Genomic DNA, 114,122 nt, shown 5'->3' with positions numbered 1-114,122 from the left:
TGCGGCGCAGTGCAGCCTTCGAGATAGGAGACGTAGGAGCCCTTGTCGGCGATGATCAGCGTGCGCTCGAACTGGCCGGTGTTGCGCTCGTTGATGCGGAAATACGTCGACAGCTCCATCGGGCAGCGCACGCCCGGCGGCACGTAGACGAACGAGCCGTCGGAGAACACAGCCGAATTCAGCGTCGCGAAATAGTTGTCCGAGGTCGGCACCACGGTGCCGAGATATTTCTGCACCAGCTCGGGGTGCTCGCGGATCGCCTCCGAGATCGGCATGAAGATCACGCCGGCCGCCTTCAGCTCCTTCTGGAAGGTGGTCGCAACCGAGACCGAATCGAACACGGCATCGACCGCGATCTTGCGGTTGGCTGACGGCTCGCCGCCGGGCGGCGGCTCGACGCCCTCGAGGATCGCGACCTCGCGGAGCGGGATGCCGAGCTTCTCGTAGGTCTTGAGGATTTCCGGATCGATCTCGTCGATCGAGGACAGTGTCTTCTTCGGCTTCGGCGCCGAGTAGTAGTAGATGTCCTGGTAGTCGATCTTCGGATAGTCGACGCGCGCCCAGGTCGGCTCGGTCATGGTCAGCCAGCGGCGATACGCCTCCAGGCGCCATTCCAGCATCCACGCCGGCTCATTCTTCTTTGCGGAGATGAAGCGGACGGTATCTTCCGACAGCCCCTTCGGGGCCTTGTCGGATTCGATCAGCGTCTCAAACCCATATCGATACTGGTCGACGTCGATGCGCCGGACGCGCTCGACCGTCTCTTGTACAGCAGGCATTCAATCCTCCGCTCGCGGTTTCAAGGACCGCGGTGGATATCAAGTTCCGAAAATCTCTTACGATGCTTTTGACGAAATCCGCTTAGAACAGTTCAAGCTGTGTTTCGTCGTCCTCCCTTAACTAGGGTATCGGCGAGCTTTCGCCAAGCCTTGAGGGTCAAATCCACGTCTGTCTCCGTGGTAGACCAGCCAAGACTGAGCCGCACCGCTCCCTGGACCACCTCCGAACGGTACCCCATTGCCTCAAGCACGTGAGACGGCTGGACCTTGCCCGAGGAGCAGGCGGAACCGGAGGAGACCGCTACCCCCGCCAAGTCGAGGCCGATGACCGCCGTTTCAGCCTTCATGCCGGGAGCAGTGAAGAGAACGGTATTTGGCAACCGCCCAACATCGTCAGAGAAGATCAGCACGTCCGGCGTCTGCCGCAGCCCGTGCTCAAGCCGGTCGCGCAGCCCTCTGACGCGGGCGGCGTCGGCCTTCAGCGCCGCCATCGCGGCCTTTGCGGCCGCACCAAAGCCCGCGATCCCCGCGACGTTCTCGGTCCCTGCCCGCCGCCCGAGCTCCTGCCCGCCGCCGCGCAAAAACGGCTCCAGCCCCTCAAGGCCTTCGGCAAGCACCAGCGCGCCTGCGCCCTTCGGTCCGCCGATCTTGTGCGCCGACAGCGTCACCAGGTCGGCCTGGGTTGAGAACAGATCGAACGGGATCTTCCCGAACGCCTGGATCGCATCGACATGCAGCAGGCCGCCGGCCGCGTGAACGATCCCGGCAACGTCAGCCACCGGCTGAATGGCACCGGTCTCGTTGTTCGCCAGCATCACCGAGACCAGAGCGGGCGGACCGTCGGCCAGCAGCGCCCGCAGATGGTCGGGATCAATCACCCCGGCGCGCGTGACGTTGATCGCGCCGATCGCATCGCTCGAAAACCGCCCGCCCGCGAGGACGGATGCATGCTCGATGGCGGACACCAGGAGCCGCCGCACCGGCGCGCCGGCACCGCGGCGCAATCCCGGCGTCAATGCGAGCGCATTGGCCTCGGTCCCGCCGGATAGAAACACGACATCCTGCGGCCGGCTGCCGACTGCCTTCGCCACCGCATCGCGGGCATCCTCGATCAGCCGTCGCGCCTGCCGTCCCTCGCTGTGCACCGAGGACGGGTTGCCGCTCAATTCCCACGCAGCAGCCATCGCCGCCTTCGCCTCCTGGCGAAGCGGCGTGGTGGCGTTCCAGTCGAGATAGACGCGATCAGCCATGGAGCTTGTCCGCCGCAATCACCGTGGTCGCGGCCCTCCACTGCGACATAACGACAGTCGGGCACCGAGACCAGATCAGAGTCGCCGGCACGAGAGATTTTTCACCCCTACCGAGCGTCGTGTCTTGTTGCCAGGCAAGACATTCGCCGCGCCGTGAGCGCGATACCAATGTGACAAACTGAAACTTCAGGTAGCCTACGAACAACTCGCAGTGTTGATCCGGATCGCTGCGGCGCGCGCGTCACGAAATGGATTCGCGCCAGCCAAGCAGCACAATTTCCTTGATTTTTGCCCCTTGCGTCATGCTAGAAGGCCCTCCAGCGTGCCGCCCGACGGTGCCTGCGCCGATTTCATCATGAGCCGCTCTGTTCGCGCACCGTCGTTGAAGATGGCTCCAACCGGTTGATTGATCGACGTCAATCGAAGGAACGCAATGCCTGAAGTCATTTTCACCGGCCCTGCTGGCCGTCTCGAGGGCCGCTACCATCCGGCCAAGCAGAAGAACGCGCCGATTGCGATGATCCTGCATCCGCATCCGCAGTTCCACGGCACGATGAACCACCAGATCGTCTATCAGTGCTACTACGCGTTCGCGCATCGCGGCTTCTCGGTGCTGCGCTTCAACTTCCGTGGCGTCGGCCGCAGCCAGGGCTCGTTCGATCACGGCACCGGCGAATTGTCTGACGCCGCCAGCGCGCTCGATTGGGCGCAGGCGATCAATCCGGAGGCGCGTGCCTGCTGGGTTGCAGGCTTCTCGTTCGGCGCATGGATCGGCATGCAGCTCCTCATGCGCCGACCGGAGGTCGAGGGATTCATCTCGATCGCGCCGCCCGCCAATCTCTACGACTTCTCGTTCCTCGCGCCCTGCCCGTCCTCGGGCCTGATCGTGCACGGCGACAAGGATGCGGTGGTGCCGCCCAAGGACGTCAACACGCTGGTCGAGAAGCTGAAGACGCAGAAGGGCATCGTGATCGACCAGCAGGTCATCCCCGGCGCCAACCACTTCTTCGACGGCAAGCTCGAGCCGTTGATGGAGACGGTGACCGGCTATCTCGACATGCGTCTCGCCAACGTGCGCTGAAGCAGCTTAACCCGCTGACCTTGCAGCCCGGACGAAGCGCAGCGAAATCCGGGACACCTATCACTTGTGGCACAACTGATCCCGGATTGCGCTTCGCTCCTTCCGGGCTACGGATCTACTCCGGCGCCAGTTTCAGCGCGGCGATGCCGATCAGCACGAACGCGATTCCCGCAACCTTCATCGGGTTCAAGGCTTCGTTGAACAACAGTACGCCCATGGTCAGCGTGCCGGCCGCGCCGATGCCGGTCCATACCGTGTAGGCGACGCCGACGCCGAGCACCTGCAGCGCGCGCCCGAGCAGGAACACGAACGCGGCGAGCAGCACCAGCGAGACCAGCGTCCAGCCGAGCCGCGTGTAGCCTTCGGCATATTTCATCGAGATGGCCCAGCCGACGTCGAGAAGACCGGCGACGATCAGTGCGATCCAGGCAATGGAGTGCGACATTACGCGGCAAGCTTCAGCATGTGCGCGCGGTGGGCGACCAGGAACGCGTGCAGCAGCGCCGGATAGTCAGGTGAAACGGCGCGGCGCACGCTCGGCCGCTGCGCCAGCGCGCTGCGCCATGCGCGAAGCTTCGGCGCGTGGGTGAAGACGGCGAGATCGGTCAACTGGTCGAACAAATCGAAATAGCGAAAGACCGGCGCAAACACCGCATCGACCAGGCTGAACTTCTGGCCTGCGAAGAACAGACCGGCGCCGAGCGCCGCCTCGACGCGCGCGAATTTCGCGGCGACCGCCTGCCGCTTGCTCTCGAAAGCCGCGGCATTGGTCGCGGTCTCGAGCCCCCAGAGATCGCCGAGAATGGCCGAGCCGAACTCCATCCAGGCGCGATGCTCGGCGCGCGTGAGCGCGCCCTCCGGATGCAGCTTCGCGCCTCCTTGCGTCTCCTCGATGTACTCGCAGATCACGTTGCTCTCGAACAGCGCGACCTCCTTGCCGTCGTCGCCGGTGACGACCAGCACCGGCACCTTGCCGAGCGGCGAGATCTTCAGGAACCAGTCCGGCTTGTCGGCGAGATCCATGTCGATCCGATCGAACGGCACGCCCTTCTCGTGCAGCGCGATCACCGCGCGTTGCACATAGGGGCAGAGCTTGTGGCTGATCAGCTTCAGGGCGGCCATGACGAACCTCGCGTTCAATGCAGCTGCATCGAATTAAATGCAGCGGCATGGAACTGTCAAGGTAGATGCATTTGCATCTAAATCACGGTCGCGCGATGATGCCCCCAGTCATCGGGATCGGCACCCCTGTGGTGGCGGGATAGCTCAGCGGCAGGCCCTTCATGCCACGCGCGGCGAGGAAGCCGAAGGCCTGCGCCTCGATCGCATCCGCCGCCCAGCCGAGCGCCTCGGCGGGCTCGACCAGCGCCGGCGCCAGCCGGTCGCGCAGCATCCGCAGCATCGTGAGGTTGGAGGCGCCGCCTCCGGCGACGATCCAGCTCTTCGGCACCTTCGGCAGCAGCGGCACGACGCGGGCGATCGCGGCCGCCGTGAAGGCGGTCAGCGTCGCGGCGCCGTCCGCCGGCGCCACGGCGCCGAGCTTGAGGCTTGCGAAATCATTGCGGTCGAGTGATTTCGGCGGCGGAGCTGAGAAGAACGGCAGCTTCAGCGCGTCGGCGATCCAAGTCTCGTCCGGCCTGCCCTGACCGGCAAAACGTCCGCCGGTGTCGAACGGCTGGTGCATCTGGCGGAACATGAAGTCGTCGAGCAGCGCGTTGCCCGGCCCGGTGTCGCAGGCGATCAGCGTGTCCGTGCCATCGATATAGGTGATGTTGGAGACGCCGCCGATATTGACCACGACGATCGGCCCCTCGCGGTTCAGCGATTGCGCCAGCGCACGATGGTAGACCGGCACGAACGGCGCGCCCTGCCCGCCGGCCTCGACATCGGCGGCGCGGAAATCATGCATCACCGGAATGTGGATGGCCTTGGCGAGCGCCAGGGCATCGCCGATCTGCACCGTCAACTTCCGCTCGGGGCGATGCAGCACGGTCTGGCCATGGAACCCGACGATGTCGATCTCCTGGGCGGAGATCCGGTTCTGCGCCGTGAACCCGGCGACCGCCTCGGCATGGGCTGACGTGACGGCCTGTTCGGCCTGCCGCAATATCCCCGGCCGGGCGTCGCGCTGCGACAGATGAACGGCTTCCGTCAGCGCCTGGCGCAGCAGGCTGCGCTCGCCGTCGGTGTAGGGCCGATAGCCCGACGGGCCGAAGGCCCTGATCTGGCGGCCGTCGGTCTCGATCAATGCCACGTCGACCCCGTCGAGCGAGGTACCGCTCATCAGACCGAGTGCCGTTAACATCATGCTGGAAGCGCCCCAGCCGGGAACCCCCGGCTTGTCTCAAACAAGTACATCCTATAATGCCACTGCGCGTCCGACTGCGGCAGCCTCAAGCATCAAGGTTCCGCAAATAGATGCAAAAACCGTAAAACAAGAATGATCTGGCCAGCCGACAAATGACTGCATTTAAATCGGATTTCCTGAACACTCTACAGGAACGCGGCTTCGTCCACCAGTGCTCTGATTTCGAGGGCCTCGACGCGCTTGCCGCGAAGGGCGAGGCGACCGCCTATGTCGGCTATGACTGCACCGCGCCGTCGCTGCATATCGGCAACTTCCTCACCATGATGATGCTGTACTGGCTGCAGCAGAGCGGCAACAAGCCGATCACGCTGATGGGCGGCGGCACCACGATGGTCGGCGACCCCTCCGGCAAGGACGAGACGCGCGCGATGCGCACGGTGGCGGAGATCGAAGCCAACAAGGCCTCGATCCGCGGCGTGTTCGCCAAGGTGCTGCGCTATGGCGACGGGCATTCCGACGCCATCATGCTCGACAATGCCGAGTGGCTGACCAAGTTGAACTGGATCGAGATGCTGCGCGACATCGGCCGGCACTTCTCGGTCAACCGCATGCTGACCATGGACTCGGTGCGGCTCCGGCTCGAGCGCGAGCAGGAGATGAGCTTCATCGAGTTCAACTACATGGTTTGCCAGGCCTACGACTTCGTCGAGCTGTCGCGCCGCACCGGCTGCCGGCTGCAGATGGGCGGCTCCGACCAGTGGGGCAACATCGTCAACGGCGTCGATCTCGGCCGCCGCATGGGCACGCCGCAACTGTTCGCGCTGACCACGCCGCTGCTCACCACCGCCTCCGGCGACAAGATGGGCAAGACCGCCAAGGGCGCGGTGTGGCTCAACGCCGACCAGTTCTCGCCGTACGACTTCTGGCAGTACTGGCGCAACGTCGAGGACGCCGACGTCGTCAAGTTCCTCAAGCTGTTCACCATCCTGCCGACGAGCGAGATCAGCAAGCTCGCGGCGCTGGCTGGCAGCGAGATCAACGAAGCCAAGAAGGTGCTGGCGACCGAGGCGACCGCCCTGCTCCACGGCCGCGATGCGGCCAATGAGGCCGCCGAGACCGCGCGCCGTACCTTCGAGGAAGGTGCACTGGCCGAAACCTTGCCGACGGTGGAAATTCCGCTTGGCGAATTTGAAGGCGGCGTCGGCGTGCTGGCTGCCTTCGTCAAGGCCGAGCTCGTCGCCTCCAACGGCGAAGCGCGCCGGCAGATCAAGGGCGGCGGACTGCGCGTCAACGACGTCGGCGTCACCGACGAGAAGATGCTGCTGACGTCGGCCAATCTCACGCCCGAGGGCGTGGTCAAGCTGTCGCTCGGCAAGAAGCGCCACGTCCTGCTGAAGCCCGCATAGGCGCATTCGCATTTGTCGGTTGCAGGGGGTGCCGAAAGCGCGCTCCCTGCTTTCCGATGGATCAGGCCACGCCTCCGAACGACACGCTTGCAACGCCGGCGAAACAGTCGCGCGTCGCACTGAACGTGCTCGCGCTCTGCTTCGTGCTGTCAGTTCTCGGGCGCGGCCTCAGCGACAGCTTCACGGTCTTCCTGAAACCGATCTCGGAAAATTTCGGCTGGGACCGCGCCTCGGTGGTCTCCGTCTATTCGCTGACCTGGCTCGCCAGCGGCTTGACCGCGCCACTGGTCGGACGCCTGTTCGACCGCTCGGGTCCGCGCGTGGTCTATGCGCTGGGTCTGGCGCTGCTCGGCTGCGCATTCCTGATCGCCTCGCACGCACAGCAGCTCTGGCAATTCCAGCTCAGCGTCGGCCTGTGTGTCGGCTTCGGCACCGCGCTGATCGGCAACGTGTCGAACTCGATCCTGCTCGGCCGCTGGTTCGGGCCGCGGCTGCCGACGGCGATGGCCGTGATGTATTCGGCAACCGGCGCGGGCCTCTTGTTGCTGCTGCCGCTGTCGCAGGTGCTGATCGACCGGATCGGCTGGCGCGAGGCCTATCAGGTGTTCGGCATCGGCGCGCTCTGCCTGCTTGTGCCGCTTGTCTTTCTGCCGTGGCGGCTGCTCGCCAGCGGATCGCCGCGTATCGTGAAGAGGGCCGAGACCGGCCTGATCGATGAAGGCTGGACGTTGCTCGGCGCGATGCGACACCATGCCTTCTGGGCGTTGTTCTCCACCTTCTTCTTCACGGCGATTGCGATGTATGCGCTGACGGCGCAGATCGTCGCCTACCTGATCGATGTCGGCTTCCCACCGCTGCAGGCCGCCACCGCCTGGGGATTCTCCGGCGTCGCACTGTTCGTCGGCATGCTCGGCGTGTCGACGCTCGACGGCATCATCGGCCGCAGGCCATCGGTGTTGTTCAGCTACGGCGTCTCGATTATCGGCATCATCCTGCTCTGGCTGCTGCAGTGGTATCCGAACTACTGGCTGCTGACCGGCTTCATCATCAGCTTCGGCAGCATGATCGGCTCGCGCGGTCCGCTGATCACCGCGACCGCGCTGAAAATCTTCCGCGGCGAGCGGGTCGGCACGATCTACGGCACCATCATGATCGGCAGCGGTCTGGGCTCCGGCCTCGGCTCGTGGGGCGGCGGCCTGATCCACGACTGGACTCACAGCTACAATCCCCTGATTGGCTTCGCGCTGGTCAACGTGGTGCTCGGCCTGATCCCGTTCCTGGTGGTGCCGGCACTGCGGCGCTGAGCAGAGATGACAGACAAGCCGGACGGTATCGCCTCAGCCGGGCCCGGAAGCGCGATGAGATTAGCTTGAATCGCCTTCGCGGGTTGGCTCTTGATCGAAGCAATGATCTTTTCCGACAACTACTTTTCCGGATCATGCCTTAGGAGAGGCGTTCAGCCGCGCTCTGACGGCAATGGATGGCGTCGCCGAGCGCGCCCGCAGCGAGGCCACCAGCCACATGTCGATGACGCCCCGCAAGCGGGGCGCAATCCTGTGACGATCACCGCTTTTCCCAATGTATGATTTTTCAATGCGAGGGTGGCGTACGACGGCTGCGGATAGTTCGCTGTGCGATCATCACGGGATGGTCATGGCATCATCATTCCGGTTTCACATCACCGTCGTGTTCACAGCGGTATTCAAGGAAGCCGGTTTTCTCCAGGGAGGGCATCAATCATGAATGGATTTGGAAAGCTCGCGATTGCAATCTTGCTCGGCTCAAGCGCAGTCAGCACGGTCGTGCGCGCCGACGATGACGATCATCGCACCATCGAACACGTGCTTCTGCTCAGCGTCGACGGCATGCACGAGGTCGACCTGCAGCATTACGTCAAGAGCCACCCGACATCGAGCTTCGCCAAGCTGCTGAGGCACGGTGTGCATTACACCAACGCACACACCTCGCACCCGTCGGATTCCTTCCCGGGGCTCCTGGCGTTCATGACCGGCGCATCGCCGAAGACGCACGGCGTATTCTACGACGACACCTATGACCAGACCCTGTATCCGCCCGGGAGCAATTGCCAGGGCAAGCCGGGCACCGAAGCCACATACTTCGAAGCGCTCGATTACGATCTGAACAAGCTCGACGGCGGTGGTCCGGCGAATTCCGACCACATCAATCCGGCGAACCTGCCGCTGCGCAAGGTCGGCAGCGCTTGCCAGCCGGTCTATCCGCACGCATACCTGAAGAACGACACCACGACGATCATGGAAGTCATCCACGAGGCCGGCCTGCGCACGGCCTGGTCGGACAAGCACCCGGCCTATGAGATCATCAGCGGCCCCTCCGGCAAGGGTCTCGATGAGCTCTATGCGCCCGAGATCAATTCGACGACCGTGCTTGCCACCGCACCCCAGTTGATCCCGACGCCACAGGCCAGCGACGACTGGACCGTGAATCCGGTCTACACCCGCTACTATGACAATCTGAAGGTCACCGCCGTCCTGAACTGGATCAAGGGCCTCGACCACACCGGGACCAAGACCGTTGGCGTGCCGGCGATCCTGGGCATGAATTTCCAGGCCGTCAGCGTCGGACAGAAGATCACCGCCGATGGCTACATCGACGCGGCCGGCACACCAAGCGCGCAGCTCGAACTGTCGCTCGAGTTCGTCGACAGCTCGCTTGGCCAGATGCTTGAACAGCTCGACAAGCAGCATCTCACGAAGAATACCCTGGTTGTCGTCGGCGCGAAGCATGGCCAGTCACCGATCGACGTGAGCCAGCTTCACATGCTGAAGGGCAGCTCCAATCCGAGGCTGCTGCAGGGCCATGCCGACGTGGTCGACCCGGTCGACCTCTTGACCGCCGGCGGCGTAAAGGTGGCGCAGGAGACGGCCGACGACGTCTCGCTGATCTGGTTGGCCGATCAGACCCAGGCCACGAAGGCCGTCGGCATCCTCGAGAACGACAAGGTCCTCCTGAACCAGGCCCGGATCGAGAAGATCTATGCCGGCGACGAGCTGAAGGACAAGTTCGGCAACCCGGCCCAGGGCCGCACGCCGGACATCATTATCCAGCCGCTCCACGGCACGATCTACAGCGGCAGCTCGAAGAAGGTCTCCGAGCACGGCGGCTTCACCGATGACGATACCCACGTCCTGCTGGTCGTCGCCAACCCGGGCTTCGAAGGTGCCGTGGTTGATGAGAAGGTCGAGACCAAGCAGGTCGCACCCACGATCCTGCGCGCACTCCACCTCAACGCCAACAAGCTGACCGGCGCCCGCGCGGAGCACACCACAGCCCTGCCCGGTCTCGACCGTTGAGCAGGACGTTTGCCGCAGACTTGAAATCAGCGGCGCCCGATCGCTTCGGGCGCCGCTTTCCTATGCCATTCCGTGAAGTCGACTTCGCGCGAGCCACACCGTACGGCCGCCTGCGGTTGCCCAATCCTCGACGACATGGGCGATGACGTCGAAGCCGATGCCATCAAGCAGCGCCGTGTATTCGTCCGGCCCCAAGCTCGCGTGATAGAGCGGATCGCCCCGATACTGGCCGATGCTTTCGCCAAATCTCGGCCCGCTGTTGAATATCAGCACTGCCGACGGACCGGCGTGCCGGGCAAACACGTCGAACATCCGGCGCTGTTCGTCCGGCGCGGGATGGAAAAAACTGTCCCAGGCGAGCACGCCGTCGAATTGACGGGCAAGCTCGAGCGACCGCACCTCCCCGACAAGGAATTCGTGTTCCGGGAGCCGCTGCCGGCACAGGGCCATGAAGGTCGGAGAGGAGTCGACGCCGGTGACGCGAAGCCCGCATTCAGCCATGTGCCGGGCGGCCGGAAAACCTGGTCCGCAACCGAGGTCGAGCACCCTCGCCGAGCCCGGCAGCGCAGCGATGAAGCGATCATGGCACGGCTTGTCGTTCCGGCCGGCCGTGCTCCGATCGGCATCCCAGGCATGGGCATGACGCAGGTAGTGATTGATGATCCGGGCCATGACCCGCAAGTCTCATCGCCGTGGAGGGAATGAGCTGACGCGCTAGCTATCCTTTTGACGCGTTTTCTTGACGCGAACCGGCATCCACTTCGCTCGAAAACGCTTTAGTTATTCGTCGTCGGCAGATCGTTCGGACCGTACTGCTTGAACTCGAAGATCTTGCGCGTCAGGCCGGGCGCAAGGGCGGAGATCGGATTGACGCGCAGCACGGGCGCGCTCGGCGTGCCCACCACTTCATAGGTCACCCCGATCAGGCCTTCATTGCTGCCGGCGCCGAGGAAAATCCCGAAGAACGGGATCTGGCCGAACATGTTGTTCAATCCGTACATCGGAATGAAGGTGCCGTTCATCCGCACCTGGTTGCCGATATAGTCGATGCTGCCCTCGATGGTGGCGCCGATGCTCGGCCCCTTGACCACGCCGTTGCGGATCGAGAGCTGGCCGCTCTGGCGCGTAAACTCGGCGCGCAGGGCGTCGAACCCGATGCCGTTCTGGGTGCTGACCGGCCCGCCGGCGACAGCGCGGTCGAGCTGCGTTTCGCCCTTCACCGAGAAGCCGGTGATGTTGATGAGTCCTTCCCTGGGGCTCGGTTCGGGGATCGGCGGCTCCATCGCAAGCGTGAGCTGGCCGCCGATCACCTTCGAATAGGTGTCGATAAAGCGCAGGAACGCACCGGCGTCGCCGGTCTGCAGGTAGATCACCTCGCGGCCCTGCTGGCGTCCGCGCATATCGACGCTGACGGGGGTATCGCGGCCGACCTTGCCGCTCAGCGTGAACGCCTTGAAGAACCCGTTGCGGCGCGAGACCTTGGCATCCACGCTGCGCAGCGCCTCGCCGTTGAAGCCGGCCACCGCGCCGAGTTTCAGATCGACGTCGAAATCGGTGCTCCTGGTCTTGCTCTTGGGATCGCTATCGCGGCCCGAGATCGCCGATTTCAGGAAGCCGCGGCCATCGAACACGTCGCCGCGCATCGTCACCTTGATCACGCCGTCGGGACCGCGATCGGCCCGCAGCGATGTCTTGTCGCCTTCGGACGGCGCATAGGTCGGGAAGTTCGCGTTCATGAGGTCGCCGTTCTGGTCGACCTCGAGCGCTCCTTTGATCGAAACGCCGCTGCCTTCGATCGAGATATCCTCGAACCGCGTCGATTGTCCCTTCGGCACCACGTTGAAGGTCGCCTTGCCCGCCCTGCCCGACGCCTTGACCCAGCCGGGCAAAATGTTGTCGAGCTTGAGCTGGGTCAAGTCAGCCTCGACGCCCATCTTGGTGGTGGGATTGTCACCGCTGCCGATTTTGCCGCTCAGCTTGACCGGAATCGCGCCCGAGACTGCGGGGCCGAGATCAAGCCCGAGGCGCGCGCGGCTCGCATCATCCAGCGTCGCCTGCAGCTTGACGTCAGCGTCGCCGTCGGCCGGCTTGCGGTAGTCGAGCGAAGCCGCCTGTCCGTTGATCTTGACGTCGCCCTTGACCTGGAAGCCGGCGTTACCGGCGATCACCTTCAGCGTATTGGCCTCGAGTTTCTGGTTCATCACCAGCTTGTCGACGGCAACGCCGGAGATGTCGGCGGTGACCGAGTAAAGCGTCTCGGCCTTGGTCAGCTCGCCCTTCACCGGCATGCCGAGATTGATCGTCGCGGTGACGTTGCCCTTACTGGCGTTGGGATCGATCGGCGGACCGGAGAGATCGCTGAGCCGGTCGGACGCAAGGATTTCGGCGGCGGCCGGCACCGGACAGTCGACCCGGAACTTGACCTTCGACGGCGACGGCTTCGGCGCCATATCCGGCACCTCGAAGGTGAAATCCGACAGCGTGATCTTGCGGCCCGCCGGCGTGTCCGCAATGCCCTGGTTGATGGTCACGGTCGCGGTGCGGCCGGTCACCCTGGCCTTCAGATCCGCATCATGCACCGCGGGCATCTGATCCACCGGGCGCACCGTGACGCCCGAGGCGACAATGTTGACCGAAAGGCCATCATCCGGGATCGGCGGTCCCTTGCGGGACAGATTGTGCACCGGCGAATTGACGCCGACATCGATGCGCTGGAGCGTGCCGCGGTCGATCCGCTCGAGCACCCATTCGCGCACCTCGGGGACGATGATGATCGGCCACATCCGCTTCAAGGCGGAGGCCGACATCGGCGTGCCGGCGAATCCGAGCTGCAACCGCGGCTCGCCGGAATAGTCGATGGTGCCGGTGCCGGCGACGCCGATCTCGCCATTGGAGATGTCGGCCTGGGTCAGCAGAACGCGCTTCTTCTCGGTGTCGAACCGGAACCCGATGTTGATGCGATTGAAGATCAGCGGCGGCTCGTTCTTGTCGGCGCCGGCCAGCACGATGGTGCCGCCGGACAGGCCCGCCTGCCAGTCGGTGACGTTGTCGTTCGGCGGCTCGAGATGGCCGAGCAGTGTAATGCGGTTGGCGCCCGAGACGATCTTGATCGGCGCCAGCAGCACCCGCCGCCCCGAATCCCATTCAACGCTCATCTCGGCCGAATCGACCGGCATCGGGTAGTCGGGCGTATCGGTGTCTATGATGTTGCCGGCGCCGACATTGATCTTGCCGCGGAAATAGGTGGGCAGGCCGTCGCGGCCGAGCTCGCCCTTCATCTCGCCCGACAGCGGCAGGTCGGCCGTGTAGGTGAGATCCTTGGTCCTGAGCGCGAGCAGGATGTTCCTGGTGGAAACCTTGTCGGCCTTGATGTCGACCGAACGCACACCGTTCTGCTGCGGTCCAACCAGGACGCGGACCGACCAGGGCTTCGCGCCGTCCTCACCGAAGCTCAGCGCAACGCCGCCGTCACTCGGGCGCCGCAGGCTCAGACTGATGTTCTCGAAGCTCCATTTGTTGCCGCGCTGCTGGTCGTCGACGACGAGATTGCCGTTCTTCAGGCCGATCTCGTTGAGGTTCTGGCCGTCGAGGCCGGTCAGGCTGAGGCTGTCGAGCCAGTCGAGACCGGCGAGCAACCCGCTCTGGGCCGAATCGGGTGCGGCCGCCGAAGGCTCGGAGGCAACCGGCGGCAAGGCAACGGGCGGTGCCGGACGCGGGAATGTCGGCGGCATCCCCGCCTCGCGCTTGGAGGCAACACCGGTGGCCAACGGTTTTGCGGTGTCGCCGGCGGACACGGTCACATTGCCGTCGGGCGTGATGCGCACCGACAGTTCCGCATCGACCAGGTTGAGGCTCTCCGCCCGCAACTGGCCCATCAGGAGCGCCGTTCCGGACAGGCGCACTTCGGCTTTCGGCGCACTGGCAACGACCGCATGGTCGCGGTCGCGGACGATGATGTCGCGGATGCGCACCGCGATCCTGACGCGGCCGGCGCGCTCGATCTGCGTTCCGCCGACCTCGACCGTGTTGCCGTGGCCGATATTCTCCTCGATCGCCGCGGCAAGCCACGGCGTCGCCATGTCGAGATTGATCGGACCGGCGCCGAGCCGCCACCACAGCGCGCCGAAGCAGGTCGCGAACAGCACGACCAGCACCACGAAGACCAATCCGATGCGACGGATCCAGCGCTCGCCGTTCAGCCGGCGCTGCATGCCGGAACAGAGATCGGTGAAGCGATGCAGGTTGGTGTTGGAACGCGCCAGCAATTGCCGCGCACGGTTGCCCGCCGCCTCATCCTGCTCGTCCCACGCGGCGTCGTCTTCCCATTGCGAGAAGTCCGTCCCGGCGCGCGGATTTGGACCCTGCGGCGACGTGTTCCTTGCCATTGCCTCTCGGTGCTGACGGCGAAGCTGATCACCGCCATCGAGGCGCCCGTCGACTAGTATCGAGCGCTCCTGTGCCGGCATCGCCGCCTATCCTCGCCTAATCATGTTACTCGCCGATGGTCCCCAGAACGGACCAAACCAATCAATCAAAAGCCAATTCAGCAAGTGGACGGGTAACGCGTCGAATTCCTTGTCACCATACTCCGCGGCCATCAAACTTGCCCAGCAGCCGATGCGAATCCGGCCGCCGCGAATGAGACCCGCAATATCCCAATGGTTGAGCTTCGGAAAGCGACGAAAGGAAGGCGTATGTCCAAGAAAACGCGCAAGAAATCCTCCAACACAACCGGAAAGCGGATCGCAACAAAGGTTGCGCGCGCCGCCAGCGCAAGCACCGGGAAGTCCGCGACGAAAACCCGCACAACGGTTGCGAAGAAGGCAGCAGCCAAAACAACAAGGACCAAGACCGCAGCGGGTGCTCAAGGCAAAGCCTCGCACAAGGCCGCATCGAAACCGTTAAAGCCGAAGCCGGCCGCGACCGTGACCAAGCCGTTCGCCGTCACACTTGCCGAAGGCGCCGCGGCACCTGGCTTCGACCTGCCGCGCGACGGCGGCGGCAGCGTTTCGCTGAAGGATTTTGCCGGGAAGAAGCTGGTGCTGTTCTTCTACCCCCGTGCCGACACCCCCGGCTGCACCAGGGAAGCGATCGACTTCACCCGGCTCAAAAGCGAGTTCGCAGCTTCGGGTGCAGAGGTGCTCGGCATTTCCGCCGATACGGTTAAGGCGCAGGAGTCATTTCGAAACAAACACCAATTGTCCGTGCCGCTCGTCTCCGACCCGGCGCACCAGATGCTGGAGGCGTATGGCGCCTGGGGCGAAAAATCCATGTATGGCAGGACCTTCATGGGAATTATTCGCACAACGGTTCTGGTCGATTCCAGTGGAAAAGTCGCCCGCGTCTGGCGCCATGTGAAGGTCGACGGCCATGCCGAAGCGGTATTGGAGGCTGCCCGATCGCTCTGATGGGAGGGTTCCGTTTCCTGAAAATTAACCATGGCGGGCTCAAATCGGCGCCGCAAATTAGCCGTACGGAGCTTGGTCCGACCGGCCGCGGGAGTACCGATGTCGAGCCGGTCCGGTCATCACCAGGAACACCAAAAACACCATCATCCGCACGACCATGGCCGGGCGCCGGCGCGCCGTCCCGCAGCCCATCAAGCCGCACCGGCGGTGGCGGCCTCCGGCGAGGGCTATACGCTTGTTCATGCCGGCAAGCAGGTCCGGTTCGGGCCCGTCGTGTTCTGGATCGCGGTCGGCACCGTGGTCCTGCTCGGCATGTGGTCGGCCGCGACTGCGACCTATTTCGCGTTCCGTGACGACGTCCTGACCCGGCTGATCGCGCGCCAGGCCGAGATGCAGTACGCCTATGAGGACCGCATCTCCGAGCTGCGCTCCAAGGTCGACCGCGCCACCAGCCGCCAACTGCTCGATCAGGAGCAGTTCGACCAGAAGCTCGACCAGATCATGAAGCGGCAGTCGGCGCTGGAATCGCGCGCCACCGCGCTCGGCGCGATGCCTGATGTTGCGACCACCGGGTCGATCAAGCCGCAGGGCCGCGCCGAGGCTGCGCCCTCCTCCGGCACGCCAAAACCTTCCCCGATCAGCGACACGGTGATCTTCGTGGCGCCGCCGGATCGCGAGGCGCGGCTCGAATCGCGTGCGCCGCTGGTTGCCAGGGCGCAGCCGAACCAGTTCGCCAAGACCCAAGGCTTCGACCGATTGGGCGTCGACAACGTCCTGGTCCGTCTGCAGACCTCGCTTGACCAGGTCGAGCGGCGCCAGGTCGCCGCGCTCTCCTCGGTCGAGGATGGCATCGAATCGCGGGTGCGCCGGATGCGCGGCGTGATCTCCGACCTCGGCCTCAACATGGCGCAGCTCGAATCGGCGACGCCGCGCTCCGGCATGGGCGGCCCGTTCGTGCCGGTGAAGTTGGCGCCCGATGCCGGCACGTTCGAGCGCCAGCTCTACCGCATCAACATCAATCGCGCCCAGATGCAGCGGCTGAACCAAACCCTGGCGCTGGTGCCCTACCGCAAGCCCGTCGTCGGCGAGGTCGAATTCACCAGCGGCTTCGGCGTCCGAAGCGATCCCTTCCTCGGCCGTCCGGCGATGCACACCGGCCTCGACTTCCGCGCCGCCCAGGGCGATCCGGTACGTGTCACCGCCAACGGCAAGGTGGTCTCGGCGGGCTGGGCCGGCGGCTACGGCCGTATGGTCGAGGTCGATCACGGCAACGGCCTGTCGACCCGCTACGGCCATCTCTCCGAGATCGGCGTCAAGGTCGGCGAATACGTCAAGATCGGCCAGGTGATCGGCGCCGTCGGCTCGACCGGCCGCTCCACCGGTCCGCATCTGCACTACGAGACCCGGATCGACGGCGAAGCGGTCGATCCGCAGAAATTCCTCCGCGCCGGCGTCCGGCTCAGCGCGGGCTAAAACTCCAGTCACACCACGTGTTCCGAAAACCGGCGCAGGCCAACGCTTGCGCCGGTTTCGTTTTGCCGGATCAGCGGCGACCGCCGCCGCCCATGCCACCGGGCGGTCCGCCGCCACCGAATCCACCGCCGGGGCCGAACGGGCCACCGGGCGGGCCGAAGCCGCCGGGACCTGGGCCGGTCGTTCCGCCGCTCAGCGGATCGGGCCCAGGCCCGCCGCCGCCTGGCGGACTGCCGCTGGGCATACCTGACGGCCCTCCGCCGGGGCCACCACCCGGTCCGCCACCGGGCGCGCTGCGCCCGCCCGGCAAACCAGGTCCTGATCCACTTCCCGGCCCAGGTCCGCCGCCTCCCGACCCGCGACCTGGCGTACCGGGGCTGCGCACCGACGAACCGGGGAACTTGCCGACCGACTGCACCGATTCGACGCGCAGCCCGCGCGTGCCCGACAGCTGCGCGTTGACGACCACGCGCGTATCGGCCGCCGGCGAGAAGCGCGAATGGTCGCGCGCGACAAAGCCGGAGCCGAGCTGCAGATCATTGCCGACCCGCCGCACATACGCCTCGATCAGCAGCCGGTTCGCGCCGGCGAGATCGGAGAAATCGTCAGCCCGGCTGCGCGAGATCTGCATCACGCCCTGCGCGACATGCCCCTCCGCCTGCACGCGCTGACCGACCAGCGCCGCATCGACGCCGGCGAGCTTGAGCTCGCCGATCCGCAACGCTCCGGCGCGGTCGCGCTCGAGCGGTCCCGCGACACGCATCGCGGCGTCATGGCGCTCCTGCACCAGGCTCGCGACGACAACGCCGTCGGTGCGGCGCAGCCCGAACACCGCGACATGCGCGCCCACCTTCAGCCAGCTCTCGCGACCGGTCCAGGCGACCTTCTGGCCGAGCACCGTCAGCTCGCCCGATCTCACCTGCTCGACCGGCCCGGTCACTTCGCTCGCCACATCGATGCGTTTGGTCGACAGCGTGCCGCTGGCGTCGCGCTGCGCCACCACGCGCGCGAGCTGTCCGATTCGCAGCGCCTTGGTGCTGGCCGCCTCGCCGTCGATCCGTACGGGCACGTCGGCCGCATAGGCGACGCGCTCGCCATTGACATAGATCGAGCCGAACCGCTGGATCACACCGACGATGCCGGTGCCGCCTATGCCCTGGTCGGAGCCGGTGATGCCGGTCCCGCCGATGCCCTGGTCATTGCCGCGCTTCTTGACCTGCGCGCCTGCGAGCGAGGTTCCGGCGAGCCAGAAGGCCGCGAGCAGCGCGCGGCGCGAGATGACCGGCGGGCCCTTCATGACGCACCGCCTTCGTCGGCATCGTCATCGACGGGGCCGTCCGGACCCTCGCGATAGATGTAGATGCCGAAATTCCAGCGATAGTCGCCGCCCTTGTCCTTGGCCAGAGCGCGGTTGGCCTCGCGGTTCGCGACCTTCAGCGCATCCATCGCGAGCTCGCGCGAGCGCGCCTCGAGCCGCTTTGCCAGCTTGGCCGACAGCCCGTCGTAATGCACCGCGCGTTCGAGGAAGCGCGGCGTGGCCGAGGACACGTTGAGCTCGGCGGCCGCGACATGGTCGTGCAGATTGCGGCCGAGATAGTGCCATTTGCGGTCATCGTCGCCGTGCGGGACGAAGGCCTCCTCGACCAGCACGATCTCGCCGTCGTCATTGATGGTGACGAGCTTGCGGTCGAGCCATTCGTCGAGCACCGCGCGCGGCCGCACGTCCTTGGTGATCGATTCGACCAGCGTCTCGAACGACGGCGCGCCGCCGTCCGCGGTGCGCGGCAGCGGCAGCGGATCGCCCTTCGCGTCGGTGAATTCAGGCGCGGCCAGCCAACGCGCGATGATCGCGCTGGTGCGCGACAGCGTCGCCGGCACCGCATTGACCGGCGCGCCCGCGCCACGCAGCCGTGCCACCTCCTTGCGGTGGATGCCGGTCAAGAGGCTGACGCGGCTGTCGGTCTGCTCCTTGCCTTCGAGCGCGAAGTCGTGCTCGGCGACGTTGACATAGAGTTCCCGCAACAGCTGGGTCAGTGCCGGAAATGTCATGCCGCCGCGGATGCAAAGCCGGACCAACGGGCGCAGCATGCGCGCCAGCGGCGCATGCAGCTTCGCTGCGGCGATCGGCGCGGACGATCCCGGCTTCGACTTCGGGGACTTGGCATTCATGCCCAAGTTTTAGCCGTCCGTTGCGTGGGACACAATCCCACCGCTTTTGCCCACCTCCCTTGACGTGTGACATTTTCCCACTTATGGGAAACAAAGTCACCTCTGGACACAACGCGCGCTTGCGGGCGCCGATGTCACGGTGCCCGGCAATGCCGCTATCGACACGGACCGTTCAATGACGCCTGCTCGATTCGACCTTGCGATCGCGGAAGCCTGCCGGACCGCCCGGGTTCCCTACGAGGAGTTCGTCTCGACGGTGATGGCGGGCGGCTATCCCTGCCTGCCGGGCGTGGCGCCCGGCTCGCCGCGCCGCTTCGACGAAACCGACCTGCTGGCGCTGTACATCTACGGCCGCCTGCTCGCCTTCGGCTTCGACGGCCTGCGCGCCGGCGAATATGCCAGCCGAGCACATGCCGGCCTCTCCGCCGAGCCGCGGGCGAAATCGATCTCGATCGCGCTGACATCGGACGGCGGCAAGCGGGTCGTGATCGAGCAGGATCTGCAGCGGCCCATAGCCGCGATGCTGCCCGAACGCATCCAGTTCGACATCGCCGCGATCCGGCGCGAGTTGCAGCCCTCCGCCGCACCCAGCACTGCTGAGCAGGCCTGACGCTCCTCCAGGAACTCCGTATTCGCTCGGCCCGCCCGGCGAAGTCGCGGTGCGATCGCGTCGTCATGCGCGACGATCCCTCCTCGCAGAAAAGTTGTCCACCGCCATACGTGGGACATAATCCCACATTTTAGTCTGCCGTCCGTTGACGTGTGAATTTTTCCCACGTATCCAGAATTCATTCAGCAGGGAATCCGACGCAATGTCTCTTCGTTCGGCCCGCGACTCCGATTCGTCTTGCGAACCCGGTCGGTTCGCCACCACCACACTCCGTTTCACGCCGCAGGCGCCCTTCTCTTTCACGCCGCAGGCGCTCTGCGGCCCGATCGAGCCGGTGTTTCCGGCGCTGCTGCGTTGCGCGGTGTTCTTCGCCGCGCTGGCGCTGCCGTTCGTCGTCGCCCTGTACGCAGCATGATCCGGATCGAGCCGCCCATGATCGTCGTCAACGAGCCGGCCCGGCGTCCGTCGGTGCTCCACATCTTCAAGGTCTACTACCCCGACCTGTTCGGCGGCACGCTGACGGTGATCCGCGACATCTGCGCCTCCCTGAAGGACACATTCAACGCCGCCGTGCTGGTCTGCTCGCGCTCCGGCGGCGAGCGGCAGATCCTGGTCAATGACGTTGCCGTCGAGCGCGTGCATTCGTTCGGCGACGTGCTGTCGCTGCCGGCGGCGCCGACCTATCCGTGGCGGCTGTGGCGCCGCATCGCCGAACACGATTTGCTGGCGCTGCACGCCCCCTTCCCGCTCGCCGACCTCGTGTTCGCATTCGGGCTCGGCCGCACGCGTCCGCTGGTCGTGCACTGGCACGCCGACATCGTCTCGCACGCGGCGTTGCGCTTCCTGGTCGAACCGATGATGCGGCGAACGCTGCGCCGGGCCTCGGCAATCATCGTCTCCGATCCGGTGCTGATCGAAACCACGCCGCTGCTGCAGGAATTTTCCGATAAATGCCACGCCGTTCCATTCGGTGTCGACGTCGCGAAATATGACCGGCCAGCCGCACAGTCGGACGACGTCAACGCGCGCGGCCGCCTCGTCCTCGCCTGCGGACGGCTGGTGCCGTACAAGGGCTTCGACGTGCTGGTGCGCGCTGCGCACGCCCGCAATTTCGAGGTCTGGATCGTCGGCGAGGGCCGCGAGCGCGACAATCTCGAGCAGCTGATCCGCGACTACGGCCTGCAGGACCGCGTCCGCCTGCTCGGCTCGGTGTCGGAGAGCGAACGCGTCAAGCTGATGCGCATCGCCGACGTCTTCGTGATGCCGTCGGTGACCAATGCGGAGACCTTCGGGCTGGTGCAGCTCGAGGCGATGGCCGCAAGCCGCCCCATCGTCAACACCGCGCTCGGCACCGGCGTTCCCCATGTCGCCCGCCACGGCCTCGAGGCCATCACGGTGCCGCCCGGCGACCCCGCCGCGCTCGCCGATGCCATCGAGACGCTGATCAACGATCCGGAGCGGCGGCGCCGCATGGGTCAGGCCGCGCGCCATCGCGCGATGACGAAATACTCAACCACAGCCTTCAAGGAGGGAGTCGAGACGGTGTACCGCATGGTCGTTACTGAAGAAGCCGCCGCAAAGGACGCGGGGTCATCAGCCCCGGCCCCGCGTCCCCGAACTGCCGGTTTCGTCGGCGCGATCCAGATCGCGGCAGCACTGGCCTGGTCCGACGTCCGCCATCGCTACGTCCGCTCCCTCCTTGGACCCTTCTGGATGTCGATCCAGATGGCGATCATGGTGGCCGTGCTCGGCTCGGTCATCGGCCATCTCTCCAACGCGAGCGCGGTGGCGCGGCTGCCGATGCTGGCGGCAAGCCTCACCGCCTGGACCTTCCTCAACAGCGTGTTGCTCGACGCCACCACCGCGCTGCAGGGCTCGGCCAGCCTGATCAAGGATCGCGCGCTGCCGCCGGTGATCTTCCTGCTGCAATGTACCTTCCGGCAGGCCCTGTTCGCGGCCCATAACGCGGTCGTGCCGCTGATCCTGTGGCTCACGCTGACGCCGAGGGATATCGGCGGCGCCATCGTCGCTCTACCCGGCCTCGCTTTGTTCGTCATCTCCACGCTGGCCCTAAGCCTCGTGCTCGGCGCGCTCGCGACGCGTTATCGCGACATCAAGCCGATCATCGAATCCTCGCTCACGCTGGCCTTCCTGGCTTCGCCGATCATCTGGACATCAGAGATGATCGATCGCGGCTCGACCGTGATGCGGCTCAATCCGCTGACCCATCTGTTCGCGATCTGGCGCGACCCGCTGGCATCAGGTCATGTCGCAATGACCAGCGTGATCTATGTGCTGGCCTGCCTCGCCGCGCTCACGGTCGCCGCGACCGTCACGATCGCCCATTTGCGCAAAGCGGCATTCTGGATCTAGGGCATGGCAAGCATCCACCTTCGCGACGTCTGCCTCGATTATCCGCTGTACGGCGCCTATGACTTTTCGCTGAAGCGCCGCCTGCTCGGCCGCCTGTTCCGCCAGACCAGCGGGATGCGCACCATCCGCGCGGTCGATAACATCTCGATCGAGGCGAAGGCCGGCGCACGCATCGGTCTCGCCGGCCCGAACGGCTCCGGCAAGTCCACTCTGCTGCGGCTGATCGCCGGCGTGTTTCCGGCCACAAGCGGCCGGGTCGAGATTTCCGGCAACATCGTGCCGCTGCTTGGCCTGGGCGCCGGCGTCAATCTCGATTTCGTCGCCGCCGACAATATCAGCCTGCTGCTGCGGATCTCAGGACGCAAGCCGACGCCGGCGATCCTGGACGAGATCTGGGCCTTCACGGAGCTGGAGGAGCGCATGCGGGGGCTGCCGCTGCGCATGTTCTCGTCGGGCATGCTGATGCGGGTACTGTTCGCGACCGCGACCGCATTTCCCGCCGACATCCTGCTGCTCGACGAATGGCTCAGTGTGGTCGACGAGAATTTCTCGGCCAAGGCCGAGCAGCGGCTGCGCAAGATGGTCGAGATCGCGGCCGTCGTCATCATCGCCTCGCATGATCACGCGCTGCTGCGCCGGACCTGCAACAGCATCATCAATCTCGATCACGGCCGCATCGCCAGCACTGTTGCGCTGGATACGGCCGTCCCGCATCACCTCGAGCTCAGAGAAATAAGCGCATGACAAAGATCCTGGTCGTCAGCGAGGCGCTCGGCGAACCCAACCACAAGCGCGGCATCTTCCATTTCACGCGTGAATTGATCCGCTCGCTGGCCGGCGACGGTCACGAGTTGACGCTGCTGGTCGAGACCACGCGCCGCTATCGCAAGCTGCGGCGCCGCCAGCAGCGCACCCGGCTGCTGCCTGACGGTTCGCGGCTGATCGAGCTGCTCGCGCTCTATCGTTTCCTCGACGAGGCCGACATGAATGCGCCCGTCATGCGCAGCAGCGGTGGCCTGCGCCGCACCGTCGACTGGTTCCGTGGCAAACTCCGCGCCGCGACCTCGCCGGAATTCGCGGTCAGCTTCCTGCGCGCGCTCCGCCTGCTGCCAGCCGGCATCAGCCTGATCGAGAACCACGTCGAGGGCCTCGAATACATCCCGACCGACCTGCGCCACCTCAAGCTGTTCGGCGATTTCCTGCTCGAGCCCGGTTTCTACAGCTATCAGGATATGTCGGCGCTGCTGCGGTTGCCTCCGCCGCGGGTCGATGCACGGGGCTACGACGTCATTCTGGTCGACACGCCGACGCGGGTCGCGATCCAGCGCAAGCGCGGCGCCAAGGTGATCTGTGTCGTGCATGATCTTTTGCCGCTGACCGATCTCAAGCTCAGCGACGTCGCGACGCGGCTGTTCCTGTCGCGCCTGTTCACCAGCCTGCAACAGGCCGACGAGCTCGCCTTCGTCTCGCACTACAGCCTCGCCCGGTTCCGCGCTCTGCTTCCGCAGTTCGCGCATCTGCCGGCTCGGGTGGTCTATCCCCGCACAAGGTTCGATGCACAGGCGCTGCCGGCTTGTGCCCCGAGCGGACGGCCGTATTTCGTCGTGATCGTCTCCGCCGAGCCGCGCAAGAACCTCGCCGCGGTGATCCGCGCGTTCCGTAAGCTGCCCCAGGCCGACCTCGTCGTGATCGGCTACACCGGAGCGCCCAGCCTGACCCGCAATGCGCCGCCCAACGTCCGCTTTTCCGGCTATGTCGAGGAGCACGAGAAGGCCGCCCTGATCGCCGACGCCCATGGCCTGATCATGCCGAGCCTCGCCGAAGGTTTTGGTGTACCGATCATCGAGGCACTGGCTGCGAACACACCGGTGCTGTGCTCTGACATCGCCGTCTTCCGTGAGGTCGCGGGCGAGCTCGCCGACTATTTCGACCCGTTCTCGATCGAACAGATCAGCGCCTCGGTCACCCGGGTTCTGGCGGAGCAAGAACAATGGCGAAACAAGATCCGCGAGCGGCGGGCCGAGCTCACCGAACGCTTCGGGCACCACACCCAGGCGCGCGACCTGCTGTCCCATCGGGTCGTTGCGGAATGTGTGGCCTCCGTGCCTGCACCGTCTGCCGCGATGGCGGCATTCAACGGCGCCACCGTGTAACCTGGTCATGGCCAGCGACTCCCACGCGATCGACGTCACCATCGAGCCCGTACTGCGGTGGCGCGACCGCGTCCGTGTCTGGTCCGGCTCGGTCGCCTATGTCCGCACGACCGATATCCTGATGGTACTGGCCGCGGCTTCGCTCCCATGGTCGACGACGGCGCTCGCGGTCTTCATGGCGCTGTGGCTTGTCGCCGTGATCCCGACCATCGACTGGGAGCAATTCATTCTCGACCTCGCGCAGCCGGCCTTTGTATTGCCGATCGCGCTGGTCGCACTCGCAGTGATCGGTATGGCGTGGTCGGAGGCGGGCTGGACCGAGCGGCTGCAAGGCATCAAGCCGCTGAGCAAGCTGCTGCTGCTGCCGTTCCTGCTACGCTATTTCCAGCGCTCGCGGCGCGGGCTCTGGGTGTTCGCTGCCTTCCTGGTGTCGTGCACGCTGCTGATGATGCTGTCCTGGATCGTCCTGGCCTTGCCGCAGCTGAAGCTCGCGCACACCGCGTCCGACGGCGTGCCCGTCAAGAACTACCTCGACCAGAGTCAGGAATTCGCGCTGTGCGCCTTCGCGCTGGCGCTGCCGGCGCTGCGGGCCAGGCAATGGCGCATCGCAGCCGGCGCCCTCGCGCTCGTGCTGCTGTTCCTCGTCAACATGCTCTACGTCGTCTCGGCGCGGACCGCGCTGGTCTACATGCCGGTGCTGTTGATCCTGTTCGCTTCCCTGCATTTGTCCCGGCGCGCCACGCGGCTGCTGTTCGCCGCTGCTGCGCTCACGAGCGTGCTGGTCTGGACCACATCGCCCTATCTGCGCCAACGCATCGCCGACGTCGGCATCGAGTATCGCGCGCACGACACTTCGGGCATCGCCTCCACGGCGCAGCGCCTGACCTATTGGCGGAAGTCGGTGAACTTCATCGGCGAGGCGCCATGGCTCGGGCACGGCACCGGCTCGATCAGCCAGATGTTCGTGCGGGATGCGACCGGACATACCGGCCTCGAAGCCGAGGTGATCAACAACCCGCACAACCAGACCCTCAACGTCGGGATCCAGTGGGGGCTGATCGGCATCCTGCTGCTTTACGCGACGTGGATCAGCCACATCCGCCTGTTCGCCGGCCGCAATCTCGTCACCTGGATCGGGCTCGCCGTCGTCGTGCAGAACATCACGAGCTCGCTGCTCAACTCGCATCTGTCCGATTTTCACGAGGGCTGGATGTATGTGATCGGCGTCGGCGTCGCCGGCGGCATGGCGCTCCGCGCCCGCCGGCCGGAGAAGATCCTGGTCGCGGCCTCCGCGCCGCGCGAGCTGAAATGGACTGCGTAGCCCGGATCAGCGGGAGCGATACCCAGGGTATTTCGGCCATGGGTGCGATCGGCACCCGGCTTTCCCTGCGCCCTCCGTTCAAGGTGAGAGCGAAACGAAGAGAAAAGCTCGGACAGATGTCGCGAGAATGTGGATGTATGGCTCACCGCCGGCGCAACAAACTCGATGTCGTCCCGGGCAAGCGAAGCGCGACCCGGGACCCATAACCACAAATGCTGATTGTTGTGTGCAAAACTGGAACGACGAGTCCTTCAACAACATCTGCCGCGGCGTATGGGTCCCTGCTTTCGCAGGGACGACAGTGGTGTTGCGGCGCGAGCAGCGCCTCTATGACCAACCGCCTACCGCGTCGCCTCGTGCCCGACCTCGCCGGTGATGACGTCGCCGAACAGCTCCCACGCCTCGCCGTTGAATCGCATCAGCTGCATCTGCTCGATCGGGAAGTAGTCGTCCGGCGAGGTGTTGACCATGACGCCCGGCAGCATCAGGTCGGAGTGGAAGTTCTTCAGGTCGGCGGCCTGCTTCATGACGTTCTCGCGCGTGAGATTGTCGCCGCACTGCTTCAGCACCTGCACCATCGCCTCTGCCTGCACATAGCCATAGAGGTTGTTGGCGTTGCCTTTGTCGCCGTCGGGATAATATTTGTCCATGAAGGCGCGCCAGCTCGAGACGGCGGGATCCTTGTCCCAGGTCGGATCGGTCGGGTCCTTCAGATAGGCCGTCGAGATGATGCCCTTGGAATATTCGAGCCCCGCCGGCTTCAGCACCGAGGCGACCGAGGTCGCGGTGTTGGCGAGGAAGAATTTCGGCTTCCAGCCGAGCTCGCCCACTTTCCGGATCGCCTGCGCCGATCCCTTCGGCGCCGCCCAGGAGAAGAAGATATCGGCCCCGGAATCGTGCAGCGCGACGATCTGCGAATCGATCGAGGGATCGGAGACCTCGTAGGATTTGTCGGCGATGATCATATTGACCTTGTCGCCGAGCCCATCTTTGAGGCCCTTGAACTGATCCTTACCGGCGTCATCATTCTGCCAGAACACCGCGATCTTGCTGTTGGGGAATTTGTCGCGAATGTATTTCGCATAGATGCGGCCCTCGCTCTGGTAGTTGGGCTGAAAGCCCATCGTCCAGGGAAAGTTCTTTGGGTCGCCGAATTTGGTGCCGCCGGAGGCAACAAACAATTGCGGCACCTTCTTGGCATTCATGTATTTCATGATTGCCGAATTGGAGGGCGTGCCGAGCGGCTGGAAGATCAGGAGCACCTCGTCGCTCTCGACGAGCTTGCGCGCCTGCTCGATCGCCTTCGGCGGCGAATAGGCATCGTCGTAGCTGATGAAGTTGACCTTGCGGCCGTTGATGCCGCCCTGCTCGTTGACCATCCTGAAGAACGCGGCCTCGGTCTTGCCGATCACGCCGTAGGACGACGCCGGGCCGCTGTACGGCATGATGTTGCCGATCTTGACTTCGGTATCGGTCGCGCCGGGATCGTATCTCTTCTGCGCGGCGGCCGAAGTCGCGATCAATGCAGCACTTGCGAACGCCGCGACTGCGCCAATATATCCATAACGAGCCGGCATCGTTTTCTCCCGATTTTTGTCGTGGTTTTGGCGGCAAGTCTCGCAAGAGACGCACGTGCTGGCAAGCGCTGGGTTTTTCCGTTGGGCGAAACGGCATTGTTGCCTGGCGCTAGTTGTGATTGAAGGTCGATCTGGGGATCACGAGTCGAGGCGTTCTGATTGCGCAAACCGGACATTCGTACCGGTCCGCGGCATCCGCGTATTGCGGCCGCAGGCTATGAGATCACGCGCCGCCTCAGCGAACGTGCAATGGCGAAGCTTGGCCTGCACAAGGCCAATGGCGAGTTCGCGCAGCGCACGATCGCTTCGATCCGCGAAAAGCTGCAGCGTGGCGAGACCGTCTATGTCGCTGGCCTCGCCTGCCCCGGCACGCACAACACCGGCGTTGCACTGGTCGAGGTCACCCAGCAGCACGGACCGCGCCTGATCGTCAACAACGAGGAAGAGCGCTTCTCCGGCAACAAGCACACCAACGAGTTCCCGCACTACGCGCTCGACAACATGCGCAAGGTGCTGCAGCGGATCGGCCGCGACATCGGCGACATCGCGGCCTTCGTCACGACTTGGGACTATCCGGAGCTGATGGCGATGCTGATCCGCACCTCGCTCGAGGAAGCGCCGGCCAGCATCAGATTGTTGCGCGCGCCGATCGCGCCTGCGATCAGCCTGCGTCATATGGATCAGGTCCGGCGCATATCGCGCAGGCTCGGGAAGATGTACGGGCTCGGTGAGCAGCTGCCGTTGATCTGCATGCCGCATCACGACAATCACGCCTGGTACTCGTTCACGGCCTCGCCATTCGCCGGCGTGCGCGAGCGCGTTGCGATCGCAGTGCTCGACGGCACCGGCGACGTCGGCTCGATCTCGCTCTATGTCGCCGAGAACGGCGAGATGAAGCAGCTCTATTGCAATGAGAGCCTGTTCGACTCGCTCGGTGCCTTCTACACTGTGATCTCGTCCAGCCAGGGCGGCTGGACCTGGCTCTCCAGCGAGGGCCGCTACATGGGCGCTGCCGCCTGGGGCGACATGAACCGCGCCACCAATCCTTATTATTCGCGCCTGAAGGCGGTGCTGCAGCTCGGGCCCAACGGCAGCGTGCAGCTCAATCGCGCGATGGCCAATTGGTATGCCGACCCCGCCGACAATCCCTATCATCAGCCGCTGATCGATATTCTCGGCGCGCCGCTGCGGCCCGACCAGCTCTGGAATCCCGACGCCGTGCTGCGCGTCGAGGACATCAATCACCGCCCTGACACCAGGGACCGCGTCGACAAGGCCGCCGCGACGCAACTGGTGTTCGAGGACGCGATGATCCATGTCATCGATCATCTGCTGCGAATCACCGGCACCGACCGCCTGGTGCTGAGCGGCGGCGTGGCGCTCAACGCGCTCGGCAACATGCGGCTGCTCGAGCATTTCGACGAGGCATGGTTCGAACGCGCGCAGCAGCGCAGGACCCGGCTGCATATGTGGGTGCCGCCAGTGCCCGGCGATGCCGGGGTACCGATCGGCGCCGCCTGGCTGTTCGCGCATATGGCGGGCGCTCCGCGCGGCGCGCCGCTGTCGCACGCATTCTATTGCGGGCTGCCGCCGTCGAACGCCGACATCACCACGGCGCTGCAAGCCGGCGACGTCGCCTCCACCGAGATCGGCAGCGTGGCGACGCCCGAAGGGCGTGATGCAATCGCCGATCTGATGGCCAGCATGGTGGCGCAAGGCGGCGTGATCGCAATCTATCAGGGCGCAGCCGAAACCGGCCCGCGTGCGCTCGGCCACCGCTCGATCCTCGCCAATCCCTGCGATCCCGGGGTGCGCGAGCGGCTCAACGAGCGCGTCAAATACCGCGAGGCGATCCGGCCGCTGGCGCCGATGGCGACGCTGCAGGCTGCGCGCGACTATTTCGAGCTGGAAGACGGCGCATCCGACGACGACTACAACGCCTACAACTACATGGTGCTCACGGCGCATTCGAAGCCGGCGGCGCGCGAAAAGATTCCGGCCGTGGTGCATGCCGACGGCACCGGGCGCATCCAGATCGTGCGCGAGGCCGACGACCCCCTCACCTATGCCTATCTGAAGGCGCTCGGCCGCCATATCGGCGTCGAGATGTCGGTCAATACGTCGTTCAACGTCGCAGGCCCGATCGCGCAGACGCCGGCGCAGGCGATGGACACGCTGCGCCGTTCCAGGGGGCTCGATGCCGTGGTGCTGGTCGCCGGCGACGGCACCGCCTACGCCGCCTGGCACGGCGGCGAGCGCGACAGCGGACGCTTCAGCGGATGGTATGCGGCGTGGAAGCAGGCGCGCGGCTGAACCGGGTCAGCACGCGCCCGTCGATCAGGAGCAGCGCACTGGCGATCACGAGTGCGCCGATCACCTCGCGCAGCGCGATCGGCTCGCCGAGCACGAGGCTGCCGAGCAGCATCGCGGTGACCGGAATGAGCAGCGTCACCAGCATGACATTGGTCGCGCCGGAGCGCTGCAGGATCTGAAAGAACACGATATAGGCCAGCGCCGTCGACAGCGCCGCGAGCCCGAGCACGGCGAGCCACGTCGCCGGATGCGGCATCGGCAGCAGCCACGGCCGGTCCGCTGCGCCGGCGACGACGGCCATCATCGCCGCCGACGCGATCATCTGGAACGTCGCGGTGCCCAACGGCGGCACGCGCGACGGCAGCCGCCGCCCGACCAGCGCCGCGATGCCGTAGCTGAAGGCGCCCGCCAAGCACAGCAGGATTCCGATGCCCTGCCGGCTCTCGAAACCGAGCGCATCGCCATGCAGGATCGCAACCCCGATCAGCCCGACCACCACGCCCGCAACGCGGCGCGCCTGCAGCCGCTCCTCGCCGGCCGCCGCCATCACGACCACCGCAAACAGCGGCGTCGTCGCATTGAGGATCGAGGCGAGCCCGCTCGGAATATAAGTCTGCCCGAACACGATCAGCGAGAACGGCAGGACATTGTTGAACAGCCCCATCGCGAAGAACGGCGCCCAGCCGGACAAGCCGCGCGGGAATTCGATCTTCGCGGTCCGCAGCAGCGGCAGCAGAATGATCGTGCCGAGCACAACGCGTAGCAGCACCAGGGTCAGCGGCGGCAATTCGCGCAGGATCACGCCGTTGAAGAAGAACGAGCCGCCCCACAGCACCGACAGCAGGCCAAGCAGCCCCCAGTCGCGGCGATCGATGCGGTTGTCGGCGGAAGGCATGTCTGGCGCTCACCTGTACTTGCACAGATGACTAACGCGCCGCTGCAAATATTCCCACCCGATTTCCGTGAACCGCTGGCCGGCCTATTTCGGCCGCGACACGATCTCGATCATTCGGCCTTCGTCGGCATCAGGCGCGTGGGCCTTCGCCTTGCCATAGGCAGCGAGCGCGGCGCGGCTCACGGGCACGCCGGGCAGCAGTGTCTCGGCCAGCCGCACAGCGTAGTCCGCATCCTTGTGACGCAGCGCCGCAGTAAAAGACGCGCCGGAAAAATCGCGATCGACCATCCGCCTGGAGTGTCGGATCACCTGCGGGCTCGCGACTGCGCCGGTCGCCAGCGCCTCGGCCACCAACTGCATATCGAGGCCCGCCTGCTCAGCGATCGCAACGCCTTCGGCGAGGCTTGCGATCTGCACCGCCCCGATCAGATTGTTGATCAGCTTGAACACGGTGCCGGTGCCGACTGCGCCGAAATGACGGATCGTGCTGCCGATCGGCGCGAGGAACGGCCGGGCCTTCTCGAGATCAGCGGCATCGGCGCCCACCAGCAGCGTCAGCTTGCCGGCGGCCGCCGCCTCCGGCAGGCCGGTGACGGGACAATCGATGTAGATCAGGCTGCGGCCGTGCAGTTCGCGCGCCATCTCGAGCGTGTGCTGGTACGAGACCGTGGAGCATTCGATCGCGAGCGTGCCGGCCTTCATGTTGGCAGCCGCACCGTCCCTGGTCAGCCAGACCGCGCGCGACGCCTCGTCGTCGGCGACCATGGTCACGACGGCATCGGCATCGATCGCGGCATCCTCCGGCGACGTCGCCCAGTGCGCGCCGCGGGCGATCAGGTCCTCGGCCTTGGCCTTGCTGCGGTTCCACACCGCGACGGTGAAGCCGGCATCGAGGTAACGGCCGGCCATCCCGTGGCCCATGCGTCCCAATCCGATGAAAGCCACGCGTGTCATCGGCTAATCCACATCCTCGACGGACCCCGGCCCGGTGCCGAAGGCACGCTGCGCCAGCGTCGCCGCCATGAATTCATCGAGGTCGCCATCGAGCACACCCGACGTGTCCGAGGTCTGCACGCCGGTGCGCAGGTCCTTCACCATCTGGTAGGGCTGCAGCACATAGGAGCGGATCTGGTGACCCCAGCCGATATCGGTCTTGGCGGCCTGATCGGCAGCAGCCTGCTCCTCGCGCTTCTTCAGCTCGATCTCGTAGAGCCGCGCGCGCAGCATGTCCCAGGCCTGCGCCCGGTTCTTGTGCTGGGAGCGACCGGCCTGGCAGACCACCGCAATGCCGCTCGGAATATGCGTCAGGCGCACCGCCGACTCGGTCTTGTTGACGTGCTGACCGCCGGCGCCGCCCGACCGCATGGTGTCGGTGCGGACATCCGCCTCCTTGATCTCGATCTTGATGGAGTCGTCGATCACGGGGAAAATCTGCACCGACGAAAACGAGGTGTGCCGCCGCGCATTGGAATCGAACGGCGAGATGCGCACCAGGCGATGCACGCCGGCCTCCGTCTTCAACCAGCCATAGGCATTGTGGCCGCTGATCTGGATGGTGGCGGACTTGATGCCGGCCTCGTCACCCTGGGATTCTTCGAGAAATTCGATCTTGAAGCCATGCTTCTCCGCCCAGCGCGTGTACATGCGCAGCAGCATCTGCGCCCAGTCCTGGCTCTCGGTGCCGCCGGCGCCGGCATGCACTTCTAGATAGGAATCGAACTTGTCGGCCTCGCCCGAGAGCAGCGCTTCGAGCTCGCGCCGGGCGACCTCCTTCTTGAGGTCCTTGAGCGCCTTCTCTGCGTCGGCAACCACGCCCGCATCGTTCTCGGCCTCGCCGAGCTCGATCATGCCGATATTGTCCTCGAGCTCGCGCTCGACCTTGCCGATACCAGAGAGCGAATCCTCCAATGAGGTACGCTCCTGCATCAGCCGCTGGGCCTTCTGGGGATCGTTCCAGAGATTGGGGTCTTCAGCGAGCTTGTTCAGCTCAGCGAGGCGTGCCGTCGATTGTTCGACGTCAAAGATGCCTCCTCAGCAGCCCGACTGACTGCTTGATCTCTTCAACAAGGCGTTCGATTTCCGCGCGCATGGTCTTTCAGGTGTTGGCAAAAAAGCTTGCCGGGGATGTAGCGACCGGCGCGGCAAAGCGCAATCGGCTTGGCCGCGCTATCCCGGCGATTTGGATGGTCAGGCCGCTAATACAGCCCACCGGTTCCCGGACGCATGAAGAAGCCGCCGTCCGGCTGCTGCCCGCTTTGCGACGGCTGCGGGCCAGGAGCGGGTCCGCGGCCGTCGGCATCGGCGACACCAATGACAGAATAGTTGTCCGGCGGCGCGGTGCCCGGCTTGAAGGCCTCGAGGATGGTGTTGCCGCTGTCGCCGGGGCCGGCGCGCATGCCGGTCTTGGCGTCGACGCGGATCAGCTTGATGCCGGCCGGGACCTTGAACGGCGTCGGCGGCTTGTCGGCGAGCGCAAGCTTGAGGAAGTCGCGGGCGATCGGCGCGGCAACGTGACCGCCGGTGGCGGTGCGGCCGAGATTGCGCGGCTTGTCGTAGCCCATATAGACCCCGACCGCGAGATCCGGCGAGAAGCCGATGAACCAGACGTCCTTCTCGTCGTTGGTGGTGCCGGTCTTGCCGGCGATCGGCTTGCCGACCTCCTTCACGACGGTGGCAGTGCCACGCTGGACCACGCCTTCCATCATCTCGGTGATCTGGTAGGCCGTCATCGGATCGAGCACCTGCTCGCGGCGGTCGACGAGCTGCGGCTCCGGCTGGCTCTTCCAGCCCCCGGGGGCGTCGCAGCCGCGACACTCGCGGGTGTCGTGCTTGAAGATGGTATGGCCGTAGCGGTCCTGGATGCGATCGATCAGCGTCGGCTTCACCCGGCGGCCGCCATTGGCGAACATCGAATAGGCCGTGACCATGCGCATGACGGTCGTCTCGCCCGCGCCGAGCGCATACGACAGATAGTTCGGCAATTCGTCATAGACACCAAAGCGCTTGGCGTATTCGCCGACCAGCGGCATGCCGATGTCCTGCGCGAGGCGCACTGTCACGGTGTTGAGCGAGCGCTGCAACGCGTTGCGCAGCGTGGTCGGGCCGTAATATTTGCCGGTCGAATAGTTCTCCGGACGCCACACGCCGGCGCCCTGCCCCTGATCGATCTCGATCGGCGCGTCGATCACCGTGGTCGACGGCGTATAGCCATTGTCCAGCGCCGACGAGTACACGATCGGCTTGAACGACGAGCCGGGCTGCCGGTAGGCCTGCGTCGCGCGGTTGAACTGACTCTGGTCGAACGAGAAGCCACCAACCATCGCAAGCACACGGCCGGTCCACGGATCCATCGCCACCATGGCGCCGGAGACCTCAGGCAATTGCCGCAGGCGATACTGGCCTTCGACCGCGTTGCCGTCCTTGGTCACCAGCGGGTCGGCATAGATCACGTCGCCGGGCTGCAGCACCTGCGAAACCGCCGACGGCGCCTTGCCCTTGGTCTTGGCCCAGCGCACGCCATCGATCGTGATGATGCCGGTCTGGCGCTCCTTGCTGACCGCGCCGCCGAGCTCGCGGCCCGGCTGAAAGCCGATCCGCGCCGATTGATCGCTGGTTTCCAGCACGACCGCCATCCGCCATGGCGAGATGTCGGAGAGCGATTTCACGTCGGCGAGCTTGACGCCCCAGTCACCGGAAATGTCGAGCTTGTGCAGCGCGCCACGCCAGCCTTGCGCCTCGTCGTAATTGACGAGACCTGCGACCATGGTCTTGCGCGCCATCACCTGGATCTTCGGATCCAGCGTGGTGCGGACCGACAGGCCACCCTCGTAGAGCTTCTTTTCGCCGTAGCGCTCGAAGATGTCGCGGCGGACCTCCTCGGCGAAATATTCGCCGGCAAAGATGTGCGCGCCGTTCGAGCGGCTGGTGACGATGAGCGGGTCCTTGCGCGCCTTGTCGGCGTCGGCCTGCTTGATCCAGCCGTTCTCCAGCAGGCGGTCGATCACGTAGTTGCGGCGCTCGATCGCGCGGTCACGGTTGCGCACCGGATGCAGCGCGGCCGGAGCCTTCGGCAGCGAGGCGAGATAGGACGCTTCCGCAATCGTCAGCTCGTTGACCGACTTGTCGAAGTAGACCAGCGACGCGGCCGCGATGCCGTAAGCGCCGAGCCCGAGATAGATTTCGTTGAGGTAGAGCTCGAGGATGCGATCCTTGGAATAGGCGCGCTCGATTCGCATCGCCAGCAAGGCTTCCTTGATCTTGCGGCTGAACGAGACCTCATTGGTGAGCAGGAAGTTCTTCGCGACCTGCTGGGTGATGGTCGAAGCACCCTGCGGGCGGCGGTTGGAGCCGTAGTTCTGCGCGTAGACGATCGCAGCGCGCGCCATGCCCTGATAGTCGATGCCGCCGTGCTCGTAGAAGTTCTTGTCTTCGGCGGCAAGGAACGCGTTGATCACGAGCTTCGGCACCGCCTGGATCGGCAGATAGAGCCGACGCTCCTTGGAGTATTCACCGAGCAGCGCGCCGTCGGCGGCATGCACGCGGGTCATCACCGGCGGCTCGTAGTCCTGGAGCTGCGAGTAGTCGGGCAGATCCTTGGAGAAATGCCAGATGGCGCCAGCGACGGCGGCGACACCGACCAGGAACACAACCGTTCCGGCGGCGAACAAGAAACCCATAAACCGCACGAGCAGGCGCATTATCGACGTTCCGTTCCTACCCTCCGGCGCCCAATCGCTAGCGCCTGTCCAAAAATGCGACGGCCTCACACAACTGCGGCAGCCTCACACAACGAAGCCTCACACAACGAAGGCTCGCATAGCGAGGTCTTGGCCCAGCGAGCCGCCTTGCGCACGCAAAAATACAAGAGCGGTCGGACAATGTGGTCGATTCTGCGAACCTGCGGTCCATTATCTATACAGTCGCCGCTGTGGCCAAACTAGGGCTTCCGCGCCACGGCGCCGGCTTTTCAGGCAGCCAATTTCACTTTGCCGGTCCGGCAGTTGCCAGCCGCTTGGCGAAGAACGTGTCGATCGCCTGGACCATCGATCCGACGGCCTTGTTCCGCCAGTTCTCGGAGACCAGATGCTCGAGGTCGCCCTTGTTGGAGACGTAGCCGATCTCGACCAGCACGGACGGCACGTCGGGCGCCTTCAGCACCCGGAAGCCGGCCGATTTGAGCGGGTGCTTGTGCATCCGCACCGTGGTTTTCATCTCGTCCATCAGGAGACGGGCGAAGCGGTTGGAGAAGGTCTTGGTTTCGCGCTGCGCGAGGTCGATCAGGATGTCGGCGACCTCGGTCGGCTCGTCTGTCAGGTTCACGCCGGCAATGGCGTCAGCCTTGTTTTCCGCCTCAGCCAGCCGCTCGGCCTCGGCGTCGGAAGCCTTGTCCGACACCGTGTAGATCGTGGCGCCCTGGGCGTCGCCCTCGCGGCGCGGCAGAGCGTCGGCATGGATCGAGACGAACAGTGCCGCCGACTGGGTACGGGCGATCTTCACGCGGTCATTGAGCGGGATGAAGGTGTCGTCGGACCGGGTCATGACCACCCGATACTTGCCCGACTTCTCGATGCGGTCGCGCAAAGCAAGGCCAAAGCCCAGCACCAGATTCTTCTCGGTCTCGGTGCCGGATTGCGTCCCGTTGTCGATGCCGCCGTGGCCGGGATCGATCACGATCAGCGGGCGCGGGTCGGTGACCGCCACCGGCGGCAGCGCCGCCGTGGTAACGGCCGGGATGGTCGCCGTGCTGGATTCGGAAATCGCCGGCTTCAATTCGGGCCGGCTCTCCGGCGCCAGCGACTGAACGAAGCTGGTGCGATCGACCTCCTCGAAGTCCAGCACCAGCCGCGGCGGCTGGCCGTTGGCGGCGTCGAGCACATAGGAATTGGCGATCTTCACCGGACCGGTCAGGTCGAACACGATTCTGGAGCCGCCGGGCATGACGAGCCCATAGCGGAACGCCTTCACCAGCCCCCGCCCCGCCGAGCCGGTGCCGGCGGCGAGCTGGAAATTGACCTGCGGGATATCGACCACGACACGGTAGGGGTCGGCCAGCGGGAAGGCGCGAAACTCGATCCTGCGGTCGAGGTCAAGGATGAATCGGGTCTGCTTGTCGTCGCCAGCGAGTCTGGCGCCGGACGCGACCGGGAAATTCGGGGCACTGGCGACCGGGGCGCTGGCGGCCGTGGCAGATTGATGGTTCTGCGGTCCCTCGGCGGCGCTCGCGGCTCCGGCGACGGCAAACACCGATGTTGCGGCGCACAACAGCCCGCATCCCAGAAAAACAAGGTGTTTTGCGCGGTTCTCCACCCGATTCGGAGCCTCCCAGCTGCTTCTTACCGCATTAGAACCACACGGTTAATCGCACCCTAATGACGCCCGGGCGAAAAGAACCGAGTGTTGCGGCGGCGTGACGCTTCCCTTGCACGCGGCGGTCAATCCACGTATGTACGGGGTGCTGACGGCTAGTACTCCCGGTTGTGTCGCGTTCAGCCTCCCGGTGCAGCGGTGGAACCTTCCAAGTCGGAGATCCCGCCGTGTTTTTCCGGTCCCTCCCCAGCCAGCGCCGCGCGCGGCTGACATGGAGTGGCGGATTCGAGCCCGAGCGGCGTCCGGTCCCAGACACACTCCCTCGCCAGAGGGACGGTTTGAGACTTTGAGACACGGCATAACCGATTATCTGGTCCCTTGGGGACTCGATATGCGATGGCCGGCAGGCGCTTCGGCGCCGGGCCGGGCTTTCAGCAAAAGATACGGCGGTATTTCTCGCCGCCAACATGTTTAGACGGGCCGACGCTTAATGCGCCAGACTGCATTGCCGACCAGGATCCCCCGAATGATCGCGCTGACGCGAGGTGAAAACTTCGCCCGTCGCATCATCCCGGTGAGTTCCCGTCCGGCGCTGTGCCGCGAGACGCGTTTTGGCCTTCCCCTCACCCCCGAATCAGGTGGACCGTCGCGTCACCGGGCGGCGCAGTTTGCGCGCGCCATGATCCGCGCCCGCCGCCGTCAAGAGCTCCAAAATGCCCAACAAGATGTTGATCGATGCCACCCACCCGGAAGAGACCCGGGTCGTTGTGGTCCGTGGCAATCGCGTCGAAGAGTTTGACTTCGAGACCGCCCAGCGCAAGCAGCTGCGCGGCAATATTTACCTCGCCAAGGTTACGCGCGTAGAGCCGTCGCTGCAGGCTGCCTTCATCGAGTATGGCGGCAACCGTCACGGCTTTCTGGCCTTCAGCGAAATCCATCCCGACTACTACCAGATCCCGGTCGCCGACCGTCAGGCGCTGATCGAAGCCGACGAGCGCGCCCATCGCGAGGCCGAGGAAGAGCATGAGAACCGCGGCCATCGCCGCCGGTCGCGCCATCGCAATGCCCGCCGCCGCGGCCACGGCGATCGCGTCCAGAGCGAGGTGATCGAGGGCGCTGGTGACATGCAGGCGCTGCCGGCGGTCGAGGCTCACGAACACCCTGCCGATGCCGAGCATCACGAACATGATGCCGGGCATCACGACCATGGCGTGGTCGCGCACGAAGGTCACGAGCATGAAGTGCATGACCATGCGCATCACGACGACCACGAGCACCACCACGATCACGAGCATCATCATGATCGCGGTCATGACGATCATGGCCACGATGATCATGACCATGATCACGATCATGACCACCACGACCATGATCATGCGCACGATCACGACCACGCCCCCACGGTGAGCGAGGCTGCGGCCGCCGACACGCAATCCGACCCGGTCGCTGCGGCGATCGAAGCCTCCGTTGCTTCAGCCGCGCCGGAGACCGTCGAGACCGCCGAGGTCAATCAAGAGCCTGAGCGGGCCCACGAGGAACAGGTCGAGGAAAACGCCGCGCACGCCGACGACGCGCCGCATCTGGCTGCCGACGATGTTCACGCCGCGGCCGACGAGCATGCGGTCGCCGAATACGGCGCGCTGGCGGATGCCGTCGCGCCCGAGGCCGGGCATAGCGACGACGCCGGCGAAGATGACGAAGAGGACGACGCCGAGGATGGCGAGGAAGAGGACGTCGTCGAGTCCGTCGGCGGCGACGATGTGCTCGAGGAGGTTCCCGAGCGCCCGTTCCGCCCGCGCCGCCAGTACAAGATCCAGGAGGTGATCAAGCGCCGGCAGGTAATGCTGGTGCAGGTCGTCAAGGAGGAGCGTGGCAACAAGGGCGCCGCGCTGACCACCTATCTGTCGCTCGCCGGCCGCTACGCCGTGCTGATGCCCAATACCGCGCGTGGCGGCGGCATCAGTCGCAAGATCACCTCTGCCCAGGACCGCTCGCGGCTGAAGGAAGTGGTGCAGGATCTCGATGTGCCCGAGGGCATGGGGATCATCCTGCGCACCGCCGGCGCGTCCCGCAGCAAGCCGGAGATCAAGCGCGATTTCGAGTACCTGATCCGGATGTGGGAGACGGTGCGCGATCTGACGCTGAAGTCGCAGGCGCCGACGCTGGTCTACGAGGAAGGCTCGCTGATCAAGCGCTCGCTGCGCGACCTCTACAACAAGGAGATCGACGAGATCCAGGTGGCGGGCGAACCCGGCTACCGCGAAGCGCGCGACTTCATGAAAATGCTGATGCCGGCCAATGTGCGCGCGGTGAAGCAATATCGCGACGGCCAGCCGCTGTTCTCGCGTATGGGCGTCGAAAGCCAGCTCGACGCGATGTTCTCGCCGACCGTGCAATTGCGCTCCGGCGGCTACATCGTCATCAACCAGACCGAGGCGCTGGTCTCGATCGACGTCAACTCGGGACGGGCGACGCGCGAGCATCATATCGAGGACACCGCGCTCAAGACCAATCTGGAGGCGGCTGAAGAAGTCGCGCGCCAGTTGCGCCTGCGTGACTTAGCCGGCCTGATCGTCATCGACTTCATCGACATGGACGAGAAGCGCAACAACCGCGCGGTCGAGCGCAAGCTGTCCGACTGCCTGCGCCAGGACCGCGCGCGGATCCAGGTCGGCCGCATCTCGCATTTCGGCCTCCTGGAAATGTCGCGCCAGCGCATTCGCGCCAGCGTGCTGGAGAGTTCGACCGAGCCCTGCCCGCAATGCGGCGGAAGCGGTCACGTCCGCTCGGTCTCGTCGGTGGCGCTGCAGCTCTTGCGCGGCATCGAGGAAATCCTGATGAAGGGCGCGACCCACAACCTGGTGGTCCGCACCCGCACCGACGTCGCGCTCTACGTGCTCAACCACAAGCGCGGCCATCTGCGCGACCTCGAGGACTCCTTCCGCGTCTCGCTGTCGATCGTCGCGGACGCCACGGTGCACGGCCAGCAATCGTACGTCATCGATCGCGGCGAGCAGGTGCATACGCTCGAAGCCGCCAAGGCGCTGCTTGCCGCGCAGGCCGCCGCAGCGCCGGCGCCGCAGGCCGAAGAGGCCGATGACGAGGAAGAGCAGTTCGAATACGAGGCCGAGATCGAGACCGACGAGACCGAGGGCCTCGTCGACGACCGGGCAGCCGGCGAAGAATCAAGCGCCGCCGAGGGCGAAGGCGACGGCCAGCGCCGCAAGCGCCGCCGCCGGCGCCGCGGCCGCGGTGGTAGTGAAGCGCGCGAAGGCACTCAGCAGCCGCGCGAGGACGGCGACCTGATGCATGTCCTCCCCGAAGGCGCCGAGGCGGTTGCGGTTGCCGCCGCCGACGCCGAAGGCGACGAGGATGAAGGCGAAGAAGCGCAGGGCGCAGCCCGTGACGATCAGGCCAACGGCGATCGCCGCCCGCGGCGCCGCGGCCGTCGAGGCGGCCGCCGCCGGCGCGGCAGCGGCGGACCGGATGACGGTCTCGCCGGATCGATCTCCGATGAGTTGAGCCCGGCGCCGGCACCCGAAGCCACCGAAGCGGTTGCCGATTTCGATAGCCACGACGCGGAGCCGGCTCCCTCGCTCGCGCAGCCCGAACTGGTTGCCCCGCCGCCGGAGTGGCAGCCGATCGAGGCCACGCCTGTCGAGGCTGTTGCAGCGCCTGCACCGGAGGCTGCTATCGCAGCCACCGAGGACACGGCTGCCGAAAGCGACCGCGCGCAGCGGCGGCGCTCGACGGTACGCGAAAAGGTCAGCTTCGCGTCGAGCCCGCAGCCCGATGCATCAGCGCCCGCGCTGGTTCAGAGCCCGGCGGAGGAAGCTGCCCCTGAACCCGGAGCGGCCGCCCCTGAGCCTGCGACGGCCGAGGCTCCAGCCCGCAAAGGCTGGTGGTCGCGCCGCTTCGGCGGCGGCAACTAGCGCCCCCTGCAAGTCAAAACGCCCGGTTCACGCCGGGCGTTTTTATTGGATAGGCAATCCGTTCGTCAGACGCCGGCGTAACGGAGCCTGACGGAGACGGATCCCGATGCAAAGCGCGATCGTTCTTGGCGGCGGCATGGTGGGCGTCAGCACGGCGCTGCATTTGCAGCGCCGCGGCTGGTCGGTCACGCTCGTCGACCGCAAGGAACCCGGCCGAGAGACCAGCTACGGCAATGCCGGCATCATTCAGAGCGAGGCGGTGCGGCCCTATCCGATGCCGCGCGATCCCGCCACGCTCGCCAGGATCGCGATGGGACGCACCAATGACGTACGCTATCGCCTGGCATCATTGCCGCAACACGCCGGTCCCCTGCTGCGCTACTGGTGGAACTCGACGCCCGAGCGGCACCGCGAAGCCACCCTCGCCTGGGCGCGCCTGATCGCCTACGCCACCGCGGAGCACGACACGCTGATCCGCGATGCGCATGCCGACAATCTGATCCGCCGCGCCGGCTATCGCCTGCTGCATCGAGATCCGGCGGCGCTGGAGCAAGCGGTCGCAATCGCCGAAGAGAACCAGCGAGACTTCGGCGTGAAGTTTCGCGTGCTTGATGGCAGCGAGCTCGCCAGGGCGGAGCCATTGCTGCGCGACGACCTGCCCGGCGCCATTCACTGGCTTGGGCCGTGGACCGTGTCGGACCCCGGCGGTCTCGTCTCCGCCTATGCCGGATTGTTCGAGCGCCTCGGCGGGACCCTGCTGCGCGGCGATGCGCAGACGTTGACCGAGACCGCGTCCGGCTGGTCTGTCGACACGGCCAGCGGCCGGATCGATGCCGCCCACGTCGTGGTCACCCTCGGGCCGTGGTCACCGCAACTGCTGCGCAAGTTCGGTTACCGGATCCCGCTGGTGCGCAAGCGCGGCTACCACATGCACTATCAGGGCGGCCGATCGCTCGACCTGCCACTGGTCGATACAGCGAATGGGTATGCGATGGCACCGATGGCCAGGGGCATCCGCATCACCACCGGCGCGGAACTGACCAGTCCCGACGCACCGGCGACACCGATCCAGCTCGGTTACGCCGAAGCGGCCGCGCGCGAGCTGATCGAGATCGGCAGCCGCGTCGAGCCGGAGCCCTGGTTCGGCACCCGCCCCTGCACCACCGACATGCTGCCGGTGCTCGGGCCTGCGCCGCGCCATCGCGGGCTGTGGGTGAATTTCGGCCACGGCCACCAGGGCTTTACGCTCGGCCCTGCGACGGCACGGGTGCTGGCCGAAACGATGAACGGCGAGGCATCCTCCGTGGACACCTCGCCGTATCGGCTGGACCGGTTCTGACCTCGAAAGAGAATCAGTCCGTCGTCACCGCGGTCTCCATGTCGGTCGGGTCGATCTGCCGGGTGAGATTGGCGTTGAGCTTGTCGCGGTCGAGCTCGCCTTCCCACCAGGCGACGATCACGCAGGCCACGCCGTTGCCGCACAGATTGGTCAGCGCGCGGCACTCGCTCATGAACTTGTCGATGCCGAGCACGATTGCCATGCCCGGCACCAGCCGCGGGTCGACCACCGCAAGCGTCGCCGCCAATGTGATGAAGCCGGCGCCGGTGATGCCGGATGCACCCTTCGAGGTCAGCATCGCCACAATCAGGATCGTGAGCTGCTGGCTGAACGAGAGGTCGTAGCCCAGCGCCTGCGCGATGAACAACGTCGCCAGCGTCATGTAGATGTTGGTGCCGTCAAGGTTGAACGAATAGCCCGTGGGCACCACGAGGCCGACCACGGACTTCGAGCAGCCGAGACGTTCGAGTTTCTCCATCAATGACGGCAGCGCGCTCTCGGAGGACGAGGTGCCGAGCACGATCAGGAGCTCGTCCTTGATGTAGGCCAGGAACTTGAAGATCGAGAACCCTGCGATCCGCGCGATGATGCCGAGCACCACGAGGACGAACAGCGCGGCGGTCAGATAGAACGTCGCGATCAGCCCCATCAGATTGAGGATCGCGCCGGTGCCGAACTTGCCGATGGTGAAGGCCATCGCGCCGAACGCACCGATCGGCGCCGCCCGCATCACGATCGAGATGACGCCGAACACCGCATGCGCGGCGTCGTCGATGAACGAGCGGATGGTGTGGCCACGCTCGCCGAGGCCCATGATCGCGAAGCCGAACAGCACCGAGAACAGCAGCACCTGCAGGATCTCGCCCTGCGCGAATGCGCCCACCACGGTGTCCGGAATGATATGCAGCACGAAGTCGACGCTCTTCTGCGCCTCGGCCTGCTTGGCATAGCCGGCAACCGCCTGCGCGTTCGCCGCCGCATTGCCGAAGCCCGCACCCGGTTTCACCAGATTGCCGATCAGCAATCCGATCACCAGCGCGAAGGTCGAGACGACCTCGAAATAGACCAGCGCCTTGACGCCGATGCGGCCGACCTTCTTGGCATCTTGTATATGCGCGATGCCCGACACCACCGTGCAGAAGATGATCGGCGCGATCACCATCTTGATCAGCTTGATGAAGCCGTCGCCGAGCGCCTTGATCCACTCATTGGTGGCAAGCCCGGGCCACAACCAGCCGACCAATGCGCCGAGCACGATCGCGATCAGGACCTGGACATAGAGAATCTTGTACCACGGCTTGCTACCGGCGGACGCCGGTGAAGCCGTGGCAACGGTTGCCGTTGCCATGTGTCACTCCCCCTCAGAAATGGCGGAAACAGCCAAGATCAACTTGGCCATTCAAGTCAAATGGAACTGTGTGGGCCCTGCCGTTTATCCGCGGCGATCTGTCGCGTGCCGCTCCGCCGAAACCAGGGCACCGCGCTGCGAAATCGATCTGACCGACAAGACGGAAGGCTCTTGAAGATTGCGGGTTATTTAAGCCAATGCGCGATCCGCGCAACTGCTTCCTGCATCTCTGCGGCCGAGCGGGCATAGGAAAATCGGATGAAGGCGCGGCCGTGGATCGGATCGAAATCGACGCCCGGGGTCGCCGCGACATGCGCCTTCTCGAGCATTTCGCTGGCGAAGGCGAAACTGTCGGACGTGAAGTCGGAGACGTCGGCATAGAGATAGAACGCGCCGTCGGCGGGCAGGAATTTGGTCAGCCCGGCCTTCGGCAGCCCTTCGATCAGGATGCGGCGGTTCTCCTGATAGCCGCGCTTGATCGCTTCCATCTCCTCGCGGCCTTCGAAGGCCGCTTCGGCCGCGATCTGCGACAAGGTCGGCACCGAGATCGACAGATTCTGCTGCAGCCGCTCGATCGGCCGCACCAGCACGTCGGGCACCACCATCCAGCCGACGCGCCAGCCGGTCATGCAGAAGTACTTCGAGAACGAGTTGATCACGAGCGCGTTCGGCGACAGCTCGGCCGCCGTCACCGCAGGGAACGCGTAGTCGAGCCCGTGATAGATCTCGTCGGAGATGAAGCGGATGCCGGCGCTTTCGGCGGCCGCCATCAGGTTCGACAGCGCCTCGCACGACATCATGGTGCCGGTCGGGTTGGCGGGGCTGCCGACCAGCACGCCCTTCAGCGGCGCCTTGCGATGGGCGGCCAGCAACGCCTCGCCGGTCAGCGCATGGCGGGTGTCGCCGGAGGTCTCGATCAGCACGGGCTCACAGCCGAGCGCGGTCAGGATGTGCCGGTACGGCGGATAGCCCGGCACGGTGACCGCGACCCGGTCGCCCGGCTCGAACATCGCAAGAAACGCCAGGATGAATCCGCCCGACGAGCCTGTCGTGACGATAATCCTGTCGGGCTCGACCGCGCAGCGATACGTATCGCGATAATGCCGGGCGATGCGCGCGCGCAGCGAGGGAATGCCGAGCGCGGAGGTGTAATCGATCCGCCCGTCGACGAGTGCGGCCTGCGCGGCCGCGATCGCCGGCTTCGGCGCCGCCGCGGCAGGCTGCCCCACCTCCATGTGGATGACATGGCCGCCCGCGGCTTCGATTCGCGCGGCGGCAGCCATCACATCCATCACCATGAACGGCGGAACATCGCTCCGGCCGGACGCTGTCAAAAGGCTGCTCACACGGTCTCTCGCTGTCGCTTCACGCATGGATTTCTGCTATTGCACGGCCGCTGCCGGGTTCGGGTTTCCGCACCGGCGACCGCCCCAGACTGGCCGCATTCGGTGGCTCCTTATAACGCTTTCAGGCCAAGTGAATACCCGGTTCGCGTGAAGAAGAACTGCAAAAACAACAGACTGCGCCACGCGCCTGATCCGTCCGGGCCCGGAACCCGGTTACGCGCGGGCGCGGCCAGCCCTCGCCGATAGATCGCCATGCTGTTCCGCCTCACGCTTCGCACCGGGACCTCCAAGCTGACCGCACTGCTGACGGCGGTTGCGCTCGCGGTTGGTCCTGTGATCCCGGCGCGCGCCCAGCAAAAGGGCCCGCCGGTGCTGCGCGACACCGAGTCCGAGCAGCTGCTGCGTGAATATACGCGGCCGATCCTGCGCGCCGCCGGCCTGGAGAAGCAGAACATCCAGATCGTGATCATCAACGAAAGCTCGTTCAACGCCTTCGTCGCCGACGGCCGCCGCATCTTCGTGAACTACGGCGCGCTGCTGCAATCGGAGACGCCGAACCAGATCATCGGCGTGCTGGCGCATGAGACGGGCCATCTGGCCGGCGGCCATCTGGCCAAGATGCGCGAGCAGCTGGCGCAGGCGCAGACCCAGATGATCATCGCGATGCTGCTTGGCGTCGGCGCGCTTGCCGCGAGTGCGGGCGGCCGCAGCGGCGGCAACGGCCTCTCCAGCGCGGGCGCCGCAGCAATCTCGGCGCCGCAGTCGGTCATTCAGCGCACGCTGTTGTCCTATCAGCGCCAGCAGGAGGAAAACGCCGACCGCGCCGGCGTCAAGTTCCTGAACGCGACCGGACAATCCGCCAAGGGCATGTACGAGACGTTCAAGCGCTTCACCGACGAGAGCCTGTTCGCCTCGCGCGGCGCCGACCCCTATCTGCAATCGCACCCAATGCCGGTCGACCGCGTGTCCGCGCTGGAGGAGCTGGCGCGCTCGAGCCCCTATTGGGGCAAGAAGGACGATCCGGCACTGCAGCTGCGTCACGACATGATGCGCGCCAAGATTTCCGGCTTCATGGAGCGGCAGGACACGGTCTACCGCCGCTATCCGCTGAGCAACACCAGCCTGCCGGCGCGCTACGCACGCGCGATCACGACCTATCTGCACGGCGATCTGCGTTCGGCGATCGCGCAGATCGACGGCTTGATCCAGGTGCAGCCCAACAATCCCTATTTCTACGAATTGCGCGGTCAGGCGCTGCTCGAAGGCGGCCGGCCGGCGGAGGCCATCGCGCCGCTGCGCCGCGCGGTGCAGATCTCCGGCAATTCGCCGCTGATCGAGATGCTGCTCGGCCAGGCGCTGGTCGCCTCCGACAACAAGGCCTACACCGATGAGGCGATCAACATGCTGCGTGCCGCCGTGGCGCGCGAGCCCGAGGCGCCGCTCGGCTATACCCAGCTCGCGATGGCCTATGGCCGCAAGGGCGACTATGCCCAGGCCGATCTTGCCTCGGCGCAGGCCGCCTATCTCCGTGGCGACACCAAGACCGCCCGCGACCTTGCGTCGCGCGCCAAGACGCGGTTCGCGATCGGCACGCCCGGGTGGGTCAAAGCTGACGACATTGTGAGCGCCAAGCCCATGCCGGGTCAGAAAAACAACTAGAAATAAACCGCAGTTCCATACAACGATCACCGGAACCGGCTCACGGCCCCGCCGTATTTTGGGCCACCCCGAACAAGGATTTTGTCCATGCCAGCGCTTCGTTTTCTTGCCCCTGCCCTGCTCGCGCTCGGCATTTGTGCTGCGCCGCTCTCGGCGTCCGCGCAAAGCTTCACCGACACCCAGCGCGGCGACATCGAGACCATCGTGCGCAACTACCTGATCGCGCACCCGGAGGTGCTCGAAGAGGCGATGAACGAGCTGAGCAAGCGGCAAGCCGCCGCCGAAGCCGAGAAGCATGAGCAGAGCGTCGCCAAGAACGCCGACACCATCTTCAATTCGCCGCGCGGCGTCATGCTCGGCAACAAGGACGGCGACGTCACCTTCGTCGAGTTCTTCGATTACAATTGCGGCTACTGCAAGCGCGCGATGTCCGACATGATGGACCTGATGAAGTCGGATCCGAAGCTGAAGGTCGTGCTTAAGGAATTTCCGGTGCTGAGCCAGGGCTCGGTCGAGGCCGCGCAAGTCGCGGTCGCCGTGCGCATGCAGGATCCGACCGGCAAGAAGTATCTCGAGTTTCACCAGAAGCTCCTCGGCGGCCGCGGCGCCGCCGACAAGGCGCGCGCGCTGGCGGTCGCCAAGGAAGTCGGTCTCGACATGACGAAGCTCGAGAAGGACATGGCAAGCCCCGAAGCGAAGGCGACCATCGAGGAGAACTTCCGCCTCGCCGAATCCATGGGCATGAACGGCACGCCGAGCTATGTGATCGGCAAGCAGGTCGTGATCGGCGCGGTCGGCGTCGACAATCTCAAGGAGAAAATCGGCATTGCCCGTTGCGGCAAGGCGACCTGCTGATCGCTGTTTCGACCGCCCTCATTCTTTCAGCAAAATCCGGCTGCCATGCAGCCGGATTTTTTTATTGGTCACCGAACCTGTGCGGGCCGCAACCACGACAGGTTCCCGATGCAGCACGGTGGACGCCGAAATAAAGCGCAATCGATCTCGAAATCGAAGAACATTTCGGCGCTTCAATTCCTGGGCCTGCGGCTGAAGCGCCCGCGGGTTCATCGCGCATTCACCCAGGATGCAACGCGCAGGGAACCGCAAATCAGCAGGAACATCGCACATGTTCTCCCGTTGTCGGCGCGGGCAATGCTGAAAGATGAGGAGGAAATATGATGTCTAATCGCTTTCTGATTTCGGTCGCCGCAGCGGCTCTGATCGCCGGCACCGGTTTCGCGAATGCACAGGGCGCTGGCGGCGGCAGCAAGGAGTACGGGACTGGCGGTGGCGCGACCACGCAGCACAACGCACCGTCCGGCGGCGCGTCGTCCGGCACGATGCAGCGCGACACGGGTGGCATGAAGGGTTCCGAGCATTCGACGACGGGTGAGTCTCCGAGCACGAAGGGTGCCGAGTCCGACAAGTCCGGCGCGGCCACCAAGGGTGCACAGGACCACACCCAGAAGTCGAAGGGCATGAGCTCGGAGAACGAGGCCGCCAAGGGCTCCAAGGAGAGCTCAAAGGACATGAAGGCTGAAGAGCGCGGCAAGAGCGGCACCGTCGGCGAGACCCGCGAAAAGAGCGGCGGCACTGCTGCCGAAAGCCGCGACAAGAGCGGCGCAATGGAGAAGCAGAAGGGCATGGAGACCCAGAAGGGCGCAACCGAGCAGAAGGGTATGGAGACGCAGAAGGGCGCGACCGACACGAGCCGACAGCAGACCACGACCGGCAACGCGGCAACGTCGGCAACCGCGGCTCCGCCCCCCGAGAAGCGGACGCAGATCACGACTGCGATCAAGTCGGAGCATGTGACCGAAACCACCAACGTAAATTTCAACGTGGCGGTGGGCACCCGCGTCCCGGCTGACGTTCACTTCTACCCGGTGCCGGAGCGGGTCGTGACGATCTATCCGCAGTGGCGCGGTTACGAGTTCATCCTGGTCCACGGCCGCTACATCATCGTGCAACCAGAGACCCACGAAATCGTCTACATCATCGAGGGCTAAGCCAGCCTCGGCGCGAGGGGGCCATGACGGTCCCTCGCCCATTCTCAACCCCGCCCCTCTGGGGGCGGGGTTTTGCATTCGGCCACAGCCCGCAGTCGCCAGTGGATGGCGGGCGGCAGCGCCGCCTCGAAGCCGCCTTCCGCAAGATTTGGTTAATCAGCAATTTCCGTAGGTTACGGCAACCACCTAACAGCCAGGGAGAAGCTGTTGAAGACGTTCCGATTTCACCTAAAGACTTCCCCTGCGGCCGGTTGTTACCTATAACCCGGCCCACCTCCACCCCTCGCCGGAACCCCTGGAATGGCAGCTGCCGGAACGATCTATGTGCTGAACGGCCCGAACCTCAACCTGCTGGGGACGCGCGAGCCGGAGACGTACGGCCATGCCACCCTCGCCGACGTCGAGAAGCTGTGCGCGGACACTGCCCGCCAGTTCGCCCTGACCGCCGACTGCCGGCAGTCCAACCGCGAGGGTGAGTTGATCGACTTCATTCATGAGGCCCACGCCAAAAAGGCGGTCGGCATCGTCATCAACGCCGGCGGCTACTCCCATACCTCGATCGCGCTGCATGACGCGCTGGTTGCGGTCAAGATCCCCGCCGTCGAGGTCCATGTCAGCAACATCCACGCCCGCGAGAGCTTCCGGCACCATTCGTTCACTGCTAAAGCCGCCTTCGCGTCGCTTTGCGGCTTCGGCATCGACGGCTACCGGCTTGCGATCATCGGCCTCGCCACCAGGATCGGTGCCAAGATCGATGGCAAGGCAAAGACTTAATCGTCAATCCTGACGTTCCCCGTCACCAGACAGAGATTTCGGATCATAGAGCATGGCGCGCCAGCCAGACGACAAATCAGCCGCAAAATCCAAGAGCGAATCCAAGAGCGACGACAGCGCCCTCATTCGCGAACTCGCGTTGCTGCTCGCCGAGACCAATCTGACCGAGATCGAGATCGAGCGTGCCGGCCTGCGCGTCCGGGTCGCACGCAACATCAGCATCGCGGCCTCAGTGCCCGCCGCCCTGCATGCGGTTGCCGCGCCGGCCGCAGTGGCGGTACCGGCTGCCGCTGCGGCGACCGACCTCGCAAAGCACCCTGGCGTCGTGCCCTCACCGATGGTCGGCACCGCCTATTGGGCGCCCGAGCCCGGCGCCAAGCCATTCATTGAGGTCGGCACCAAGGTCTCGGCCGGCCAGACGCTTCTGATCATCGAGGCGATGAAGACGATGAACCAGATCCCGTCGCCCCGCGCAGGCACCGTGACACAAATCCTCGTCGAGGACGGCCAGCCCGTCGAATTCGGCGAGCCGCTCGTGATCATTGAATAGCTTCCGGCAACACCAGGCGCTGCGATGTTCGACAAGATCCTCATAGCCAATCGCGGCGAGATCGCGCTTCGCGTGCTGCGCGCCTGCAAAGAGCTCGGCATCTCCACCGTCGCGGTGCACTCCACCGCCGACGCCGACGCCATGCATGTGCGGCTTGCCGACGAGAGCGTCTGCATCGGCCCGCCGCCGTCGAAGGATTCCTATCTCAACGTGCCGGCGCTGCTCGCGGCCTGCGAGATCACCGGCGCCGACGCCGTGCATCCCGGCTACGGCTTCCTGTCCGAGAATGCGCGCTTCGCCGAGATCCTCGCCGACCACAATCTTGGCTTCATCGGACCGAAGGCCGAGCACATCCGCCTGATGGGCGACAAGATCGAAGCCAAGAAGACCGCCAGACGTCTCGGCATTCCCGTGGTGCCGGGCTCGGACGGCGCAGTGACGGTGGACGACGACGCCATGGCGATCGCCAAGGAGATCGGCTTCCCGGTGCTGGTGAAGGCGGCGGCTGGCGGCGGCGGCCGCGGCATGAAGGTCGCCCACACCGAAGCTGATCTGGCGCTGGCGCTCTCGACCGCGGCCAACGAGGCCAAGTCGGCATTCGGCGATGCCTCGGTCTACCTCGAAAAATACCTGCAGAAGCCGCGCCACATCGAGATCCAGATTCTCGGCGACGGCCGCGGCGGCGCCATCCATCTCGGCGAACGCGACTGCTCGCTGCAGCGCCGTCACCAGAAGGTCTGGGAGGAAGGCCCCTCGCCCGTGCTTGCGGCGGCTGCGCGCGCCAGGATCGGCGAGACCTGCGCCAAGGCGATGCGGGATATGAAGTATCTCGGCGTCGGCACCATCGAATTCCTCTACGAGGATGGCGAGTTCTATTTCATCGAAATGAACACCCGTATCCAGGTCGAGCATCCCGTCACCGAAAGCATCACCGACATCGATCTGGTGCTGGAGCAGATCCGGATCGCCGCCGGCGGCGACCTTCCGGCCAAGCAGAACGACATCGCAATCATCGGCCACGCCATCGAGTGCCGCATCAATGCGGAGAACCCGCAGACCTTCCGTCCCTCGCCCGGACGGATCACGCAATTCCATCCACCGGGCGGCCTCGGAGTGCGGATCGATTCCGCCGTCTACCAGGGCTACGTGATCCCGCCCTATTACGACTCGCTGGTCGGCAAGCTGATCGTGCACGGCAAGACCCGTGGCGAATGCCTGATGCGGTTGCGCCGGGCGCTGGACGAGATGGTGGTCGACGGAATCGAGACGACGCTGCCGCTGTTCCGAGCACTGGTGCGCGAACCTGACATCATCGAAGGCGACTACCACATCCATTGGCTGGAGCAGTATCTCGCGGGCCAGCCAACCGACGCCCCAAAATAGTTCGGAACCCGTTGGAACCCATAGCCCTGTTCAAGCGTACTAAAGGGTTATTGGCTTTTCACGGGGACGCATTGAATCCCACTCCCGCAAAGAGACCGTCGTGACACAAGTTTCACGACGCCGATCCACGTTGCAGATCCTGCTGCTGTCGGCGGGATTTTTCGTGCTGGTCGCGGTCAGCGTGGCGTCGGTCCTGCTGGTCAACAAGGCGCGCGAGGACAACGCCCTGGTCGTCCATACGGTCGAGGTCGAGAGCCGGGTTGCCAACCTGCTGCTTGACGTCCGTCGCACCGAAAGCGCGACCAGGGCGTATCTGCTGACATCAGCACCACAATACCTGTCCGAGTATCAGTCTGCGGCAGCGGGAATCCCCACCGCGCTCAACCATCTCCAGATGATGACCGCCGATAATCCGGCGCAGGTCGCCAATGCCGCAAGGCTCAAAGCCGCCGTCGAGCAACGGCTGGCCGAGTTCGCTCTCAGCATCGAGCGTGTCAAGAACAACGACGCCTCCACCAGCGTCGACATCCTGCGCAAGAGCACATCGACCGACGCGCTGGAGGCGATTGCCCGGATCGGCCGCGACATGCGCGCCGAGGAGGATCGCCTGCTGGCGCTGCGCACCGCGACCGCGGACAGGACCCAGGTGCTGGCCTCCTCCGTCACCATCGCCGGCTCCTGCATGGTGCTGGCGCTCGCCGCCCTCTCGGTCGTGCTGCTGCGGCACTCGTCGCGGGCTCGCGACGAGGCCGAGGCCAGGCTGCGCGACAGCAACGCCAATCTCGAAACCATCGTCGACGAACGCACCGCCGACCTGCGCGAGGCCAACGAGGAAATCCAGCGCTTCGCCTATATCGTGAGCCACGACCTGCGCTCGCCGCTGGTCAACATCATGGGCTTCACCAGCGAGCTCGAGGAATTGCGCGGCGACATCTTCAAGCGCATCGCCACGCTCAATCGCACCGCGTCACTGGCACCGGCGATGCCGGAAGACGCCACCGATGTGTCCGAGCCCGAGCTCGAGGGCTCCGACAAGCAGCTATCCGACGATTTCAGCGAATCGCTCGGCTTCATCAAATCGTCGATCGCGAAGATGGACCGACTGATCAGTGCGATCCTCAATCTCACCCGTGAGGGCCGCCGCGAGTTCAAGCCTGAGCGCATCGATCTCCGTGAGCTGATCGACGGCATCGTCAAGACGGTCGCCCACCAGGCGGCCGAAGCCAATGCGACCGTCGCGGTCGGCGCGTTGCCCAATATCGTCAGCGACCGCCTCGCGCTGGAGCAGATCTTCTCCAATCTGATCGACAACGCACTCAAGTACCTCAGGGACGGCGTCCCCGGCGAGATCTCGATCGAGGGCCGCACCAGGCTCGGCTTTGCGATCTTCGAGGTCACGGACAACGGCCGCGGCATCGATCCGAAAGACCACCAGCGCATCTTCGATTTGTTCCGCCGTGCTGGAACCCAGGACAAGCCCGGTCAGGGCATCGGGCTTGCCCATGTCCGCGCACTTGTGCGCAGACTGGGCGGCACCATGTCGGTAGCATCGGAACTTCACAACGGCAGCACGTTCACGATCACGCTGCCGGTCAATTGGTCAGGCAAGAACCGGAATAAAGCATCATGAGCGATCCAGTCACCATCATCATGATCGAGGACGACGAGGGCCATGCCCGCCTGATTGAGCGGAATATCCGGCGCTCAGGTGTCAACAACGAGATCATCCCGTTCACCAACGGTACAGAGGCCGTAAACTACCTGTTCGGCAAGGATGGCAGCGCGATCGAGCGCAAGGGCCAGGCCCTGCTCATCCTGCTTGATCTCAATCTGCCCGACATGACCGGCATCGATATTCTGAAGCGGGTCAAGGAAAACAAGCATCTCAAGTCGACGCCGGTGGTCGTATTGACCACGACCGACGACTCCCAGGAGATCAAGCGTTGCTACGAACTCGGTTGCAACGTCTACATCACCAAGCCGGTGAACTACGAAAGCTTTGCCAACGCCATTCGCCAGCTTGGCCTGTTCTTTTCCGTGATTCAGGTGCCGCCGGCTTCGACATGACCAACGCAACGCCGACACTGCTCTATATCGACGACGACGCGGCGCTGGCGCGCCTGGTCGAACGCGGACTGACGCGCGCGGGCTACAAGGTCGTGCACGCCGCAAGCGGCCAGGAAGGCCTCGACCGGCTCGCGCAGGGCGGCATCGACGTCGTCGCGCTCGACCAGTACATGCCCGGGCTCGACGGGCTGGAGACGCTGGAGCAGATCCTCAAGATCGCGGACGCCCCGCCGGTGGTGTTCGTCACCGCCTCGCAGGATTCGGCGATTGCCGTCACCGCGCTGAAGGCCGGCGCAGCGGACTATCTGGTCAAGGATATCAGGGGCGAATTCATTCCCCTGCTCCAGGTCGCGGTGAACGGCGCAATCCGGCGGGCCGCGATCCAGAAGGCGCGCGACGAGGCCGAGGCCGAGGTGCACGCCTCGCGCGACCGCTACGCAGCGCTTGCCGCGGAGCGCGAGGTTCTATTGCGCGAGGTCAACCATCGCGTCGGCAATTCGCTGCAGATCATTGCCTCGCTGCTGCATCTGCAGGCCAATTCCGCGAGCCAGCAGGATGTCAAGGCGGCGCTGACCAACGCGATGGGCCGCGTCGCCGCCGTCGCGCAGGTGCACCGCCGGCTCTACACCTCGCACGACTTCAAGACGGTGATGCTGAACCAGTATCTCGAGGCGCTGCTCGAGGATCTCAGGCGATCGGCCGAAGGCAACAAGATGTCACGGCTGACACTGAAGGCCGACCCGATCGAGATCGATCCCGATCGTGCGGTTGCGATCGGCATCATCGTCAACGAGCTGGTGATGAACGCCGTGAAATACGCCTATCCCGACGGCGCCGGCCCGATCGATGTCGAGCTCAAGCCGCAGGGCGACGACCTGCAGCTCGCGATCAGCGATGAAGGCGTCGGTCTTGACGACAAGGCCGATCCACGCGGCACCGGCATGGGCCAGCGCATCGTGGCGGCGATGGCCGCCAAGCTCGACGCCAGCGTCGAGCGCGACCCGAGCCACAAGGGCACCCGCTTCGTGGTGCGGTTTGCCCGCAGTAGCCCGGCGCCGGCGAAAGCGACAACCGCCGCCGCCAGTTAATGCCGCAAATTTCGGCAAATTCGATTGATTTGTCTGGTTCGCTTTAACGGCTACGTCATTCTGTTAATGGATCGCGGCCGGCCAACCCTGACCAGTTAAGAAATATCTGGGCGTCCTTTGCGATGCTGGTGCCGTTTAGCTTGGCAGGAGCGGCACGCCATGTTCGGGCGCAGGCCAGTTTTCGGAAAGAAGCAGCAGACATCAGGCGAGTTCGAGGACACCGAGCGTCCGGCACCGGACGCCGATGGCACGCCGCCGGTTTTTCACAAGCAGCTGTGGAACCATCCGCAGATCGGATCGCTGCTGCGTGACGCCGGTTTCGCGCCTGATGACGAAGGCCGCGTCGTGGCGGCGGGAGACGATCACCTCGCGGTGTTCGCTGCGGCCAACAGGCGGCTGCAGCAACGCACCGAGACCTTCAACCGCGACATGACGGCGCGCCACGGCCATTGCCAAGCGATGCCGTTCCTGGTCATCGATCAAAAGATCTGGGATGGGCCGCATGGCGCATTTCTCTACGCACAGATGAATCTGGTCGGCTACGACGAGTGGAACGTGATCATGCTGGCCGGAGATCCGCAGACCACGGAGTCATGCGGCCTTGCAGCTCATCCCGGCTTCCTTCCGGCAGTGACGCAAACCATGACCGAGCATGTGATCGAGTGGAGGGCCCGGCACAACGCCCTGGTCGAGAGATTCGGAATCACGGCCGTTGGCGGTCAAGACATCTCCCGTGAGCAATATGAGATGGAGCAAGACACGCTGCGCAGGGAAATCATCGACGAGACCGGCCGGATGAAGCTGCGCGTCATCGACGATCTTCTGCGCAAGGGTTAGAGCGTTTTCAGGCGAAGTGGGGCGCCGGTACGCGTGAAGAAAAACGCGTCAAGCAAGCAGCCAGAGCCTCGGTTCTGATTCAATCAGAACCGAGCTCGCGAGATGCCACGCTGTTCCGAACGTCAATCGTGCCTGTCGTGGTGCCGCCGTGTGCGGTACGGACGGCAATCCTGACAAGGCGTGCCGAAGATCACCTGCGACGGATACGGCCGCGCCTGATGCCACGGCGTCGAGCCGAACAGGCCCGCCGCCCCGAATCCTGCACTGAAGGGATCGGCGGCAAAGTTGCCCGGAAAATAGCCGTTGCTGCGAAAATCGCGGTCGTCATTCCGGCCGTCGAAATACGCGCCGCCGGTGCTGCCGTAGCGCAGCGGCCGCTCCTGGGCCGACGCAGCCGCCGCGCTGAGCACGATGGCAGCGCAAGCGATCAGTCCTCTGATGGCAATCATGGCCAAACCCTCATTGCGGAATGGTCCCCCAGTCGCCCTTCCAGGCGATCAGGCGTCCCTTGCCGAATTGCAGATAGAGCCCGTCGCTGCGCCGCGACAGCACGCTGCCCCTGACATTGGGCAGTGCGACGAACAATTCATTGCCCGGTGTGCCGCGAACGTAGTTCAGGGGAACGCCGAGCGACTGGCTGGCCTGATCGACGCTCATGCCGAAGGCGAGCGGAACGCTGTTGGGCGCACGCTGCTGCGCGTGGGCCGTGCCGACCGGCGCGCCCAGCACGATGGCGAGCGCAACGACGACGAGTGTGACGAACCGCTGCATGACCGACCTCATGGCACTGCCGCCGCGAGCGTGCCGGCGGGCGTCCAGCCGCCGCCGAGCGCCTGGAACAGGCTGCTCGCCGCGAGCAGCTTGTTGAGCCGGACGGTGACCAGGTTGAGCTCAGCCGTGAACAGCGTCTGCTGGGTCTGCAGCACCGTGATGAGATTGACCGTGCCGCCGCGCAGCTGCGTTTCGGAGACCTCGAACGCCTTGCGCGAACTCGCCACCACGTCAGACTGCAGCCGCTCCTGCAGCGTGTACTTTTGCAGCGCGATCAGCGCCTTCTCGACATCGGCGAAAGCCGATAGCACCGCCTTGCGATAGGCCTGCAGATTTTGCAGTTGCTGGCCCTTGGCGAGCTTGAACTGACTCTCCAGCAGGAAGCCGTCGAACAGCGGCTGGGTCAGCCCGGCGGCGAGCGTGTAGTACCAGGCGCCGGGTGCGAACAACGAGGCCAGCGCCGCGCTCTGGAAGCCCGTGGTGCCGGTCAGCTGGATCTGCGGGAAGAACGCCGCCCGCGCTGCATCGACGCTGAAATTGGTGGATGTCAGTTGCGCCTCGGCCTGGCGAATGTCAGGCCGCTGATAGAGCAATTCCGACGGCAACCCGGGCGTCACGCGCGGCACAGCGATCTGCGTGGTGCTGCCGCCGCGCACCTTGAAATCGGCTGGCGCGCGCGCCACCAGCAGCGCGAGCGCGGCGGTGTTCTGCCCGACCGTTACCTCGAGCGGCGGGATCGCCGCGCGCTGCGTGGCGACCAGCGCCTCCTGCTGCGACAGGTCGAGCTGCGAGGCGGTGCCGCCGGCGAATTGCGACTTGATCAAAGCGAGGATGCGCTCGGCCGCCGCCAGATTGCGGCGGGTAACCTTGATCTGATCCTGCGCCGCCAGCAGCTGGAAATAGGTATTGGCAACCGTCGCCATCGTGGTCAGCGCGACCACCTCGCGATTGTAGCGGGCGCCGGTCGCGCTCTCCTCCGACGCCGACAGCGTCGCGCGGTTCTTGCCCCAGAAGTCGACGATATAGCTCGCGCTCAGCCCCAGACTGTATTGCGAGAACGTCGCGCTGCTTCCACCGAGCGACGAACTCGACCCCGTCGCCAGCTTTTCGCGCTCGGCGTTCGCCGATCCGGAGACCGACGGCAAGAGCGCGGCGCCGGACACGCCGGCCTGAGCGTCGGCCTGGGCGATCTGGGCAATCGCCACCGCGATATCGAGATTGTAGAGCTGCGCGGACTCCATCAACCCGGTCAGCTCAGGCGAGCGGAAGCCGCGCCACCAGGCGAGCGCCGGAACGGCCGCGTCGGCATCGCCCTTGGCGGCGGCGCGATAGCTCGCCGGCACTTCGAGACTGAGCTCGGGCTTCTCCGCTCCGGGGATGCAGCCGGACAGGCCAAGGCTCAGACCAAGGCAGAGGCCGCCGAACGCCGCCACGCGCAGCAACCGGGCCGGCTTCCGCAACTTCTGAGAATATCGCAGCGCTGCAACTGTCGGCATTTACTCGCCCGGTTGAAGTGAGGAGCCCGGCATCCGCGGGGCGCCGCCGCGGCGCACGCGCTGGGCCCACAAGCGGAACCGGTCGAGATAGAGGTAGATGACCGGTGTCGTGTAGAGCGTCAGGACCTGGCTCAGGATCAGGCCGCCGACGATAGCGATGCCAAGCGGCTGCCGTAGCTCGCCGCCGTCGCCCATGCCGATCGCGAGCGGTACCGCGCCGAGCAGCGCAGCCATCGTCGTCATCATGATCGGGCGGAAGCGCAGCAGACAGGCCTCCTTGATAGCCTCGAGCGGCTCCAGCCCGCGCTTGCGTTCCGCCTCCAGCGCAAAGTCGATCATCATGATGGCGTTCTTCTTCACAATGCCGATCAGCAGGATGACGCCGATCAGCGCCATGATACTGAACTCGGTCTTGAATGCCATCAGCGCCAGCAAGGCGCCCACACCTGCCGAGGGCAGTGTGGACAAGATGGTCAGCGGATGGACGTAGCTCTCATAGAGCACGCCCAGCACGATATAGATCGTGATAATCGCCGCCAGGATCAGGAACGGCTGGTTGTTGAGCGAGTCCTGAAACGCCTTGGCGGAGCCCTGGAAGGTGCCGCGGATGGTGGCCGGGACGCCGATCCGGTTCATGGTCGCCTCGATGCTGGCGACCGCGGTGCTCAGCGACACGTTCGGCGGCAGATTGAACGAGATGGTGTTGGCGACCAGCAGGCCCTGGTGATTGACCGCAAGCGGCGTCGCGCCCTGCTTGAAGGCCGCGACCGCCGACAGCGGGATCATGGTCTCGCTGCTGGTCGAGACGGCCGATCCGGTCGAGGCCACGCCCTTCCCGGTCGAACCGATCGAATTGGTGGCCTGGTTGCGCGCGGCCTGGGCATTGGCTGAGTTCGCCGCGCTCGAGGTTCCCGGCGCCACCACGGTGCCCGCCACCGCGTTGGTCGATTGCGATCCGCCGACCGATCCGCCCGACGTACTGATATAGACGTCCTTCAGCGTCTCCGGGTTCTGCCAATAACGCGGCGCGACCTCCATGATGACGTGGTACTGGTTGCGCGCGACATAGATCGTCGACACCTGCCGCTGGCCGAAGGCGTCGTACAGGGTGTTGTCGATCTGGCTGACCGTGATGCCGAGCCGGGCCGCGGCGTCGCGATCGATCACGAGATCGGATTCCAGGCCCTTGTTCTGCTGGTCGCTGTTGACGTCGGCAAGGTTCGGATCGCGCTGCAAGGCAGCGGCGATCTTCGGCGACCATTCATTGAGCTCCTCGAGCGTCGATCCTTGCAGCGTGTACTGGTACTGCGCGTTCGATTGGCGTCCGCCGACCCGGATATCCTGCACCGCCTGCAGGAACAGGCTCGCGCCGGGCACCACCGACATCTCGCGGCGCAGCCGCGAGATCACGCCGTCGGCGCCGATCTTGCGCTGGTCGAGCGGACGCAGCGAGACGAACACGAAACCGGAATTGGTCTGTCCGCCGCCGGTGAAGCCGACCACCGTCTCCACCGCCGGATCGCGCTTGATGATGCCGACGAACTGCGCGAGCTTCTGCTGCATCAGCTGGAACGACACGCTCTGGTCGGCCTGGATCGAGCCGACCAGCCGCCCGGTGTCCTGCTGCGGGAAGAAGCCCTTCGGGATCACGTCGTAGAGATAGAAGTTGAGGCCGAACACTGCCGCCAGGATCAGCATCACCGACAGCGGATGCTGCAGCGCCGCAGTCAGTGTCCTCCGGTAAAAATTCAACATCGCCTCGAAGAAGCGCTCGCTCGCCCAATAGAGTCGCCCATGGCCGCCGCTGTCCGGCTTGAGCAGCACGGCGCACATCATCGGCGTGGTCGCCAGCGAGACCGCAAGCGAGATCAGGATCGAAATCGAGATCGTCATCGCGAATTCGCGGAACAGCCGCCCGACGATGCCGGCCATCAGGAGGATCGGAATGAACACCGCGATTAGCGAGATGCTCATCGACAGCACGGTGAAGCCGACCTCGTTGGCGCCCTTCAGCGCCGCCTCGAGCGGGCTCAACCCCTCCTCGATGTACCGGGTGACGTTCTCCAGCACCACGATGGCATCGTCGACCACGAAGCCGGTCGCAACCGTCAGCGCCATCAGGGACAGATTGTCGAGGCTATAGCCGATCAGGTACATCGCCCCGAAGGTCGCGACCAGCGACACCGAGACCGCCACCACCGGAATGAAGGTGGCGCGCACATTGCGCAGGAACGCGAACACCACGACGATGACCAGCAGCACGGCCAGAACGAGCGTCCGTTCCACGTCCCTGAGCGAGGTGCGGATGGTGGTCGAGCGGTCGACCGCAAGGCCGATATCGATCGCCGGCGATACCGATGCCTGCAACTGCGGCATCAGCCGCTTCACCAGGTCGACGGTCGAGATGATATTGGCGTTCGGCTGCCGGTAGAGGATGATCAGCACCGCGGGCTTGCCGTTGGCAAGCCCGGCATTGCGCAAGTTCTCGACGCCGTCGGCCACCTCGCCGACGTCGGAGAGGTGAACCGGTGCGCCGTTGCGATAGGCGACGATCAGCGATTTGTAGTCGTCGGCCTTGTTGGCCTGGTCGTTGGCGTAGACCTGGTAGCGCTGGTCGCCGACGTCGATGCTGCCCTTCGGGCTGTGGGCGTTGGCGCTCGACAGCGCCGCGCGGACGTCTTCGAGACCGATGCCGTATTTATAGAGCGCCTGCGGGGTCAGATCGACACGGACCGCGGGCAGCGAGCTGCCGCCCACCACGACCTCGCCGACGCCCTCGACCTGCGACAGCTTCTGCGCCAGCACGGTGGATGCGGCATCGTAGAGATCGCCGCGGGTCAGCGTATCCGACGTCAGCGTCAGGATCAGGATCGGCGCGTCGGCCGGATTGACCTTGCGGTAGGTCGGATTGCTGCGCAGGCTGGTCGGCAGATCGGCCCGCGCCGCATTGATCGCGGCCTGCACGTCGCGCGCCGCGCCGTTGATGTCGCGGTTCAGCCCGAACTGCAGCGTGATCCGGGTCTGACCGACCGAACTCGACGACGTCATTTCGGTCACATCGGCGATCTGGCCGAGATGCCGTTCAAGCGGGCTTGCGACCGTGGTCGCGACGTCCTGCGGGCTGGCGCCGGGCAGCGTGGCCTGCACCGAGATGGTCGGGAAATCCACCTGCGGCAGCGGCGACACCGGCAATTTGAAGAACGCGACAATGCCCGCCGCCGCAAGCCCGAAGGTCAACAGCGTGGTCGCGACCGGCCGGCGGATGAAGGGCGTTGACGGGTCCATGGCTCAACGCGACCCGCTCGCCTCGCCGACCTCGCCCGCCCGCCCGGCAAACCGCAGCGCCAGGCGATCGAACCAGAGATAGATCACCGGCGTCGTGAACAGGGTCAAGAGCTGGCTCACCAGCAGGCCGCCGACGATCGAGATGCCGAGCGGATGCCGGAGCTCGGAACCGGCGCCGCTGCCGATCATCAGCGGCAGTGCGCCGAGGACAGCTGCCATCGTCGTCATGATGATCGGCCGGAACCGCAACAGGCAGGCCTGGTAGATCGCCTCCCGCGGCGGCTTGCCCTCGTTGCGCTCGGCGTCGAGCGCGAAGTCGATCATCATGATCGCGTTCTTCTTCACGATGCCGATCAAGAGGATGATGCCGATAATCGCGATGATGGTGAGATCCTGCCCGGCCATCATCAGCGCCAGCAACGCGCCGATCCCAGCCGACGGCAGCGTCGAGAGGATGGTCAGGGGATGGATGAAGCTCTCGTAGAGCACACCTAGCACGATATAGACAGTGATGATCGCGGCCAGGATCAGGAACAGCTGGTTTGAGAGCGACGACTGGAAAGCCAGCGCCGCGCCCTGGAAGCTCGTGATCATGCCGAGCGGCTGGTTGATGTCGGCCTGTGCCTGCTTGATCGCCGTCACCGCTCCGCCGAGCGAGGCGCCCGGCGCCAGATTGAACGAGACGGTCGCCGACGGGAATTGGCCGAGATGCGAGACCTGCAGCGGCGCGGTCTCCACCCGCATCTTGGCCATCACCGACAGCGGCACCGGCGTCGAGCCGACCGATGACGGCAGGTAGATCGACGACAGCGAATCCAGCGAGTTCTGCAGCGACGGATCGGCCTCGAGGATGACGCGGTACTGGTTCGAATTGGTGAACACGGTGGAGACGATGCGCTGCCCGTAGGAATCGTACAGCGCATTGTCGATCGTTGCCGGCGTGATGCCGAACCGCGCCGCCTGGTCGCGGTCGATATCCACGAACACCGAAAGCCCCTGCGCGGTGATATCGCTGGTGACGTCGCTGAGCTCCGGCAATTCCCTGAGCTTGTCGACCAGCTTCGGCGTCCATTCCGCAAGCTCGGTCGGATCGGCATCCTGCAGGATGAACTGGTACTGCGTCCGGCTCACCGTGCCTTCGATGGTGAGATCCTGGACCGGCTGCATGTAGAGCGTGATGCCGGTCAGCGCCGCCGTGCTCGCCTTGATCCGGTCCATGATCGCGGAGACATTGGCTTTGCGCTGCTCATGCGGCTTCAGATTGATCAGGATGCGGCCGCTGTTGAGCGTGGTGTTGGTGCCGTCGACGCCGATGAACGACGACAGGCTTTGCACGTCCGGGTCCTTCAGGATCGCGCTGGCGAGCCGCTGCTGCCGCTCGGCCATCGCCGCATAGGACACCGATTGCGGCGCCTCCGAAATCGCCTGGATCACGCCGGTGTCCTGCACCGGAAAGAAGCCCTTGGGAATGAGGACATAGAGCAGCGCCGTGAGTCCAAAGGTGGCGAGCGCAACCAGCAGCACCAGCGTCTGGCGATCCAGCACCCAGTTGAGCATCCGCGCATAGATCGCGATGACGGCGTCGAAGCCTTCCCGGCTGAGCCGCTGGAAGGTGTTCTCGCGCGCCATGCTCTCCGGCTTCAGGAGTTTTGCGCAGGCCATCGGCACCAGCGTCAGCGACACCACGGCGGAGATCAGGATCGTGACCGACAGCGTGATCGCGAATTCGCGGAACAGGCGGCCGACGACATCGCCCATGAACAACAGCGGGATCAGCACCGCGATCAGCGACACCGTCAGCGAGATGATGGTGAAGCCGATCTGCTCGGAGCCGCGCAAGGCGGCTTCCAGCGGCAGCTCGCCCTCCTCGATGTAGCGCGAGATGTTCTCGATCACGACGATGGCGTCATCGACCACGAAGCCGGTCGCGATCGTCAACGCCATCAGCGACAGATTGTTCAGGCTGAAGCCGAACAGATACATCGCCCCGAGCGTGCCGACCAGCGAGAGCGGCACCGACAGGCTCGGGATCAGCGTGGCGCGGGTCGAGCGCAGGAACACGAAGATGACAAGCACGACCAGGACCACCGCCAGCGCGAGCTCGTATTCGACGTCGCGCACCGAGGCCCGGATCGTCACGGTGCGATCGGTCAGGATATTGAGGTCGATCGCGGCCGGCAGCGTGGCCTGCAGCTGCGGCAGCAGATCCTTGATGCCCTGGACCACCGAGATGACGTTGGCACCGGGCTGACGCTGGATGTTGAGGATGATCGCCGGCGTCTCGTTCATCCAGGCGCCGAGCTTGTCGTTCTGCGCGCCGTCGACGACATTGCCGACGTCGCTGAGGCGGACCGGCGAGCCGTTCTTGTAGGCAATGACCAGCGAGCGGTAGTCGGTGGCATTGCGGATTTGGTCGTTGGCGTTGATGGTGTAGGCGCGCATCGCGCCGTCGAAATTGCCTTTCGGCGTGTTGACGTTTGCGTTGCCGAGCGTGGTGCGGAGATCGTCGATATTCAGGCCGTAGGCCGCGAGCTTGCGGATATCGGCCTGGATGCGCACCGCAGGCCGCTGTCCGCCGCTGATGCTGACGAGGCCGACGCCGGGCAGCTGCGAGATCTTCTGCGCCAGGCGCGTGTCGACAAAGTCCTGCACCTGCGTCAGCGGCATGGTCTTCGAGGTCAGGCCAAGCGTCAGGATCGGTGCGTCGGCCGGATTGACCTTGGCGTAGATCGGCGGCGCCGGCAGATCCGACGGCAGCAGATTGCCCGCGGCGTTGATCGCGGCCTGCACCTCCTGCTCGGCGACGTCGAGCGAGATCGACAGGCCGAATTGCAGCGTGATGACGGACGAGCCGGCCGAGCTCACCGAGCTCATCTGGTTCAAATTCGGCATCTGGCCGAACTGCACCTCGAGCGGCGCCGTCACCGACGACGTCATCACGTCGGGGCTCGCGCCCGGATAGAAGGTCTGCACCTGGATGGTCGGATAGTCGACCTCCGGCAGCGCCGCGACCGGCAGGAATCTGAACGCCAGCATGCCCGACAGCATGATGGCGATCATCATCAGGGTCGTCGCCACCGGCCGCAGGATGAATGGCCGCGACGGGTTCATTTCTTCTGCCCGTCCTCGGGCCGCTTGTGGTTGCCGCCTCCCGCCTTGTCGGGATCAGCGCCGCCCTTACTATCTCCCTTGCCGTCTCCCTTCGCCGCGCCCTTGGCAGCACCGGCGGCCGGGTTCGCGGCATCGGCGGCGGAGCGCACGATCACCTTGGCGCCCTCGCGCAGCTTGTCGGCACCGTCGATCACGATGCGATCGCCGGCCGTCAGCCCCGACAGGACCTCGACCCGATCGCCGTCGGTGACGCCGAGCTTGACCGGCCGCACCGAGACCGTGCTGTCGGCGTTGACGAGATAGACGAAGGTGCCGGGGACGCCGCGCTGGATGCCGGCAGTCGACATCGTCGTGGCATCCTTGTGGGTGTCGAGCAGCAGGCGGACATTGACGAACTGGTTCGGATAGAGCGTGCGCTTGTCGTTCTCGAACTGGGCGCGCAGCTTGATCGTTCCGGTGGTCGCATCGATCTGGCTGTCGAAGGTTTGCAGCGATCCCTCGGCGAGCTTGTTGGCGCCGCTGCGGTCATAGGCCGCCGTCGGCAGCACCGCACCCTCCTTCAACCGCTTCGCGACCGCCTGCAGATTGTCTTCCGGCAGCGTGAACAGCACGCTGATCGGTTCGAGCTGCGTGATCACGACAAGGCCGTTGGTGTCGCCCGGCGTCACGTAGTTGCCGAGGTCGACCTGACGGAGCCCGACGCGGCCGTTGATCGGCGACACGATGTGACAATACTGCAAGTTCACTTCGGCCGACTTCACCGAGGCGCGGTCGGCCTCCACCGTGCCCTGATACTGCGCGACCAGCGCAACCTGGGTATCGAGCTGTTGGTGCGGCACGGCGTTCTGCGCAGCGAGGTTCTGGTAGCGGGTAAGATCGACCTGGGCGCCCTTCAGCTGCGCTTCGTCGCGGGCGAGCTGTCCCTTGGACTGCGCCAGCGTCGCCTCATAGGGACGCGAATCGATCTCGGCGATCAGGTCGCCCTTCTTGACCTCGTCGCCCTCCTTGAAATCGATCTTCATCAGGTAGCCGCTGATCTGGCTCCGGATCGTCACGGTCGCGAGCGAGGTCACGGTGCCGAGCGCGTTGAGGCTGACGCCGATATCGCCCTTGCCGACGGTCTCCGGCACGATCGACATCGGCCCGGCGTTGCGCCCGCCTCCGGCCTGCTGGGGTGCGGCCTGCTGCCGCGTCCACCAGACGATGCCGGCAAGCACCGCCAGCACGACACATCCCGTCAGAAACCCTCGCCCGCGCGACGTTCGCCTGGTTTGCTCTGGCGCCACAATCGACGGATCTTTGATCTGCTGGTCCATAACCTGCCCACGAAGAAACACCAATGAGCTCGCGCGGCTCTATGTGTCCCCTGAAATCCGCGCGCGCCACATCCGAGGAAGCATTTTGGACGCTTCCGTCGGACAAAGCGCGTTAAGAATCGGAAAGGAAAGTCCTCCTTCCCGGTCGGCCGCTGTTTCTCGCTGGATTATGGCTATTTTACCCGATCGTTTGTAGCCAGGGCAACACGATCAGCAACAATCCGGCAAAGTAGATCACGCCGAAGATCAGCCCGAACTTCCAGAAGTCGCCTTTGCCGATATAGCCGCTGCCGTAATACATCGGCGCCGGACCCGTGGCGTAGGGCGAGATCACGCCCATCAGCCCGAGCGAATAGACGCAGAGTAGCATCAGGGTCTGCACCGGCAGGCCGGGTATGCTGGAGCCGACGGCGAGCACCACCGGCAGCACGGCGGCGGTGTGCGAGGTGATGCTCGAGAAGAAATAGTGGACCCAGAAGAAGAAAGTGACGAGCAGGATCATCCCGACCAGTGGCGACGTGCCGGAGAGCGGCTTCGCATAGCCCTCGGCCACCCATTTGATGAAGCCGATCTCGTTGAGGCCCGACGACAGCGTGAGCAGCGAGGTGAAATAGAAAAAGACCTCCCACGCGCTCTTCTCCGCGACGATGTCCTCGAACGCGATCACGCCTGACAGCAGCATCAGCGAGATCACGACGAACACCACGGTTGTCGCGTTGATGAAGTTCGAGCCGAGCAGCGGCACGCTGATATTGGGATTGGAGCCGCAGATCCACAGGAACATCGCGAGCAGCACCAGCACCGCCATGATCCATTCGTGCCGCGACGGCGGCCCCATCTTGGCGAGCTCGCCTTCGCTCCAGGTCACGATCTCGGGGCTCTCCTTGATCTCGGGCCGGCAGACCAAATAGCTGAGCAGCGGCACCAGCAGCAGCAAGAGGATACCGAGCGGTGCGAAGCCGATGAACCATTGCGACCAGCCGACCTCGATGTTGACGAGCTTCTTGGCGATCGAGAGCGCCGCGGCGTTCGGCGCCAATGCGGTCAGAAACAGCGAGCTGGTGACGGCCGTGGTCGCGAACGCCGTCCACATCACGAAAGTGCCGATCTTGCCCGCGGTCGGACCGGGCTCGGAGCCATAGATGCGCGGGATGTTGCTGACGATCGGATAGATGGTGCCGCCCGAGCGCGCGGTGTTGGACGGCGTTGCCGGTGCCAGCACGAGATCGGAAAACGCCACCGCATAGCCGAGCCCGATGGTGCGGCGGCCGAGCCCCCGTACCAACAGCAGCGCCAGCCGGCGGCCGAGCCCGCTCTTGCGGTAGCCGATCGAGAACACGAAGGCGCCGACGATCAGCCATACCGTGCTCTCGGAAAAGCCGCCGAGCATCCAGCGCAGCGACTTGTTCGGATCGGGCTCGACATAGCCGCCGACGCCGGCAACCGTCAGGCCAATCAGGCCAACCGCACCGACCGGCATCGATTCGAGGATCAGCCCGGTGATGACGGCGGCGAACACCGCAAAATAGTGCCACTGATTGGCGTTCAGCCCCGATGGCACCGGGACCAGATAGATCACCAGCCAGACCAGCAACGGCGCAAACGTCCGCCATGACATTTTCATGCAGCGTCCCCCTCATCTGTGTTGATTGTCGGTCGCGCAGCCACCATGTCCCGGGCGGCGGCGCCATCTTTTTGTGGCAATGTAGCATGGCCGCGCAGTCCGTCTCTGGAAACTGCGGCGGGATGGCGCGGCTTGTGGAGGAACCGGCGCGTTTCGTCAACACGTCGCGACCGGGCCGGCCGGCCCCATCGCAAGACCGCCCGCGCTTTGCTATCCTCAGTGGCATGACGTCACGCGACTCCGCCTCTTCCGAGATCACGCCCGAGGTGCTGCTGCGCGCCTATGCTTGCGGCATCTTCCCGATGGCGGAGAGCGCCGACGATCCGACCCTGTTCTGGGTCGAGCCGGAATTGCGCGGCGTGATTCCGTTCGACGGCTTCCGTGTCGCCTCCAGATTGGCGCGCACCGTGCGCTCGGATGTGTTCACGGTCACCGTCGATACCGCGTTCAAGGCCGTGATCGCGGGTTGCGCAGCGCCGCAGCCCGGCCGCGACGACACCTGGATCAACAAGCGCATCCGCGATCTCTATCTCGGGCTGTATACGTCGGGCTATTGCCACAGCGTCGAGGTCTGGCAGGACGACAATCTGGTCGGCGGCCTCTACGGCGTCAGCCTCGGCCGCGCCTTCTTCGGCGAAAGCATGTTTCACACTGAACGCGACGCATCGAAGGTCGCGCTGGTGCATCTGGTGGCCCGGCTGATCGCGGGCGGATTCGAACTGCTCGACACGCAATATGTGACCGAGCATCTGAAGACGTTCGGCGCGGTCGAGATCCCGCGGCGTCGCTATCGCGCGCTGCTCGACAAGGCGATCACGGGCGCGCCGGCGGATTTCCGCAGGCTCGATGCCGCGCAGCCGGTCAAGGGCGCAGACGCGCTGGCGATCATCGCCGCGCGCAGTTGAAGTATGACTGCGCCGTAGCCGGATGAAGCGAAAGCGTAATCCGGCTCCGAAGTGCCCATCAATTCCCGAATAATCCGCCGAACAATCCGCCCGGCCGCTGCTGCTGGGGCGGCGGGGGTGGCGGCTGCTGCTGCTGGTATTGCGGCTGCGGCGGCGGGCGTGGCGCGGCCTGCTTCGGCGGCGCGCGCTTCTGGGCCGGCGGCGGTGGCGGCGTCGGCGCCTTCGGCGGATCGGGCGCGGCGGTCACGATGGTCTGGTCCGGCCCTTTGCAGTCGGTCAGCCAGATGTCGTAGATCGGATGCTCGACGCCATGCAGACCCGGACTCGCCGCGAACATCCAGCCCGAGAAGATCCGCTTCACCTCGCCCTGCAGCGTGATCTCGTCGACCTCGACAAAGGCGTCGGTGTTGGCGGCTTCCGTCGACGGCCGCGTATAGCAGGCATCGGTCTTCACCCGCAGCGCGCCGAACTGCACGGTCTCGCCGATATCCTCGTCGAAATTGATGATGCGTCCAGTGACCTTGTCGAGGCCGGAGAAGCTCGCCTTCTTGTTGGTGATCTTGGTCGACGGCGGCTCCTGCACGACCTCGTCGCCCGGCTGCAACGTGGCAGGCGTCTGCTGTGGGGTGCCCTGTGGCGTGCCCTGCGGAGTCCCCTTGGGCTGACGCTGCCCCGGCGGCAGGCCAGGCAGCGGATTGGCGCCGGGCGGCGTGCTGGCAACGGCTGGACCGCCCGGTTGCGGCGGCTGCACGGCAACACCGGGCTGCGTGCCCGGAGGAGCCACCGTGGTGCCGGGCGGCGGCGCCAAAGGTTGCGACTGCACGCTGCCGGGCGGCGGCACCGTCTGCCCTGGCGGCAACGCCCGCGGCTGCGTCGGCAGCAGGCGGCCGCGCGGCAATTCCGGCACTTCTTCGTCGTCGTCGCCGGGAGGAGCCACCTGACCACGCGGAATCGAGCCGGGCGGACGCGGTGCGGGATCGGAGAAAATCGTTCCGATCTGCGCGCGCGCGGGCGGCGCAAGCGAGATGGTTGAGGCGGCAACCATGGCCGCAAAGCCAGTCAGGGCAATGGTTCGAAGCATCTCGCGCGGCTTTAAAGGGCGAATCGGGCTCGCGACAGTCTACCTTGATATCAGCCGCTCGCAGGCCACCGGTTAACACGCCAAATAGGGCGGGGAAAGGGCGCCCGGCCACCCCTCCCCGGCGCACTGGCCCGGCACTGGTCAAGCTCTGGTCAACCCTTGGGAACACGTGTGATAGTGCTCACGCTGAAGGCGCGCGGCACCGCGTGACAACCAGGAAAATCCGGACCGAACCGGACCAGCCAGAGGAAACCCAACATGCCAGATCGCATCAGGCTCGACGGCCGGGTCGCCGTCGTCACCGGGGCTGCCGGCGTCATCGGAACCGCCACGCTCCGTCTGCTCGCCGAACGCGGTGCGCGGATTGTCGCAGTCGACCGCAAGGGGGCCGATCTCGCGGCCGCCGTCAAGGACCTGCCCGCCTCGGCCGAGGCCTTCGCGATCGCCGCCGACGTCACCGATGAGGACGAGGTCAAGGATTATGTCCGCGCCGCCGTGGACCGCTTCGGCACCATCGACGCCTTCTACAACAACGCCGGCATCGAGGGCGACATCAAGCCGATCCCGGAATACTCGCTGGAGAGCTTTCGCCGCGTGCTCGACGTCAACGTCGTCGGCGTCTTCCTCGGCATGAAGCATGTGCTGCCGGTCATGCTGAAGCAGAACAAGGGCAGCATCATCAACACCGCCTCGATCGCCGGCCTGATGGGATCGCCGATGATCGCGGTCTATAGCGCCAGCAAGCACGCGGTGATTGGACTGACCAAGAGCGCGGCCTGGGAGTGCACCGGCACCGGCGTGCGCGTCAATTGCGTCTGTCCCGGCATGATCGAGAGCCGGATGCTGAGCACCATCCTGCAGGGCCGTTCCGGCGGCAATGCGCCGCCGCCGGTCGAGAAGATCGTTGACCGCATCCCGGCGCGCCGGCTCGGGCTCGCGAGCGAGGTCGCCTCCATCGTCGCTTTCCTTGCTTCAGACGAGGCGAGTTACGTCTCCGGCTCCGCCTATACCGTCGACGGCGGCCGCACCGCCGCCTGACATTTCAGTTCAGCATCACAAGAAGGTTTGTTGTCCATGCCCGTCGTTCTCGATCCCGATGCCGCTGCCGTCTACAAGGCCTTCCAGGAGGCCGGCCGCCCTGCCTACGAGACGCTGACCGCGCCGGAAGCGCGCGAATATTATCGGGCCGCCCGCGTCGTCTCCAATCCCGAGCCGCCCGCGCTTGAATCAAGCGACGCGCTTGCGATCCCGGCGCCGCACGGCACCATCCCCGCCCGCATCTACACGCCGAAGACGCTGCGCAAGACCAACGGGCTCGCGCCGTGCCTGGTGTTCTTCCATGGCGGCGGCTGGGTGATCGGCGATCTCGATACCCATGAGGTGGTTTGCCAGAAGCTTGCCCATGAGGGCGAGTTGATCGTGATCTCGGTCGACTATCGCCTGGCGCCCGAGCACCGCTTCCCTGCCGCGGTGGATGATGCCGTCACCGCGACCAGATGGGTTGCCGCCAACACCAGGGATCTCGGCATCGACGCCGCGCACCTGATCGTCGGTGGCGACAGCGCCGGCGGCAACCTCGCGGCCGTCGTTGCTCTGACGGCGCGCGACGGAGGCCCAAAACTCGCCGCCCAGCTGCTGGTCTATCCCGCCACCGATTTCTCGCGGAAGCATCCCTCGCATCGCGAGCCCGAGACCAGCATCCTGCTCACGCATTCGGTGATCGGCTGGTTCGGCAACCATTATCTAGGTGACGCCGACGACAGCGACTGGCGCGCCTCGCCCGCGCGCGCGAAAGACTTTGCCGGACTGCCGCCCGCCTACGTGCTGACCGCCGGCGCCGATCCGCTGCGCGACGAAGGCGACGAGTACGCGAAATTCCTCGAGGACGCCGGCGTGCCCGTGACCTACCGACATTTCCCCGGCCAGTTCCATGGCTTCTTAACCATGGGCAAGCTGCTCAATCAGGCCAATGTCGCGGTGAGCGAGATCAGCGCCTGGCTGAAGACGCTGGGCTAAGCGATCCGATCAGGGGCGACGTGCTTGGCGCCGTCCCCGATCAAGGCTCGCGAGCGCATGGCGAGCGCAGCTTGCGGCATTAGCGCGCCTTGAAGTTCCCCGCGCCGCACGATAGTGCGGCCGGACGCGCTTCATGCCGCCGGGCACTCCAGCCATCGAGATCATCTTGCTCACGCCCATCCTCGTCTACGGTATCCCGCTCGATTTCATCCTGTTCGCGCTGACGCTGCTTGGCGTCGCGATCTTCCATCACCATACGCTCGCCGTGGCGTTGACGGGCCTTGCCGCGATCATCGCCTACAAGCTGATATTTGCCGGCTTTGCAAAATTCGGTGCGGGCCTGCCCGGCCTTGCGCATCACATGGAGCATGAGTGGGTCACGCTCGCGAACCTGTTCCTGCTCTTGATGGGATTTGCGCTGCTGTCGCGCCATTTCGAAGAGAGCCGCATGCCCGACGAGATGCCGGCACTGCTGCCCGATGACTGGAAGGGCGGACTGATCCTGCTGGTGATCGTGTTCGTGCTGTCGGGCTTCCTCGACAATATCGCGGCCGCGCTGATCGGCGGCACCGTTGCGCGCCACGTGTTCCGCGGCCGCGTCCATATCGGCTATCTCGCCGCCATCGTTGCCGCATCGAATGCCGGCGGCGCCGGCAGCGTCGTCGGCGACACCACGACGACGATGATGTGGATCGACGGCATCAGCCCGCTCACCGTCGTCGACGCCTATCTCGCCGCCGCCGTCGCGATGCTGGTGTTTGCGGTGCCGGCCTCGCTGCAGCAACACCGCTTTTCCCCGATCGTGAAGAACGCACCGTCCGGCCTCGCTATCGATTGGTCGCGCGTCGCGATCGTCGCGGCGATCCTGCTCGCCGCGCTCTCAGCCAATGTCACTGCCAATCTGAAATTCCCCGCGCTGCTCGATGCGCTGCCCGTGCTCGGCCTCGCCGTCTGGGCCGCGATCCTCGTCACCTCGTTGCTGCGGCGACCGGACTGGTCGGTGATGCCCGAGACGCTCAAGGGCACCGTGTTCCTGCTCGCGCTGGTGACGGCAGCCTCGATGATGCCGGTGGAGAAGTTACCCACCGCATCCTGGCAGAGCGCCCTCGGACTCGGCTTCGTCTCGGCGGTGTTCGACAACATTCCATTGACCGCACTGGCACTGAAGCAAGGCGGCTACGACTGGGGCATTCTCGCCTATGCGGTCGGATTCGGCGGATCGATGGTCTGGTTCGGGTCGTCCGCGGGCGTTGCGGTGTCCAACATGTATCCGGAAGCCAAGTCGGTGATCCGATGGATCACCCAGGGCTGGCCGATCATGATCGCCTACGTCGTCGGCTTCATCGTGATGTTGGCCCTGCTCGGCTGGCATCCCGACGCGCCGCACTGACGCAAATGTGGAATTCGCCATGCTGCAGCGCACAATTGGACTGCTTCAAACTTGTGGAAAAGCAAGACAAATCCGTTGACATTGCTAAACTCCATTCGCCGTAACAACTTATGGAGCGTTCGCATGAGTGTTAGTGCTGAAGTCCTCGCCCGCGCCCCGTTGGAACAGTTGCAGGGCGAAGTCGACACGATGAATTCGCATCGACCACGCAGCAACATTCGGCCTCTCTCACCGATGCCGGACTACGTCGAGCACCGCAACGGCGTCAACGAGGTGGGCAAGCTATCCGCCGAGGCGGTCGTGCGTGAATACGAAGCGGCGGTGAAAGAGATCGAGGCCCTTGGAACGGAACTGCAATTGGCCGCCAAGAACTGCGAGGCAATGGTGGCAGGCGTCCATGAGATGATCGCGGAAATCAAGGAGTTCGCTGCAGGTTACCGCGATCAGGGCAAGCGTTTTTTCCTGCAGATCGAAGCCGTCTCGTTGATGACCACAGAGGTCAGGGATACCTGCGAGGCACTCAAGAAGAAGATCGCGACCGACACATTGAGCTAGTGATATAAGCTAGTGATATTTCGGCTGGGGCACGTTTCGTGCTCAGCGCATCCGTGTATTTCTGCGATCGTGGGCTGATCCTGGTGATGTGAATGGCTGCGCTATTCCGGCGCGGCGGACCTGCTAGTTCTATTCAAGACTAATCGTTCTATTCAAGATTAAGTCGTTCAACATCCTGCCCCGCTTCGGCGGGGCTTTTGTGCTGCGAGGGGGCGATCTCTACGCGCGGCGAGTCCGCGAAAGGGCCGGACCTCCGTCAATGACCTATTTAACGCGCGTCAGGTGCACGCTCGGCCATGTCGGTTGCGGGAGGCAGAGCGGATATCGCGGACCAGCGGTCGTTAAAATCCTTAGCCGGGAGCGTGTCCGTGCCGGAGGCGACAATGCCGTCGGTCCGGGACGCGTGCGACCTCATCGTAGCGGCGGTTGCCGTGACAGCCAGCAGGGCGACAGCCACGAACCCAGTAATCGTTCGATGCTTTGTCATGTAGAACCTCCTCGGGTCCCCAACGCCCACTTAACGTAGGTCACGGGAACCTTCGCGCCGGTTCATCAGTGCAAAGCACGGATCGTGTGAGATCGGACAACGAGCTTGTCCCAAACTCAAATTGCCTCTGCCGGCAGCGCCGATGAATTTGGCGCCTACCCCACCCGCGCGGCCCGGCGCAGCGATTGCGGCGGCTGGCCGAAGGCGCGGATGAAGGCGCGGCGCATCCGCTCCGGATCGCGGAAGCCGGTGATCTCGGCGACACGCTCGATCGCCTCGCCCGACGACTGCACACGCTGCCGCGCCACCTCGATCCTCAACCGTTCGACCGCTTTCGATGGCGTGGTGCCGGTCTCCGCGATGAAGGCGCGGGTGAAATGCCGCGAGCTCATCCCGGCCTTGTCCGCGAGGTCCTCGACCGTCAGCGGCGCGTCGAGATGCTCGCGCGCCCAGGCGAGCAGCGGCCCGAACCGGCCGTTCGGCGTCTTCAATTCCAAGAGCGAGGAAAACTGCGACTGCCCGCCGCTGCGCCGGTGATACAGCACGAGCTGCCGTGCGGTGTTCTGCGCGACCTCGTCCCCGTAATCTTCGGTGATCATCGCGAGCGCAAGGTCGATGCCGGCGGTGATGCCGGCCGAGCTCCAGATATTGCCGTCGCGGACGAAGATCTGGTCCGGCTCGAGCTTGATCTTCGGGTAGGCCTTCACGAAATGCGGCGTGCGCTGCCAATGCGTGGTGGCGCGGCGGCCGTCGAGCAGGCCCGCCTCGGCCAGCACATAGGCGCCCGAGCAGACGCTGGCGACGCGAATGCCGCGGCCCGCCATCCGTCGCACGAATGACAGCGTGGTCGGACAGGTCGCCGGCGTACGCACGCCGTTGCCGCCCGCAATGATCAGCGTCGTGATCGCCGCCGACGGCTTGAGGCCGCGTGCCAGCATCTCGACGCCGGACGAGCTGCGCACCGGCCCCGCCTTCACCGCGATCGTCCTGATCGCCGTCGCGTTGTTGGCGAAGCGCGCCGCGATCTCGAAGGCCGCGATCGGGCCGGCCGCGTCGAGCAGCTGGAAGTCAGGAAAGATCAGGATGCCGATCATCGCAAATCCTCGCAGAGGTCACTAGGTCTGAAAATGAGGGAAATACGCCATTTTGGGCAGGAGGCCACCATGGCACCGTGGTTCCGTCAAGCGCAATTTGGAGACCTCCGATGTCCGAACCCCTGCAGATTGGATTGCTCGTCTTCCCGAAGGTGACCCAGCTCGACCTGACCGGCCCGCTGCAGGTGTTCTGCTCGGTCCCAGGCGCCAAGGTGCATCTGATCTGGAAACGGATCGAACCCGTTCCGACTGACTCCGTCATGGTCCTGACGCCGACCACGACCTTTGCCCAGTGTCCGCAGCTCGACGTGGTCTGCGTGCCCGGCGGGTTCGGCACCGACGACATGGTCGGCGACGAGGAGATGCTGGCTTTCCTGCGCAAGCAGGCCGAGGGAGCGAAATACGTCACGTCGGTCTGTACGGGATCGCTGGTGCTCGGCGCGGCCGGTCTCCTGAAGGGCTATCGCGCCACCACGCATTGGAGCGCGATCGATTTCCTTTCGGGCTTCGGAGCCATTCCGACCAGGACCCGCGTCTGCGTCGATCGTAACCGCTTCACCGGCGGCGGCGTCACGGCCGGCATCGATTTCGCGCTGACGCTGGTGTCCGAGCTCGTCGACCGCAAGACCGCGGAAGCGATCCAGCTCAGGCTCGAATACAACCCGGCCCCGCCGTTCAATGCCGGCTCGCCCGACACCGCGCCGGCCGAGATCCTCGCCTTCATGAAGGAGCGGATGGGACCGGCCCACGCGCGCCGCAGCCAATTGATGGGCCGCGCCGCGGCACGGCTGTCCTGACCTGATCGCCGCAAAGAAAAAGGCCGCCTGGTTTCCCGGGCGGCCTTTCCTGTCTTACGATAGCCTCACATTTGCGGGCGATTTCAGGACATCTGTACCGGGGGCCTATCTCCCGGCCGCATCCAACTCGGAGGCCGCTGCTCATCGGGACAGTCGCGATCTGGAGCCCGATCCGACGCGATGGTCTCCCATCTCCGTAAGATGGCTTCATTGAGCCGCGAACCCGCGCGTAACGCAAGCACACAACCTCGGGCGCCGCCCAGCTGTCCCCGCTGTTACCGTTGTCCACAGGCGCGCCCCGCGCTGCCACAGGCGCGTGCGATACACGCGTGGCGTTACGCGCGTGCGCGGCAGACACAACGATGCGCGAGGGTCAGCTTCGCGGCGTCCAGGCGTGGTAGTCGCCGGTCGCCTTGGGACGACGGCCGCTCGCCAGCGTCGAGCCGGACGGACGGTAAGCCTGCGCGGTGCCGGTCATGTTCGGCAGATGCGGCTTTTCCCATTCCCGCGGGGTGTAGTTCTGCTCGGTCGGAGGCACATCGACGGTGTGATGCAGCCAGCCGTGCCAGCTCGGCGGTACCCGGGACGCTTCGGCATAGCCGTTATAGACCACCCAGCGGCGCTCGAAATGCAGCGTCGGGTCGATCTCGCCGCCCTTGGTGCGATAGTAGCGATTGCCCTGCTCGTCCTCGCCGACCAGCTCGCCGTAGCGCGAGGTCCACAATTGCGTGCCAAAGGTCTGGCCGTTCCACCAGGTGAAGAATTTCAGCAGGAATTGTTTCATGCGTGGCCGGTCGTCGGTTCGAGGCAGTCCGGCTCTGATGCCACCTGAATCCCCAAATGTCCAGCCGCCGCCAAGGTAGCCCGCCACTCCATGGCCCCCGACGAGGGGCCCCATTCGGCGACCAAATGACGCGGTCACGGAGAGTTTTGTTCAGCTGCCATACATGCGCCGGCGCGCAAGCAAAGATGACCCACAATCAATGTGGAGCACGGGAACGTCCAACCGCAGAATTGGTTAGACATTATCCGTTTTGATGGAGTCCAAAATGATCAATGTGAAGGTTCTGAGCACCGCAGCGGCTCTGGCGCTTGCGCTGCCGCTGGCTGTGGCGCCGACCGTTTCGTTCGCCCAGTCCGCCGCGCAGATGGGTGCGATGGGCGGTGGCGGTGGTGCACGCGGTGGTGGCGGCGGCGGTGGCGGCCATATCGGTGGCGGCGGTGGCGGCTTTGGCGGCGGTCGTGGTGCTGCCATGGGCGGTGGCGGCGGCTGGCACGGCGGTGGTGGCGGCGGCCAGTGGGCCGGCGGCGGCGGCGGTGGTTGGCGCGGCGGCGGTGGCGGCTGGCACGGCGGTTACCACCGTGGCGGCGGGTTCTGGCCCGGCGCGGTGGCCGGTGCAGTCGTCGGCGGCGCCCTCGCCTCGGGCGCGTATTACGGCTCCGGTTATTATGGCTACGGCCCCGGCTACTATGACGACAGCTACGGCTATTACGACGAACCGTCTGTCGCCGTGGAAGCCGCACCGGGTGGCGACGCGAGCTACTGCGCGCAGCGCTACAGGTCCTACGATCCCGCCTCGGGCACCTATCTCGGCTATGACGGCCTGCGGCACGCCTGCCCGTAACGGCGGCCTGAATCTTCTATCCGGCGAAGGGCGGCGGCAACGCCGCCCTTTTCATGTCCGCAAGTCATGTCCGCAAGGCGACCGCGACGGCCGCGAACGTCACCAGCAGCGCCGCGACGTCGGTTGCACTGAGCGGCTCACGCAGCATCGCCGCTGCCGCGAGCACGCCGACGACGGGCACCAGCAGCGTGCCGATCGACGCGGTCGCCGCCGGCAGCCGCTCGAGCGCCGCGAACCAGCAGACATAGCAAAGGCAGAACTGGATCAGCGTCATGTAGACCATCGACGCCCAGCCGAGCTGCGACAGCGCGGCAAGCTGCGGCTGCTCGATCAATAGGCCGACGATCGCGATCGGCACGCAGCCGATCGCAAGCTGCCAGGCCGCGAGCGACAGCGGCGGCATTGCGAGCTTGAAGTATTTGGTCAGCACCGTGCCAAGCCCGACGCAGAGCGCGCCTGCGAGCGCGAACAGAATGCCCGGCAGCTTGCCAAGGCTTGCGTCGATGCCGCCGCTGCCGATCAGTGCGGCGATCCCGGCGAGCGCCACCGCAAGCGCGAGCGCGCGCGGCAGCGACACGCGCTCGCCAAGCACCGGCCAGGCCACCAGCGCGACCCACACCGGAATTGATATCCCGAGCACGGCCGCCTCGCTGGCCCGCAGCCAGATCAGCGCCAAGCCCATGGAGGCGACCCAGCCGCCGATCGAAAGCGTCGACACCAGGGCAAGCCGCAGCCACATGCCGTCGGGAACGCGCAGCATCTCGCCGCGCGCGCCCGCCACCAGACCGAGTGCGATCGCGCCGACCACGCCGCAGAGTCCGCGCGAGGACAGCGGCGGCCACTCAGTCAGCAGGAATTTCATGATCGGGAAGTTGAATCCCCAGCCGGTCGAGGCGACCACCAGGAATGCGAGGCCAAGCGGTGACAACGCAGCGCGGCCGGCAATTGGAACTGCGGTCATGGACCCGTCGTAAAGGGGATGGACAAATACAAGTGATGTGTCAGAGCTAGCTCGAAATCTGCTTGTCAGCAAACAGCATATGCATTCTATGATACAGACTTTCTGTCGCGGTTCCGCCTTAATCGGCAAACGGGCCAAGCGGGTCGTCGGCACGCGAGGCCATAGCAAGAGGATGCATCGTGCCGAGCGTTCTCGTGGTCGATGACGACCCGATGGTGTGCGTTGCCATCGAGGTGTGTTTGCAACGCCAAGGCTTCGAGGTCACCGTCGCCGACGGCGGCGAGGCGGGCATGCGCGCGCTGGAGAAGGCGACGTTCGACGTGATGCTGGTCGACGTCTTCATGCCGCATATGCGCGGTTTCGAGGCGATCCGGGTTTTCCACCAGCGCGCCCCCGATATTCCCGTCATCGCGATGTCCGGCTATGCCTTCGCCAATGCCGACCGCGCGCCGGACTTCCTGCGGATGACCATCGAGCTCGGCGCGTCCGCCTGCCTGCGCAAGCCGTTTACTCCGCAAGCGCTGGTTGCCGCCGTTAACGAATGTCTTGCGAAGTCCGCTCCTTCTGCTCGTCTTTCTAAATAATTGCTCGTACTAATCGTCGATGGCTTCCCAGCGTCTCATTCTCGGCAGCGGCCTTGCGATCCTCCTCGTCATCAGCGCGGCGTCGATCGGGCTGGATGTCAAGTCGCGCAGCGAGATTGATTCGGTCGATCGCACCCTCCGCATCCTGAAGTGCATCTCGGACGCGCGTCCGCTGCCGCGCGCCGTCGAGAGCGCGGCGCGCGGTTTCGCGCTGACCGGCAACGCCTCCTTTGCCGACGAATTTCGCGAGCAGAGCACCGCCCTCACCGCTGCCTTCGACGAGCTGACCACCGCCGTGAAGTCGGCCCCTGAGGAGGCCAAGCTGATCACGGGGACCAGAGGAGAGGTCGAACGCGCCATTGCGCTCGGCGGCGAGCTGATCCGGTTGCGCACCGCAGGCGACACGGCCGGCGCCGCGGCGCTGATCTCCGCGGGCGAGAGCCGCGCGGTGATGGACAAGGTTGGTGCTGCGCTCGACCGCCTGGTCACCGAAGAGCGCCGCCTGCTCGGGATTCGCACCGAGCAGTCGAAGACCAATGGGCGGCTGCTGCTGATGATCGATCTCGCCGGCGTGGTGATGATCCTGCTGCTGGCGATCGCGCTGATGCTGGCGGCCCGGCGTGCCAGCCGCGAACTGCAGGGCGCGCTCAGCGCAACCAAGGCGACCAATTTGTCGCTCGAGGGCAAGGTGGCCGAGCGCACCAAGGATCTCGGCGCCGCGCTCGAAGGGCTCCGCCGTTCCACCTCGGTGATGGAAACCACCTTCCGCACCATGGGCGAAGCGGTGCTCGTGATCGACGGCGCCGGCACCGTGCTGCTTTCGAACCCCGCCGCCGAAAAGATGCTGCGCTACAAGCCGGGCATGACGGTCCGGCAGCTGCGCGCCATGAGCAACGTGTTCCAGTCCGACGGCGTCACGCCGATGCAGGCCGACGACATGCCGTCAGCCAAGGCGCTGCGCGGCGAGGAATTCGACGGGCTGGAATTCGTCGCCCGGCCGGTTCGCGGCGCGCCGGAGATTCACCTCGTGGTGTCGGGCCGGCCGCTGCGCGATGGCGACGACGCCATCACCGGCGCGGCGCTGATCTATCACGACATCACCGCCTCGCGGGAAACCGAGCACAAGCTGCAGCAGGCGCAGAAGCTCGACGCCATCGGCAAGCTGACCGGCGGCGTCGCACACGACTTCAACAACATGCTGACGGTCATCACTGGCACCACCGAGACGCTGGTCGAAAGCCTGCGCGCGCAGCCGCAGCTCGCCAAAACCGCCGAATTGATCGACCGCGCCGCCGAGCGTTGCCGCGAGCTGATCCAGCATTTGCTCGCCTTCGCCCGCCGCCAGCCGCTGGAGCCGCGCACCGTCGACATCAACGGCACCGTGGTCGACATCGCCAAGCTGCTGCGGCCGACGCTCGGCGAGCAGATCGAGATCAATTCGGTGCTCGCGCCCGATGTCGCCAGCGTCCATATCGATCCGTCGCAGCTCGCCAACTCGCTGCTCAACATGGCGATCAACGCCCGCGACGCGATGCCGAATGGCGGCAAGCTGTTGTTCGAGACTAGCAACATCGTGCTCGATGACGCCTATGCGGCGACGGATCCCGACATCACGCCGGGCCGCTACGTGCTGCTCGCGGTCAGCGACACCGGCACCGGTATGTCGCATGCGGTGCAGGACAAGGTGTTCGAGCCGTTCTTCACCACCAAGGAGGTCGGCAAGGGCACCGGCCTCGGCATGAGCATGGTCTACGGCTTCGTCAAGCAGTCCGGCGGCCATATCAAGATCTACAGCGAGGAAGGCCACGGCACCACGATCAAGCTCTATCTGCCCCCTGCCCGCGGCCAGGTCGAGGTCGAGGTATCAGCGCCGGAGCCGGTGCGGCGCGGCAGCGAGGTCATCATGGTGGTGGAGGACGATCAGCTGGTGCGCAACTACGTGGTCACGCAGCTGACGAATCTCGGCTACAAGACCATTGCCGTTCCCGATGCCCGCGCAGCGCTGGCGCTGGTCGACAAGGGCGAAAAGTTCGACCTGCTGTTCACCGACGTCATCATGCCCGGCGGCATGAACGGCCGGCAGCTCGCCGAGGAGGTCGCCAGGCGGCGACCCGGCATCAAGGTGCTCTACACCTCGGGCTATACCGAGAACGCGATCGTGCATCACGGCCGGCTCGATGAAGGCGTGCTGCTGCTCGCGAAGCCTTATCGCAAGGCGCAGCTCGCGAGCATGCTCCAGCAGGCGCTCGGCGAGTGATGTGCGCTTACCTCTCCCCGCCTGCGGGGAGAGGTCGGAATTCAAGCACAGCTTGAATTCCAGGTGAGGGGTACAGGTCTCACAAGGCTCATCACTGGTGGAGAGAGCCCCTCCCTCCTGCCCTCTCCCCGTAAAGAACGGGGAGAGGAGCAGACTCTACCTTGTCGCCAGCGCGACGCCGATCAGCGTGAACAGCAGCGCTGTGATCTGGGTCGGCCCGAGCGGCTCATGCAGCGCGACGGCGGAGGCAATCACGCCGATCACGGGCACCGCCATGGTGCCGATCGCCGCCACCGAGGCCGGCAGGCGGGCGAGCGCGGCAAACCAGGCGACATAGGCGACGCAGAACTGGATCAGCGTCGAATAGACCAGCAGCCACCAGCCGACCGTCGTGACCCGATCGAGATGCGTGGTCTCGATCAGGAGGCCCACGATCGCGATCGGCACGCAGCCGAGGCCGATCTGCCAGGCCGCGGCCGGGATCGGCGGCATCACCAGCGGATATTTCTTCGCCAGCACCGTGCCGAGCGCAAAGCCGAACGCGCCGCCGAGCGCCATGATGATTCCCGGCAGCTTCTCCTCGCTGGCGGAAATCCCGTTGCCGCCCATGATCGCGGCAAGTCCCGCGAACGCCATCACCAGCGCAATGGTCCGCAGCAGCGTCGGCCGCTCGCCGAGCACCGGCCAGGCCAGCAGCGAGGCCCACACCGGCATGGTGTAGGCAATCAAAGCGGTCTCGCTCGCCGGCAGCCACAGCAGCGCGAGCCCCATCAGCACCATCCAGCCGCTGACGTTGAGCGCCGCATACAGCACGAGCCGCGGCCACAGCCGGGCCTCGACACGCAGGCTCTGGGCGCGGATCAGCGCCAGCACTGCCAGCAGCACGGCGCCGATCACCCCGGTGGTGCCGCGCAAGGTCAGCGGCGGCAACTCGCCGAGCAGGAACTTGGTGGACGGCCAGTTGAACCCCCAGCCCACGGACGTAATGGCGAGGAACATCAGGCCGGCGGGCGCAAGGCGCGGCCGCGCGAAAGGCTTCTGGTCTGTCATGGAACCCGGCAGGGATGTGAGTCGGCCCAAGCTTGCCCGCGATTTTGTCGCCCGACCATCACGGCTCTGACATGCCTGATCCTTAGTTTGCCCGTAGGGCTACGTGAGTCCCCAAAATTCAATCCGCCAGCGCGAATAAAAAGTTCGCCTGTGAACAGCGGGGCGAAACTCCAATCCACAGGCAGAGCGAATTTTTTTTGGCTTGGGAATCCCTGAGGACTCACCGATAGTTGGCTCGATCACAGACGCGGCACCGCCCCCTGTTATCCCCCTCGCTCCACCATATTTAGTGTTTGATTCAGAAACTCGTACTAGTTCTTGACGAGCGTGACGGACATGGCCTAGCTTTCAACCTGTTCGGCGCGAGTGTGTTTGGGTCCCCGCCGGTCGCTCCCACAAGGGTTCCAAAATGACCACTCCGCCAGGCCTTCGGGCCGCGGGTGAAGGGCTTGTCTGCCCTGATTTTGGGCCGAGTCTTTTGGGCTAAGGGACGACAGAACGGGCCGAGAAGGACCCGGAAACAGAGGCCGTAACCGGCCCGCAAAGGAAGCGTACGCGTGACGTGTCGCGTGAGCGTTTGGGGCGTTGAATGCATGACCCGGAGGACCCGTAACGTCGGGATCCGCGCCGGGATCGTGCCGCCGCAGGGCCGGGTCAAACCGGCGCCTGACGGATGAGAGAAACAGGCCGGGTCCACCGGCTGAGCTGCGGATGACGGGAGGCGTGCTGACGCGTGGTCCCGAAAGTCCGCGAACAGATAACATTCCGGCAACCTGCGGGGAAACGTAGGACCGGGCAGAAGAAGAGACGGGGCTCGACCATGCGAATCGAACGACGCAACACCACCAGCGGACAATCGCCCTATGCCGGGATCAATTTCCGCCTGACCACATCTGAGATCCGCAACCCTGACGGCTCGGTCGTGTTCCGTGCCGAGAACGTCGAGGTTCCGGAGTTCTGGTCGCAGGTCGCCTCCGACGTGCTGGCGCAGAAATACTTCCGCAAGGCGGGCGTCGCCGCGCGCCTGAAGAAGGTCGAGGAAGAGACCGTGCCGTCGTGGTTGTGGCGCTCGGTGCCGGACACCGAGGCGCTGAACCTGCTGCCCGAGAACGAGCGCATCGTCGGCGAGACTTCGGCAAAGCAGGTGTTCGACCGCCTCGCCGGCTGCTGGACCTATTGGGGCTGGAAGGGCGGCTACTTCTCTTCGGAAGAAGACGCGCTGGCCTTCTTCGACGAGCTGCGTTTCCAACTGGCAAAGCAGATGGTCGCGCCGAACTCGCCGCAGTGGTTCAACACCGGCCTGCATTGGGCCTATGGCGTCGATGGCCCCGGCCAGGGCCACTACTATGTCGACTGGAAGACCGGCAAACTCACCAAGTCGAAGTCGGCCTATGAACATCCGCAGCCGCATGCCTGCTTCATCCAGGGCGTCGGCGACGACCTCGTCAACGAGGGCGGCATCATGGACCTCTGGGTGCGTGAGGCGCGCCTGTTCAAATACGGCTCCGGCACCGGCTCCAACTTCTCGAGCCTGCGCGGCGAAGGCGAAAAGCTGTCCGGCGGCGGCCGCTCGTCCGGCCTGATGAGCTTCCTCAAGATCGGCGACCGCGCCGCGGGCGCGATCAAGTCGGGCGGCACCACCCGCCGCGCCGCCAAGATGGTCGTGGTCGATGTCGATCACCCCGACATCGAGACCTATATCGACTGGAAGGTGAAGGAGGAGCAGAAGGTCGCAGCCCTCGTCACCGGCTCCAAGATCAACCAGAAGCACCTCAAGGCCGTGATGAAGGCCTGCGTGAACTGCGAAGGCAGTGGCGACGATTGCTTCGATCCCGAGAAAAACCCGGCGCTCCGCCGCGAGATCAAGCTCGCCCGACGCAACCTCGTGCCCGACAACTACATCAAGCGCGTCATCCAGTTCGCCAAGCAAGGCTACAAGGATATCCAGTTCGACATCTACGATACCGACTGGGATTCGGAGGCCTACCTCACCGTCTCCGGCCAGAACTCCAACAACTCGGTGTCGCTGAAGGATGACTTCCTCCGCGCGGTCGAAACCGACGGCGACTGGAATCTGATCGGCCGCACCACCAGGAAGGTCACGAAGACGCTGAAGGCGCGCGACCTCTGGGAGAAGATCGGCCACGCCGCCTGGGCAAGCGCCGATCCCGGCCTGCACTTCAACACCACGATGAACGACTGGCACACCTGCAAGGCGTCCGGCGACATCCGCGCCTCCAATCCGTGCTCGGAATACATGTTCCTGGACGACACGGCGTGCAACCTCGCCTCGGCCAACCTGCTGACGTTCTACAGCAGCAGCACCAAACGGTTCGACATCGAGTCCTACGAGCACCTTTGCCGGCTCTGGACCATCGTGCTCGAAATCTCCGTGATGATGGCCCAGTTCCCGTCGAAGGCGATCGCCGAACTCTCCTACGAATTCCGCACGCTCGGCCTCGGCTTCGCCAACATCGGCGGCCTCCTGATGACCATGGGCCTGCCCTACGACTCGAAGGAAGGCCGTTCGCTCTGCGGCGCGCTGACCGCGGTCATGACCGGCATCGCCTACAAGACCTCGGCCGAGATGGCGGCCGAGCTCGGCACCTTCCCTGGCTACAAGAAGAACGCGAGCCACATGCTGCGCGTGATCCGCAACCACCGCCGCGCCGCGCACGGTGAAAGCCGCGGCTACGAGGCGCTCGCGGTCAATCCGGTGGCGCTCGACCACGCCTCTTGCCCGCAAGGAGACATTGTCACCCATGCCAAGCTGGCGTGGGACGACGCGCTGGCGCTCGGCGAGGTCAACGGCTATCGCAACGCCCAGACCACGGTGGTGGCGCCGACCGGCACCATCGGCCTGGTGATGGATTGCGACACCACCGGCATCGAGCCCGATTTTGCGCTGGTGAAGTTCAAGAAGCTCGCCGGCGGCGGCTACTTCAAGATCATCAACCAGGCGGTGCCGGCGGCCTTGCGCGCGCTCGGCTACCGCGAGAGCGAGATCGCCGAGATCGAGGCCTACGCCGTCGGCCACGGCTCGCTGTCGAATGCGCCCGGCATCAACGCCTCCACGTTGAAGGCCAAGGGCTTCACCGACGAAGCGATCGCAAAAGTCGAGAAGGCGCTGCCGACCGCGTTCGACATCAAGTTCGCCTTCAACAAGTGGACCTTCGGCGAAGATTTTATTCGCGACACGCTCGGCATCGGCTCCGAGGCGATCGCCGCGCCGGGCTTCGACCTGCTCTCGGCGGTCGGGTTCACAAAACGCGAGATCGAGGCCGCCAATGTCCACATCTGCGGCGCGATGACGGTGGAAGGTGCGCCGCATCTGAAGGCCGAGCACTATCCCGTGTTCGATTGCGCCAACCCCTGCGGCAAAGTTGGCAAACGCTACCTTTCGGTCGAGAGCCACATCCGGATGATGGCGGCCTCGCAGCCGTTCATCTCGGGCGCGATCTCGAAGACCATCAACATGCCGAACGACGCCACGGTGGAGGACTGCAAGTCCGCCTATTTGCTGTCGTGGAAGCTGGCGCTGAAGGCCAACGCGCTCTACCGCGACGGCTCGAAGCTGTCGCAGCCGCTCAACTCGCAGCTCATCGCCGACGATGAGGACGAGGACGATGCGGTCGAGGCGCTCTACGAGAAGCCGATGGCGGCGCGGGCCGCCCAGGTTTCGGAGAAGATCGTCGAGAAGCTGGTCGAGCGCATCGTCGTGATGCGCGAGCGCGAGAAGATGCCGGATCGCCGCAAGGGCTACACCCAGAAGGCGGTGGTCGGCGGCCACAAGGTTTACTTGCGCACCGGCGAGTATGACGACGGACGGCTCGGCGAGATCTTCATCGACATGCACAAGGAAGGCGCGGCGCTGCGCTCCTTCATCAACAATTTTGCGATCGCGGTGTCACTCGGTCTGCAATACGGCGTGCCGCTGGAAGAATATGTCGACGCCTTCACCTTCACCCGCTTCGAGCCGGCAGGGCCCGTGCAGGGCAACGACTCCATCAAGTACGCGACCTCGATCCTCGACTATGTCTTCCGCGAGCTCGCGGTGAGCTACATGGCGCGCTTCGACCTCGCCCATGTCGATCCGAACGAGTCTGGCTTCGACGCCCTCGGCAAGGGCGTCGAGGAAGGCAAGGAGCCGGATGAAGGCCCCGCCCAGCAGGCGACGAAGTATGTGTCGAAGGGCCTGACCCGCTCGCGCACCGACAACCTCGTCGTCATGCGCGGCGGCTCGGCCGCGGTGAGCCAGAACGCCGACAACGCCCCTGCCGGCGGCAGCCGCGTCACCGCGCTCTCCTCACACGGCGCAAGCGCCCGCGGCTCCTCCGACACCGTCGAAGGCGCGGTCGCCCTGAAGCAGGAGGTCAGCCACGACCTCTCGCCGACCGAAAAGCTCGAGGCCCTGAACTGGAGCAAGCCCGGCACCGCCGCGGCCGCCGCCCCGTCCAAGGCCGAGCGCCGCGCTGAAGCGAAGGCAAAAGGCTACGAAGGCGAGATGTGCTCGGAGTGCGGCAACTTCACCCTGGTGCGGAATGGGACGTGCATGAAGTGCGATACGTGCGGAAGCACGACGGGGTGTTCGTGAGACGAGCTCTCCGCTCCTTGCAGCCTGCAGCCGTGGGCAAAGTTGGTCCCCTACAAGTTCGCCCCTAATCGAGGCGAAGTAGGTCCCCTAGCCTGGAAACATGAAAACCCCGCCGTCACCGGCGGGGTTTTCACTTTTTAGATCGGCGACTGAGACTTGTGCAACGGCCCGCAGCCGCCGACGCTCGGTTGCGTCAAAGGCTCGGATGCAGGTCGCGCACGGTGCTGACCCCTTCCAGGAGCGAAGCGAGATGCAGGATGGTCGGCTCAGCGAGCCAGCTTCCGACCAGCTGCACGTTGATCGGCAGCCCTTCTTTGCTAGTGCCGAACCGCATCGACAGGCCCGGCAGCCCCGTGACGTTGAGCGGCACGGTCGCGCCCTGGAGGTACGTGGCATCGACCTTCTGGCCGTTAATGACGAACTCCGCCACACCATGTTTGTGGGCCGGGATCGGCAGCACGGGAGTGATCAGTGCATCGTAGCTCCGGAAATACGCGGCGTAACCGTCACGCAGCCGCTCGGCTGCCTGCTCCGCGTCGATGTAGTCCTTGATGGACGTGTCGGGCAGCGAGAGCATGGTCTTGGCCATCTTGTAGAGCTCGTCCCGGCTCCGCCCGGCCGTCGCTTCCGCAAACGAAGGCTTCATTTCCATCACATGCAGCCGATTGAACACATCGAGGGCAAAATCACGCTCCAACGCCGGGATGCGCACCGGCTCCACGAAACAGCCGAGATCCTTGAGCGCCTCGGCTGCCTGCTTGACCGTTGCGGCAACCTCGGGATCGACCGGCCCGAAGCCGGGCTCTACGAGCCAACCGACCCGGAACTGACGGTCGGGCACGCGCGCCACGCCGGCATCGAACGGAGCCGTGCTCGTCGCGAAAGCGTCTTGCCCGTCAGGTCCGGCCAATTGCGACAAGGCGAGCGCGAGGTCGCGGACACTACGCGCCATCGGTCCGACATGCCAGAAGCGGCGCGGCACGCGCGGCCAGATCCCTGTCATCGGCACGCGGCCATGCGTCGCCTTGAGGGAGACGATGCCGGTCTGTGCGGCCGGACCGCGCACCGAGATCGCGAGATCGGTGCCGAGGCCGAGCGGCGACATGCCGGCCGCGATGGCCGCGGATTCACCGCCGCTCGAACCGCCGGGCGTGCGTTCCAGATCCCAGGGATTGTTCGACCTGCCGGAAAGCAGATTGTCGCTCTCGATCCAATAGGAGAACTCGGGAAGGTTGGTCTTTGCGAGCAGGATGCCGCCCGCCTTCTTCATGCGCGCGACACTTGTCGCGTCGAGGTCGGGAACGCGTCCCTTGAAGATGGGCGATCCGCGCTGCGTCGCCACGCCAGCGGTGTCGATCGAATCCTTCACCGTGAAAGGCACGCCATGAAGCGGCCCGAGCTCCTCGCCGGCGACCACCGCCTTCTCCGCCTGTTTGGCGGCTTCGAGAGCTCCCTCCGCGACCGTGACGATCGCGTTGACCTTTGGATCCACCGCTTCGATGCGATCCAAATGCGCCCGCACGACTTCGACCGGGGACATCTCCTTCGTACGGATCAGTTCGGCCAGCTTGGTGGCATCTGAATAGATGATTTGCGTTTTCATTGACGCTTTCCCTACCTAACACTTGGTAGTCTCGAGATAGGTCTCCCCAAAATCGGCGTCAAGCCCTATCTATCACTTGGTAGGCTGGCGAGCGGCAAGGAGTTCGTTTTGAACGCAAATTCACGGGAAGCGATATTGGCGGCGGCCAGGCGGACCGCGCAGGCTCACGGTTATAGCGGCCTAAATTTTCGGGATCTCGCGGCGGAGGTGGGCATCAAGGCCCCGAGCATCTACCACCACTTTGCAAGCAAGGCCGACCTCGGCGCAGCGGTCGCAAAGCGCTATTGGGAAGACGCGGCGGCGGATCTAGAGACGATCTCGAAGGACAGCGCCGATCCCCTGCGCGCGCTGCACGAATATCCCAACATCTTCCGGAAGTCGCTGGAGAGCGGCAATCGTCTATGCCTCTGCAGCTTCATGTCGGCCGAGTACGACGATCTTCCCGGAGACGTGCAGAAGGAGGTTCAAGCCTTCGCCGAGATCAACGTGGCCTGGCTGAGCAAGACCCTTGTCGCCGCGGGCCTGGTCGGACGCGGAGCAAGCGAAGCTCGTGCCCGCTCGATCTTTGCGGCTGTCGCCGGGGCGCAGCTCATGGCGCGGAGCCGGTCGGACATCTCGCTCTTCGATGCACTGATCGATGGCTATCGAACCGCTGGTTTGCTTCCGGGCAAAAAACAGAGAGTCCGCCGGACCTAGATCGACGAGCATCAAGCGTAGCCGGGATGAGCCAACGGGTCGCTCGAATGCGCGCCGATGACAGGCTCCGCGACATCCGGGACCGACACGCAACTCGCAAGATCAATCCCGCATATCGCTTCGCTCATGAGGACTACTTGCTAATCTTACTGCGTCACAAATGTCCTATTCCCTCATCCTGAGGAGCCCGCAGAGCGGGCGTCTCGAAGGATGTAGGCCACAGGACGGGCCTCATGGTTCGAGACGCGCTTCGCGCTCCTCACCATGAGGGGCTGGTGACGCAGTAGCACTAACCCGCCCTACTCGCTGCTCGCTGCCTGCTTATGAATGCATGCAACGCGCTGGCCGGGCTCACGCCGCCTTCGCGGTCTTATCTTCTGCCGGCGCCGTTTCCATGGCGCGCATGTAGAGATCGAGCAGGGATTCGCGCTCGTCGCGCTCATCCTGGTCCTGCTTGCGCAGCTTGATGATCTCCTTGAGGATCTTCACGTCGAAACCTTCGCCCTTCGCCTCCGAGAAAACTTCCTTCTTCTGCTCGCTCAACTCCTGGATTTCAGTGTCAAGGTTCTCGATCCGCTCAACGAAGGAACGAATTTTTCCGCCGGGAATGGTGATGTCAGACATGGTGCCTCCTGCTGAATGAGGCCGTGAAAATGAAAGCAAAGAGATGACCAATGTCTTAAGCCGCGCGACTGGCGCGGCGTGTTCATAGCGGAGGTATTTTTTTGACAACGGCGCGCTCGCATCATCGCATGCGAAACAAATCATTCAGGCGTCGTCAGCCACCCGCAACGTGATCCGCGTCAATTCGGACGGGCGGCCGAGCCGCAAGGCAAAACCCGGCCACAGCGCGGTGCCGTTGTTGACGTAGAGCGACATCCCGTCGACGTCGTAGCGGCCCGAGACGAAGCCGGCATTGGCGCGCGCGGCCAGGCGGTCGAGCCCGAGCATCAATCCGCCATGGGTGTGTCCGGAGAGTTGCAGGGCGACGCCGAGCCGAGCTGCGTTTCGGGCGTCGCTCGGCTGGTGATCGAGCAGGACGATGGGCGCACCTTTCGGAGCGCCTTCGAGAACCGCGGCAAGGTCGCGGACGGAATGCCCCCGGTGGCGCGACGCGCGGTCGGTAATCCCTGCGATCACCAGCCTGTCGCCGCCGCGATCGAGAATGACGTACCTGTTCTCGAGCGAGCGCAGGCCGAGCGCAGCATAGTGGGCCATCCACCCGTCATAGCCGAAGATATATTCATGATTACCCGAGATCACGTAGACGCCATCGGCGGCCACAAGGTCCCGCAACGGCGCGATGTCCTTGCGCCGCGCATCGACGGTGCCATCGATCAGGTCGCCCGTGATCGCGATCAGGTCCGCGCCGAGCTTGTTTGATCGCTCGACGACGGCGCGCGCCCACGGCGCAGGAAACAGCCGGCTGATGTGAAGATCGGTCAGTTGCAGGATGGTGTAGCCGTCGAACTCTCGCGGAAGTGCGCGGATGCCGATCTCGACGTCCTTCAGGGGCGGAATTCGCATCGCCTGATGGACGCCGATCGCGGCGGCTGCGGCCGCGAGCGCGGCAAGCGCGTAGCGGACGCCGTCAGGCGCGCCGACGATGCCGCCGTGGATCAGGGCGGTGACCAGCAGTCCGCCATCGAGCGCCAGTTGCAGCAGCGCCAGCAGGACGATCGCACCGAACGCCCAGTTGAACAGGACGACCACCGGACGCGGAAACTCCGGCGAGAATTCCGATCCCGACGACAGTCTATTCCAGCGGTGAAACTGCAGGGCGAGCAGCACGAGCAACGCTGCGACGATCTTTGCCGGGAGCGGCCAGTCGAGCGGCCAGATGAAGCGGGTCAGGATCAGCAGACTGGTCAGGCCGAATATGAGCTGGGGAATGGGTTCGCTCCGGATTGGATCCAGGGAAATCGCATATGGAGGCGGGCGTGATCAGTGTCCCCACGATCTCGTCATGCCCGGGCTCGTCCCGGGCATCCACGTCTTGGTTTCCACGCGAAGAAAGACGTGGATGGCCGGGACAAGCCCGGCCATGACGGTGTGGAAAGATCAGTCTACTCTATATGCGATTACCCGGGGATTGGATCGGTTAAGGCTGCGCGGTCGGCGCTCAGCGAACGTAGGGTGGATCGGCCGCAGGCGTAAGCCCCCGTCATCAGCACATTTTCGGCACGTTGCGCCTCGCTGAGACGCCCTGCGCGCTCATGATTTGCTGTGGGAGCAAGGCTGACGCCGGCAGCGGCGTCGCCCTGGCAAGGCTGGCCGGGTTGGAGCTTTGGTGGAGGTCGCCAAGCATCTTCCCCATCAGCATCAGTGACGCGACGATTCTCTGCCGGTGGCCATCGGTTGAACGACGTGGCGAGCCAAGCCTACACCTCAGCCAGCGCGCCAGCCGACAAAACCCCACCCGCCTCCACCCGCCGGTTGTTCTCGTCGACGATCACCACGCGCGGCCGAAACCTGCGCGCCTCCTCGGCCTCGAAACCGGCATAGGCGACGATGATCACCTTGTCGCCCGCCATCGCCAGGCGCGCGGCGGCGCCGTTGAGGGCGATGGTGCCGGAGCCCGCGGGCGCCTCGATCACATAGGTCGAGAACCGCGCGCCGGTATCGATGTTGTAGATGTCGACGCGTTCGTTGATCAGGAAGCCGGCGGCCTCGATCAAATTGCGGTCAATCGAGATCGATCCCTCATAGTGCAAGTCCGCTTCGGTGACACGCGCGCGATGAATCTTACCCTTCATCAAAGTTACTTGCATCGAGGCCATCCCGTATCGTTGCATCGGAATTATCCGCGCCGCCAATACGGATCGCGCGGCTCGCGGTCAATATGCGTCGCGCGACCGGCACACCGCGGGCGCGACCTTGCGTCGGTACGTATGTTCTGAGATTGCGGATTTCCTTGGTCCGAATGCGCTGCCGTTGGCAGAAACCCTGGAATAATCACGCTGTATTTCGCCCTTCAGGGAGCATGGCATTATCTCGCCATCGATCAGCCAGCAGCGGACGAAAAGGCGGATTAGCCGACCACGTCCGCCTTAGCTCACGCGCGGAGGCGCAAGACGCAATCCGCCATTCTCTGCAATCCCGTCGGCGGGTTACGCTTCGCCAACCCGACTTGGCTGCCGCTGCTCAGCAGCAAGCGCAGCCGGATGAGCCAACGGGTCGCGCGAATGCGCGCCCGATGACAGGCTCCGCGACATCGGGGACCGACACGCAACTCGCTAGACCAATGACGAGGGAGGGAGCGCCTGACACAGGAAGGCTATCGCGTGGCGGCGGGCGCTTGCACTATTTCTGAATAATGGAAAAGTATCACCGATTTGCCCGACGCGTCAAGTCGCTTTTCCGAGTGCCGGCGGCCACCCGCACCTTTGCATGGGGTTGTTTTCGATATTTTGGGACGCGTAGCTTTGCTTCGTCGCTTCAGCGCAAGACTTTCCGCGAGCTGGTGCAATGACGACGAAGGGAGTTCCTGACGAATTCCCCTTCCTCGGTCGCATCAAGCGGATTGACCGGCATGGCGACCGCATCCATATGCATCTGCATGAACCGGCTCCCCGCCGTTTCGCATCCACCTGGACACAGCCAAATACCATCGGCTCCCGTCCCTAACGTTCCGGAGCCGCCGTGGCCGCCCTCTCCATCCTCGACCTCGTCCGCGTCACCGAAGAGACCGACGCACGCGGCGCGCTCTACAATGCGCGCGATGTCGCTCGCCATGCCGAGGCGCTGGGCTATCGCCGGATCTGGGTGGCGGAGCACCACAACATGGCGGGGATCGCCAGCGCCGCGACGTCGGTGGTGATCGGGCATATCGCGGCGGGCACGAACACCATCCGGGTCGGCGCCGGCGGCATCATGCTGCCCAACCATTCGCCTTACGTCATTGCCGAGCAGTTCGGCACGCTGGCGCGGCTGTTCCCGGATCGCATCGACCTCGGCCTCGGCCGCGCGCCGGGCACCGATCAGCTCACCTTGCGCGCGCTGCGCCGCACGCCGGAGTCCGCCGAGAACTTTCCGCAGGACGTGCTCGAGGTGCAGGCCTTCCTGGCCGCGGCCGGTCCCAACCAACGCATCCAGGCCGTGCCGGCCGCGGGCACCGACGTGCCGCTGTGGATTTTGGGATCGAGCAATTTCGGCGCGATGCTGGCCGGCGAGCTCGGCCTGCCCTACGCCTTCGCCTCGCACTTCGCCCCCGAGCTCCTGATCCAGGCGCTGCAGATCTATCGCGCACGCTTCAAGCCGTCGGAGCAGCTCGAGCGTCCGTACACCATGGTCGGCGTCAACATCATCGCCGCCGACACCGATGCGGAAGCGCGGCGGCTTGCCACCACGCAGCAGATGTCATTCACCAACATCTTCCGCGGCGCGCGCGGCCTCAGCCAGCCGCCGATCGACGACATCGAGACCTACTGGTCGCCATCGGAAAAGGTCCAGGCGATGCGGATGCTCGCCCGCTCTATCATCGGCTCGCCCGAGACGGTGCGCGCCGGGATCGATGCGCTGGTCGCCGAGACCGGCGCCGACGAGCTGATGATCGTGTCCGACGTCTACGATCACGCGAAGCGGCTGCGGTCGTTCGAGCTGATCGCCCAGGCCGGCGGGATCACACCGTAAACCTGGCCCGCAGGACCGTCGCGATCACTTGAGCGAGCCTGCAGGCGCCTGCGACTGCGCGAGCTGGCCGAGCGTCACGTTCAACGAACTCTGCGATTTGTCCCGAACCATGGACAGCTTGACCGATGTGCCCGGCGCCGCCGCGTGGACCTTCTTGGTCAGCTCGTTCGCGCTCTTGATCGGCTCGTCATTGACCGAGGTGATCGCGTCCCCTCGTCGCAATCCGGCCTTCGCTGCCGGGCCGCCGCTCTGAACGCCGACCACGACCGCGCCGCGGAGACCGTTCGCGCCGAGGCTTTCGGCAACGTCGGGTGTGATCGATTGAACCTCGGCCCCGATCCATCCGCGCGTCACGACGCCCTTCTGTTTCAGCTGCGGGATCACCGCCTTCACCGTATCGGCGGGTATCGCAAACGCGACACCGACCGATCCGCCCGAGGGCGAAAGGATCAGGCTGTTGACCCCGATCACATCGCCATGCGCGTTGAAGCTGGGTCCGCCCGAATCGCCGCGGTTGATCCGCGCATCGATCTGGACGAAATCTTCCGAAGGACCCGTCTCCAGGTCGCGCGCACGCGCCGAGACGATGCCCGCATTGACGGTGTTTCCAAGCCCAAATGAATTGCCCACCGCGAGCACCCAATCGCCGGCACGCGGCGGTTGATCCGCGAGTTTGACAAAACTAAAGTCGGTCCGCCCATCGACCTTGAGCAGAGCCAGATCGCTGACCTGGTCCTTGCCCAGGACTTTCGCCTTGTAGACCTTGTTGTCACTGGTGCGGACGGCGGCGGTGTCGCTGCCGCCCAGGATGTGATTGCTCGTCACCGCATAGCCGTCCGAGGAGATGAAGAAGCCCGAACCGATCGAGATCATTTCGCCCGACTTCGGAAGATCGCCTGGACCACGCCTTCCGGGACCAGGGACAACCTTGCCCGGCGTGTCCTGGTCGGGCAATCCGTCAGGCCCGACGGACGGGCCGGGGGAATCGTCGTCCGCCGCAGCCACCTTGGCATTCACTCCAATCACCGCCGGCCCGACCTTCTCCGCCAGATCGGCGAAACCGCCAGGACCAGCGCCGCCATGATCCGCAGGCGAATTCACCGGCTGTGCGTGGCCGATACTTGCGATCACCAGCAATGCCGACGTGAAGGCGGCGCTCATAACTGACGTGCGAAGGCAGACGAGAGCCGAGTTTTGAATCATCTTCCGCGTCCATTATTGTGGATCAGTCAGGATTCTGAATCAGCCATGTTGGCCGAGGCGCGACGATCGCTGAACCGTTCCCTGCAAGCGCAGGGCCGCAACGCCGAGCGACACATGGCAACGAACAGGCGGGCAGACCGTTCCACCAGCCCCTGCGGTGGGCAGGAAACTCGCCGGCTTTGCGCGCTTTTGCGCGATAATTCGCCGGGTTTTCGCTTGCTCTTTACCCGCCCGCGCCCCTACGGTCCGCCCGTCACGACGGAGACGATCTCGACCATGGACGCTGCAATGAACTGCCCGAAATGCAATTCCGAACATGCCTATCAGGATGGCGCGCTCTGGGTCTGCCCGGAATGCGCCCATGAGTGGAGCGCCGAGGCGGCCATCGCCGCCGAGACCTCGCAGGAGGCCGGCGTGCAGGATGCGCACGGCAACCCACTGACGGACGGCGACAGCGTCATCGTGATCAAGGACCTCAAGGTCAAGGGCTCGTCATCGGTCGTCAAGGGCGGCACCAAGGTCAGGAACATCCGCCTCACCGAGGCGAGCGACGGGCACAACATCGCCTGCAAGATCGACGGCATCGGCGCGATGAACCTGAAGTCGGAGTTCGTGAAGAAGGCTTAGCAGGCGCCCTCTCCGGAGAACCCGGTAGCCGCAGGATGGGCGGAGCGAGGCGATACCTGCACGCTCACACCCTGCTCAACGCCTGCGCGATGTCGGCCACCAGATCGGACGGGTGCTCGATCCCGATCGAGAGCCGGATCGTCGTATCAAGCACCCCGATTCGCTTGCGGATATTGGCGGGCACGCCGGAATGCGTCATGGTGGCCGGCAGGCTCGCGAGCGACTCGGTCCCCCCGAGGCTCACCGCGAGCTTGAAGATTTGCAGCGCGTTGAGAAACTTCTCCGCCGCCTCCTGCCCGCCGACGATGTCGAACGAGAAGGTCGAGCCGGCGCCGCTGCTTTGGCTGGCGAACACACGCCCGGCAGGGGACGCCGCGTCGTGATGGCCGAGATAATGCACCTGCGCCACCTTGGGATGGTCGCGCAGATAGTCGGCGACGATCAGCGCATTGCGGTCAGCCTTCTCCATGCGCAGGCTGAGCGTTTCCAGCGAGCGGCTGATCATCCAGCAGGAATGCGGATCGAGCTGGGTGCCGATCGCGCCGCGCAGCGCCTTGACGTCCTTCATCAGCTTCTTCGAGCCGAGCGCCGCGCCCGCGATCAGATCGGAATGGCCGCCGACATATTTGGTCAGCGAGTACAGCGACAGGTCGGCGCCATGCTCGATCGGGCGCTGAAACACCGGCCCGAGCAGCGTGTTGTCGCAGGCGATAATCGGCGTAAAGCCCTGCGCCTTGCCGATCATGTCGGCCACCCGCCGGGTCAGCGCAATATCGACCTGGCCGTTGGTCGGATTAGCCGGCGTTTCAATGAAGATCATCGCGACGCGCCCCTTCTTCATCGCCTCGTCAGCCGCGGCGCGGACGATGGTCTCGTCGAGGCCGTCGGCAAAGCCCACCGCATGAATCGAAAAGCCCGCCAGCGTCCTGGTGAACAGCGTCTCGGTGCCGCCATAGAGCGGCTGCGAATGCAGGATCACGTCGCCTGGCCGCGCGAAGGCGAGCACCGTGGTCGAGATCGCCGACATGCCGGAGGAGAACAGCGCACAGCTCTCGGTGCGCTCGTAGATTGCAAGCCGGTCCTCTACGATCTCGCTGTTCGGATGATTGAAGCGCGAATAGACCAGCCCGGCCCCCATGCCTTCCGGAGGCTCACGCCGGCCCGCGACGAAATCGAAAAAGTCCTTGCCGTCCTCGGCGGTCCGGAACACGAAGGTCGAGGTCAGGAACACCGGCGGCTTGACGGCGCCCTCCGACAGCTGCGGATCGTAGCCGTAGTTCAGCATCTGGGTTTCCGGATGCAGCAGGTGATTGCCGATGTGGGTTCTGGACGGAAACGGTTTTACCATGGCCGGTCTCCACTTTCTCAATATCGGAACGTCTCGAGGGACCGTCGCACGGGCGGCAGGCCCTTAAGAATCTGCCGCAAGCATACTCCACCTTTGTGCCATTCGGCCAAAGCACGGCGGAGACATGTCTGGATAACGTACGGCCGGCGTGCGCCCTGCGCCGCCGGCCGTTCAAAAACCGTAGCTCGCATCGTGGGTGCGTGATGTCACTTTGCTGATGACATCGGGACCGATAGCTGACGCGAGCTGCTCACGCAGCGGTGAATGCGCGGCTACCAGCCGCGATCCACGTTGCGGACCTCGCCGGTCCGCGCGTCGACATCGACCTGCATCCAGCGACCGAGCCGGTCGCGGCCCTCGACCTCCCACTCATCGCCGAGGAACTTGGTGTTGGATACGGTCACGACGCCGAGATTGGTCGCGACGTCGAGAGCTGCCTCCATCGAGATCTGGCTGCCGGAATCATAGGCCATCGCCGGCGTCGCTGCGCCGATCGCCAACGCCGCAATGGCGGGAATAATGAAGGTTCGCATCAGTCACTCCTCATGGAACGGGATGTTATGCCGCATAAAACGAGCGGCGCACCCGTTCAGTTCCAGGAACAGCGGCTACGGAGCAGCGCGAAACTTCAGCAGTTAAGGCAATTTGGTGGCAGTTCCAGTTTCACCGACGCGCACTGCGCGCCTTGCGCGCAACCTTCTTCCACATCCGGAAGCCGCCTTCGAACGCGTTGGCGTTGTCGCCGAACCTCACCTTGGGCGGCGGGTTGTCGACCTTGTCGGCATTGCCGCCGCCGAGCACGATGTAATCGGGCTCCAGCGCCGCCGACAGCCGCGCGATGACGTCGTCGACGCTCTTGCGCCATTTCTTCCGGCCGCGCCGCTCGAGGCCGGCCGCGCCGACATAGTCCTCGAATGTCTCGTCCTTGCGATAGGGCAAATGACCGAGCTCCATCGGCTCGTAAACGCCGTCCACGATCATCGCGGAGCCAAGCCCGGTACCGAGGCCGAGAAACAGCATCCGCCCGCCCTGATAGCTGCCGATCGCCTGCATCAGCGCATCGTTGACGACCTTGACGGGCCGGCCGAACGCACTGTGAAAATCGAAGCCGGCCCAGCCGCGGCCGAGATTGTGCGGCTCCGTCAGCGGACGGTTGTGAACCACCGGTCCGGGATAGCCGATCGAGATCACGTCGTAGGACCAGTCCTTGGTCAGCGCCTTGACCTGACGCACCATCACGGTGGCGGATAGAGTTGGACCTGACTCGAACTCGCGCCTGATGCGTTCCTTGTCGGTCATGACCTTCACATGGGTGCCGCCGATGTCGATCGCCAGCACCGTTCGACGCGACGCGGGCTTCTTCGCTTTCTTGCGTGTTGTCTTGCTCGCTTCCCTGGCCATCAATTCGCTCTCTCTCGTCCGCACCGAGTGGAGCAGAGAAACGCATCGCGCGCCACAACCCCGTTCTTCATCTGACTCCAATTTGTTCACGAAGAACGAATCGGAATCGAGCAAATCGGCGCTGCCCAAGCCTTAACAAGACGTGTGCATCCGCCGCGTCAGAACAACCGATGTTGTACCGGGATGGGATAATTGCTCTCCGCGCGGAATATCGCGGGGCACTTCGGCCGCATTGCGTTCAGTTGCTTCACAGATCAAGCGATCAGGCGTGCCGCGGCCACGTTCCCGATCCGACTCAAGTTTGTTCGCGGAGAACGAATCGGAATCGAAAAATCAGCGCGAAGCGATTCTTAACAACAGGTTTGCCGACGCATTTTACAGGACGGTTGAGCGCAAGCGCAATCCTGCCATCTCTCCACGCCGTAGGGCAACGGTGAGCCCGTCATCGGTTGCGCCTTGCGCGGACGCGTCGGGTCACCTGCCCTGCGCGCCAAGTGAGCCGCCAGTCGTCGAGCTGAAGCCAAAGTGCTTGCGCGACCGGTCCGTGCGAATGCCGGCGATGACGGACTGCCGCCAGATTTTCCGCGCGGCCCGGAAAATTCGGTCCGGCGATGCTGATCAGTCGGCCATCCCTGATTTCATCCTCGATCAGCCACGCCGGCAGATGGCCCCAGGCGAGACCATGAAGGATCAGCTCCTTCTTCATCGCATGGTCCGGCACGCTACACTGATGGGCACCCTCGATCAGGAAGAAGCTTTCCGACGACGGTTGCCGCGCCGTGTCGCGGATGACGCACTGCGTGAAGGGGCGCATCCGCTCCGGCGTGATCTCACGCGTCCGCGCGAATGGCAGAAACCCGGGAGCGACGACCGGCACCATTGCCGTGGTTGCGAGTTTGATTTGTTCGAAGCGCGGATCCGACGGGTCGGCGTGATGAAACACGAGGTCGGCCTCGCCCGCGCTCAAGCGCTCAAGCGGCCCCCCGACAGCCTCATATTCCAGCTGCAGGCGCGTCCTTGGATACCGGGCAAAGAACCCGGAGAGCATTTGCAGGACGGGCGGCCGTGGGCACAGGTCGCCGATGACGACACGCAGCACGACCTCGTCTCCGCTGACAAGTTGGTCGGCATAGCTCTGCAGCAGATCGAGCTCGCGCAGCGTCAGCTGCGCACGCTCGTGAAACGTCCGACCGGCGTCCGTCAGCCCAACGCGGTATCCGCTGCGATCGAACAGCGTAAGGCCTAGCTGCTGCTCGAGCCGGGCGACCGCCGCGAACACCGATGGATGTGACCGGTTCAGAGCGGTTCCGGCGGCCTGAAAGCTTCCTTTCGTCGCGACAGCATCAAAGCAGCGCAAATCGTGGAGCTTGATATGATCCATTGTCCACAAAACCTAACAAGACTGGTCAATCTTAGTAATTTTTCTTCCGAAGGACCAGTCCTAGCTTGGCCTGACGCGAAGCCTGGCGGCTTCCACCAGCAGAAGGGACAAGCGAGATGAGCAGGGATCAACACTTCACGACGGGCGACGGCTGCCGGATTGCGTACCGTATTGACGGTCCCGACAATCGGCCGGTGCTCGCGCTGTCGAACTCGATCGCCACGAACCTGCACATGTGGGACCGCTCAGTGCCGGCCCTCAGCCGCTCCTTTCGCCTGCTCCGCTACGACACCCGCGGTCACGGCGGTTCAGACGCGCCCGTGGGCGCCTATTCGATGGATCGGCTCGGCCGCGACGTGGTCGAACTGCTCGACACTCTCGAGATCGATCGCGCACATTTCCTCGGCCTGTCGCTCGGCGGCTTCATCGGGCAGTGGCTCGGCATCTTCGCGCCCGAACGCATCGATCGCCTGATCCTCTCGAACACCGCATCCTATCTTGCGTCGGAACTGCCGTTCGACGACCAGATCCGCGCGGTCCTGGCAGCCAGCGATATGGACGGAATCGCAGACGGCTTCATGCGCAACTGGTTTCCCGCGACGATGCTGGATGAGCCGAATGAGGTTATCGACGAATTCCGCAACATGGTGCTCACCACCCCGCCGCGCGGCCTCGCCGGCTGTTACGCCGCACTGCGCGATGTCGATCTTCGCCGCACCATCTCGCAGATCGCTGCGCCGACGCTCGTCATCGGCGGCGAGAGCGACACCGTTACACGGGCCAGTCACAGCAAGGCGATCGCCGCGACGATCGCCGATGCAAAGCTCGTTCTGCTGCCCGGCGTTCACATCCTCAATGTCGAGCAGGCGGATCGATTCAACTGCGAGGTCGCGAGCTTCCTGCATGCCGCGCCCTGACTATGTTCCCCATCCGACTCCATTTTGTTCGCAAAGAACGAATCGGAATCGAGAAATTGACGCGAAGCAAGTCTTAACAGCACGTTGCACTTTTGATGCTGATAGGCTTTGTATGCCTACCCCCTACGGCTACTGCCGCTATTCAGACTCTGATACTCGCTCCTGCTCGACAATCTTCAACAGAACGAGAGTCATGCGAGTGGCCTCTGGATGCGAAACGCTGGGATCAATGCTCTTCGAGAACGTCCAGATCTCATCTATCATCGCCAAGCCGCGCTCTCGATCGCTCGAGCCGACCGTGTTGCGAAATCGCTCCATGAGTTCCAGATTTGAAGCGACCTGTCGCGCCAGCGGCTCGAGCTGCTCTTGAGTCCGGATTGGCTTCGCAGGCGGTAAATCGGCAGCGGGTCCGCTCTGGCCCCGATGAGTTCCGGATTGAAGGATGAGCTTTGGCTTCTCATCGTTCGAAGTGCTGATCCCCTGCTCCGCAGGCGCATCTCGTACCGCAAGCTCCTTCCCGTACTCGAGCTCCGGCCGCAGCCCGCGCATCTTCTCCGCGAGCCTTTGGCTTGCCGTCTCCTCCGCCTGCGCCAGGCGATTGACCAGCGCGACATAGTCCGCATCGCTCTTGTGCTGATTGAGCTTTGACTGGCCGTCGATCTCGTCGACGACGATATCGATCACCCTGATCCCCGCCAGCATCTGTTCGCGCTTGCCAGGCTCCATCTGCGTGAGGTCCCAGGGCTGTTTCGGCAGCCGCGCCTCGGATACCGCGAGCAGCGCGTCGCCGTGGCGGCGGTTCTCGCCGTGTTCGCGCGGATGCGCAACGCCGGACAAATGCACAGCCTCGTAAAGCCAGGTGGAGACGTTGTCACCGGACGCGTACCAGTCGTTCGAGATGTACGCGTCGTCGCCGGAGACGATCAAGAGGAAGCGCCGCGTACCATCAGCGAGTTCGACCAGTGGGTTCTTCGCGGTGAGATGGATCTGCACGACCACGCGATCTTCGCGCCGCTCGATGACGAAGGGCACATGAGACGCCCGCGGACCGCGTGCATCGGCGGCGACGACTGCGCCGAAACCGCGCGACGCCGCAAACGCCAGCGCGCGGTCTTCCTCGATGCGAAATTGGGGACGGAGGATGTGCATGGCGGCGGCGCTCGCGGCTGGAGGGAGACGACCCAGCGAGGCTAGCGCAACTTTCGCCGGAGATCACCGCCATGCACAGTCCGGCTCAGCAGATCATGGCGTTGTCGCCGTGGTCGCAGACGCCGCCGGGCTGATCCCGCGGCAGCGCCTCGGCGTCACCGAAGTGTGGAGCCGGTATGCGCGGCAAACCGCCCCAGCGGCTGGCGGCGGGATGGCTCTTCACGAATGCGTATGGGCCGGCCGCCGGGACTTCGCGTGCCATTGCCGATGTCGTCAGCATGGCGAGGGCGAGCAAGCCCGCCGCGACGTATGTGATCGTGGTCATCGAGCGTCTCCTGCTGGATTCAACAGGACGGGACCATCTCGCCGGTCTGCTGAAGCATTTTCGCTGCTACCATGACGGGCGGCGCTGCCCGGTTATTCCACTGCGACGAGGCGAATTCGCATGTCCTGCGGCTCGGTTCGACACATTCGATTGATCGGAACGTGACGGCCAAGGCTCGAGCTGTTCTCAGAGCCGCGAAACGAGAAGCAAGAATCGGGCAAATGATGTCGCGAGAATGCAAAGCTGCGTCCCCACCCCATCTGTTGTCATCGCCCGGCTTGCCGCCTTCGCTAAAGCTCCGGCGTGCCAGGGATTCGTGGCCTCGTCGAAGCCTTGGCGTAGACAGGACCGGGCGACCCAGTACGCCGCGACCTCTCGGCTCAAGTACTGGCGTCTCTGGAATACCGGATCACCCGCATGCGCGGGTGATGACACCGAACAAGTTGTTTGACATTCGAATGCGAACTTACCCTGTCATCCCTGCGCAAAGCCACGATGCGCCGTTGAATTGGCCGCAACGGACAGGCTACGCTGTCACCAATCACGCCCTCCCGCTGGAAGGATCACCATGAACGGCAATCGATATTACGGCGTCCGCGTCGAGGGCGCGAAATACGGTGTGGGGTTCGGCTCGGCGCTGGCGATTGCGATCTCCTACACCAAGAATCATTCGATCCTGTGGGCGATCATCCACGGTATCCTGGGCTGGCTCTACGTCATCTACGCCGCGCTGTTCGGTTGATGCGGAAAACATGACGGTCATCTCGATCCAGTCGCAGGTCGCCTGGGGCCATGTCGGCAACAGCGCAGCCACCTTTCCGATCCAGCTGCACGGCATCGACGTCGTTGCCGTGCCGACCACGCTGCTCAGCAACCGGCCGGGCTATCCGACCATTCGAGGCCGGGTGCTTGACGTGCAGCTGGTCGCCGACCTCTTGCGCGGCATCGAGGAGCGCGGTGCGGTCGAGGCCGCGCGGATGATCCTGTCGGGCTATCTCGGCTCGGCCGACATTGCCCTCGACGTTGCCGATTTCGTCACCCGCGCCAAAGCGGCGAACCCCGCCCTGCTCTATTGCTGCGATCCCGTGCTCGGCGACCGCGACCGCGGCATGTTCGTACGACCAGACATCCCGCCGCTGGTGCGCGACCAGCTCTGTCCGCTGGCCGACATCATCACGCCCAACCATTTCGAGTTCGAATTCCTCTGCGGCGCGCGCGTGACGACGATCGATGACGTCATCGCGCAGGCCCGCGCGCTGACGGCGCGGGGACCTGCGACCATCGTCATCACCAGCGCCGAGCTTGCCGGCACGCCTGACGGCGAGATCGAGACCCTTGCGATTGAGCGCACTCAAGCCGACAAGATTTGCGCCTGGCGCGTGCGGACGCCGCGCGTCCCGATCAGCCCGTCCGGCACCGGCGACCTGTTCGCCGCACTGTTCGTCGCCGCCTGCGTCCGTGGCCTGGCGACGTCGGACGCGCTCAGCCATGCCGCGTCAAGCATCCACGGCGTGCTGGTGCGCACGGCGCAGCGAGGAACCGAGGAAATGCGCATCGTCGAAAGCGCCGGCGTGATGCTGGATCCGAAGCCGCGCTTCGCGGCGATCGCCATCAAACTGTAGGGCGGATTGGCCGCAGGCGTAATCCGCCATCTGTTCACGATACGACAGCGGCGGGTTACGCTCACGCTAACCCGCCCTGCAAATGAGACTTCAGGAACAAACGACATGATCGACATTACCACCCTCGTCACCTACGCCGCCGTCGTGCTCGGCCTGTTCCTGATTCCCGGGCCAGCCGTGCTGCTGGTGCTCGCGCGGTCGATGACGGGCGGGCCGCGCGTCGGCGTCGCGACCGGGTTCGGCATCGCGCTCGGCGACCTCGTCCACACCGCGATGGCGACGTTCGGCCTGTCCGCCGTGTTGATGACCTCTGCGCTCGCGTTCTCGATCGTCAAATATGCCGGCGTGATCTACCTGATCGGGCTCGGCGTCCGCGCCCTGTTCGAGAAGAATGACGACCTGCATATGCCGGCGGCGCAGCCGGTCGATCCGCGTCGCGCCTTCCGGCAGGCGGTCTGGGCGGAAATGCTCAATCCGAAGACCGCGCTGTTCTTCCTCGCCTTCCTGCCGCAGTTCGTCCATCCCGTTCAGGGTTCCGCCGTCGCGCAGTTCGCGACCCTCGGCCTGATCTTCGTCGCGATGAGCGCGGCCTACACCTCGCTGCTCGCGCTCGCCGCCGGCCAGATCAGCCCGTGGATCAGGCGGCATCGCCGCATCGGGCAGTGGCAGGGCCGCGTGGTCGGCACGATCTATATCGCGCTCGGCGTCCGCCTCGCATTTCAGGAGCGCTGATGTCCCCGCTCAAGCCGCAAGCCAGCTACGACGACTTCGCCGGCCTCGATATCAGGATCGGCAAGGTCGTCGAGGTGCAGCCGTTTCCGCGCGCCCGCAATCCGTCCTACAAGGTCGCGGTCGACGTCGGCGCGGAGCGGATCATGTGGTCGAGTGCGCAGATCACGAATTATGACCCGGCGGCGCTGGTCGGCTCGCTGGTCGTGTGCGTCTGTAATCTCGGTGCGAAGAACATCGCGGGTTTCACCTCGGAACTGCTGATCCTCGGAGCCAAGGATGCCGGAGGCCAGGTGATCGTGCTCGGCCCGCGCAGCGAGGTGGCGATCGGCGAGCCGATCTTCTGACATCACGCACCGATCACGGCCGCGTGATTAAAATCGTTTGGATTCCCCGTAGTTTACCGATGGGGGATCATCCGGATTCTCCGTGCCTGCGCGCACTGCTATGTCAGCGTGACAGAATCGCTTCGGCATGGGAATCGGAATATGTCTGCAGTTTTCTTCCACTGCTCCGACGACAAACACGTCATCATGGATCGCATCGGCGCCGCGATGGATCTCGCGGAAGCGCGGGTGCATGCGGAGCAGCTGGCGCGCAGCTTTGTAATGACCCCGAGCGCGGAGGACTGGCGCAACTGGGCGGTCCACGTCACCGACGATATCGGGACCGAGATCTTCGAGCTGCCGTTCACCGCCGTCCTCGGCGAACTGCACTGAGGGCGCGCCATGACGTCGATGGAACTTGCCCTGCAACCCCTGCGGCGGCGCCTCTCCCGCCTCGTTGCGCGCTGCGTCGCGCTGATCGATGGCGTCATCAATCCCTATCGCCCCGAACTGTATTACATGCGCGGGCCCGGCCCGAAGTGCCGTGCCAGGCGGCAGGCGGGGCTGCGCGACTAGTGTCAGGGCATCCGCGACGAGAAAAGGCCGGCGGGCGTTACGCCACCGGCCTTCTCCTGCAGCTGCCGGTTCCCGGAGTCCGGTTCCGCTGCCATTCCACTTGGTCTCGAGCTTGCGACGACAGTTTTAATCAAATCTTAACGGCCTGGCAGTGAGCTGGATCCCAGGGTCCTTCGCCGTGCCGCGCATGCTTCGTCGTTTATCGTGCCTGATGCGCTGCACATCGTTTTTGCACCGATCGCTCGACGATTGTGCGCCACGCATCTTAGGAAATGCGCGACTCAGTGTTACCCTGTGATGCAAACCGAAACGGAGACTTCGGAATGCCGTACTACACCTTCGATCTCGTGGTGGGGGACGAGTTCCGCAATCAAGGAACGATCATCCTCGAAGACATCAGCCTCGCCTCTGATCGCGCCGATCAGCTCGCCAATGAGCTGTCGCAGGTCAAGCCGGAACTGAAGGCGTGCGGCTGCGCCGTGCGCGTCACCGACATTGACCGGCGCGAACTCTACCGCACGCCGCTCGATCCCGTGCCGCAGTGGCGCAGCGCGGGCTAGCGTCCGCAGGCTTGGGGTTCAACTGATCGCGCCCGTCCGCGCGCGGTCCTGATCTTGCTGCGTGCGGCTCTGCAACACCAGCTGGCGCGTGGCCCGATCACTTCTTCAGATTCAAGCGGCCAATGAAGTCGCGCTTGCCAAGCGGCGCGCCCTTGTGGCGGAGGATGTCGTAGGCGGTGGTCGAATGGAAGAAGAAGTTCGGCAGCGAGAACGACATCAGGAATCCTTCAACCGTGAACGGCATCGACCGCTCTCCGAGCTTGAACATCACCTCGCGCCCAAGCAACGCATTGACCGCATCCGGCGTCAGGCCGGACAATTCGCTCTGCGCGTCCTTCACCAATGCCTGCAGTCCGGCGTAATCCAGATCGGGCTTGCCGGACGGCGGGACGAACACCCCGTTCTTCGCGGCCTCCATCGCCCCGCGGGAGTGATGCGCGAGCGAGACCACCTGAAAGCGGAACGGCAACATGTCCGGAAACAACCGGGTCTCGACGATTTCGGCCGGATCGATGCCGTTTTCCTTGAAATGCGCAAGGCTCTTGTCGAGAAAGCTCGAGGTGGCGCCGAGGATCTGCAGATAGTTGGCAACGGTCGCGTCGTAGAGTGAAAAGGTCATGGCGAATTCCCCCAAATAGAATTTGTCTGCTGCTTGCCTGGATAGAGTTCCCGGAATTTCCGGCGAAGGCAAGCGGCCTTGGGGTTCGCAACTCGAACGGTCCAGCGCGCAACGCCGGATCTTTCGATCAGGCATCGTGGCTTGCGGCGGTCAGCTCTGATGCGGTCCGCGCATCATCTTCATGGCATCCTCGATATGGCGCCAGTCGCGCGCGTCTTCGGTCTCGCCCTTGCTCTCGCAGGCCACGGCGTTCTGCGCGGCCTGGGCGATCGCCTGCGGGCCATGCTTCAGCAACATCTGCCGCGCGATGGTGTGGATCTGCATCTCGGCTATCATGGCGCTCTCCTCTGCTGCCGAATGCCGTAGGGACAGGCGTGACCGCGCGTCCCGCGGACTGACATCAAAACCACCGAACGCCGCGTCTGGTTCCAGCATCCCGGCCGGCGCGACGGAATCAGCAGTTCCCACGGGCTGCGGCGGCGGATACAGAGAGGCGGACTCCGCTCCTTCCCGAGCTGCCGGACCGATGGCGCAGAACATCTATGACGATCCCGGCTTCTTCGCCGGCTACAGCCAGTTGCCGCGGCAGGTCCGCGGGTTGCTCGGCGCACCCGAATGGCCCGCGATCCGCGCCATGCTGCCTGACATCGCGGGCAAGCGCGTGGTCGATCTCGGCTGCGGCTTCGGCTGGGTGTCGCGCTGGGTGCGGGAGCAAGGCGCATCCGACGTGCTCGGCGTCGACCTCTCGCAGAACATGATCGCCCGCGCCGCGGCCATGACGCAGGACCCGGCCATCACCTATGAGATCGCCGACCTCGAAACGCTGGAGCTGCCGAGGGCCACGTTCGATCTCGCCTACAGCGCCCTCACCTTCCACTACGTCATGGACTTCGATCGTTTGGCGCGCATGCTCTACCGCACCCTCCTCCCCGAGGGGCATCTGGTCTTCACCATCGAGCATCCGGTCTACATGGCGGCCGCCCACCCGGACTGGGGACAGGACCAAGACGGCCGCAAGACCTGGCCGGTCAACCGCTACTTCGCCGAAGGCGAACGCCGGACCGACTGGTATGTGAAAGGCGTGCTGAAATATCACCGCACCATCGGCACCACGCTCAACGCGCTGATCGGCGCCGGCTTCACGCTTCGCCATGTCGAGGAATTCTCTCCGACACGGGAGCAGATCAAGGCGGTGCCCGAACTGGCCGACGAACTCGAACGGCCGATGATGATGCTGGTGTCAGCGCAGCGCTGACGCATGATCCGAAGAAGCGCGAAGCGGTTTTCCGGAAAGATCATGCTCAAACGAAGCGCTAAAGCGCGATGCTCATCGCGCTTTAGCATTACGCCGCGAGCAGCTTGTCGAATTCCTCGGGCGGATATGATTTTCCGTCCTTGTCGGTGATCACCACCTGCCATCCCTCGCTCGCCCAGACCTTGGCCTTGGCGACGATGATGAAGGTGCTCTCCCGCTCGATTCTGACCGTTTCGTTCTCGCGTTCTGCGATCATCTTGTAGGCCAACGCTTGTCCCTCGCCGACGTAGTCCGTTCGGCGGTTGTTGGCAGCGGCTTTGGGCCGCAATTCGCTGGGAGTGTGACAATTTGGTGGAAGCGCCGCCGCAAGATACGGCGGAGCGCAACGTGCGGTCGCGCCTACGCCAACTTGCTCATCAAGGTCGGCATATCCAGCGCCGACGAGTTGACGTTGACGCTGCGCGCGAACCGCATCTGCGGTCCCTCGAAGGTGCACGTCACGGTATCGCGGAATGCTGATTCGACGAAGGTCCAGGTCATCACGAAGGTGCGCAGATCACGCCAGCAGCCGCTCGCAACCACGCGCATGACGTCGGGCTGGTACTCGTGATGCAGCTTGTTGCCGGTCATCGTCGTGGTGCCCTCGCGCGGCGCATCGAGACCAACCTCAACGCGGTGCGTGCCTCTGCCGTCCTCGAGCGTGAAGGTGCAAGTCTTGTCGGCGAAGGCGAGAGCGACCGACTTGATCGCATCGGCATTCTCCGGCATGTGCCAGGTCTTGCCGGAGATCTCCGCTGCAACCGGTGACGATGCCGGCACCAAGGTCGGCAGCAACTGCAAGGCGGCAGTCCGCGCCTTCAGCGTGTCCGCAGCGGCATCATTCTTCGCCACGGCGCCTCCGAACATCGCCGGAAAATGCCGGAACACCAGCTTGTTGAAACCGCTGCGCTGCGGAATGCCGGCGGTGATCGCGAGCACCGCATTGTGCTTGGGAAATACGAAGCTGAGCTGGTCGAACAGGCCGTCGGCGTAGAACGTCTCGGGCCCGATCCACCATTGATAGCCATAGATATCCTTGACGTGCGGCCGCTGTACCGCCGCAACCCAATCGGCCGGCAGCACTTGCTTGCCGTCCCACATGCCATTCTGCGCGTGGAGGATTCCGAGCTTGAGGCAATCGACCGTCTTCCAGCTCAGGCCGTTGGCGCCGGGCGAGATGCCTTCCGGCCCGACCGGCCATTCATAGCCCGAAATTCCGAGCGGATCGAACAGCCGCGGCTTCAGATAGTCTGCCACCGTCTCGCCGGTCGTCTTCGTCACGATTGCAGACAGCAGATAGGTCGCAGCCGAGGTGTAGACCCATTTGGTGCCAGGCTGGTAGACGACCGGAATCTTGAAGAACTCGGCGACCCAACTGGTCTTGATCGGCCGCCACGCCGACCCCGAGGTCATCGACGCATGGCCCGTGCGCATGGTCAGGAGGTCTTCGACCGTCATCGCCGCGAGTTTGTCGTCGACGACAGACGGCAGCTTGTCCTTGAAGAACGAGACCGCCTTGTCCTGCAGACCGAAGCGCTGGTCGACCACGGCGAGCCCGACCGCGCACACCGTGACGCTCTTGGTCAGCGAATGCATCATGTGGTTGCGATCGGCACGGTAAGGCGACCACCAGCCCTCCGCGACCACTTTGCCGTTGCGCCAGAGCATGAAGCTGTGCAGCTCGTAGCCCTGGCGGTCGACCTCGTCGAGGAAATCCAGGATCTCGGATGGCGCGATGCCCTGCTCGTCCGGCCGGCCGCGCGACAGCCCATCGGCAAAGGCGGTCTCAGCCTGCGCGGTCGTCACCGTGCCGAAGCCTCCGTCCGGCGCGAGCAGGACGGCGGCGCCGCCCAGGAACAACTGCAACGCCCCGCGCCGAGATGGCCGACCCAACGCGAAGCCGTCAGTTTCCTGGTTGTTGTCTGGCATGGGCCGTCCTCCGAAAGCTGAACGGAGGTTATGGCTCCGGCCCGCGCTGTCAACGCATGCGGCGCGCATGGACCCGAAACAAAAACCCCGCCTTGGAGAGGCGCCAAGGCGGGGAAGGTTCATTGGGCAGAAATCCACGCGCCTGGAAAAGGAGTGCGCGGGAAGTAGCGGCATTCATTCTATTTGGACGGGTGGTGCGGACAACAGGATTAAAGCGTGCGCAAGACCGGGACTTTTTCCCGATCCGGCAGGCAAAAATCCCGAACCCGGCCTGTTCGGCGCACCTCACTCGACAACGTCAAGCCTGACATTCGCGACACCCTTGCCGATCATGCCGAGCGACTGCGCGGCAGAGTAAGAGACGTCGACGATGCGTCCGGGGACATAGGGTCCGCGGTCATTGACGCGCACCGTGACTGAACGGCCGGTCTTGACGTCGGTGACACGCAGCCTGGTGCCGAACGGCAATGTCGGATGCGCGGCAGTCAGTTCGCGCCCGTCGAATTTTTCACCGCTCGCGGTGGGCTGTGCTTCGTTGTAGAAGCTGGCGACCCCTTGCGATGCGACCTTCGTGCCGCCGGCTTTGCGCGCGGCATAAGGCCTGTGTGAACGCGCCGTTGCGACGCGTGTGCGCGGTGCAGATGACGCAGCCCGTATCGGTTCGATCGAGACCGGCCGGCTGGCGAGCGCCTGCGATCGCTCGCTGACGACCGAGGACTGCGCGCAGGCCGCAAGCGACGCCGCCCCGATCACGACGGCGAACAGCTGGAGCGGCTTTCGTGCATGCGAAAACAGGATCGGGGGCGCAGCGCAGCGCGCGCTGCGTTTGACGCCGACGTACGAGATGACTGCATCGTCGCGTGACATGTTGCACCCCCAACTCGCGCCCCCAGCCCAAGCCGAAAATCCAACATTGCCTATCAGCCGAATCCATCGGGGCGGAACGGAGGCAGAATGCGGCGGGACACAACTTGCGCGATGCGATTTCCCCTTGGGTGTGATGGATGTGCAACACAACCCAGTAGGGAGGCCCTCCGGGCGGTGAGCGTGCCGATGCCGGTACCAGCTCCAGGATCGGTTCCCAGGATCGGTTCCCGAAACTCCCCAACCTCTCCACCCTCTCGCCATGCTTTGGTCAAACCGGACTGGAGTCGTGGGGTCAGGGCCAGGGGTCGATACAGAGCGAAATTTGCCGGCCGCCCATTTGCGGTTGACCTTGGACTGAAACGGGGACCGCCATGCAATCCACACTGAAAGACGCAGATCCGCACGATATTTTCGCGATCGAACCTAGCTTCGCGCCGGCACGCCCGGACAACGCCGCCGCTGCGCCGGCACCTGCCGGCAAGGGAGCGCTCCGGGAGCCGTATTTCGGCACGAGCCTCGCACCCTCGTCCACGCCATCGATCGCATCTGCCGCTGCGGTCGCCTCGGTGCCGCCGGTTGCGCCGATACCAGCGGCGCCGGAGTATAGCGCCGCAAGCCATGACGGCAGACTGGACGACATCAGACTGGAGCGCGGGCCGCGCCCCACCAACAAATGGGCGATCCGCGCTTTCTGGTTCGTGTTCGCGATCGCCGGCGCGATGGGCACCGCGGCGTGGCAGCACTACGGACATCGCGTCAAGCAGATGGTGGCGGAGTACGTGCCTCAGGTCGAAGCCCTGACGTCGCTGCTGCCTGGCAAAACGACCGCCGCTCCCGACCAGACGAGCCCGCCCGTCGCGCAAGCGGCAGCCGCTGATCAGCCAGCTGAGGCCGGTCCGGCCGCTGCGCCACAGGACGTTGCCGCAGCACAGCCGGCTCCAGCCGCAGCACCGGCTGCCGCGGCAGCACCGGTCGCGCCTGCAACCCCGACGACGCTGGCTGCCGCTGCAACCGCGCCTGACCAGACGCAGTTGTTGCAGTCGATGGCGCGCGATCTCGCGTCGATGGGACAGCAGATCGAGCAGCTCAAGACCAGCATCGATCAGCTCAAGGCGAGCCAGGATCAGTTGGCGCAGCGTGTCGCAAGGACGACCGAGACCAGAGCCGCCGAACCACGGCCGGTGACGCCGCGCCCTCGCGCCGCGATCACACCACCGCCGACGGCTGCTCGCACGGCCTTTGCTCCGCCCCCGGTACGCCGACCGGCGCAGGCCTATATCCCGCCGCCGTCATCTGCGGCGCCATTGCCGGCGCCCGCCCCGCAGGCTGCCGCGGCACCGCGACCGGTGCAACCGCAGTCCAGTGTTGTTGACGCTGACGACAACGGCCCGGTGGTTCGGCCGCCGATGCCGCTGCGCTGAAGGCTGATTAGCGGCTGAAAAAAGCGCGGCCGATCGCGATAGCGCGATCGGCCGCCGTGCGCCTTAAATGCGAGTTACGCGCTCTGTCCCGGCGGCAGCACGACCACGGTCGCGCCCGGCTTGACCCGCTGGTAGAGGTCGATGACATCGGCGTTGGTCATGCGGATGCAGCCCGACGAGATCGCCTGCCCGATATATTCGGGCTGGTTGGTGCCGTGGATGCGATACAGCGTGTCCTTGTTGCCCTGGTAGAGATAGATGCCCCGGGCGCCCAGCGGATTGGCCGGTCCACCGGCGACACGCTTCGGATACGGCCCGAGCCGCTCCTGGATATCCTGGGTCGGAACCCAATCCGGCCACTCCGCCAAGCGGCCGACGGTGGCCACACCGGAGAAGGCCATCGCTTCCTCGCCGACGGCGACGCCGTAACGGATCGCCTTGCCGCCGGGCAGCACGTAATAGAGATAGCGCGCGTCGGTATCGACCAGGATCGAACCCGGCTGTTCCCGCCGCGTGTAATCGACAATGTGGCGCTGGAACTGATCCGGAACCTTGGTCTCCGCATAGGGCGGATGCGCCAGCAATTGCCGATCGCGCGGCGTCATCGCCGCATCCGTCACCGGCGACAGCGTCGCCTGCATGCAGCCGCCAAGCGCAAGCGAACCCACCAGCACCGCAGCAAGCCCCAACTTCGACACGATCATTCTCCCCCTGCGTCAACTTGTGGCACTTGCTGCCGAAATCGTGCTGAAATCGTGGCAGCCTCGGCTGGAACACGGCTGTTTGATCGGTTCCCTGGGCAAGTGTGTCCCGACGGTTGCAGTCGGTTCCCGCGGACGCTAGCCTTGCGACAAAATGTCTAGAACATCGGGAGGAATTCGATGCGTTACGCTCTGCTGATCGGCGGCCTGATTGTCGCGGCAACACCGGCCCACGCCGATCCGCGCGCGGCCTATGTCACGATGGTGCTGCGGGCCTTTGCCGCCAAGGTCGAGTGCCCGGGCACCGATCTCGTCTATCAGGACCTCGTACAACGGGCGCAGGACATGCACCTGCCGGACGGCACCACCGAGCAGGTACGCAAGGCGATCGCCTACATGCACACCGGGGGCAAGATGGGCGAGAAGCAGCCCGACGACCTGATGACCGAAGTCGCGATCGCAACCCAGACCACCGACCTCGACCAGCGCCGGGCCGGCAGCATGACGACTTGGTGCCAAGACCAGAAGACGCGGCTTGCGGGCTACATCAGGACCAAGGAATAGAAAGCGTTTTCGAGCGAACTGGGCCCGGTTCGCGTGAAGAAAACCCGTCGAACAAAAATCCTCAATCGAGCTCCGGCGGCGCGAACCAGTTGGTCAGCGACAGGCCGCCGTCGACCACGATCGATGCGCCGGTGACGTAGCCGGAGAGCTTGTGCGAGAGCACGGCGAGCGCCATCGGCGCGAGATCGTCCGCCTGGCCAAGCCGCCCGAGTGGAATGTGTTTTGCCAGCGCGGGATCGGCGACGAAGCCGCCGGCCGCGATCGCGCCAGGCACCAGCGCATTGACACGGATGCCGTAGCAGCCCCAGCTCTTGGCAAGCTCCTTCACCAGCATCGCCATGCCGGCCTTCGCCGTCGAGTAATGCGGCAGGTTGCGCGGCGTGCCGGCATGCAGCGAGGTGAGCAGCAACAACGAGCCCGGCGTCTTCGCCGCTATCAGCTTGCGCGCCAGTTCGCGCGACAAATGAAAGCCGGCATCGAGATTGACCGCATGCATCTGCCGCCAGGTTTCTTCATCGACCGCCATCGCGTGATCGGCCTCGCGGCGCGGCGGCGAAGCGCTGTGGACGAAATGCGTCACTTGCCCGACCGTGCTTTGCGCATGCGCCAGCAGGGCGTCGCACGCAGCGCGCTGCGCGAGATCGCCGACCCACGGCGCGGCGAGCTCAGGACGCGGGGAGGCCTTGATCGCGGCCAACACCCTGTCCTCATGCAGGTCGGCGAACACCGTGCGCACACCCTCGCCGACCAGGGCCTGCGCGATGGCGCGGCCGATGCCGTTGCCCGCGCCGGTCACGAGGGCTGCCTCGTGCGCGGGATCGAAGGGCAATGTGAAGAGGCTCATGATCCCTTAACTCCAAGGACGTTCAGACCTGCGCTCAGTATGGCGGCGCCTTGCGCGCCCGCTGTGCCTTGGCGGCTTCGATCCACCAGGTGAAGTCGTCGGCAAATCGTGGAAAGGCTCGTTCGAGCGACTTGCCGCCCTCGCCGATCGGCTTGCCGTCGGCCGAGAGGGTCTGAGCGATCGGCCCCGCACTGATCGTGCTCGACACCACCACCATGCCCATCTCCGACAGCGTGCCGTGCCAGGCGGTCGCCGCGCGCGCCCCGGCAAACCGCCCGGCCGAATAGCTCGCGATCGCCGCCGGACGCCAAAACCATTCCTCGAGGAAATGATCGGTCAGGTTCTTCAGCCCGGGCTGGATGCCCCAATTGTATTCACCGGTGATGAACAGGAAGCCGTCGGCGTCGCGAATCTTGCCAGCGAGCGTTTCGAGCACGGCCGGCGCCTGCCCCTTGGGATGTTCTTTGTACATGCGGTCGAGCATCGGCAGGCCGACCTCCTTGGCGTCGATCAGCTCGACGTCGTCTCCGCGCCCGCGAAGGCCATCGACGACGAAATGCGCCAGCCGGATGCCCATGCGATCCGAGCGATAGGAGCCGTAGAGAACGAGAATGCGATGGGTCATGACGGGGCGATCCTAGCACGGCACTGCGACGCCCGTCCCGCGACCCGGCGCGCAGGTGTTAACCGGCGTTCCGGCTCG

At 64.9% G+C, this 114,122-nt stretch carries 99 protein-coding genes and 1 pseudogene (1 of these 100 only partly in view); 49 read left to right on the top strand and 51 right to left on the bottom strand.

Features of this window, described 5'->3' with window-relative positions; translation table 11 throughout:
• Together sufB and ABIB78_RS06410 are read right to left on the bottom strand one after the other, a co-directional pair.
• On the bottom strand, positions 1-779 hold the 5' portion of the coding sequence (gene sufB / locus ABIB78_RS06415; RefSeq protein ID WP_429022721.1) for a Fe-S cluster assembly protein SufB. It extends 718 nt beyond the left edge of the window; 779 of the gene's 1,497 nt are visible here — the first part of the coding sequence; its start codon is at positions 777-779; its stop codon lies beyond the left edge, outside the window.
• Between the two features lie 92 nt (positions 780-871).
• On the bottom strand, positions 872-2,029 hold the full coding sequence (locus ABIB78_RS06410) for a cysteine desulfurase family protein (RefSeq protein ID WP_429022720.1): 1,158 nt from the start codon (positions 2,027-2,029) through the stop codon (positions 872-874).
• A gap of 433 nt (positions 2,030-2,462) precedes the next feature.
• Between ABIB78_RS06410 and ABIB78_RS06405 the strand changes: the two genes are divergently transcribed.
• Positions 2,463-3,110: an alpha/beta hydrolase gene (locus ABIB78_RS06405; protein ID WP_016843213.1), complete on the top strand. Its 648-nt coding sequence runs from the start codon at positions 2,463-2,465 to the stop codon at positions 3,108-3,110.
• Between the two features lie 115 nt (positions 3,111-3,225).
• On the opposite strand, the gene ABIB78_RS06400 is transcribed toward ABIB78_RS06405, so the two are convergent.
• The 3 genes from ABIB78_RS06400 to ABIB78_RS06390 form a co-directional block, all read right to left on the bottom strand.
• A complete protein-coding gene (locus ABIB78_RS06400) occupies positions 3,226-3,555 on the bottom strand; it encodes a DMT family transporter (protein ID WP_429022716.1) in 330 nt (109 codons plus the stop codon).
• Positions 3,555-4,232 carry a glutathione S-transferase family protein gene (locus ABIB78_RS06395; protein ID WP_429022714.1) on the bottom strand — a complete coding sequence of 226 codons (678 nt, stop codon included), beginning with the start codon at positions 4,230-4,232 and terminating at the stop codon, positions 3,555-3,557. The genes ABIB78_RS06400 and ABIB78_RS06395 overlap by 1 nt, the downstream gene beginning before the upstream one ends.
• 82 nt (positions 4,233-4,314) lie before the next feature.
• The gene (locus ABIB78_RS06390) at positions 4,315-5,418 is read right to left on the bottom strand and encodes an anhydro-N-acetylmuramic acid kinase (protein WP_429022711.1); all 1,104 of its coding nucleotides are present in this window, start codon (positions 5,416-5,418) and stop codon (positions 4,315-4,317) included.
• A gap of 152 nt (positions 5,419-5,570) precedes the next feature.
• Between ABIB78_RS06390 and tyrS the strand changes: the two genes are divergently transcribed.
• The 3 genes from tyrS (at position 5,571) to ABIB78_RS06375 (ending at position 10,156) form a co-directional block, all read left to right on the top strand.
• A complete protein-coding gene (gene tyrS / locus ABIB78_RS06385) occupies positions 5,571-6,824 on the top strand; it encodes a tyrosine--tRNA ligase (protein WP_429022709.1) in 1,254 nt (417 codons plus the stop codon).
• Between the two features lie 56 nt (positions 6,825-6,880).
• Positions 6,881-8,128 (top strand): MFS transporter, encoded by a 1,248-nt coding sequence (locus ABIB78_RS06380; RefSeq protein ID WP_429022707.1) that lies wholly within the window; start codon positions 6,881-6,883, stop codon positions 8,126-8,128.
• 435 nt (positions 8,129-8,563) lie between these two features.
• Positions 8,564-10,156, top strand: a complete 1,593-nt coding sequence (locus ABIB78_RS06375) for an alkaline phosphatase family protein (RefSeq protein ID WP_429022705.1) — start codon at positions 8,564-8,566, stop codon at positions 10,154-10,156.
• 60 nt (positions 10,157-10,216) lie between these two features.
• Here the strand turns inward: ABIB78_RS06375 and ABIB78_RS06370 are convergent, their stop codons facing one another.
• Complete coding sequence (locus ABIB78_RS06370; protein WP_429022703.1) at positions 10,217-10,828, bottom strand: class I SAM-dependent DNA methyltransferase; 612 nt, start codon at positions 10,826-10,828, stop codon at positions 10,217-10,219.
• Between the two features lie 104 nt (positions 10,829-10,932).
• Positions 10,933-14,622, bottom strand: a complete 3,690-nt coding sequence (locus ABIB78_RS06365) for a DUF3971 domain-containing protein (protein WP_429022701.1) — start codon at positions 14,620-14,622, stop codon at positions 10,933-10,935.
• Between the two features lie 228 nt (positions 14,623-14,850).
• Here ABIB78_RS06365 and ABIB78_RS06360 point away from each other — a divergent pair, with 228 nt between their 5' ends.
• Together ABIB78_RS06360 and ABIB78_RS06355 are read left to right on the top strand one after the other, a co-directional pair.
• A complete protein-coding gene (locus tag ABIB78_RS06360) occupies positions 14,851-15,564 on the top strand; it encodes a redoxin domain-containing protein (RefSeq protein ID WP_429022699.1) in 714 nt (237 codons plus the stop codon).
• 99 nt (positions 15,565-15,663) lie between these two features.
• A complete protein-coding gene (locus ABIB78_RS06355; protein ID WP_429022697.1) occupies positions 15,664-17,037 on the top strand; it encodes a peptidoglycan DD-metalloendopeptidase family protein in 1,374 nt (457 codons plus the stop codon).
• A 70-nt stretch (positions 17,038-17,107) separates the two neighbouring features.
• Here the strand turns inward: ABIB78_RS06355 and ABIB78_RS06350 are convergent, their stop codons facing one another.
• The gene (locus ABIB78_RS06350) at positions 17,108-18,334 is read right to left on the bottom strand and encodes a DUF5666 domain-containing protein (protein WP_429022694.1); all 1,227 of its coding nucleotides are present in this window, start codon (positions 18,332-18,334) and stop codon (positions 17,108-17,110) included.
• Positions 18,331-19,206, bottom strand: a complete 876-nt coding sequence (locus ABIB78_RS06345) for a DUF6502 family protein (protein ID WP_429022692.1) — start codon at positions 19,204-19,206, stop codon at positions 18,331-18,333. Before ABIB78_RS06345 ends, ABIB78_RS06350 begins: the two co-directional genes overlap by 4 nt.
• A gap of 175 nt (positions 19,207-19,381) precedes the next feature.
• On the opposite strand from ABIB78_RS06345, the gene ABIB78_RS06340 reads away from it, so the two are divergent.
• The 6 genes from ABIB78_RS06340 (at position 19,382) to ABIB78_RS06315 (ending at position 25,663) form a co-directional block, all read left to right on the top strand.
• Positions 19,382-19,816, top strand: coding sequence for a hypothetical protein (locus tag ABIB78_RS06340; protein WP_429022689.1), 435 nt, complete (start codon positions 19,382-19,384; stop codon positions 19,814-19,816).
• A 202-nt stretch (positions 19,817-20,018) separates the two neighbouring features.
• Positions 20,019-20,231, top strand: a complete 213-nt coding sequence (locus ABIB78_RS06335; RefSeq protein WP_429022686.1) for a hypothetical protein — start codon at positions 20,019-20,021, stop codon at positions 20,229-20,231.
• 17 nt (positions 20,232-20,248) lie between these two features.
• A complete protein-coding gene (locus ABIB78_RS06330) occupies positions 20,249-22,189 on the top strand; it encodes a glycosyltransferase (protein WP_429022683.1) in 1,941 nt (646 codons plus the stop codon).
• A gap of 3 nt (positions 22,190-22,192) precedes the next feature.
• The gene (locus ABIB78_RS06325; RefSeq protein ID WP_429022681.1) at positions 22,193-22,933 is read left to right on the top strand and encodes an ABC transporter ATP-binding protein; all 741 of its coding nucleotides are present in this window, start codon (positions 22,193-22,195) and stop codon (positions 22,931-22,933) included.
• Entirely contained in the window at positions 22,930-24,342 is a 1,413-nt protein-coding gene (locus ABIB78_RS06320; protein WP_429022678.1) for a glycosyltransferase family 4 protein, read from the top strand. The genes ABIB78_RS06325 and ABIB78_RS06320 overlap by 4 nt, the downstream gene beginning before the upstream one ends.
• A gap of 7 nt (positions 24,343-24,349) precedes the next feature.
• Positions 24,350-25,663 carry an O-antigen ligase family protein gene (locus tag ABIB78_RS06315; protein WP_429022676.1) on the top strand — a complete coding sequence of 438 codons (1,314 nt, stop codon included), beginning with the start codon at positions 24,350-24,352 and terminating at the stop codon, positions 25,661-25,663.
• Positions 25,664-26,004: 341 nt separating this feature from the next.
• On the opposite strand, the gene ABIB78_RS06310 is transcribed toward ABIB78_RS06315, so the two are convergent.
• Entirely contained in the window at positions 26,005-27,240 is a 1,236-nt protein-coding gene (locus ABIB78_RS06310) for an ABC transporter substrate-binding protein (RefSeq protein WP_429022673.1), read from the bottom strand.
• A 249-nt stretch (positions 27,241-27,489) separates the two neighbouring features.
• Here ABIB78_RS06310 and ABIB78_RS06305 point away from each other — a divergent pair, with 249 nt between their 5' ends.
• Complete coding sequence (locus tag ABIB78_RS06305; RefSeq protein WP_429022671.1) at positions 27,490-29,553, top strand: carbamoyltransferase C-terminal domain-containing protein; 2,064 nt, start codon at positions 27,490-27,492, stop codon at positions 29,551-29,553.
• On the opposite strand, the gene ABIB78_RS06300 is transcribed toward ABIB78_RS06305, so the two are convergent.
• The 6 genes from ABIB78_RS06300 to ABIB78_RS06275 form a co-directional block, all read right to left on the bottom strand.
• On the bottom strand, positions 29,513-30,448 hold the full coding sequence (locus ABIB78_RS06300; protein ID WP_429022668.1) for a DMT family transporter: 936 nt from the start codon (positions 30,446-30,448) through the stop codon (positions 29,513-29,515). The two genes, ABIB78_RS06305 and ABIB78_RS06300, sit on opposite strands and share 41 nt — an antisense overlap.
• 84 nt (positions 30,449-30,532) lie before the next feature.
• Positions 30,533-31,402 (bottom strand): NAD(P)-dependent oxidoreductase, encoded by an 870-nt coding sequence (locus tag ABIB78_RS06295; RefSeq protein ID WP_429022666.1) that lies wholly within the window; start codon positions 31,400-31,402, stop codon positions 30,533-30,535.
• A gap of 3 nt (positions 31,403-31,405) precedes the next feature.
• Positions 31,406-32,537, bottom strand: a protein-coding gene (prfB, locus tag ABIB78_RS06290; protein ID WP_429022664.1) for a peptide chain release factor 2 whose coding sequence is annotated in 2 segments (ribosomal slippage) — positions 31,406-32,467 and positions 32,469-32,537 — 1,131 coding nt in all. Because the reading frame shifts where the segments join, the coding sequence is not laid out codon by codon here.
• A gap of 106 nt (positions 32,538-32,643) precedes the next feature.
• Positions 32,644-35,145: a penicillin-binding protein 1A gene (locus ABIB78_RS06285; protein WP_429022661.1), complete on the bottom strand. Its 2,502-nt coding sequence runs from the start codon at positions 35,143-35,145 to the stop codon at positions 32,644-32,646.
• A gap of 283 nt (positions 35,146-35,428) precedes the next feature.
• The gene (locus tag ABIB78_RS06280; protein ID WP_429022658.1) at positions 35,429-36,754 is read right to left on the bottom strand and encodes an N-acetylmuramoyl-L-alanine amidase; all 1,326 of its coding nucleotides are present in this window, start codon (positions 36,752-36,754) and stop codon (positions 35,429-35,431) included.
• Between the two features lie 623 nt (positions 36,755-37,377).
• Complete coding sequence (locus ABIB78_RS06275; protein WP_429022657.1) at positions 37,378-38,130, bottom strand: hypothetical protein; 753 nt, start codon at positions 38,128-38,130, stop codon at positions 37,378-37,380.
• A 27-nt stretch (positions 38,131-38,157) separates the two neighbouring features.
• On the opposite strand from ABIB78_RS06275, the gene ABIB78_RS06270 reads away from it, so the two are divergent.
• A complete protein-coding gene (locus tag ABIB78_RS06270) occupies positions 38,158-40,686 on the top strand; it encodes an Rne/Rng family ribonuclease (RefSeq protein ID WP_429022654.1) in 2,529 nt (842 codons plus the stop codon).
• Positions 40,687-40,792: 106 nt separating this feature from the next.
• On the top strand, positions 40,793-42,025 hold the full coding sequence (locus ABIB78_RS06265) for an NAD(P)/FAD-dependent oxidoreductase (protein ID WP_429022652.1): 1,233 nt from the start codon (positions 40,793-40,795) through the stop codon (positions 42,023-42,025).
• Between the two features lie 13 nt (positions 42,026-42,038).
• On the opposite strand, the gene ABIB78_RS06260 is transcribed toward ABIB78_RS06265, so the two are convergent.
• Positions 42,039-43,373 (bottom strand): dicarboxylate/amino acid:cation symporter, encoded by a 1,335-nt coding sequence (locus tag ABIB78_RS06260; protein WP_429022650.1) that lies wholly within the window; start codon positions 43,371-43,373, stop codon positions 42,039-42,041.
• A gap of 185 nt (positions 43,374-43,558) precedes the next feature.
• Positions 43,559-44,746 (bottom strand): pyridoxal phosphate-dependent aminotransferase, encoded by a 1,188-nt coding sequence (locus tag ABIB78_RS06255; RefSeq protein ID WP_429022648.1) that lies wholly within the window; start codon positions 44,744-44,746, stop codon positions 43,559-43,561.
• 225 nt (positions 44,747-44,971) lie between these two features.
• On the opposite strand from ABIB78_RS06255, the gene ABIB78_RS06250 reads away from it, so the two are divergent.
• Positions 44,972-46,378, top strand: a complete 1,407-nt coding sequence (locus ABIB78_RS06250) for a M48 family metalloprotease (RefSeq protein ID WP_429022646.1) — start codon at positions 44,972-44,974, stop codon at positions 46,376-46,378.
• Positions 46,379-46,465: 87 nt separating this feature from the next.
• A complete protein-coding gene (locus tag ABIB78_RS06245) occupies positions 46,466-47,233 on the top strand; it encodes a DsbA family protein (RefSeq protein WP_429022644.1) in 768 nt (255 codons plus the stop codon).
• Positions 47,234-47,251: 18 nt separating this feature from the next.
• Here the strand turns inward: ABIB78_RS06245 and ABIB78_RS06240 are convergent, their stop codons facing one another.
• Complete coding sequence (locus ABIB78_RS06240) at positions 47,252-47,506, bottom strand: hypothetical protein (RefSeq protein ID WP_429022642.1); 255 nt, start codon at positions 47,504-47,506, stop codon at positions 47,252-47,254.
• A gap of 50 nt (positions 47,507-47,556) precedes the next feature.
• Between ABIB78_RS06240 and ABIB78_RS06235 the strand changes: the two genes are divergently transcribed.
• The 8 genes from ABIB78_RS06235 to ABIB78_RS06200 all read left to right on the top strand — a co-directional run bounded on the left by ABIB78_RS06235 (position 47,557) and on the right by ABIB78_RS06200 (position 55,086).
• The gene (locus ABIB78_RS06235; RefSeq protein WP_429022639.1) at positions 47,557-48,387 is read left to right on the top strand and encodes a DUF1236 domain-containing protein; all 831 of its coding nucleotides are present in this window, start codon (positions 47,557-47,559) and stop codon (positions 48,385-48,387) included.
• A 300-nt stretch (positions 48,388-48,687) separates the two neighbouring features.
• Entirely contained in the window at positions 48,688-49,161 is a 474-nt protein-coding gene (gene aroQ / locus ABIB78_RS06230; RefSeq protein ID WP_429022637.1) for a type II 3-dehydroquinate dehydratase, read from the top strand.
• 52 nt (positions 49,162-49,213) lie between these two features.
• Positions 49,214-49,711: an acetyl-CoA carboxylase biotin carboxyl carrier protein gene (accB, locus tag ABIB78_RS06225; RefSeq protein WP_429022635.1), complete on the top strand. Its 498-nt coding sequence runs from the start codon at positions 49,214-49,216 to the stop codon at positions 49,709-49,711.
• A 24-nt stretch (positions 49,712-49,735) separates the two neighbouring features.
• Complete coding sequence (gene accC, locus ABIB78_RS06220) at positions 49,736-51,094, top strand: acetyl-CoA carboxylase biotin carboxylase subunit (protein WP_429022633.1); 1,359 nt, start codon at positions 49,736-49,738, stop codon at positions 51,092-51,094.
• A gap of 100 nt (positions 51,095-51,194) precedes the next feature.
• Positions 51,195-52,724 (top strand): sensor histidine kinase, encoded by a 1,530-nt coding sequence (locus ABIB78_RS06215; RefSeq protein ID WP_429022631.1) that lies wholly within the window; start codon positions 51,195-51,197, stop codon positions 52,722-52,724.
• The gene (locus ABIB78_RS06210; protein ID WP_429022629.1) at positions 52,721-53,161 is read left to right on the top strand and encodes a response regulator; all 441 of its coding nucleotides are present in this window, start codon (positions 52,721-52,723) and stop codon (positions 53,159-53,161) included. Before ABIB78_RS06215 ends, ABIB78_RS06210 begins: the two co-directional genes overlap by 4 nt.
• The gene (locus ABIB78_RS06205; protein ID WP_429022627.1) at positions 53,158-54,249 is read left to right on the top strand and encodes a sensor histidine kinase; all 1,092 of its coding nucleotides are present in this window, start codon (positions 53,158-53,160) and stop codon (positions 54,247-54,249) included. Before ABIB78_RS06210 ends, ABIB78_RS06205 begins: the two co-directional genes overlap by 4 nt.
• A 159-nt stretch (positions 54,250-54,408) precedes the next feature.
• Positions 54,409-55,086 carry a hypothetical protein gene (locus ABIB78_RS06200; protein WP_429022624.1) on the top strand — a complete coding sequence of 226 codons (678 nt, stop codon included), beginning with the start codon at positions 54,409-54,411 and terminating at the stop codon, positions 55,084-55,086.
• A gap of 122 nt (positions 55,087-55,208) precedes the next feature.
• Here the strand turns inward: ABIB78_RS06200 and ABIB78_RS06195 are convergent, their stop codons facing one another.
• From ABIB78_RS06195 to ABIB78_RS06165, 7 genes are all read right to left on the bottom strand, one after another.
• Positions 55,209-55,535, bottom strand: a complete 327-nt coding sequence (locus ABIB78_RS06195) for a BA14K family protein (protein ID WP_429022621.1) — start codon at positions 55,533-55,535, stop codon at positions 55,209-55,211.
• Between the two features lie 10 nt (positions 55,536-55,545).
• Entirely contained in the window at positions 55,546-55,857 is a 312-nt protein-coding gene (locus tag ABIB78_RS06190) for a hypothetical protein (RefSeq protein ID WP_429022618.1), read from the bottom strand.
• An 8-nt stretch (positions 55,858-55,865) separates the two neighbouring features.
• Positions 55,866-57,353: an efflux transporter outer membrane subunit gene (locus ABIB78_RS06185; RefSeq protein WP_429022616.1), complete on the bottom strand. Its 1,488-nt coding sequence runs from the start codon at positions 57,351-57,353 to the stop codon at positions 55,866-55,868.
• On the bottom strand, positions 57,354-60,638 hold the full coding sequence (locus tag ABIB78_RS06180) for an efflux RND transporter permease subunit (RefSeq protein ID WP_429022614.1): 3,285 nt from the start codon (positions 60,636-60,638) through the stop codon (positions 57,354-57,356). It abuts the gene before it with no gap.
• Positions 60,639-60,641: 3 nt separating this feature from the next.
• Positions 60,642-63,749 (bottom strand): MdtB/MuxB family multidrug efflux RND transporter permease subunit, encoded by a 3,108-nt coding sequence (locus tag ABIB78_RS06175; RefSeq protein ID WP_429022613.1) that lies wholly within the window; start codon positions 63,747-63,749, stop codon positions 60,642-60,644.
• Positions 63,746-65,065, bottom strand: coding sequence for an MdtA/MuxA family multidrug efflux RND transporter periplasmic adaptor subunit (locus ABIB78_RS06170; RefSeq protein ID WP_429022610.1), 1,320 nt, complete (start codon positions 65,063-65,065; stop codon positions 63,746-63,748). Before ABIB78_RS06170 ends, ABIB78_RS06175 begins: the two co-directional genes overlap by 4 nt.
• A 178-nt stretch (positions 65,066-65,243) precedes the next feature.
• The gene (locus ABIB78_RS06165) at positions 65,244-66,689 is read right to left on the bottom strand and encodes a DASS family sodium-coupled anion symporter (RefSeq protein ID WP_429022607.1); all 1,446 of its coding nucleotides are present in this window, start codon (positions 66,687-66,689) and stop codon (positions 65,244-65,246) included.
• 224 nt (positions 66,690-66,913) lie between these two features.
• Between ABIB78_RS06165 and aat the strand changes: the two genes are divergently transcribed.
• Positions 66,914-67,594: a leucyl/phenylalanyl-tRNA--protein transferase gene (aat, locus tag ABIB78_RS06160; protein ID WP_429023006.1), complete on the top strand. Its 681-nt coding sequence runs from the start codon at positions 66,914-66,916 to the stop codon at positions 67,592-67,594.
• A gap of 58 nt (positions 67,595-67,652) precedes the next feature.
• Here the strand turns inward: aat and ABIB78_RS06155 are convergent, their stop codons facing one another.
• Entirely contained in the window at positions 67,653-68,675 is a 1,023-nt protein-coding gene (locus ABIB78_RS06155) for a DUF2155 domain-containing protein (RefSeq protein WP_429022605.1), read from the bottom strand.
• A 258-nt stretch (positions 68,676-68,933) separates the two neighbouring features.
• On the opposite strand from ABIB78_RS06155, the gene ABIB78_RS06150 reads away from it, so the two are divergent.
• The 4 genes from ABIB78_RS06150 (at position 68,934) to ABIB78_RS06135 (ending at position 72,636) form a co-directional block, all read left to right on the top strand.
• Entirely contained in the window at positions 68,934-69,713 is a 780-nt protein-coding gene (locus ABIB78_RS06150) for an SDR family NAD(P)-dependent oxidoreductase (RefSeq protein WP_429022602.1), read from the top strand.
• Between the two features lie 36 nt (positions 69,714-69,749).
• Positions 69,750-70,691 (top strand): alpha/beta hydrolase, encoded by a 942-nt coding sequence (locus ABIB78_RS06145; RefSeq protein WP_429022600.1) that lies wholly within the window; start codon positions 69,750-69,752, stop codon positions 70,689-70,691.
• A 166-nt stretch (positions 70,692-70,857) separates the two neighbouring features.
• Entirely contained in the window at positions 70,858-72,081 is a 1,224-nt protein-coding gene (locus ABIB78_RS06140) for a citrate transporter (RefSeq protein WP_429022597.1), read from the top strand.
• Between the two features lie 123 nt (positions 72,082-72,204).
• Complete coding sequence (locus ABIB78_RS06135) at positions 72,205-72,636, top strand: hypothetical protein (RefSeq protein ID WP_429022595.1); 432 nt, start codon at positions 72,205-72,207, stop codon at positions 72,634-72,636.
• A 642-nt stretch (positions 72,637-73,278) separates the two neighbouring features.
• Here the strand turns inward: ABIB78_RS06135 and ABIB78_RS06130 are convergent.
• Positions 73,279-74,217 carry a GlxA family transcriptional regulator gene (locus ABIB78_RS06130; protein ID WP_429022592.1) on the bottom strand — a complete coding sequence of 313 codons (939 nt, stop codon included), beginning with the start codon at positions 74,215-74,217 and terminating at the stop codon, positions 73,279-73,281.
• Between the two features lie 110 nt (positions 74,218-74,327).
• Here ABIB78_RS06130 and ABIB78_RS06125 point away from each other — a divergent pair, with 110 nt between their 5' ends.
• Positions 74,328-75,014, top strand: a complete 687-nt coding sequence (locus ABIB78_RS06125; RefSeq protein WP_429022589.1) for a DJ-1/PfpI family protein — start codon at positions 74,328-74,330, stop codon at positions 75,012-75,014.
• A 373-nt stretch (positions 75,015-75,387) separates the two neighbouring features.
• Here ABIB78_RS06125 and ABIB78_RS06120 read toward each other — a convergent pair whose 3' ends face one another.
• On the bottom strand, positions 75,388-75,798 hold the full coding sequence (locus ABIB78_RS06120) for an NADH:ubiquinone oxidoreductase subunit NDUFA12 (protein WP_429022587.1): 411 nt from the start codon (positions 75,796-75,798) through the stop codon (positions 75,388-75,390).
• Between the two features lie 265 nt (positions 75,799-76,063).
• On the opposite strand from ABIB78_RS06120, the gene ABIB78_RS06115 reads away from it, so the two are divergent.
• Complete coding sequence (locus ABIB78_RS06115; protein ID WP_429022585.1) at positions 76,064-76,639, top strand: BA14K family protein; 576 nt, start codon at positions 76,064-76,066, stop codon at positions 76,637-76,639.
• 64 nt (positions 76,640-76,703) lie between these two features.
• Here ABIB78_RS06115 and ABIB78_RS06110 read toward each other — a convergent pair whose 3' ends face one another.
• The gene (locus ABIB78_RS06110) at positions 76,704-77,600 is read right to left on the bottom strand and encodes a DMT family transporter (RefSeq protein WP_429022584.1); all 897 of its coding nucleotides are present in this window, start codon (positions 77,598-77,600) and stop codon (positions 76,704-76,706) included.
• 179 nt (positions 77,601-77,779) lie between these two features.
• Between ABIB78_RS06110 and ABIB78_RS06105 the strand changes: the two genes are divergently transcribed.
• The gene (locus ABIB78_RS06105) at positions 77,780-78,184 is read left to right on the top strand and encodes a response regulator (protein ID WP_429022581.1); all 405 of its coding nucleotides are present in this window, start codon (positions 77,780-77,782) and stop codon (positions 78,182-78,184) included.
• Between the two features lie 19 nt (positions 78,185-78,203).
• Positions 78,204-80,441: a CHASE3 domain-containing protein gene (locus tag ABIB78_RS06100; RefSeq protein WP_429022579.1), complete on the top strand. Its 2,238-nt coding sequence runs from the start codon at positions 78,204-78,206 to the stop codon at positions 80,439-80,441.
• A 156-nt stretch (positions 80,442-80,597) separates the two neighbouring features.
• On the opposite strand, the gene ABIB78_RS06095 is transcribed toward ABIB78_RS06100, so the two are convergent.
• On the bottom strand, positions 80,598-81,491 hold the full coding sequence (locus ABIB78_RS06095) for a DMT family transporter (RefSeq protein WP_429022577.1): 894 nt from the start codon (positions 81,489-81,491) through the stop codon (positions 80,598-80,600).
• 820 nt (positions 81,492-82,311) lie between these two features.
• On the opposite strand from ABIB78_RS06095, the gene ABIB78_RS06090 reads away from it, so the two are divergent.
• Positions 82,312-86,085: a vitamin B12-dependent ribonucleotide reductase gene (locus ABIB78_RS06090; RefSeq protein WP_429022575.1), complete on the top strand. Its 3,774-nt coding sequence runs from the start codon at positions 82,312-82,314 to the stop codon at positions 86,083-86,085.
• Positions 86,086-86,278: 193 nt separating this feature from the next.
• Here the strand turns inward: ABIB78_RS06090 and ABIB78_RS06085 are convergent, their stop codons facing one another.
• Positions 86,279-87,688, bottom strand: coding sequence for an amidase (locus ABIB78_RS06085; protein WP_429022572.1), 1,410 nt, complete (start codon positions 87,686-87,688; stop codon positions 86,279-86,281).
• Between the two features lie 108 nt (positions 87,689-87,796).
• On the opposite strand from ABIB78_RS06085, the gene ABIB78_RS06080 reads away from it, so the two are divergent.
• Positions 87,797-88,384, top strand: a complete 588-nt coding sequence (locus tag ABIB78_RS06080; protein WP_429022570.1) for a TetR/AcrR family transcriptional regulator — start codon at positions 87,797-87,799, stop codon at positions 88,382-88,384.
• Positions 88,385-88,735: 351 nt separating this feature from the next.
• Here ABIB78_RS06080 and ABIB78_RS06075 read toward each other — a convergent pair whose 3' ends face one another.
• The 4 genes from ABIB78_RS06075 to ABIB78_RS06060 all read right to left on the bottom strand — a co-directional run bounded on the left by ABIB78_RS06075 (position 88,736) and on the right by ABIB78_RS06060 (position 91,945).
• Positions 88,736-89,008, bottom strand: a complete 273-nt coding sequence (locus ABIB78_RS06075; protein WP_146984224.1) for a DUF2312 domain-containing protein — start codon at positions 89,006-89,008, stop codon at positions 88,736-88,738.
• A 144-nt stretch (positions 89,009-89,152) separates the two neighbouring features.
• Complete coding sequence (locus ABIB78_RS06070) at positions 89,153-90,277, bottom strand: metallophosphoesterase (protein ID WP_429023004.1); 1,125 nt, start codon at positions 90,275-90,277, stop codon at positions 89,153-89,155.
• A gap of 488 nt (positions 90,278-90,765) precedes the next feature.
• Complete coding sequence (panD, locus tag ABIB78_RS06065) at positions 90,766-91,155, bottom strand: aspartate 1-decarboxylase (RefSeq protein WP_429022568.1); 390 nt, start codon at positions 91,153-91,155, stop codon at positions 90,766-90,768.
• Positions 91,156-91,822: 667 nt separating this feature from the next.
• Positions 91,823-91,945 carry a hypothetical protein gene (locus ABIB78_RS06060; RefSeq protein WP_429022566.1) on the bottom strand — a complete coding sequence of 41 codons (123 nt, stop codon included), beginning with the start codon at positions 91,943-91,945 and terminating at the stop codon, positions 91,823-91,825.
• Between the two features lie 81 nt (positions 91,946-92,026).
• Here ABIB78_RS06060 and ABIB78_RS06055 point away from each other — a divergent pair, with 81 nt between their 5' ends.
• On the top strand, positions 92,027-93,016 hold the full coding sequence (locus ABIB78_RS06055; protein ID WP_429022564.1) for an LLM class flavin-dependent oxidoreductase: 990 nt from the start codon (positions 92,027-92,029) through the stop codon (positions 93,014-93,016).
• Between the two features lie 24 nt (positions 93,017-93,040).
• Here ABIB78_RS06055 and ABIB78_RS06050 read toward each other — a convergent pair whose 3' ends face one another.
• Positions 93,041-94,177 (bottom strand): S1C family serine protease, encoded by a 1,137-nt coding sequence (locus tag ABIB78_RS06050; protein ID WP_429022561.1) that lies wholly within the window; start codon positions 94,175-94,177, stop codon positions 93,041-93,043.
• A gap of 318 nt (positions 94,178-94,495) precedes the next feature.
• Here ABIB78_RS06050 and ABIB78_RS06045 point away from each other — a divergent pair, with 318 nt between their 5' ends.
• Positions 94,496-94,846: a zinc ribbon domain-containing protein YjdM gene (locus tag ABIB78_RS06045; protein WP_429022560.1), complete on the top strand. Its 351-nt coding sequence runs from the start codon at positions 94,496-94,498 to the stop codon at positions 94,844-94,846.
• Between the two features lie 64 nt (positions 94,847-94,910).
• Here the strand turns inward: ABIB78_RS06045 and ABIB78_RS06040 are convergent, their stop codons facing one another.
• The 4 genes from ABIB78_RS06040 to ABIB78_RS06025 form a co-directional block, all read right to left on the bottom strand.
• Complete coding sequence (locus tag ABIB78_RS06040; protein WP_429022558.1) at positions 94,911-96,194, bottom strand: cystathionine gamma-synthase family protein; 1,284 nt, start codon at positions 96,192-96,194, stop codon at positions 94,911-94,913.
• 272 nt (positions 96,195-96,466) lie between these two features.
• Positions 96,467-96,727 carry a PepSY domain-containing protein gene (locus tag ABIB78_RS06035; RefSeq protein WP_429022555.1) on the bottom strand — a complete coding sequence of 87 codons (261 nt, stop codon included), beginning with the start codon at positions 96,725-96,727 and terminating at the stop codon, positions 96,467-96,469.
• A gap of 130 nt (positions 96,728-96,857) precedes the next feature.
• Positions 96,858-97,595: an ROK family protein gene (locus tag ABIB78_RS06030; RefSeq protein WP_429022552.1), complete on the bottom strand. Its 738-nt coding sequence runs from the start codon at positions 97,593-97,595 to the stop codon at positions 96,858-96,860.
• Between the two features lie 442 nt (positions 97,596-98,037).
• Positions 98,038-98,976: a LysR family transcriptional regulator gene (locus tag ABIB78_RS06025; protein ID WP_429022550.1), complete on the bottom strand. Its 939-nt coding sequence runs from the start codon at positions 98,974-98,976 to the stop codon at positions 98,038-98,040.
• 116 nt (positions 98,977-99,092) lie between these two features.
• On the opposite strand from ABIB78_RS06025, the gene ABIB78_RS06020 reads away from it, so the two are divergent.
• Positions 99,093-99,893: an alpha/beta fold hydrolase gene (locus ABIB78_RS06020; protein ID WP_429022548.1), complete on the top strand. Its 801-nt coding sequence runs from the start codon at positions 99,093-99,095 to the stop codon at positions 99,891-99,893.
• A gap of 519 nt (positions 99,894-100,412) precedes the next feature.
• Here ABIB78_RS06020 and ABIB78_RS06015 read toward each other — a convergent pair.
• A pseudogene (locus ABIB78_RS06015) lies at positions 100,413-101,042 on the bottom strand (FMN-binding negative transcriptional regulator); the annotation flags it as partial.
• An 85-nt stretch (positions 101,043-101,127) separates the two neighbouring features.
• On the bottom strand, positions 101,128-101,367 hold the full coding sequence (locus tag ABIB78_RS06010) for a hypothetical protein (protein ID WP_429022546.1): 240 nt from the start codon (positions 101,365-101,367) through the stop codon (positions 101,128-101,130).
• 568 nt (positions 101,368-101,935) lie between these two features.
• Between ABIB78_RS06010 and ABIB78_RS06005 the strand changes: the two genes are divergently transcribed.
• The 7 genes from ABIB78_RS06005 to ABIB78_RS05975 all read left to right on the top strand — a co-directional run bounded on the left by ABIB78_RS06005 (position 101,936) and on the right by ABIB78_RS05975 (position 105,180).
• Positions 101,936-102,109, top strand: a complete 174-nt coding sequence (locus ABIB78_RS06005; protein WP_016840760.1) for a hypothetical protein — start codon at positions 101,936-101,938, stop codon at positions 102,107-102,109.
• Between the two features lie 10 nt (positions 102,110-102,119).
• Positions 102,120-102,989, top strand: a complete 870-nt coding sequence (pdxY, locus tag ABIB78_RS06000; protein WP_429022544.1) for a pyridoxal kinase PdxY — start codon at positions 102,120-102,122, stop codon at positions 102,987-102,989.
• 105 nt (positions 102,990-103,094) lie between these two features.
• The gene (locus tag ABIB78_RS05995; RefSeq protein ID WP_429022541.1) at positions 103,095-103,721 is read left to right on the top strand and encodes a LysE family translocator; all 627 of its coding nucleotides are present in this window, start codon (positions 103,095-103,097) and stop codon (positions 103,719-103,721) included.
• Entirely contained in the window at positions 103,721-104,065 is a 345-nt protein-coding gene (locus ABIB78_RS05990) for a tRNA-binding protein (RefSeq protein WP_429022538.1), read from the top strand. The genes ABIB78_RS05995 and ABIB78_RS05990 overlap by 1 nt, the downstream gene beginning before the upstream one ends.
• A 141-nt stretch (positions 104,066-104,206) precedes the next feature.
• On the top strand, positions 104,207-104,437 hold the full coding sequence (locus ABIB78_RS05985) for a DUF6894 family protein (RefSeq protein WP_429022535.1): 231 nt from the start codon (positions 104,207-104,209) through the stop codon (positions 104,435-104,437).
• Positions 104,438-104,446: 9 nt separating this feature from the next.
• Positions 104,447-104,620, top strand: coding sequence for a hypothetical protein (locus ABIB78_RS05980; RefSeq protein ID WP_429022533.1), 174 nt, complete (start codon positions 104,447-104,449; stop codon positions 104,618-104,620).
• Positions 104,621-104,943: 323 nt separating this feature from the next.
• Positions 104,944-105,180: a hypothetical protein gene (locus ABIB78_RS05975; protein WP_429022531.1), complete on the top strand. Its 237-nt coding sequence runs from the start codon at positions 104,944-104,946 to the stop codon at positions 105,178-105,180.
• A gap of 97 nt (positions 105,181-105,277) precedes the next feature.
• Here ABIB78_RS05975 and ABIB78_RS05970 read toward each other — a convergent pair whose 3' ends face one another.
• Entirely contained in the window at positions 105,278-105,799 is a 522-nt protein-coding gene (locus ABIB78_RS05970) for a DUF1993 domain-containing protein (protein WP_429022529.1), read from the bottom strand.
• Positions 105,800-105,949: 150 nt separating this feature from the next.
• On the bottom strand, positions 105,950-106,135 hold the full coding sequence (locus ABIB78_RS05965; protein ID WP_429022527.1) for a hypothetical protein: 186 nt from the start codon (positions 106,133-106,135) through the stop codon (positions 105,950-105,952).
• A gap of 190 nt (positions 106,136-106,325) precedes the next feature.
• On the opposite strand from ABIB78_RS05965, the gene ABIB78_RS05960 reads away from it, so the two are divergent.
• Entirely contained in the window at positions 106,326-107,054 is a 729-nt protein-coding gene (locus ABIB78_RS05960) for a class I SAM-dependent methyltransferase (protein WP_429022524.1), read from the top strand.
• Positions 107,055-107,142: 88 nt separating this feature from the next.
• Here ABIB78_RS05960 and ABIB78_RS05955 read toward each other — a convergent pair whose 3' ends face one another.
• From ABIB78_RS05955 to ABIB78_RS05945, 3 genes are all read right to left on the bottom strand, one after another.
• Positions 107,143-107,322 carry a hypothetical protein gene (locus ABIB78_RS05955; protein WP_029082211.1) on the bottom strand — a complete coding sequence of 60 codons (180 nt, stop codon included), beginning with the start codon at positions 107,320-107,322 and terminating at the stop codon, positions 107,143-107,145.
• Between the two features lie 131 nt (positions 107,323-107,453).
• A complete protein-coding gene (locus tag ABIB78_RS05950; protein ID WP_429022520.1) occupies positions 107,454-109,022 on the bottom strand; it encodes a serine hydrolase domain-containing protein in 1,569 nt (522 codons plus the stop codon).
• Positions 109,023-109,307: 285 nt separating this feature from the next.
• Positions 109,308-109,889, bottom strand: coding sequence for a septal ring lytic transglycosylase RlpA family protein (locus ABIB78_RS05945; protein ID WP_429022517.1), 582 nt, complete (start codon positions 109,887-109,889; stop codon positions 109,308-109,310).
• Between the two features lie 371 nt (positions 109,890-110,260).
• On the opposite strand from ABIB78_RS05945, the gene ABIB78_RS05940 reads away from it, so the two are divergent.
• Complete coding sequence (locus ABIB78_RS05940; protein WP_429022514.1) at positions 110,261-111,310, top strand: hypothetical protein; 1,050 nt, start codon at positions 110,261-110,263, stop codon at positions 111,308-111,310.
• 74 nt (positions 111,311-111,384) lie between these two features.
• Here the strand turns inward: ABIB78_RS05940 and ABIB78_RS05935 are convergent, their stop codons facing one another.
• Positions 111,385-112,014, bottom strand: a complete 630-nt coding sequence (locus ABIB78_RS05935; protein ID WP_429022511.1) for a L,D-transpeptidase — start codon at positions 112,012-112,014, stop codon at positions 111,385-111,387.
• A 177-nt stretch (positions 112,015-112,191) separates the two neighbouring features.
• On the opposite strand from ABIB78_RS05935, the gene ABIB78_RS05930 reads away from it, so the two are divergent.
• Positions 112,192-112,575 carry a hypothetical protein gene (locus tag ABIB78_RS05930; RefSeq protein WP_429022508.1) on the top strand — a complete coding sequence of 128 codons (384 nt, stop codon included), beginning with the start codon at positions 112,192-112,194 and terminating at the stop codon, positions 112,573-112,575.
• 61 nt (positions 112,576-112,636) lie between these two features.
• Here the strand turns inward: ABIB78_RS05930 and ABIB78_RS05925 are convergent, their stop codons facing one another.
• Both ABIB78_RS05925 and ABIB78_RS05920 read right to left on the bottom strand, forming a co-directional pair.
• Complete coding sequence (locus ABIB78_RS05925; RefSeq protein ID WP_429022506.1) at positions 112,637-113,419, bottom strand: SDR family NAD(P)-dependent oxidoreductase; 783 nt, start codon at positions 113,417-113,419, stop codon at positions 112,637-112,639.
• 34 nt (positions 113,420-113,453) lie between these two features.
• Entirely contained in the window at positions 113,454-114,044 is a 591-nt protein-coding gene (locus ABIB78_RS05920) for an NADPH-dependent FMN reductase (protein WP_429022504.1), read from the bottom strand.
• Between the last annotated feature and the right edge of the window lie 78 nt (positions 114,045-114,122).

The organism is Bradyrhizobium sp. I1.14.4 (assembly GCF_050435825.1).
Classification (GTDB): domain Bacteria; phylum Pseudomonadota; class Alphaproteobacteria; order Rhizobiales; family Xanthobacteraceae; genus Bradyrhizobium.
The sequence above is the reverse complement of the archived record's forward strand: the minus strand, read 5'-3'. Positions and strand labels throughout refer to the sequence as shown.

What these genes read in the sequence shown, in the direction of transcription:
- ABIB78_RS06040 (WP_429022558.1), bottom strand. Translation starts at nt 96,194, where the DNA reads ATGGTAAAACCGTTTCCGTCCAGAACCCACATCGGCAATCACCTGCTG.
- ABIB78_RS06295 (WP_429022666.1), bottom strand. Translation starts at nt 31,402, where the DNA reads ATGACACGCGTGGCTTTCATCGGATTGGGACGCATGGGCCACGGGATG.
- ABIB78_RS06410 (WP_429022720.1), bottom strand. Translation starts at nt 2,029, where the DNA reads ATGGCTGATCGCGTCTATCTCGACTGGAACGCCACCACGCCGCTTCGC.
- ABIB78_RS05975 (WP_429022531.1), top strand. Translation starts at nt 104,944, where the DNA reads ATGCCGTACTACACCTTCGATCTCGTGGTGGGGGACGAGTTCCGCAAT.
- ABIB78_RS06350 (WP_429022694.1), bottom strand. Translation starts at nt 18,334, where the DNA reads ATGAAGGGCCCGCCGGTCATCTCGCGCCGCGCGCTGCTCGCGGCCTTC.
- ABIB78_RS06100 (WP_429022579.1), top strand. Translation starts at nt 78,204, where the DNA reads ATGGCTTCCCAGCGTCTCATTCTCGGCAGCGGCCTTGCGATCCTCCTC.
- ABIB78_RS06335 (WP_429022686.1), top strand. Translation starts at nt 20,019, where the DNA reads ATGTCTCTTCGTTCGGCCCGCGACTCCGATTCGTCTTGCGAACCCGGT.
- ABIB78_RS05950 (WP_429022520.1), bottom strand. Translation starts at nt 109,022, where the DNA reads ATGCCAGACAACAACCAGGAAACTGACGGCTTCGCGTTGGGTCGGCCA.
- ABIB78_RS06315 (WP_429022676.1), top strand. Translation starts at nt 24,350, where the DNA reads ATGGCCAGCGACTCCCACGCGATCGACGTCACCATCGAGCCCGTACTG.
- ABIB78_RS06125 (WP_429022589.1), top strand. Translation starts at nt 74,328, where the DNA reads ATGTCCGAACCCCTGCAGATTGGATTGCTCGTCTTCCCGAAGGTGACC.
- ABIB78_RS05930 (WP_429022508.1), top strand. Translation starts at nt 112,192, where the DNA reads ATGCGTTACGCTCTGCTGATCGGCGGCCTGATTGTCGCGGCAACACCG.
- accB (WP_429022635.1), top strand. Translation starts at nt 49,214, where the DNA reads ATGGCGCGCCAGCCAGACGACAAATCAGCCGCAAAATCCAAGAGCGAA.
- ABIB78_RS06190 (WP_429022618.1), bottom strand. Translation starts at nt 55,857, where the DNA reads ATGCAGCGGTTCGTCACACTCGTCGTCGTTGCGCTCGCCATCGTGCTG.
- ABIB78_RS06120 (WP_429022587.1), bottom strand. Translation starts at nt 75,798, where the DNA reads ATGAAACAATTCCTGCTGAAATTCTTCACCTGGTGGAACGGCCAGACC.
- ABIB78_RS06085 (WP_429022572.1), bottom strand. Translation starts at nt 87,688, where the DNA reads ATGAAAACGCAAATCATCTATTCAGATGCCACCAAGCTGGCCGAACTG.
- ABIB78_RS06150 (WP_429022602.1), top strand. Translation starts at nt 68,934, where the DNA reads ATGCCAGATCGCATCAGGCTCGACGGCCGGGTCGCCGTCGTCACCGGG.
- ABIB78_RS05965 (WP_429022527.1), bottom strand. Translation starts at nt 106,135, where the DNA reads ATGATAGCCGAGATGCAGATCCACACCATCGCGCGGCAGATGTTGCTG.
- ABIB78_RS06310 (WP_429022673.1), bottom strand. Translation starts at nt 27,240, where the DNA reads ATGCCGGCTCGTTATGGATATATTGGCGCAGTCGCGGCGTTCGCAAGT.
- ABIB78_RS06135 (WP_429022595.1), top strand. Translation starts at nt 72,205, where the DNA reads ATGAGTGTTAGTGCTGAAGTCCTCGCCCGCGCCCCGTTGGAACAGTTG.
- ABIB78_RS06235 (WP_429022639.1), top strand. Translation starts at nt 47,557, where the DNA reads ATGTCTAATCGCTTTCTGATTTCGGTCGCCGCAGCGGCTCTGATCGCC.
- accC (WP_429022633.1), top strand. Translation starts at nt 49,736, where the DNA reads ATGTTCGACAAGATCCTCATAGCCAATCGCGGCGAGATCGCGCTTCGC.
- ABIB78_RS06195 (WP_429022621.1), bottom strand. Translation starts at nt 55,535, where the DNA reads ATGATTGCCATCAGAGGACTGATCGCTTGCGCTGCCATCGTGCTCAGC.
- ABIB78_RS06115 (WP_429022585.1), top strand. Translation starts at nt 76,064, where the DNA reads ATGATCAATGTGAAGGTTCTGAGCACCGCAGCGGCTCTGGCGCTTGCG.
- ABIB78_RS06405 (WP_016843213.1), top strand. Translation starts at nt 2,463, where the DNA reads ATGCCTGAAGTCATTTTCACCGGCCCTGCTGGCCGTCTCGAGGGCCGC.
- ABIB78_RS06165 (WP_429022607.1), bottom strand. Translation starts at nt 66,689, where the DNA reads ATGAAAATGTCATGGCGGACGTTTGCGCCGTTGCTGGTCTGGCTGGTG.
- ABIB78_RS06345 (WP_429022692.1), bottom strand. Translation starts at nt 19,206, where the DNA reads ATGAATGCCAAGTCCCCGAAGTCGAAGCCGGGATCGTCCGCGCCGATC.
- ABIB78_RS06360 (WP_429022699.1), top strand. Translation starts at nt 14,851, where the DNA reads ATGTCCAAGAAAACGCGCAAGAAATCCTCCAACACAACCGGAAAGCGG.
- ABIB78_RS06395 (WP_429022714.1), bottom strand. Translation starts at nt 4,232, where the DNA reads ATGGCCGCCCTGAAGCTGATCAGCCACAAGCTCTGCCCCTATGTGCAA.
- ABIB78_RS06090 (WP_429022575.1), top strand. Translation starts at nt 82,312, where the DNA reads ATGCGAATCGAACGACGCAACACCACCAGCGGACAATCGCCCTATGCC.
- ABIB78_RS06370 (WP_429022703.1), bottom strand. Translation starts at nt 10,828, where the DNA reads ATGGCCCGGATCATCAATCACTACCTGCGTCATGCCCATGCCTGGGAT.
- ABIB78_RS05960 (WP_429022524.1), top strand. Translation starts at nt 106,326, where the DNA reads ATGGCGCAGAACATCTATGACGATCCCGGCTTCTTCGCCGGCTACAGC.
- ABIB78_RS06045 (WP_429022560.1), top strand. Translation starts at nt 94,496, where the DNA reads ATGGACGCTGCAATGAACTGCCCGAAATGCAATTCCGAACATGCCTAT.
- ABIB78_RS06245 (WP_429022644.1), top strand. Translation starts at nt 46,466, where the DNA reads ATGCCAGCGCTTCGTTTTCTTGCCCCTGCCCTGCTCGCGCTCGGCATT.
- ABIB78_RS06075 (WP_146984224.1), bottom strand. Translation starts at nt 89,008, where the DNA reads ATGTCTGACATCACCATTCCCGGCGGAAAAATTCGTTCCTTCGTTGAG.
- ABIB78_RS06145 (WP_429022600.1), top strand. Translation starts at nt 69,750, where the DNA reads ATGCCCGTCGTTCTCGATCCCGATGCCGCTGCCGTCTACAAGGCCTTC.
- pdxY (WP_429022544.1), top strand. Translation starts at nt 102,120, where the DNA reads ATGACGGTCATCTCGATCCAGTCGCAGGTCGCCTGGGGCCATGTCGGC.
- ABIB78_RS06005 (WP_016840760.1), top strand. Translation starts at nt 101,936, where the DNA reads ATGAACGGCAATCGATATTACGGCGTCCGCGTCGAGGGCGCGAAATAC.
- ABIB78_RS06285 (WP_429022661.1), bottom strand. Translation starts at nt 35,145, where the DNA reads ATGCGCCTGCTCGTGCGGTTTATGGGTTTCTTGTTCGCCGCCGGAACG.
- ABIB78_RS06060 (WP_429022566.1), bottom strand. Translation starts at nt 91,945, where the DNA reads ATGCAGATGCATATGGATGCGGTCGCCATGCCGGTCAATCCGCTTGAT.
- ABIB78_RS06380 (WP_429022707.1), top strand. Translation starts at nt 6,881, where the DNA reads ATGGATCAGGCCACGCCTCCGAACGACACGCTTGCAACGCCGGCGAAA.
- ABIB78_RS06175 (WP_429022613.1), bottom strand. Translation starts at nt 63,749, where the DNA reads ATGAACCCGTCGCGGCCATTCATCCTGCGGCCGGTGGCGACGACCCTG.
- ABIB78_RS06130 (WP_429022592.1), bottom strand. Translation starts at nt 74,217, where the DNA reads ATGATCGGCATCCTGATCTTTCCTGACTTCCAGCTGCTCGACGCGGCC.
- ABIB78_RS06400 (WP_429022716.1), bottom strand. Translation starts at nt 3,555, where the DNA reads ATGTCGCACTCCATTGCCTGGATCGCACTGATCGTCGCCGGTCTTCTC.
- ABIB78_RS06025 (WP_429022550.1), bottom strand. Translation starts at nt 98,976, where the DNA reads ATGGATCATATCAAGCTCCACGATTTGCGCTGCTTTGATGCTGTCGCG.
- ABIB78_RS05995 (WP_429022541.1), top strand. Translation starts at nt 103,095, where the DNA reads ATGATCGACATTACCACCCTCGTCACCTACGCCGCCGTCGTGCTCGGC.
- ABIB78_RS06365 (WP_429022701.1), bottom strand. Translation starts at nt 14,622, where the DNA reads ATGCCGGCACAGGAGCGCTCGATACTAGTCGACGGGCGCCTCGATGGC.
- ABIB78_RS06305 (WP_429022671.1), top strand. Translation starts at nt 27,490, where the DNA reads ATGGCGAAGCTTGGCCTGCACAAGGCCAATGGCGAGTTCGCGCAGCGC.
- ABIB78_RS06375 (WP_429022705.1), top strand. Translation starts at nt 8,564, where the DNA reads ATGAATGGATTTGGAAAGCTCGCGATTGCAATCTTGCTCGGCTCAAGC.
- ABIB78_RS05970 (WP_429022529.1), bottom strand. Translation starts at nt 105,799, where the DNA reads ATGACCTTTTCACTCTACGACGCGACCGTTGCCAACTATCTGCAGATC.
- ABIB78_RS06170 (WP_429022610.1), bottom strand. Translation starts at nt 65,065, where the DNA reads ATGGACCAGCAGATCAAAGATCCGTCGATTGTGGCGCCAGAGCAAACC.
- ABIB78_RS06010 (WP_429022546.1), bottom strand. Translation starts at nt 101,367, where the DNA reads ATGACCACGATCACATACGTCGCGGCGGGCTTGCTCGCCCTCGCCATG.
- ABIB78_RS05945 (WP_429022517.1), bottom strand. Translation starts at nt 109,889, where the DNA reads ATGTCACGCGACGATGCAGTCATCTCGTACGTCGGCGTCAAACGCAGC.
- aat (WP_429023006.1), top strand. Translation starts at nt 66,914, where the DNA reads ATGACGTCACGCGACTCCGCCTCTTCCGAGATCACGCCCGAGGTGCTG.
- ABIB78_RS05925 (WP_429022506.1), bottom strand. Translation starts at nt 113,419, where the DNA reads ATGAGCCTCTTCACATTGCCCTTCGATCCCGCGCACGAGGCAGCCCTC.
- ABIB78_RS06030 (WP_429022552.1), bottom strand. Translation starts at nt 97,595, where the DNA reads ATGGCCAGGGAAGCGAGCAAGACAACACGCAAGAAAGCGAAGAAGCCC.
- ABIB78_RS06355 (WP_429022697.1), top strand. Translation starts at nt 15,664, where the DNA reads ATGTCGAGCCGGTCCGGTCATCACCAGGAACACCAAAAACACCATCAT.
- ABIB78_RS06200 (WP_429022624.1), top strand. Translation starts at nt 54,409, where the DNA reads ATGTTCGGGCGCAGGCCAGTTTTCGGAAAGAAGCAGCAGACATCAGGC.
- ABIB78_RS05920 (WP_429022504.1), bottom strand. Translation starts at nt 114,044, where the DNA reads ATGACCCATCGCATTCTCGTTCTCTACGGCTCCTATCGCTCGGATCGC.
- ABIB78_RS06035 (WP_429022555.1), bottom strand. Translation starts at nt 96,727, where the DNA reads ATGCGAACCTTCATTATTCCCGCCATTGCGGCGTTGGCGATCGGCGCA.
- ABIB78_RS06205 (WP_429022627.1), top strand. Translation starts at nt 53,158, where the DNA reads ATGACCAACGCAACGCCGACACTGCTCTATATCGACGACGACGCGGCG.
- ABIB78_RS06340 (WP_429022689.1), top strand. Translation starts at nt 19,382, where the DNA reads ATGACGCCTGCTCGATTCGACCTTGCGATCGCGGAAGCCTGCCGGACC.
- ABIB78_RS06275 (WP_429022657.1), bottom strand. Translation starts at nt 38,130, where the DNA reads ATGATCATGGTCGTGGTGGTCATGATCGTGATCATGGTCATGATCATC.
- ABIB78_RS06210 (WP_429022629.1), top strand. Translation starts at nt 52,721, where the DNA reads ATGAGCGATCCAGTCACCATCATCATGATCGAGGACGACGAGGGCCAT.
- ABIB78_RS06250 (WP_429022646.1), top strand. Translation starts at nt 44,972, where the DNA reads ATGCTGTTCCGCCTCACGCTTCGCACCGGGACCTCCAAGCTGACCGCA.
- ABIB78_RS06255 (WP_429022648.1), bottom strand. Translation starts at nt 44,746, where the DNA reads ATGCGTGAAGCGACAGCGAGAGACCGTGTGAGCAGCCTTTTGACAGCG.
- panD (WP_429022568.1), bottom strand. Translation starts at nt 91,155, where the DNA reads ATGCAAGTAACTTTGATGAAGGGTAAGATTCATCGCGCGCGTGTCACC.
- ABIB78_RS06300 (WP_429022668.1), bottom strand. Translation starts at nt 30,448, where the DNA reads ATGCCTTCCGCCGACAACCGCATCGATCGCCGCGACTGGGGGCTGCTT.
- ABIB78_RS06325 (WP_429022681.1), top strand. Translation starts at nt 22,193, where the DNA reads ATGGCAAGCATCCACCTTCGCGACGTCTGCCTCGATTATCCGCTGTAC.
- ABIB78_RS05940 (WP_429022514.1), top strand. Translation starts at nt 110,261, where the DNA reads ATGCAATCCACACTGAAAGACGCAGATCCGCACGATATTTTCGCGATC.
- ABIB78_RS06185 (WP_429022616.1), bottom strand. Translation starts at nt 57,353, where the DNA reads ATGCCGACAGTTGCAGCGCTGCGATATTCTCAGAAGTTGCGGAAGCCG.
- tyrS (WP_429022709.1), top strand. Translation starts at nt 5,571, where the DNA reads ATGACTGCATTTAAATCGGATTTCCTGAACACTCTACAGGAACGCGGC.
- ABIB78_RS05935 (WP_429022511.1), bottom strand. Translation starts at nt 112,014, where the DNA reads ATGATCGTGTCGAAGTTGGGGCTTGCTGCGGTGCTGGTGGGTTCGCTT.
- ABIB78_RS06390 (WP_429022711.1), bottom strand. Translation starts at nt 5,418, where the DNA reads ATGATGTTAACGGCACTCGGTCTGATGAGCGGTACCTCGCTCGACGGG.
- ABIB78_RS05990 (WP_429022538.1), top strand. Translation starts at nt 103,721, where the DNA reads ATGTCCCCGCTCAAGCCGCAAGCCAGCTACGACGACTTCGCCGGCCTC.
- ABIB78_RS06050 (WP_429022561.1), bottom strand. Translation starts at nt 94,177, where the DNA reads ATGAGCGCCGCCTTCACGTCGGCATTGCTGGTGATCGCAAGTATCGGC.
- aroQ (WP_429022637.1), top strand. Translation starts at nt 48,688, where the DNA reads ATGGCAGCTGCCGGAACGATCTATGTGCTGAACGGCCCGAACCTCAAC.
- ABIB78_RS06330 (WP_429022683.1), top strand. Translation starts at nt 20,249, where the DNA reads ATGATCGTCGTCAACGAGCCGGCCCGGCGTCCGTCGGTGCTCCACATC.
- ABIB78_RS06095 (WP_429022577.1), bottom strand. Translation starts at nt 81,491, where the DNA reads ATGACAGACCAGAAGCCTTTCGCGCGGCCGCGCCTTGCGCCCGCCGGC.
- ABIB78_RS06180 (WP_429022614.1), bottom strand. Translation starts at nt 60,638, where the DNA reads ATGGACCCGTCAACGCCCTTCATCCGCCGGCCGGTCGCGACCACGCTG.
- ABIB78_RS06110 (WP_429022584.1), bottom strand. Translation starts at nt 77,600, where the DNA reads ATGACCGCAGTTCCAATTGCCGGCCGCGCTGCGTTGTCACCGCTTGGC.
- ABIB78_RS06260 (WP_429022650.1), bottom strand. Translation starts at nt 43,373, where the DNA reads ATGGCAACGGCAACCGTTGCCACGGCTTCACCGGCGTCCGCCGGTAGC.
- ABIB78_RS06155 (WP_429022605.1), bottom strand. Translation starts at nt 68,675, where the DNA reads ATGCTTCGAACCATTGCCCTGACTGGCTTTGCGGCCATGGTTGCCGCC.
- ABIB78_RS06020 (WP_429022548.1), top strand. Translation starts at nt 99,093, where the DNA reads ATGAGCAGGGATCAACACTTCACGACGGGCGACGGCTGCCGGATTGCG.
- ABIB78_RS06265 (WP_429022652.1), top strand. Translation starts at nt 40,793, where the DNA reads ATGCAAAGCGCGATCGTTCTTGGCGGCGGCATGGTGGGCGTCAGCACG.
- ABIB78_RS05985 (WP_429022535.1), top strand. Translation starts at nt 104,207, where the DNA reads ATGTCTGCAGTTTTCTTCCACTGCTCCGACGACAAACACGTCATCATG.
- ABIB78_RS06320 (WP_429022678.1), top strand. Translation starts at nt 22,930, where the DNA reads ATGACAAAGATCCTGGTCGTCAGCGAGGCGCTCGGCGAACCCAACCAC.
- ABIB78_RS06240 (WP_429022642.1), bottom strand. Translation starts at nt 47,506, where the DNA reads ATGTGCGATGTTCCTGCTGATTTGCGGTTCCCTGCGCGTTGCATCCTG.
- ABIB78_RS05980 (WP_429022533.1), top strand. Translation starts at nt 104,447, where the DNA reads ATGACGTCGATGGAACTTGCCCTGCAACCCCTGCGGCGGCGCCTCTCC.